The 112,204-nt window shown below is 62.9% G+C and carries 114 protein-coding genes, 1 tRNA gene and 2 pseudogenes (2 of these 117 running past the window's edge); 57 read left to right on the top strand and 60 right to left on the bottom strand.

The annotated features are described in order from the left end of the window. On the bottom strand, window positions 1–186 hold the 5' portion of the coding sequence (locus EA462_RS12085) for a DNA-binding protein (protein WP_124178825.1). The gene continues 165 nt to the left of window position 1, outside the view; only the first 186 of its 351 coding nucleotides appear in the window; the start codon lies at window positions 184–186; its stop codon lies beyond the left edge, outside the window. Between the two features lie 110 nt (window positions 187–296). Beyond that, a complete protein-coding gene (locus tag EA462_RS12080) occupies window positions 297–752 on the bottom strand; it encodes a 30S ribosomal protein S19e (protein ID WP_124178824.1) in 456 nt (151 codons plus the stop codon). Between the two features lie 136 nt (window positions 753–888). On the opposite strand from EA462_RS12080, the gene thiL reads away from it, so the two are divergent. After that, window positions 889–1,800 (top strand): thiamine-phosphate kinase, encoded by a 912-nt coding sequence (gene thiL / locus EA462_RS12075; RefSeq protein ID WP_124178823.1) that lies wholly within the window; start codon window positions 889–891, stop codon window positions 1,798–1,800. A gap of 13 nt (window positions 1,801–1,813) precedes the next feature. Here thiL and EA462_RS12070 read toward each other — a convergent pair whose 3' ends face one another. The 3 genes from EA462_RS12070 to EA462_RS12060 all read right to left on the bottom strand — a co-directional run bounded on the left by EA462_RS12070 (window position 1,814) and on the right by EA462_RS12060 (window position 4,567). Then, the gene (locus EA462_RS12070; RefSeq protein WP_124178822.1) at window positions 1,814–2,995 is read right to left on the bottom strand and encodes a site-2 protease family protein; all 1,182 of its coding nucleotides are present in this window, start codon (window positions 2,993–2,995) and stop codon (window positions 1,814–1,816) included. 198 nt (window positions 2,996–3,193) lie between these two features. After that, a complete protein-coding gene (locus EA462_RS12065; protein ID WP_124178821.1) occupies window positions 3,194–3,439 on the bottom strand; it encodes a DUF7123 family protein in 246 nt (81 codons plus the stop codon). Between the two features lie 279 nt (window positions 3,440–3,718). Further along, window positions 3,719–4,567, bottom strand: coding sequence for a molybdopterin synthase (locus tag EA462_RS12060; protein ID WP_124178968.1), 849 nt, complete (start codon window positions 4,565–4,567; stop codon window positions 3,719–3,721). A 135-nt stretch (window positions 4,568–4,702) separates the two neighbouring features. Between EA462_RS12060 and pyrH the strand changes: the two genes are divergently transcribed. The 3 genes from pyrH (at window position 4,703) to EA462_RS12045 (ending at window position 9,051) form a co-directional block, all read left to right on the top strand. Continuing rightward, window positions 4,703–5,428, top strand: coding sequence for a UMP kinase (gene pyrH / locus EA462_RS12055; protein ID WP_124178820.1), 726 nt, complete (start codon window positions 4,703–4,705; stop codon window positions 5,426–5,428). Continuing rightward, a complete protein-coding gene (lysS, locus tag EA462_RS12050; protein WP_124178819.1) occupies window positions 5,425–7,143 on the top strand; it encodes a lysine--tRNA ligase in 1,719 nt (572 codons plus the stop codon). The genes pyrH and lysS overlap by 4 nt, the downstream gene beginning before the upstream one ends. Before the next feature lie 72 nt (window positions 7,144–7,215). Then, window positions 7,216–9,051 (top strand): site-2 protease family protein, encoded by a 1,836-nt coding sequence (locus tag EA462_RS12045; protein WP_124178818.1) that lies wholly within the window; start codon window positions 7,216–7,218, stop codon window positions 9,049–9,051. A 223-nt stretch (window positions 9,052–9,274) separates the two neighbouring features. On the opposite strand, the gene EA462_RS12040 is transcribed toward EA462_RS12045, so the two are convergent. Then, window positions 9,275–9,811 (bottom strand): PadR family transcriptional regulator, encoded by a 537-nt coding sequence (locus tag EA462_RS12040; RefSeq protein WP_124178817.1) that lies wholly within the window; start codon window positions 9,809–9,811, stop codon window positions 9,275–9,277. Between the two features lie 132 nt (window positions 9,812–9,943). On the opposite strand from EA462_RS12040, the gene EA462_RS12035 reads away from it, so the two are divergent. Further along, complete coding sequence (locus EA462_RS12035; protein ID WP_124178816.1) at window positions 9,944–11,485, top strand: heme-binding protein; 1,542 nt, start codon at window positions 9,944–9,946, stop codon at window positions 11,483–11,485. Window positions 11,486–11,497: 12 nt separating this feature from the next. Here the strand turns inward: EA462_RS12035 and EA462_RS12030 are convergent, their stop codons facing one another. The 3 genes from EA462_RS12030 to EA462_RS12020 form a co-directional block, all read right to left on the bottom strand. After that, window positions 11,498–11,686, bottom strand: coding sequence for a hypothetical protein (locus tag EA462_RS12030; protein WP_124178815.1), 189 nt, complete (start codon window positions 11,684–11,686; stop codon window positions 11,498–11,500). A gap of 56 nt (window positions 11,687–11,742) precedes the next feature. After that, the gene (locus EA462_RS12025) at window positions 11,743–12,252 is read right to left on the bottom strand and encodes a hypothetical protein (RefSeq protein ID WP_124178814.1); all 510 of its coding nucleotides are present in this window, start codon (window positions 12,250–12,252) and stop codon (window positions 11,743–11,745) included. Between the two features lie 158 nt (window positions 12,253–12,410). Next, on the bottom strand, window positions 12,411–12,794 hold the full coding sequence (locus EA462_RS12020; protein ID WP_124178813.1) for a DUF5611 family protein: 384 nt from the start codon (window positions 12,792–12,794) through the stop codon (window positions 12,411–12,413). 180 nt (window positions 12,795–12,974) lie between these two features. Between EA462_RS12020 and EA462_RS12015 the strand changes: the two genes are divergently transcribed. Then, complete coding sequence (locus tag EA462_RS12015; RefSeq protein ID WP_124178812.1) at window positions 12,975–13,361, top strand: hypothetical protein; 387 nt, start codon at window positions 12,975–12,977, stop codon at window positions 13,359–13,361. Window positions 13,362–13,379: 18 nt separating this feature from the next. On the opposite strand, the gene EA462_RS12010 is transcribed toward EA462_RS12015, so the two are convergent. Further along, window positions 13,380–14,399: a DUF7093 family protein gene (locus EA462_RS12010; RefSeq protein ID WP_124178811.1), complete on the bottom strand. Its 1,020-nt coding sequence runs from the start codon at window positions 14,397–14,399 to the stop codon at window positions 13,380–13,382. Between the two features lie 138 nt (window positions 14,400–14,537). Here EA462_RS12010 and EA462_RS12005 point away from each other — a divergent pair, with 138 nt between their 5' ends. The 9 genes and pseudogenes from EA462_RS12005 to EA462_RS17900 all read left to right on the top strand — a co-directional run bounded on the left by EA462_RS12005 (window position 14,538) and on the right by EA462_RS17900 (window position 23,169). Continuing rightward, the gene (locus EA462_RS12005; protein WP_124178810.1) at window positions 14,538–14,837 is read left to right on the top strand and encodes a DUF6432 family protein; all 300 of its coding nucleotides are present in this window, start codon (window positions 14,538–14,540) and stop codon (window positions 14,835–14,837) included. Between the two features lie 39 nt (window positions 14,838–14,876). Beyond that, on the top strand, window positions 14,877–15,968 hold the full coding sequence (ygfZ, locus tag EA462_RS12000; RefSeq protein WP_124178809.1) for a CAF17-like 4Fe-4S cluster assembly/insertion protein YgfZ: 1,092 nt from the start codon (window positions 14,877–14,879) through the stop codon (window positions 15,966–15,968). Window positions 15,969–16,231: 263 nt separating this feature from the next. Further along, a complete protein-coding gene (locus EA462_RS11995) occupies window positions 16,232–17,188 on the top strand; it encodes a succinylglutamate desuccinylase/aspartoacylase family protein (RefSeq protein ID WP_124178808.1) in 957 nt (318 codons plus the stop codon). A gap of 89 nt (window positions 17,189–17,277) precedes the next feature. Further along, a pseudogene (locus EA462_RS11990) lies at window positions 17,278–17,565 on the top strand (pyridoxal-phosphate dependent enzyme); the annotation flags it as partial. Window positions 17,566–17,854: 289 nt separating this feature from the next. After that, window positions 17,855–19,621 carry a glycoside hydrolase family 3 protein gene (locus EA462_RS11985; RefSeq protein WP_124178807.1) on the top strand — a complete coding sequence of 589 codons (1,767 nt, stop codon included), beginning with the start codon at window positions 17,855–17,857 and terminating at the stop codon, window positions 19,619–19,621. A gap of 64 nt (window positions 19,622–19,685) precedes the next feature. Continuing rightward, complete coding sequence (locus EA462_RS11980; RefSeq protein ID WP_124178806.1) at window positions 19,686–20,222, top strand: NUDIX domain-containing protein; 537 nt, start codon at window positions 19,686–19,688, stop codon at window positions 20,220–20,222. A 204-nt stretch (window positions 20,223–20,426) separates the two neighbouring features. Further along, window positions 20,427–21,299: a DUF7344 domain-containing protein gene (locus EA462_RS11975; RefSeq protein ID WP_124178805.1), complete on the top strand. Its 873-nt coding sequence runs from the start codon at window positions 20,427–20,429 to the stop codon at window positions 21,297–21,299. A 40-nt stretch (window positions 21,300–21,339) separates the two neighbouring features. After that, window positions 21,340–22,786: pseudogene (argS, locus tag EA462_RS11970) on the top strand (arginine--tRNA ligase); the annotation flags it as partial. Further along, window positions 22,771–23,169 (top strand): DALR anticodon-binding domain-containing protein, encoded by a 399-nt coding sequence (locus EA462_RS17900; RefSeq protein WP_394341822.1) that lies wholly within the window; start codon window positions 22,771–22,773, stop codon window positions 23,167–23,169. The pseudogene argS and the gene EA462_RS17900, both read left to right, overlap by 16 nt. A gap of 159 nt (window positions 23,170–23,328) precedes the next feature. On the opposite strand, the gene EA462_RS11965 is transcribed toward EA462_RS17900, so the two are convergent. Both EA462_RS11965 and minD read right to left on the bottom strand, forming a co-directional pair. Continuing rightward, window positions 23,329–23,850, bottom strand: coding sequence for a hypothetical protein (locus EA462_RS11965; protein WP_124178803.1), 522 nt, complete (start codon window positions 23,848–23,850; stop codon window positions 23,329–23,331). A gap of 277 nt (window positions 23,851–24,127) precedes the next feature. After that, window positions 24,128–25,006 carry a MinD/ParA family ATP-binding protein gene (gene minD / locus EA462_RS11960; protein WP_124178802.1) on the bottom strand — a complete coding sequence of 293 codons (879 nt, stop codon included), beginning with the start codon at window positions 25,004–25,006 and terminating at the stop codon, window positions 24,128–24,130. Between the two features lie 123 nt (window positions 25,007–25,129). Between minD and prf1 the strand changes: the two genes are divergently transcribed. Beyond that, window positions 25,130–26,389 carry a peptide chain release factor aRF-1 gene (gene prf1 / locus EA462_RS11955; RefSeq protein WP_124178801.1) on the top strand — a complete coding sequence of 420 codons (1,260 nt, stop codon included), beginning with the start codon at window positions 25,130–25,132 and terminating at the stop codon, window positions 26,387–26,389. A gap of 97 nt (window positions 26,390–26,486) precedes the next feature. On the opposite strand, the gene EA462_RS11950 is transcribed toward prf1, so the two are convergent. Beyond that, window positions 26,487–26,732, bottom strand: a complete 246-nt coding sequence (locus EA462_RS11950; protein WP_124178800.1) for a PRC-barrel domain containing protein — start codon at window positions 26,730–26,732, stop codon at window positions 26,487–26,489. Window positions 26,733–27,066: 334 nt separating this feature from the next. Between EA462_RS11950 and EA462_RS11945 the strand changes: the two genes are divergently transcribed. Beyond that, entirely contained in the window at window positions 27,067–27,852 is a 786-nt protein-coding gene (locus EA462_RS11945; protein ID WP_124178799.1) for a hypothetical protein, read from the top strand. On the opposite strand, the gene EA462_RS11940 is transcribed toward EA462_RS11945, so the two are convergent. The 3 genes from EA462_RS11940 to EA462_RS11930 form a co-directional block, all read right to left on the bottom strand. Continuing rightward, on the bottom strand, window positions 27,816–28,145 hold the full coding sequence (locus EA462_RS11940) for a DUF7577 domain-containing protein (RefSeq protein ID WP_124178798.1): 330 nt from the start codon (window positions 28,143–28,145) through the stop codon (window positions 27,816–27,818). The genes EA462_RS11945 and EA462_RS11940 overlap by 37 nt on opposite strands. Before the next feature lie 73 nt (window positions 28,146–28,218). Next, window positions 28,219–29,118 (bottom strand): acyltransferase, encoded by a 900-nt coding sequence (locus EA462_RS11935; RefSeq protein WP_124178797.1) that lies wholly within the window; start codon window positions 29,116–29,118, stop codon window positions 28,219–28,221. Window positions 29,119–29,273: 155 nt separating this feature from the next. After that, window positions 29,274–29,501, bottom strand: coding sequence for a hypothetical protein (locus EA462_RS11930; protein ID WP_124178796.1), 228 nt, complete (start codon window positions 29,499–29,501; stop codon window positions 29,274–29,276). 145 nt (window positions 29,502–29,646) lie between these two features. Between EA462_RS11930 and EA462_RS11925 the strand changes: the two genes are divergently transcribed. Then, the gene (locus tag EA462_RS11925) at window positions 29,647–30,774 is read left to right on the top strand and encodes an aldo/keto reductase (RefSeq protein WP_124178795.1); all 1,128 of its coding nucleotides are present in this window, start codon (window positions 29,647–29,649) and stop codon (window positions 30,772–30,774) included. Between the two features lie 144 nt (window positions 30,775–30,918). Here EA462_RS11925 and EA462_RS11920 read toward each other — a convergent pair whose 3' ends face one another. Continuing rightward, entirely contained in the window at window positions 30,919–32,625 is a 1,707-nt protein-coding gene (locus EA462_RS11920) for a sensor histidine kinase (RefSeq protein WP_124178794.1), read from the bottom strand. Window positions 32,626–32,811: 186 nt separating this feature from the next. Further along, a complete protein-coding gene (locus EA462_RS11915) occupies window positions 32,812–33,597 on the bottom strand; it encodes an SDR family oxidoreductase (protein WP_124178793.1) in 786 nt (261 codons plus the stop codon). 87 nt (window positions 33,598–33,684) lie between these two features. Between EA462_RS11915 and EA462_RS11910 the strand changes: the two genes are divergently transcribed. Together EA462_RS11910 and EA462_RS11905 are read left to right on the top strand one after the other, a co-directional pair. Continuing rightward, complete coding sequence (locus tag EA462_RS11910) at window positions 33,685–34,341, top strand: helix-turn-helix domain-containing protein (protein ID WP_124178792.1); 657 nt, start codon at window positions 33,685–33,687, stop codon at window positions 34,339–34,341. A 104-nt stretch (window positions 34,342–34,445) separates the two neighbouring features. Next, on the top strand, window positions 34,446–34,904 hold the full coding sequence (locus EA462_RS11905; protein ID WP_124178791.1) for an NUDIX hydrolase: 459 nt from the start codon (window positions 34,446–34,448) through the stop codon (window positions 34,902–34,904). Between the two features lie 36 nt (window positions 34,905–34,940). Here the strand turns inward: EA462_RS11905 and EA462_RS11900 are convergent, their stop codons facing one another. Beyond that, entirely contained in the window at window positions 34,941–36,383 is a 1,443-nt protein-coding gene (locus EA462_RS11900; protein WP_124178790.1) for a DUF402 domain-containing protein, read from the bottom strand. Then, complete coding sequence (locus tag EA462_RS11895; protein ID WP_124178789.1) at window positions 36,380–36,754, bottom strand: DUF7532 family protein; 375 nt, start codon at window positions 36,752–36,754, stop codon at window positions 36,380–36,382. The genes EA462_RS11900 and EA462_RS11895 overlap by 4 nt, the downstream gene beginning before the upstream one ends. 94 nt (window positions 36,755–36,848) lie before the next feature. Here EA462_RS11895 and EA462_RS11890 point away from each other — a divergent pair, with 94 nt between their 5' ends. Continuing rightward, on the top strand, window positions 36,849–37,856 hold the full coding sequence (locus EA462_RS11890; RefSeq protein ID WP_124178788.1) for a PrsW family intramembrane metalloprotease: 1,008 nt from the start codon (window positions 36,849–36,851) through the stop codon (window positions 37,854–37,856). Between the two features lie 147 nt (window positions 37,857–38,003). Beyond that, window positions 38,004–38,354, top strand: a complete 351-nt coding sequence (locus tag EA462_RS11885; RefSeq protein ID WP_124178787.1) for a hypothetical protein — start codon at window positions 38,004–38,006, stop codon at window positions 38,352–38,354. Window positions 38,355–38,408: 54 nt separating this feature from the next. Here EA462_RS11885 and EA462_RS11880 read toward each other — a convergent pair whose 3' ends face one another. Beyond that, window positions 38,409–39,011, bottom strand: a complete 603-nt coding sequence (locus EA462_RS11880; RefSeq protein WP_124178786.1) for a riboflavin synthase — start codon at window positions 39,009–39,011, stop codon at window positions 38,409–38,411. Window positions 39,012–39,173: 162 nt separating this feature from the next. Between EA462_RS11880 and EA462_RS11875 the strand changes: the two genes are divergently transcribed. Beyond that, window positions 39,174–39,434 (top strand): DUF7533 family protein, encoded by a 261-nt coding sequence (locus tag EA462_RS11875; RefSeq protein WP_124178785.1) that lies wholly within the window; start codon window positions 39,174–39,176, stop codon window positions 39,432–39,434. Between the two features lie 20 nt (window positions 39,435–39,454). On the opposite strand, the gene EA462_RS11870 is transcribed toward EA462_RS11875, so the two are convergent. The 4 genes from EA462_RS11870 to EA462_RS11860 form a co-directional block, all read right to left on the bottom strand. Next, complete coding sequence (locus tag EA462_RS11870) at window positions 39,455–40,597, bottom strand: M24 family metallopeptidase (RefSeq protein WP_124178784.1); 1,143 nt, start codon at window positions 40,595–40,597, stop codon at window positions 39,455–39,457. Beyond that, the gene (locus EA462_RS11865; RefSeq protein ID WP_124178783.1) at window positions 40,594–42,501 is read right to left on the bottom strand and encodes a UvrD-helicase domain-containing protein; all 1,908 of its coding nucleotides are present in this window, start codon (window positions 42,499–42,501) and stop codon (window positions 40,594–40,596) included. The genes EA462_RS11870 and EA462_RS11865 overlap by 4 nt, the downstream gene beginning before the upstream one ends. A 90-nt stretch (window positions 42,502–42,591) precedes the next feature. Then, window positions 42,592–42,753 carry a DUF7563 family protein gene (locus tag EA462_RS17320; protein ID WP_165872055.1) on the bottom strand — a complete coding sequence of 54 codons (162 nt, stop codon included), beginning with the start codon at window positions 42,751–42,753 and terminating at the stop codon, window positions 42,592–42,594. Window positions 42,754–42,919: 166 nt separating this feature from the next. Beyond that, window positions 42,920–44,446 carry a carboxypeptidase M32 gene (locus EA462_RS11860; RefSeq protein ID WP_124178782.1) on the bottom strand — a complete coding sequence of 509 codons (1,527 nt, stop codon included), beginning with the start codon at window positions 44,444–44,446 and terminating at the stop codon, window positions 42,920–42,922. Between the two features lie 155 nt (window positions 44,447–44,601). Between EA462_RS11860 and EA462_RS11855 the strand changes: the two genes are divergently transcribed. Then, complete coding sequence (locus EA462_RS11855; protein WP_124178781.1) at window positions 44,602–44,958, top strand: hypothetical protein; 357 nt, start codon at window positions 44,602–44,604, stop codon at window positions 44,956–44,958. Window positions 44,959–45,277: 319 nt separating this feature from the next. Next, on the top strand, window positions 45,278–45,523 hold the full coding sequence (locus tag EA462_RS11850) for a DUF7561 family protein (RefSeq protein ID WP_124178780.1): 246 nt from the start codon (window positions 45,278–45,280) through the stop codon (window positions 45,521–45,523). A gap of 40 nt (window positions 45,524–45,563) precedes the next feature. Here the strand turns inward: EA462_RS11850 and EA462_RS11845 are convergent. Continuing rightward, window positions 45,564–45,652, bottom strand: a tRNA-Arg gene (locus EA462_RS11845). 190 nt (window positions 45,653–45,842) lie between these two features. Between EA462_RS11845 and EA462_RS11840 the strand changes: the two genes are divergently transcribed. Then, window positions 45,843–47,663, top strand: coding sequence for a helicase C-terminal domain-containing protein (locus EA462_RS11840; protein ID WP_124178779.1), 1,821 nt, complete (start codon window positions 45,843–45,845; stop codon window positions 47,661–47,663). Between the two features lie 61 nt (window positions 47,664–47,724). After that, window positions 47,725–48,597, top strand: coding sequence for a serine/threonine-protein kinase Rio1 (rio1, locus tag EA462_RS11835; RefSeq protein ID WP_124178778.1), 873 nt, complete (start codon window positions 47,725–47,727; stop codon window positions 48,595–48,597). A 42-nt stretch (window positions 48,598–48,639) separates the two neighbouring features. Here rio1 and EA462_RS11830 read toward each other — a convergent pair whose 3' ends face one another. Further along, complete coding sequence (locus EA462_RS11830) at window positions 48,640–49,746, bottom strand: M20 family metallopeptidase (protein WP_124178777.1); 1,107 nt, start codon at window positions 49,744–49,746, stop codon at window positions 48,640–48,642. A gap of 598 nt (window positions 49,747–50,344) precedes the next feature. Between EA462_RS11830 and EA462_RS11825 the strand changes: the two genes are divergently transcribed. The 5 genes from EA462_RS11825 (at window position 50,345) to EA462_RS11805 (ending at window position 56,099) form a co-directional block, all read left to right on the top strand. Beyond that, on the top strand, window positions 50,345–51,160 hold the full coding sequence (locus EA462_RS11825; protein WP_124178776.1) for a helix-turn-helix transcriptional regulator: 816 nt from the start codon (window positions 50,345–50,347) through the stop codon (window positions 51,158–51,160). A gap of 154 nt (window positions 51,161–51,314) precedes the next feature. Then, the gene (locus EA462_RS11820; RefSeq protein WP_124178775.1) at window positions 51,315–53,216 is read left to right on the top strand and encodes a PINc/VapC family ATPase; all 1,902 of its coding nucleotides are present in this window, start codon (window positions 51,315–51,317) and stop codon (window positions 53,214–53,216) included. 329 nt (window positions 53,217–53,545) lie between these two features. After that, window positions 53,546–53,770: a HalOD1 output domain-containing protein gene (locus EA462_RS11815; protein WP_243641407.1), complete on the top strand. Its 225-nt coding sequence runs from the start codon at window positions 53,546–53,548 to the stop codon at window positions 53,768–53,770. 136 nt (window positions 53,771–53,906) lie between these two features. Further along, on the top strand, window positions 53,907–55,004 hold the full coding sequence (locus EA462_RS11810; protein ID WP_124178773.1) for a tyrosine-type recombinase/integrase: 1,098 nt from the start codon (window positions 53,907–53,909) through the stop codon (window positions 55,002–55,004). A 195-nt stretch (window positions 55,005–55,199) separates the two neighbouring features. Continuing rightward, complete coding sequence (locus EA462_RS11805; protein ID WP_124178772.1) at window positions 55,200–56,099, top strand: NAD+ synthase; 900 nt, start codon at window positions 55,200–55,202, stop codon at window positions 56,097–56,099. 19 nt (window positions 56,100–56,118) lie between these two features. Here the strand turns inward: EA462_RS11805 and EA462_RS11800 are convergent, their stop codons facing one another. Both EA462_RS11800 and EA462_RS11795 read right to left on the bottom strand, forming a co-directional pair. Continuing rightward, the gene (locus EA462_RS11800; RefSeq protein WP_124178771.1) at window positions 56,119–56,526 is read right to left on the bottom strand and encodes a hypothetical protein; all 408 of its coding nucleotides are present in this window, start codon (window positions 56,524–56,526) and stop codon (window positions 56,119–56,121) included. A 215-nt stretch (window positions 56,527–56,741) separates the two neighbouring features. Beyond that, window positions 56,742–57,035, bottom strand: coding sequence for a winged helix-turn-helix domain-containing protein (locus EA462_RS11795; protein WP_124178770.1), 294 nt, complete (start codon window positions 57,033–57,035; stop codon window positions 56,742–56,744). A 307-nt stretch (window positions 57,036–57,342) separates the two neighbouring features. On the opposite strand from EA462_RS11795, the gene EA462_RS11790 reads away from it, so the two are divergent. Both EA462_RS11790 and EA462_RS11785 read left to right on the top strand, forming a co-directional pair. Continuing rightward, a complete protein-coding gene (locus tag EA462_RS11790; RefSeq protein WP_124178769.1) occupies window positions 57,343–57,666 on the top strand; it encodes an EMC6-like membrane protein in 324 nt (107 codons plus the stop codon). Between the two features lie 2 nt (window positions 57,667–57,668). Continuing rightward, window positions 57,669–59,483, top strand: coding sequence for a ribosome biogenesis/translation initiation ATPase RLI (locus EA462_RS11785; protein WP_124178768.1), 1,815 nt, complete (start codon window positions 57,669–57,671; stop codon window positions 59,481–59,483). 27 nt (window positions 59,484–59,510) lie between these two features. Here the strand turns inward: EA462_RS11785 and EA462_RS11780 are convergent, their stop codons facing one another. Further along, window positions 59,511–60,314 (bottom strand): hypothetical protein, encoded by an 804-nt coding sequence (locus tag EA462_RS11780; protein WP_124178767.1) that lies wholly within the window; start codon window positions 60,312–60,314, stop codon window positions 59,511–59,513. 262 nt (window positions 60,315–60,576) lie between these two features. Further along, window positions 60,577–61,098 (bottom strand): archaemetzincin family Zn-dependent metalloprotease, encoded by a 522-nt coding sequence (locus EA462_RS11775; RefSeq protein ID WP_124178766.1) that lies wholly within the window; start codon window positions 61,096–61,098, stop codon window positions 60,577–60,579. 39 nt (window positions 61,099–61,137) lie between these two features. Between EA462_RS11775 and EA462_RS11770 the strand changes: the two genes are divergently transcribed. Further along, window positions 61,138–61,557 (top strand): UPF0146 family protein, encoded by a 420-nt coding sequence (locus EA462_RS11770; RefSeq protein WP_124178765.1) that lies wholly within the window; start codon window positions 61,138–61,140, stop codon window positions 61,555–61,557. Between the two features lie 12 nt (window positions 61,558–61,569). On the opposite strand, the gene EA462_RS11765 is transcribed toward EA462_RS11770, so the two are convergent. Further along, window positions 61,570–62,022: a response regulator gene (locus EA462_RS11765; protein WP_124178764.1), complete on the bottom strand. Its 453-nt coding sequence runs from the start codon at window positions 62,020–62,022 to the stop codon at window positions 61,570–61,572. A 152-nt stretch (window positions 62,023–62,174) separates the two neighbouring features. Between EA462_RS11765 and EA462_RS11760 the strand changes: the two genes are divergently transcribed. The 6 genes from EA462_RS11760 (at window position 62,175) to EA462_RS11735 (ending at window position 67,991) form a co-directional block, all read left to right on the top strand. Beyond that, entirely contained in the window at window positions 62,175–62,420 is a 246-nt protein-coding gene (locus tag EA462_RS11760; protein ID WP_124178763.1) for a hypothetical protein, read from the top strand. Between the two features lie 84 nt (window positions 62,421–62,504). Continuing rightward, complete coding sequence (gene pepF / locus EA462_RS11755) at window positions 62,505–64,298, top strand: oligoendopeptidase F (protein ID WP_124178762.1); 1,794 nt, start codon at window positions 62,505–62,507, stop codon at window positions 64,296–64,298. 135 nt (window positions 64,299–64,433) lie between these two features. After that, complete coding sequence (gene pan2, locus EA462_RS11750; RefSeq protein WP_124178761.1) at window positions 64,434–65,666, top strand: proteasome-activating nucleotidase Pan2; 1,233 nt, start codon at window positions 64,434–64,436, stop codon at window positions 65,664–65,666. A gap of 176 nt (window positions 65,667–65,842) precedes the next feature. Next, complete coding sequence (locus EA462_RS11745; RefSeq protein WP_165872054.1) at window positions 65,843–66,979, top strand: outer membrane protein assembly factor BamB family protein; 1,137 nt, start codon at window positions 65,843–65,845, stop codon at window positions 66,977–66,979. Window positions 66,980–67,043: 64 nt separating this feature from the next. Then, on the top strand, window positions 67,044–67,544 hold the full coding sequence (locus EA462_RS11740; RefSeq protein ID WP_124178759.1) for a pyruvoyl-dependent arginine decarboxylase: 501 nt from the start codon (window positions 67,044–67,046) through the stop codon (window positions 67,542–67,544). Window positions 67,545–67,598: 54 nt separating this feature from the next. After that, on the top strand, window positions 67,599–67,991 hold the full coding sequence (locus tag EA462_RS11735) for a DUF5811 family protein (RefSeq protein WP_124178758.1): 393 nt from the start codon (window positions 67,599–67,601) through the stop codon (window positions 67,989–67,991). A gap of 141 nt (window positions 67,992–68,132) precedes the next feature. Here the strand turns inward: EA462_RS11735 and EA462_RS11730 are convergent, their stop codons facing one another. From EA462_RS11730 to EA462_RS11705, 6 genes are all read right to left on the bottom strand, one after another. Continuing rightward, a complete protein-coding gene (locus EA462_RS11730) occupies window positions 68,133–68,567 on the bottom strand; it encodes a DUF6276 family protein (protein ID WP_124178757.1) in 435 nt (144 codons plus the stop codon). Between the two features lie 270 nt (window positions 68,568–68,837). Next, window positions 68,838–69,554, bottom strand: a complete 717-nt coding sequence (locus EA462_RS11725; RefSeq protein WP_124178756.1) for a V-type ATP synthase subunit D — start codon at window positions 69,552–69,554, stop codon at window positions 68,838–68,840. Between the two features lie 100 nt (window positions 69,555–69,654). Next, window positions 69,655–70,407 carry a GIDE domain-containing protein gene (locus EA462_RS11720; RefSeq protein ID WP_124178755.1) on the bottom strand — a complete coding sequence of 251 codons (753 nt, stop codon included), beginning with the start codon at window positions 70,405–70,407 and terminating at the stop codon, window positions 69,655–69,657. 122 nt (window positions 70,408–70,529) lie between these two features. Next, window positions 70,530–70,892, bottom strand: a complete 363-nt coding sequence (locus EA462_RS11715) for a hypothetical protein (protein ID WP_124178754.1) — start codon at window positions 70,890–70,892, stop codon at window positions 70,530–70,532. A 384-nt stretch (window positions 70,893–71,276) separates the two neighbouring features. Then, a complete protein-coding gene (locus tag EA462_RS11710; protein ID WP_124178753.1) occupies window positions 71,277–71,549 on the bottom strand; it encodes a hypothetical protein in 273 nt (90 codons plus the stop codon). 88 nt (window positions 71,550–71,637) lie between these two features. Next, window positions 71,638–72,246 (bottom strand): hypothetical protein, encoded by a 609-nt coding sequence (locus tag EA462_RS11705; protein ID WP_124178752.1) that lies wholly within the window; start codon window positions 72,244–72,246, stop codon window positions 71,638–71,640. 132 nt (window positions 72,247–72,378) lie between these two features. Between EA462_RS11705 and EA462_RS11700 the strand changes: the two genes are divergently transcribed. Further along, window positions 72,379–72,852: a hypothetical protein gene (locus EA462_RS11700; protein ID WP_243641406.1), complete on the top strand. Its 474-nt coding sequence runs from the start codon at window positions 72,379–72,381 to the stop codon at window positions 72,850–72,852. A gap of 238 nt (window positions 72,853–73,090) precedes the next feature. On the opposite strand, the gene EA462_RS11695 is transcribed toward EA462_RS11700, so the two are convergent. The 10 genes from EA462_RS11695 to ahaH form a co-directional block, all read right to left on the bottom strand. After that, on the bottom strand, window positions 73,091–73,912 hold the full coding sequence (locus EA462_RS11695) for an IS5 family transposase (protein ID WP_124178751.1): 822 nt from the start codon (window positions 73,910–73,912) through the stop codon (window positions 73,091–73,093). Between the two features lie 4 nt (window positions 73,913–73,916). Continuing rightward, complete coding sequence (locus EA462_RS11690; protein WP_124178750.1) at window positions 73,917–74,270, bottom strand: hypothetical protein; 354 nt, start codon at window positions 74,268–74,270, stop codon at window positions 73,917–73,919. Window positions 74,271–74,536: 266 nt separating this feature from the next. Continuing rightward, entirely contained in the window at window positions 74,537–75,955 is a 1,419-nt protein-coding gene (locus EA462_RS11685; RefSeq protein WP_124178749.1) for an ATP synthase subunit B, read from the bottom strand. Between the two features lie 2 nt (window positions 75,956–75,957). Beyond that, window positions 75,958–77,721, bottom strand: coding sequence for an ATP synthase subunit A (locus EA462_RS11680; RefSeq protein ID WP_124178748.1), 1,764 nt, complete (start codon window positions 77,719–77,721; stop codon window positions 75,958–75,960). Window positions 77,722–77,731: 10 nt separating this feature from the next. After that, window positions 77,732–78,067 carry a V-type ATP synthase subunit F gene (locus EA462_RS11675; RefSeq protein ID WP_124178747.1) on the bottom strand — a complete coding sequence of 112 codons (336 nt, stop codon included), beginning with the start codon at window positions 78,065–78,067 and terminating at the stop codon, window positions 77,732–77,734. Further along, entirely contained in the window at window positions 78,064–79,128 is a 1,065-nt protein-coding gene (locus tag EA462_RS11670; RefSeq protein WP_124178746.1) for a V-type ATP synthase subunit C, read from the bottom strand. Before EA462_RS11670 ends, EA462_RS11675 begins: the two co-directional genes overlap by 4 nt. Continuing rightward, window positions 79,125–79,712, bottom strand: a complete 588-nt coding sequence (locus tag EA462_RS11665; protein WP_124178745.1) for a V-type ATP synthase subunit E — start codon at window positions 79,710–79,712, stop codon at window positions 79,125–79,127. Before EA462_RS11665 ends, EA462_RS11670 begins: the two co-directional genes overlap by 4 nt. An 18-nt stretch (window positions 79,713–79,730) precedes the next feature. Next, entirely contained in the window at window positions 79,731–79,988 is a 258-nt protein-coding gene (locus EA462_RS11660) for a hypothetical protein (RefSeq protein ID WP_124178744.1), read from the bottom strand. 289 nt (window positions 79,989–80,277) lie between these two features. Continuing rightward, on the bottom strand, window positions 80,278–82,593 hold the full coding sequence (locus EA462_RS11655; RefSeq protein ID WP_243641405.1) for a V-type ATP synthase subunit I: 2,316 nt from the start codon (window positions 82,591–82,593) through the stop codon (window positions 80,278–80,280). Beyond that, a complete protein-coding gene (gene ahaH, locus EA462_RS11650) occupies window positions 82,580–82,912 on the bottom strand; it encodes an ATP synthase archaeal subunit H (RefSeq protein WP_124178743.1) in 333 nt (110 codons plus the stop codon). Before ahaH ends, EA462_RS11655 begins: the two co-directional genes overlap by 14 nt. A gap of 175 nt (window positions 82,913–83,087) precedes the next feature. Between ahaH and EA462_RS11645 the strand changes: the two genes are divergently transcribed. After that, window positions 83,088–83,711 carry a methyltransferase domain-containing protein gene (locus tag EA462_RS11645; RefSeq protein WP_124178742.1) on the top strand — a complete coding sequence of 208 codons (624 nt, stop codon included), beginning with the start codon at window positions 83,088–83,090 and terminating at the stop codon, window positions 83,709–83,711. A 71-nt stretch (window positions 83,712–83,782) separates the two neighbouring features. Here EA462_RS11645 and EA462_RS11640 read toward each other — a convergent pair whose 3' ends face one another. Together EA462_RS11640 and EA462_RS11635 are read right to left on the bottom strand one after the other, a co-directional pair. Next, window positions 83,783–84,295, bottom strand: a complete 513-nt coding sequence (locus EA462_RS11640) for a type IV pilin N-terminal domain-containing protein (protein ID WP_341538906.1) — start codon at window positions 84,293–84,295, stop codon at window positions 83,783–83,785. An 84-nt stretch (window positions 84,296–84,379) separates the two neighbouring features. Continuing rightward, on the bottom strand, window positions 84,380–85,606 hold the full coding sequence (locus tag EA462_RS11635) for a DUF7096 domain-containing protein (protein WP_124178741.1): 1,227 nt from the start codon (window positions 85,604–85,606) through the stop codon (window positions 84,380–84,382). 250 nt (window positions 85,607–85,856) lie between these two features. Between EA462_RS11635 and EA462_RS11630 the strand changes: the two genes are divergently transcribed. Continuing rightward, window positions 85,857–87,134, top strand: coding sequence for a helix-turn-helix transcriptional regulator (locus tag EA462_RS11630; protein ID WP_124178740.1), 1,278 nt, complete (start codon window positions 85,857–85,859; stop codon window positions 87,132–87,134). Window positions 87,135–87,224: 90 nt separating this feature from the next. On the opposite strand, the gene EA462_RS11625 is transcribed toward EA462_RS11630, so the two are convergent. Then, window positions 87,225–88,220: a radical SAM protein gene (locus EA462_RS11625; protein WP_124178739.1), complete on the bottom strand. Its 996-nt coding sequence runs from the start codon at window positions 88,218–88,220 to the stop codon at window positions 87,225–87,227. Between the two features lie 104 nt (window positions 88,221–88,324). Between EA462_RS11625 and EA462_RS11620 the strand changes: the two genes are divergently transcribed. Beyond that, entirely contained in the window at window positions 88,325–89,440 is a 1,116-nt protein-coding gene (locus EA462_RS11620; protein ID WP_124178738.1) for a DUF373 family protein, read from the top strand. A gap of 69 nt (window positions 89,441–89,509) precedes the next feature. On the opposite strand, the gene EA462_RS11615 is transcribed toward EA462_RS11620, so the two are convergent. The 3 genes from EA462_RS11615 to EA462_RS11605 form a co-directional block, all read right to left on the bottom strand. After that, the gene (locus EA462_RS11615; RefSeq protein ID WP_124178737.1) at window positions 89,510–90,352 is read right to left on the bottom strand and encodes a polyprenyl synthetase family protein; all 843 of its coding nucleotides are present in this window, start codon (window positions 90,350–90,352) and stop codon (window positions 89,510–89,512) included. A 73-nt stretch (window positions 90,353–90,425) separates the two neighbouring features. Further along, on the bottom strand, window positions 90,426–91,379 hold the full coding sequence (locus EA462_RS11610; RefSeq protein ID WP_124178736.1) for an electron transfer flavoprotein subunit alpha/FixB family protein: 954 nt from the start codon (window positions 91,377–91,379) through the stop codon (window positions 90,426–90,428). Then, window positions 91,376–92,164 (bottom strand): electron transfer flavoprotein subunit beta/FixA family protein, encoded by a 789-nt coding sequence (locus EA462_RS11605; RefSeq protein ID WP_124178735.1) that lies wholly within the window; start codon window positions 92,162–92,164, stop codon window positions 91,376–91,378. The genes EA462_RS11610 and EA462_RS11605 overlap by 4 nt, the downstream gene beginning before the upstream one ends. Before the next feature lie 152 nt (window positions 92,165–92,316). Here EA462_RS11605 and EA462_RS11600 point away from each other — a divergent pair, with 152 nt between their 5' ends. From EA462_RS11600 to EA462_RS11580, 5 genes are all read left to right on the top strand, one after another. Then, window positions 92,317–92,796, top strand: coding sequence for a TRAM domain-containing protein (locus EA462_RS11600; RefSeq protein ID WP_124178734.1), 480 nt, complete (start codon window positions 92,317–92,319; stop codon window positions 92,794–92,796). Between the two features lie 127 nt (window positions 92,797–92,923). Then, a complete protein-coding gene (locus EA462_RS11595) occupies window positions 92,924–94,804 on the top strand; it encodes a hypothetical protein (RefSeq protein ID WP_124178733.1) in 1,881 nt (626 codons plus the stop codon). Beyond that, window positions 94,801–95,505 (top strand): DUF7269 family protein, encoded by a 705-nt coding sequence (locus EA462_RS11590; RefSeq protein WP_124178732.1) that lies wholly within the window; start codon window positions 94,801–94,803, stop codon window positions 95,503–95,505. Before EA462_RS11595 ends, EA462_RS11590 begins: the two co-directional genes overlap by 4 nt. A gap of 82 nt (window positions 95,506–95,587) precedes the next feature. Beyond that, the gene (locus EA462_RS11585) at window positions 95,588–96,886 is read left to right on the top strand and encodes a DUF58 domain-containing protein (RefSeq protein ID WP_124178731.1); all 1,299 of its coding nucleotides are present in this window, start codon (window positions 95,588–95,590) and stop codon (window positions 96,884–96,886) included. Beyond that, window positions 96,883–98,484 carry a DUF7519 family protein gene (locus tag EA462_RS11580; RefSeq protein WP_124178730.1) on the top strand — a complete coding sequence of 534 codons (1,602 nt, stop codon included), beginning with the start codon at window positions 96,883–96,885 and terminating at the stop codon, window positions 98,482–98,484. The genes EA462_RS11585 and EA462_RS11580 overlap by 4 nt, the downstream gene beginning before the upstream one ends. A gap of 125 nt (window positions 98,485–98,609) precedes the next feature. Here the strand turns inward: EA462_RS11580 and EA462_RS11575 are convergent, their stop codons facing one another. After that, window positions 98,610–99,563, bottom strand: a complete 954-nt coding sequence (locus EA462_RS11575) for an AAA family ATPase (protein WP_124178729.1) — start codon at window positions 99,561–99,563, stop codon at window positions 98,610–98,612. Window positions 99,564–99,717: 154 nt separating this feature from the next. Here EA462_RS11575 and EA462_RS11570 point away from each other — a divergent pair, with 154 nt between their 5' ends. Further along, window positions 99,718–100,998: an MBL fold metallo-hydrolase gene (locus tag EA462_RS11570; protein WP_124178728.1), complete on the top strand. Its 1,281-nt coding sequence runs from the start codon at window positions 99,718–99,720 to the stop codon at window positions 100,996–100,998. 145 nt (window positions 100,999–101,143) lie between these two features. On the opposite strand, the gene EA462_RS11565 is transcribed toward EA462_RS11570, so the two are convergent. Further along, on the bottom strand, window positions 101,144–101,803 hold the full coding sequence (locus EA462_RS11565) for a helix-turn-helix domain-containing protein (RefSeq protein ID WP_124178727.1): 660 nt from the start codon (window positions 101,801–101,803) through the stop codon (window positions 101,144–101,146). A 54-nt stretch (window positions 101,804–101,857) separates the two neighbouring features. Next, window positions 101,858–103,792, bottom strand: a complete 1,935-nt coding sequence (locus tag EA462_RS11560; RefSeq protein WP_124178726.1) for a molybdopterin biosynthesis protein — start codon at window positions 103,790–103,792, stop codon at window positions 101,858–101,860. A 175-nt stretch (window positions 103,793–103,967) separates the two neighbouring features. Between EA462_RS11560 and EA462_RS11555 the strand changes: the two genes are divergently transcribed. Both EA462_RS11555 and EA462_RS11550 read left to right on the top strand, forming a co-directional pair. Next, window positions 103,968–104,426, top strand: coding sequence for a Tfx family DNA-binding protein (locus tag EA462_RS11555; protein ID WP_124178725.1), 459 nt, complete (start codon window positions 103,968–103,970; stop codon window positions 104,424–104,426). Between the two features lie 89 nt (window positions 104,427–104,515). Then, complete coding sequence (locus EA462_RS11550) at window positions 104,516–105,298, top strand: SDR family oxidoreductase (protein WP_124178724.1); 783 nt, start codon at window positions 104,516–104,518, stop codon at window positions 105,296–105,298. 82 nt (window positions 105,299–105,380) lie between these two features. Here the strand turns inward: EA462_RS11550 and ubaA are convergent, their stop codons facing one another. Then, complete coding sequence (gene ubaA, locus EA462_RS11545; protein ID WP_124178723.1) at window positions 105,381–106,232, bottom strand: SAMP-activating enzyme E1; 852 nt, start codon at window positions 106,230–106,232, stop codon at window positions 105,381–105,383. A 156-nt stretch (window positions 106,233–106,388) separates the two neighbouring features. On the opposite strand from ubaA, the gene EA462_RS11540 reads away from it, so the two are divergent. From EA462_RS11540 to EA462_RS11525, 4 genes are all read left to right on the top strand, one after another. Then, window positions 106,389–106,574, top strand: coding sequence for an HVO_0416 family zinc finger protein (locus tag EA462_RS11540; RefSeq protein ID WP_124178722.1), 186 nt, complete (start codon window positions 106,389–106,391; stop codon window positions 106,572–106,574). 241 nt (window positions 106,575–106,815) lie between these two features. Continuing rightward, window positions 106,816–107,316, top strand: coding sequence for a hypothetical protein (locus EA462_RS11535; protein ID WP_124178721.1), 501 nt, complete (start codon window positions 106,816–106,818; stop codon window positions 107,314–107,316). 55 nt (window positions 107,317–107,371) lie between these two features. Continuing rightward, window positions 107,372–108,376: an ABC transporter substrate-binding protein gene (locus EA462_RS11530; RefSeq protein WP_124178720.1), complete on the top strand. Its 1,005-nt coding sequence runs from the start codon at window positions 107,372–107,374 to the stop codon at window positions 108,374–108,376. Then, window positions 108,373–108,882: a desampylase gene (locus EA462_RS11525; protein WP_124178719.1), complete on the top strand. Its 510-nt coding sequence runs from the start codon at window positions 108,373–108,375 to the stop codon at window positions 108,880–108,882. Before EA462_RS11530 ends, EA462_RS11525 begins: the two co-directional genes overlap by 4 nt. Window positions 108,883–108,966: 84 nt before the next feature. Here the strand turns inward: EA462_RS11525 and EA462_RS11520 are convergent, their stop codons facing one another. Further along, complete coding sequence (locus EA462_RS11520) at window positions 108,967–109,866, bottom strand: FAD binding domain-containing protein (RefSeq protein WP_124178718.1); 900 nt, start codon at window positions 109,864–109,866, stop codon at window positions 108,967–108,969. After that, on the bottom strand, window positions 109,866–112,204 hold the 3' portion of the coding sequence (locus EA462_RS11515; RefSeq protein WP_124178717.1) for a xanthine dehydrogenase family protein molybdopterin-binding subunit. 31 nt of this gene lie beyond the right edge of the window; the window shows 2,339 of its 2,370 coding nt (coding positions 32–2,370); the start codon falls outside the window, past its right edge — the gene reads right to left on this strand; its stop codon occupies window positions 109,866–109,868. Before EA462_RS11515 ends, EA462_RS11520 begins: the two co-directional genes overlap by 1 nt.

The raw sequence follows: 112,204 nt of genomic DNA, 5'->3' as shown, positions 1-112,204 counted from the left end.
GTTGAGTCGCTTTCGCGCGTCGTCGGTCAGGTGCTGGCGCAAGAGCGCCTGTTTCTGGGCGTCCGCTTGCTGCTGGGCGGCCTCCTTGGAGCCCTCCCCCTGTCCGGATTCCGCCTGTTCCTGTAGCTGCTCCATTTTCTGCTGTCGAAGCTGTTCGAGTTTCTCCTCGTCGGGTGCGTCGCTCATACGTCTTCGATTGTTTGGCGGCGGGGAAAATGATTACGGACCACGCTCACGCCGGGCGACTGATCGCTCTCGAGAAACGCGTGACGAAAAGCGGGAGATGAGGCCGACGTTCAGGCGTAGCGCTCGAGTTCCGGACGGTCGAGGTCCTCGAGTACGGTGCCTGCGGTATCGTCGAGGAGGCTCCGTCCGTTCGGGGTGATGCGCCGTCCTTCGCCCTCTGCAGTCTCGACGAGGTCCTCGTCCTCGAGTTGCTGGAGGATCGTCCGGATCACGTTGCGCGAGCCGTCGGTCCGTCGGTCGGGCGCGACGCGGTAGCGGTTCGAGCCGCTTTTCGCGTTGCCGTATTCGGTTGCGAGTCGTTCGACACCGACGGGTCCGCGATCCGCGATCTTTCGCAGGAGACTCGCCGCACGCGTCGCCCAGAAGTCCTCCTGTTGGGGTGGCAGTTCGCGACCGACGCCGGTCTTTGCGAACTGCGCCCAGTCGGGTTCGTCGAGTCGGTCTCCGAGGTCCTCAGCGAGCGCCTCGATGAGATCGTCCGCCGGAACGTCGTACATCGTAGCCATTGGGGTCAGGTTCCCTTCCGCGGCATTTAAGACCATCGTATCGCACTCGAGCCGCGTCGGCGTTCCGTTTCCACCGGTCGCCGTCGGCACAGCGCAGTCCCGGACCGTTTTTCGCACTCGAGACGAAACGAGAGGTATGGACGAACGGGCCGTACTGGCGCTTCTGGAACGCGAACTCGAGGCCGCCGGCGACGACGCCGCGGTCGTCGACGATCTCGTGATAACGACGGACATGCTCCACGAGCGGACGGATTTCCCGTCCGGAACGACGCGCTATACGGCGGGTTGGCGTGCCGTCGGTGCGTCGCTATCGGACGTGGCCGCGATGGGTGCGACCGCGATAGCGGCGGTCGCCGTTTACGCGGCTCCCGAGCTCGACCGTGACGAGGTGCTCGCGTTCGTACGCGGCGCACGCGAGGTCTGCGAGCGCGTCGGTGCCGAGTACGTCGGCGGCGATCTCGACGGTCACGATGAGTTTACGGTTACGACGACCGCGTTCGGACGGACGGACGACCCCGTCCTCCGAGGCGGTGCCCGTCCCGGCGACCGCCTCTGTGTCACGGGAACGCTCGGACGAAGCGCCGCCGCACTCGAGCTGTTCGATCGTGCGTCCGAAACCGACTCGGCTGCCGACGCCGACCGCCTCCGTGAACGGGCGAACGAGCTGTTCCGGTTCGAGCCGCGTGTCGACGCCGGCCTTGCACTCGGAGCGCACGCGACCGCAATGATGGACTCGAGCGACGGGCTCGCGCGCTCGCTCCACCAGCTTTCGGAGGCAAGCGACTGCGGGTTCGCGGTGGACGCTGGGGACGTCCCGATCGACGATGCGTTGTTCGAGGTCTCAGCCGACGACGACGAAGCGCTCGAGCGCGCAACGACGTTCGGGGAGGATTTCGAGCTCGTGGCAACCGTTCCCGAAGACGCACTCGAGGCCGTTCGAGCGGCGACAGCCGTCCCACTTTCGACGATCGGTTCGGTCCGCAAACCCGGCGACGGAATAACGATAGACGGCGACGCGCTCGAGGATCGCGGATTCACGCACGGCTGAGAGACGGAGGCCGCTATTCGACGATCGCGATCGGAACGGCCATGAAACAGAGGATTCCGAGCCCGAACGTGACGATGCCGAGGAGGAGCCGACCGAGACCCAACCGGTCGTCGCGGACCGGGTGTGCGGGGCCGACGGTGGCGAGGATGGCGGTGAAGACGCCCCAGACCGCCCAGATGAGGACTGAGTTACCGCCGTGGTCACCGACGTAGTAGAGATAGACCGCCAGACCGAACAACGCGCCCGGAACGAGCGCCGCGATCGTCTCCTGGAACTCACCGGCCATCGCCCGGAGGATGTGTCCGCCGTCGAGCTGGCCGACGGGGATAAGGTTGAGAAAGGTAACGAACATCCCGACCCAGCCGCCGATGACGACCGGGTTGACCGCCGTCGCCGGGTCGTCGCGGTACAGCGGCTGGTCGAACGCGGCCGCGAGCATCTCGAGCAAGGGTGGGTAGCCGAGCCGTATCTGGATCGCGTTGGGATCCTGAACGACGGATTCGGGTGCGGTCACCGGCGGCAGGTGTAACCCGACGACCGTGACTGCGATCGTCGCGACCAGACCGGCGAGCGGTCCGGCGACGCCGATGTCGAACAGTGCCTTCCGGTCGGGCATTCGCCCTTTCATCTTGATCACCGCACCCATCGTACCGATGAGCGTAGGCACGGGGATGAAGTACGGAAGCGAGGCGTCGACGTCGTGGTACCGACTCGTCACGTAGTGTCCCATCTCGTGAACGCCCAGGACGCCGAGGATCGCGACGGTAAACGGCCAGGCGCGCCACATCTCGGTCGGATTGGCGATCGGATCGATGTGATACCACATCGACCCGGCAAACAGCGTCGACGCGACGGTCAGACACAACAGAACGACGTTGGTCCAGGGAACCCCGTCGACGCCGACCTGTTTCGGTTCGGCAACCAGGACGAACTCGCCGTGTCGAGTCGTCAGTTCCGGTTCGTAGCCGGCCTCCTGGAACACGGGCCACAGCTCGCTCATCACGTCCTGCGGTGGAACCAGTGGATCGCCGTAGTAGACCAGCGTCCGGCTCGCCTCGTCCGAACCAGCGGTCTCACCCTCGGTCTGCGTTTCGTACACCGAAAAAACCGACTCGATCCGCTCGAGCGGCGGTCCGTTCTGGAGGGGCTGGGCTCGCGTCGACGTGCTGTAGCCGGACGAATCGACGTCGTCCATCGTGCGTGACTCACTGTCCCCTCGTATATACGTTCGCTGGAACGGGGTGTGGACGGCGGAAGGAGAGACGAAACGGGGACCGACGCGACTCGAGCGATGCCGAAGCCCCCACCCCTTCGTCGAGCGGCGGAGACGAAACCGTGCGGGGAACGCGTTCGCGTCGGTGACGAGACCGCTCGAGAGTCGCGTCTCGGAACCTCAAGCGGATTCGACGCGCCACGTCGTTGCGCTCGTGTAGGACCACTTTTCGATCTCGAGTTCGGTCGCGGACTCGGAGAGTTTGACCATGAGCGCGCCGATCTCCTTGGGAGACATGCCGACTTCGTCGGCGATGAACTTGCCTTTGAAGTACAGCTCTCCGTCTTCGGCGCGGTCGCGAAGGTAGCGTTTCAGACGGTGTTCCTTGCTTTCCGTGGAGGGTTGTGCTGTTGTACTCATCGACATCGACCACTTGTGATGGGTATATGTTATAAGTCGAGGACGGTTCGCTAAAATTCGATTGTGTTCACTGATCTGATCGGTAATGAATCTTTTAGCCGCGTTTATTCACTCATTTACTACTCCTCTAGAATCTGTTAAACGTTTTACGACGGGCGCTAACTCATTATCTCGGTGCGATCATACGGACGAGATAGTACTTCTCGATGGACGGATAGTCACTGTATTCTATCGCTGGGGAGCGGAAACGATGAGGGTGCTATCGTCCATCTTAGCCGCGGACCATCAACGTTGTTCGTGAACCCAGAACTCGTCTTCGATCGTCACTTCCTTCTTGAAGAGCGGAACCTCGTCTTTCAGCCGGTTGATTCCGTCTTCGACGGTCCGGAACGCTTCCTCGCGGTGGCCCGCGAGGACGACGACGAAGACGATATCCTCGCCGTCCTCGATGACGCCGGTTCGGTGGTAGAGTTCGACTGAGAGCACGCCGTCTCGCTTTTCGAGGTCGACCTCGAGTGCGTTCATTCGTTCATCGGCGACGCCCTCGTACTTCTCGAACTCGAGGTACTGCGTCCGATCGTCGTCCTCGGCGTCTTTCGCGCGCACTCGACCGGTAAAGGTCGCGATCGCGCCGGACCGGTCGGCCAGAGGAGACCGTTTGACGCGAGCGACGAGTGACTCGAGCGTTTCGTAGGGGTCGACGCGCTCGAGTTCTGTCGCGAGGTCGATATCCGCGAGTTCGGCCGCTGTCTCGACGGTAGCGATGACGTGATCCGACTCGACGTCGAGGCTGTCCTCTCCGGTCCGTCCCGATCCCACGACGACCGAGGGATACTGCAGAGGGCGGACGCCGACGACGACGGCGTACTCGCAGTCGAGCGCCAGCCGATCGAGTGCGTCGTCGACGGAGAGCCCCGTTCCGGTCGCAGTCCAGTCGCCGTCCGCTCCGAGTTCGTAGGTAACGTCTCCGCCGACCGTAATCGTCTCGCTGGCGGTCATTCCGTCCGCAATAGTCGCGTCGTATCTGACGACGCCGACGCGTCCCGCCCCCGAAAGCCGTTCGACCGCCTGATCGACGACGGTCTCGAGCGTCTCGTCTCGTGCGTCGTGACCGACGATACCGAGTACGTGCATGTACGTGACAAGGCCGGGTTGCACTTTGTAGCTGTCGCCGCCGGACCGACCAGCACCGCTTTCAAGTGTCACGCCGTGGCGAGTGCCGGACAGTTGGCAACTCTTAAGATAGCAACCCGGTTACACCGGATTAGCATGAAAGTGGTCGTCTCCATCGGCGGAAGCGTACTCGTCCCCGAGCCCGGCGCTCATCGGGTGGCCGAGCACGCTGCCGTCGTCGAAAACCTCGTTTCGGACGGCTGTCGCGTCGGCGCAGTCGTCGGCGGTGGCGGTGTCGCGCGGGAGTATATCGGTGCCGCGCGCGACCTCGGGGCCAACGAAATCGAACTCGATCAGCTCGGGATCGACGTTACCCGACTCAACGCTCGGCTCCTCATCGCCGCACTCGGTGAAGAGTCCGTCACGGCGCCGGCACTCGATTACGAGGAAGCCGGCGACGCGCTCCGTCAGGGAAACGTCTCCGTCATGGGCGGCGTCGCTCCCGCTCAGACGACCGACGCCGTCGGTGCGGCCCTCGCGGAGTACGTCGACGCCGACCTACTCGTCTACGCGACCAGCGTTCCGGGGGTCTACAGCGCCGACCCCAACGAGGACGAGAGCGCGACCAAGTACGACCGACTCTCGGCCGCCGAACTCGTCGACGTCATCGCCGGCCTCGAGATGAACGCCGGCGCGTCGGCTCCAGTCGACCTGCTCGCGGCGAAGATCATCGAGCGGTCGGGGATGCGGACGATCGTCCTCGACGGAACGGATTCCGACAGAATCGCCCGAGCGGTCCGGTACGGCGAACACGACGGTACCGACGTCATCCCCGCCGGTGTCGGTGAAGAGCCGACGTACTGGGCGGAACACGAGCGATGAGCGACGAACCGGACACCGAGACGAACAGCGAGGGCGGACGTGCGGTCGCGGAATCGGAACCAGGCGACGAGTCGAGCCCGTACACACTCCAGCGCGAGGACGACGAACACCACGCGTTCTGGGCCGACGCCGTCGCAGACCGAGTCGAGGCGCGCGATCCGGACGAACCGATCGTCGTCAAAGGCGGCATCTCGCCGTCGGGAGTCCCTCACCTCGGCAACGTCAACGAACTGTTGCGCGGTTACTACGTCGCCGAGGTCCTGCGCGAGCGCGGCCACGAGGTGCGCCAGGTGTTCACCGCGGACGATCGTGATCCGCTTCGCAAACTCCCGCGGACGCTCTGTGACCTCGAGGGAGCCCTCGTCGATCTGGGTGACGTCGACGCGGGCGCACTCGGACGTAATCTCGGCGCGCCGTACACCGACATTCCCGACCCGTTCGGCTGCTGTGACTCCTACGGCGACCACTTCTCGAGAATCATTGCGGACAGCGCCGACGCCGTCGACGTCCCGATCGACCTCGTCTCGAACACGGAGTTATACGAGCGCGGCGAGTTCGATGACGTTACTCGCCACGTCCTGGAGAACCGCGACCGTGCACGCGACGTTCTGGCGGCCTACCAGGACAAAGTCGACGACGACTACGTCCCGTTCAATCCGATCTGTGCGGAGTGTGGGAAGATCACCGAGACCGTCACGGGCGTCGATCTAGACGCCGAGCCGGCGACCGTGTCCTACCGGTGTACCGACATGGACGCCGGCGATCGGACCATCGACGGCTGCGGTCACGAGGGCAGCGCCACCGTCCGAGAGGGGAAGATGCCCTGGCGCTTCGAGTGGCCCGGCCAGTGGCAGCAGCTGGGCGTCGACTTCGAACCCTTCGGCAAGGATCACGCCGAGGGCTCCTGGCCGAGCGGCGACGACGTCGCCCGCAACGTCCTCGAGATCGAACCGCCCGTGCCGATGGTCTACGAGTGGTTCACCCTCGATGGAGAGCCCTTTTCGTCCTCGGCGGGTAACGTCATCCTCGTCTCGGACGTCCTCGAGCTGATCGAACCCGAGGTGTTGCGGTATTTCTTCGTCAAGGATCCCTCGAAAGCTCGGGACTTCAGCATCGAACGCCTCGATCAGCTGGTCGACGAGTTCGATCGACTCGAAGAGATTTACTTCGACGAGATCGACGCCGACGAGGACGAGGTGGCCTTCGCAAAGCGAGTCTATCCGCTCATCGTCGACGAGCCACGAGAACGGCGCATCCGCCTTCCGTATACCTTTGCGGCGGTCCTCGGGATGACCGACGACCCCGACCTGCGCGAGGAGATAGCCCGTCGGGAGGGTCACGTTCCCGACGACGCGCCCGAGTGGGCGGTCGAAGAGGCGCTCGAGCGCGTCGAGCAGGCCCGAAACTGGGCCCGGCGCACCGAAAACGAGTTCGACTACGAACTCAAGCGCGCGGCGGTTCCGGACCACGACTTCGACGCCGCGACCGAGGCGGCACTCGAGGACCTTGCGGACTTCGTCGAGGAAGGCCACGGGCCCGAGGAGATTCAGGGAGAGATCTACGAGAGTGCGAGACGCCACGACGTCGAAACCGGCGAGTTCTTCGCGGCCGGCTATCGGCTCTTTTTCGACGAGCGACAGGGTCCGAAACTCGGCCCGTTCCTCGCGAACGTCGACCGGGAGTTCGTCGTCGCACGGCTCCGGCGCGAGCGGTGAGACTCGACGGACGAGCCGCCGGTCCGTGTCCAGACAAAAGCCATTTGAGAACGCCGCTCCGAGTACCGACTGATGGTTTACGGTTCCCCCGCTTTCGTTTCGCCCCCCGAACTCTTCGGTTCGGAGCTCCTGACCTGGGTCCTCGTCGGTCTCTTCGTCTACTGGTTCGGGATCATCCTCCTCAAGAGCACGAACCTGCTCCCGGCGTTTATCGGTGCGCAGGGGCCGATCCTGACGTTTCACACCAAGCGCGGGCGCGCGTTTCTCGACTGGCTCTCCGGTCCCAAACGGTTCTGGCGAGCCTGGGCGAATCTCGGTATCGGCATCGCGCTCGTCGTGATGGTGGCGATGTTCGTCTTCTTACTCTTTGCGGCGATCGGCGCGCTCACCTCGCCACAGCCGACGTCCTCCGTCCAGCAACCCCGAAACGTGCTCGTGATTCCCGGCGTCAACGACTTCCTCCCGCTCTCTGCGACGCCGGGAATCGTATTCGGGTTGCTGGTCGGGCTCGTCGTTCACGAAGGGGGCCACGGGCTCCTCTGTCGCGTCGAGGACATCGACATCGAGTCGATGGGCGTCGCGATGCTCGCGATCATCCCGATCGGGGCCTTCGTCGAACCCGAACAGGAAAGCAGCAGAAACGCCTCTCGAGGCGGCCAGACCCGAATGTTCGCTGCCGGAGTGACGAACAACTTCGCGATCACGATCGTCGTCTTTGCGCTCCTGTTCGGTCCCGTCATCGGCTCGATCGCCGTTGCGCCCGGTGCTGCCGTCGGCGGAGTCGCGCCCGACTCGCCTGCGGCGTCGGCCGGCATCGAACCCAACGACCGAATCACCGCGATCAACGGAGAGTCCGTCGAGGACAACGACGCCCTCACCGACCGAGTCGAGGCGGCCGACGGCAATCAGCTCACGGTCGAACTCAACGGCGAGGAGACGATCGAGGTCGATCGATCGTTGCTCGTCACCGCGGCGATCGGTGACGACATCACGGGCCTTGATGCGGGCGACAAAATCATCGCCGTCGGAGATCAGGAGATCGCCACCGAAACCGAACTCCTCGAGGCCGTCGGAGAGAGCGAGACGGCGACGCTCACGGTCGAAACGGACGACGGGATCGACGAACGCGAGGTTCCGATCGGCGCGCTCGTCGAAATCGCTGACGACGGTCCGCTCGTCGAAAGCGACGCGCCGGCCAACGAACACTTCGTCATCACCTCATTCGACGGCGAACGCACCCCCTCACAGCAGGCTCTGAATGAGCGGCTGGGAACGACCGACCCCGGCGACGAGGTTACCGTCGCCGGCTACCTCGATGGCGAACGCGTCGAGTACGACGTCACGCTCGGGGACCGGAGCCAGGTGACCGGCGGTGGCACGGTCGGGTTCTACGCCGTATCGGGAATCTCTGGCTTTTCGGCCGAGACGTTCGGCGTCCAGCTCTATCCCGCCGAGGCGTACCTCTCGGTGCTCGGCGGTGAAACGGACGAAGACGTCGGTGCGTTCACCGACTCCTTCCTCGGCAAGATCGGCTTTGCAGTGTTGCTTCCGATCGCCGGCGTTCTCGAGGTGTTGCCCTACAACTTCGCCGGCTTTGCCGGCGGTATCGAGAACTTCTATCAGGTCGAGGGTTCGCTCGCCGCCTTCGGTGACTGGACCGTTTTCGCGATCGCGAACCTGCTGTTTTGGACCGGCTGGATCAACCTCCAGCTCGGCTTTTTCAACTGCATTCCGGCGTTCCCGCTCGACGGCGGTCACATCCTTCGGACCAGCACCGAAGCCGTGGTCTCGCGTCTCCCGATCGATGCGACTCGCGGGATGGTCCGCGTGGTCACGACGACGGTCGGTGTGGCGATGCTGATAAGCTTCCTCGCGATGTTGTTCGCGCCGGGACTACTCGCCGGCTGAGCAACGACGCGTCGGGGGCCGACCCAGTGATCGGCTCGGCGGTGACGAACATCTACTCACGGAGACGAGTCGATCGGCAGACAACACACGAAGTCGAATCGTCGACGGACGACAACAGAAGCGGTCCAGAGCCTGTTTGACGACGGCCACGGAAGACTGGGCGGGAGACACTCATGACGGCCCAGACAAGCGGGGCCTCGATCTGCGATCGTCGTGAACCGGTTCACGTGGCCTGATCGTCGTTTTCATCGATTCCGTGGCGCCGGGAGAACTCCTCGGGCGTCGCTTCGACGCGCTCGAACGCGGTCTCGAAGTAGTGTTCGTGGTGGCGAGCCAGCTGCTCGACGATCCACTCGCTGAACGCCTCGTCGAAACGCCACTCGCCCTCGAGTTCGGGGATCTGGAAACGGTCGTCGGTCGCAAACGCGGCGTAGACGTGAAAGAAACCGAGGATCACGTCCGCGAAGTCCTCGGCCTTCTCAGACCCCTTCTCGCGACGGTCGCTGAGTTCCTCGAGTCCGGCGTCGGTCACCTCGAAGTACTTGCGATCGGGTTCGTCCTCGCGCTCGATCCGTTTCGCCCATCCCTTCTCTTCGAACTTGTACAGGATCGGATAGACCGATCCGTACGAGGGTTCCCAGTGGCCGCCGCTGATCTCCTCGATCTCTTTTAAGATTTCGTAGCCGTAGCGCGGTTTCTCCTCGAGTAGCTCGAAGACGAGATACGCGATGAGTCCCTTTGGCGGCCCACTTTTCCGCATACGACACGTGATTTAAACGGACGTACGTAAAGGGTTTCGGTCGGCTAACCGATCGCTCCCGAGCGTGGTACCGTCTCGTCCGGTCGGAACGAAACCCTGTCCTTCTTTGCGACGCCACGCCAATCGGAGAGTATGACCCGTCGGACACCACCACAGACCGAAGAGGGCTGGTACGTGCTCCACGATTTCCGGTCGATAGACTGGGACGCCTGGCGAAACGCGCCCGACCATCGCCGGTCGAGAGCGATCGACGAAGGGATCGAGTTCCTGGCCGCGGCCGAACGACTCGAGGACGCCGATGCGGGCGACTCCGCGACGTTCTCGGTGCTCGGACACGAGGCCGATCTACTGGTCTTACACCTCCGCCCGACCCTGGCAGATCTCGACGGGCTCGAGCGCCGATTCGAACACACCGAACTAGCGGCGTTCACCGAGCGAACGGACTCGTACCTCTCCGTGACCGAGGTCTCGGGCTACATGTCCCAGGAGTTCTTCGACGAGGACAGCGAGGTCGAAGATACGGGGATGAAGCGATACATTGAGTCCCGTCTCGAGCCCGAGATTCCCGAGGCGGAGTTCGTCAGCTTCTACCCGATGAGCAAGCGACGCGGCCCGGATCACAACTGGTACGACCTCCCCTTCGACGAACGCGCGGAACACCTCTCGAGTCACGGCGATATCGGCCGGGAGTACGCAGGTCGAGTCACGCAGATCATCTCGGGTAGCATCGGACTCGACGATTTCGAGTGGGGCGTGACGCTGTTCGCTGACGATCCGACCGACGTCAAGGAACTGCTCTACGAGATGCGCTTCGACCCCTCGAGTTCTCGGTTCGCCGAGTTCGGCCGGTTCCTCTCGGCTCGTCGATTCCCGCCCGAGAACCTCGGTGCCTTCCTCGCCGGCGAAACGATTCCACAGGAGACGAGTGCGGATACACACGGCGGTAGCCACCCCCACGGAAGCGGTGGCTCGAGTGACCCTGCACACGGGGAATCCGGCGCACACGGCGGCGATGGGTCTCACGGTGACCACCACGGTGACGAGGACGTCCGAAGCGAACTCGACGAGATCGGCGTCTACGCGGGCCAACCGCACGGCGAGGACGTCCACGCGGTCGTCCTCTACTCGGCGGCCGATTCCGACCATCTCTTCGAAGAGGTGGACGGATTGCGGACGAACTTCGATCACTACGACTCCCACGTCAAGACGGCGGTGTACGAGCCGGAATCCACCGATCGAGACGACGGGGGAGCGGACGGCGAATCAGCGAGTGAGAACGCCGAGACGGCGATCGTCAGTCTCTGGGAGACCGAACGGGCCGCGGATACGGCGGCCGGCTTTCTCGCGGATCTGCCGGAGATCGTCAGGCAGGCGGGCGACGACGACGGCGATTCCTGGGGTACGATGGGCATGTTCTACACCGTCAAAGCCGAACGCAGGGGTGACTTCGTCGGTACCTTCGGCGACGTCGCCGGGCTGCTCGATGACATGGACGGTCACCGAAAGACCGACCTGCTGGTCAACCGCGAGGACGAAAACGACATGTTCATCGCGAGCCGTTGGGACGGCCGCGAGGACGCGATGGCCTTTTTCCGAAGCGATGCTTTCTCCGAAACCGTCGAGTTCGGTCGAGACGTCCTCGCGGATCGACCGCGACACGTGTTCCTCGCCTGATCGCGCCGGCTCTTAGAGCGGTCCCGATCTGTCCGTCTCGTCGTAAAAGAAGTAGGCGGCGACGCCCGCTAATCCGAGAACGAGCGTGATGTAGGGCCAGTTTTCGGCGTCACGATCGGAAAGTGCGGCGTGAACGGCCACGAAGATCGCAAAGCCGACGTGAGCGACCGCCGTCGCGAGCAAGAACGAAGCGAGATCCATCGCTCGAGGGATTCGCCCTGAGCCCCATAGCCGTTTCGAACCGACAGCACGTCAGGTCACGACTCGGGTCGTGGCGGCGACCGCTCGACCGACGTAGACTTGCGCGCGGATCGCCACCGGTGTCCCGCGTAGACGGTCGCCGCCAACAACGTTCCGACGAGGCCGAGTAACCACGCGAGTGCGACGTATCCGACGGCTACGTGGTCGTACGGACCGATCACGTCCTGGGGTGGTTCGGTCGCCCACGGGCCGAAATGAGAGAGGGTGACGACGACGAAAATCGCCCCTAGCAAGACGACCCAGTACCCTGCCCCGGCTCGCTCCGTCAGCGTCAGATAGAGCCCGATTGCGAGAAGCGGATAGATCGCGAGAGTGTAAGTAAAGGGCGTGACTTCGGGGATCACCGGCCAGCCGACGTGATTGCCCCTGATGAGATGATCGACGTGGTGTCCGATCCCGAAGACGGTCGCCAGCGCGATCAGTTTGTACAACCGTTCGTCGACGCTTTCCGACCCGGAACGTACGATCGCTCGAGGGAGCCGCGTTCTCCCGTCTGTCTGGAACATACCTCACCAGTCGACGAGCCGCAAAGGAATAATTTTCCCAACGTATTGATAGTCGGGAGATCGCCTCGTCTCCTCCTGCTCGTCGCGATCGAGGCGTCGTGGCGATAGCGAGCGCTGAACAGGTCGATTCCGGATGATCTGATGGTAGAAAATCGCCGTTATAGGTCGTGGTCGGGGTCGTCTTCGACGGTGCGCTTCATCGAGTCGCGTCGCGACTTGGCGTCCCGTCCGGTCGCCTCGAGCAGGAAATCGTTTTTCGCGTCGACTGCCTCACCAGCGGCCTCGAGTTCGTCGGGACCGAGTTCGGTGGGATCCCGTTCGTAGAACTCCACGCCGAGTTTGTCCTTTTTGCCGGAGTATTCGACGGCACCGACGACGATCTTCTCGAAGACGGGATTTGCCGGCTCTCCGACCACGTGAAGATCGGATCCCTTGTACTCCTGGGTCTCCGTGATGGTGCCGAAGTAGTCCTCGACCGTCGACTCCATGTCCGGGATTCGCTCCTCGAGATATTCACCGCGACGCATCTTGTACTCCTTCATGGATTGGAGATACACGGCGGGGTGTTTACCTCTTTTCATCAGCGGTCGAGGCGGATACCCCGAGGCTTGACCTCGGGGAGGAAGCCGACACTTGGGAGGAAATCCACGTACTACAACACGGCCAACTCCCCCACGCTCCCAAACACCCGCCATTAAATACACCTATCTATCTGATGAAGTATGGCAGAGGTGGTCAGGAACATTCGAGTCGAACTCAACATCCCCGAGTCACGACACTCGGATGTTGACCACACCTTCGAGGAGTTCCGCCAAGCCGCCCAATACGTTGCAGACCACGGGTGGAGCGACGACCTATACCACCTCGTCAAAGCCAAAAACGAACTCCACCAAGCCACGTACACCGAAGTCCGCGAGAAAACCGATCTCCAATCCAGTCTCGTCCAATCCGCGAGAAACCTCGCCGTCGACGCCCTCGGGAGCTGCCACGGCTCACTCAAAGATGACAAAAACACGAGCAACCCGGAGTTCCGAGGAAGCGTCATCGTGTACAACGGACGCACCATCAGGACATTTCCGCACCATCGAGAACTACGGTCGGACGGGTGAACTGGTTCGATCCCGGGGCTACTGTTTCGGACGCTCACCCAGATAGCCTTTCCGACAACTGGGACAGATATCGCCAGCGCGAAGCGATCCGTGGTTGTTCCCCTCGACGAAGTCACAGCGCGGGCAGTAAAACTCCGTTCGGTCGTCGGAGCGGTTTCTCGAGGAACGTCCCGGCGTCGGAACCGACTCGGCCCGCTGGATACCCGATCCGGCCTCGACGTCGGCGGCGGGATCGTCGGCGTCGTTCCCGTCACCGGCATCGAGTATTTCGGCCTCCGTCGCGACCGTCTCGGTGCCGGTCGACGGCTCGTGAGCGGTATCGTCGTGCTCGAGAACGATCCCGTCGTCCTCGATCGGTTCGTCGTCCTCGATCGGTTCGTCGCCTTCGTCCGACTGGTCGTGGTGGCGTTGCTCTGTCGAACCGGCGTTCTCGACCGAATCGGCGTCCTCGCCCGGTTCGGTGTCCGTCGCTGGCTCGGTCTCACTGTCCGGCCAGGCGGCCGACGACTTCGACGTGTCGACGGGCGGACCGACGTCGTCCGAGTCGGGCCACTCGCCGTGGTCGCGGTCGTCGCCGACGTCGCTTTCGTCGTCCTCGAGAATCTCCCCGTCGTCGGTGATCGGCTCGCCGTCTTCGGTTTCGGGATGCTCGGTGGTGCTCGACTCGCCAGGAGGCGGTGAACCCTTCTCGGAAGGAGGGGACTCGACACCCGCCGCAGACTCGTCGACGATTTCTGCGTCAGCTTCGGGTGGTCCGGTTGCGGCGTCCCCGTCTCCGCGCGTTCGGTCGTGAGTCTGTTCTACCGGCGGTTCGGAGTCGACGTCGAGATCAGGATCGTGAGGTCGTGAGTCGCCGGTCGAGTCCGTGACGATGCTCGTCACCTCGGTGTTTTCGCTGATGACGTTTCGCTCGCCACAGCGGAGACACTCCTCGTACTCCTGGACGGTAACGACGACTTCGCTGCCCCGTTCTTCGCGCTCGCGGTCGACTTCGGACTCGCCGTAGTCGTGCCCGAGCAACGAACATCGCAGGACCATTGTCCCACCGTACCGATCCAGGGCATAAAAAACGTACCGCTGCCGTCGGCCGCTCGTCAGACAACGTCCCTCTTCGAGGCGAACGCGGACTCCCGGAACGGCAAACGTCAAATCCCGGGTCGACGAATACTGAGACGGATGAGAGCTAAGCGAGAGTACCGAGATCGGAGCGAGACGGAGGTTGCGGTACTCGATGCGCTCGTCGACCGGGCCGGCGACGGGATGACCGTCTTCGAACTCCGTGCGGCCGTCGAAGCGGAGATCGACGATCTCGAGGACGCACTGGCGACGCTGAAGTCGGACGGACTGATCGTCGTCGAGTCCGAGGGCGACCGAACGAGGATCAAGCCCGACGAGCGAGTGGTTCCGAGCGATCCGACGGATCTCGACGAGGAGTCGTCGATCAGCGACTGGCTGCGAGAGCGGTTTCCATTCTGAACCGAAACGCCTGAGACGGCCAGTCCCCTGGTTCCATCCATGAGTGTTATCGAGTCCCTCCATGCCGACCACGGAGCGACGTTCGGTGAGCGGGGCGGTCGGACGATCGTCGAACACTTCGGACGACCGGAGCGGACCCACCGTGCGGTTCGAAACGGCGTCGGTCTGATCGAAGCCGCCTACGGCGTGGTCGTCGTCGAAGGAGCCGACCGCCTCGAGTACGTCGACAACGTCGTCTCCAACCGGGTTCCCGACGAGGACGGCGCGGGCTGTTACGCGCTCGTCCTCGACCCCCAGGGCAGGATCGAGGTCGAACTCACAATCTACAACGCGGGCGAGCGCCTGCTGCTGTTCGTTCCGCCGGAGACGGCCGAACCGCTCGCCGCCGACTGGTCCGAGAAGGTGTTCATCCAGGACGTCGAGATCACGGTCGCGACCGACGAGTACGCGATCTTCGGACTCCACGGTCCGAAGGCGACCGAGAAGGTCGCGAGCGTCCTCAATGGAGCGGCCACGCCGGATCAGCGACTCTCGTTCGTCCGGGGAACGATGGGCGAGTCGGGCGTCTCGGTTCTCCGAACGGACGCGCTCACCGGGGAGGAGGGGTACGAGGTGATCTGTGCAGCGACCGACGCCGAAGCCGTCTACGACGTCCTGTTGAACCAGGGCATGAACGCCGCCCCCTTCGGATACCGGGCCTGGGAGAGCCTCTCGCTCGAGGCGGGTTCGCCGCTGTTCGAGACCGAACTCGAGGGACGGATCCCAAACGTTCTCGGCCTACGAAACGCCCTCGACTTCGAGAAGGGCTGTTACGTCGGCCAGGAGGTCGTCTCCCGCGTCGAAAACCGCGGTCGGCCGAGCGGTCGGCTCGTGGGGCTGACGCTCGCGGGGGATCCGGTTCCGGACGCGGGTGCGGCCGTCTTCGACGGCGACTCGAGCGTGGGCGACGTCACCCGTGCGGGTGCGAGCGAGATGCTCGGAGACGTGATCGCGCTCGCGGTCGTCGACTACGGCCTCGAGAGCGAGGCGGTGACGGTTCGCGTCGGCGGCTCGGAGCGACCGGCGACGGTGACGCCGCTTCCGTTCGTGGAGGGGTCGGACCGATCAGGTCGACTTCCCATGTACGAGTGATACGGTCTGCTGTAACTGTTTACCGGCGTATCCGGAGACCGGTTTCAGGGTGCGCCGGTACTGACTTACAGCAGACCGTATGGGGCATCAACCAGCGCTGCTCCGACCGACGGGATCCCGTTTCCCGTTCGTTGGACGGCGACTCGAGGATCTGTTCTTCGCGTTCGACACGTTCGGTTCCGATCAGGACTCGAATCGGCGCGGAGTTGATTCAACCGAACGCAAAGGACAGTATAAAGACGAACCGGTTCGTCGTCCGTGACATGACGACGCTCGGAACGGCGAGAGCGGGGCCCGGCGAGATCGATACGGGCCGGCTCGAGGTCGGTGAGACCCGAGATGGGAGCCCATTTGGCCTCCCCGTCGCCGTCATCAACGGCGCACAGTCGGGGAAGACCCTGTACATGCAGGCGGCGAGCGACGGCGACGAGTTGAACGGCGTTGGCGTTATTCAGCGTGTCGTACCGAGACTCGATCCCGCGGAGCTCTCCGGTGAGATTCTGATCGTCGGGATCGTCAACTATCACGCGTTTCAGGTCGCAGAACACCGAAATCCGATCGACGATACCAAGATGAACCGTACCTATCCCGGCAACGAAACCGGGACCTCGAGCGAGCGGATCGCGGCCGCGACGTTCGACGCCGCGACTCGAGCCGATCTCGTCCTCGATTTACACCAGGGGTCGACCAGCCGAATGGTCGACGAGGTTCGGGTCCGCTGTGGGAAACGCCACCGGCTCTACGACGAGTGTCTCGAACTTGCAAAGACCTTCGGCTGCGGATACGTCCTCGATCAGAAGGGGCCCGACGGCCAGCTCGCTCGCGCAGCCCCCAACGAGGGCGTTCCGACGGTCGATCCCGAACTCGGCGGCTGCGTCGGCTGGGACGAAGAGAGTATTCGAGCGGGCGTCGAGGGTGTCTTCAACGTTCTCAACTACTACGGCTTTCTCGAGGGAACCGTCGACCGCTCCCGCCAGACCCGTGCAAACGGGTTCGAGCAGTACGGCGCACCGAGCGGCGGGCTCGTGACGATGAAGGCGGATCTCGGCGAGCAAGTCTCGGCGGGGCAGACGATCTTCGAGGTGACGACGCCGTTCGGTGAGCCGAAAGCGACGGTCACCGCCGACAGTCGCGGGGTTCTCTGGCGGATCCGCCGGTTGCCCCAGGTCGCAACCGGCGAGTACGTCTGCTCCGTCGGTACCGACGTCGACTCCTACTGATACGGTTCGCTGTGACTTTTTACCGGAGCGACCGCGAGCCGTCCTGCGGTCGCTCCGGTAACGACTTACAGTAGACCGTATGAGATGGCATCAGACCTCTGCTGCCGGCGTGTGAGACGACTTATCCAGCCGGCCCAGACGAACCCTGGCGCTGTCGCTGTGGCCATCCCCTCGAGTACGTCTTCCCGACGGGATCGTTCAAGAATCGCGGGGCGACCACGATGCTCTCTCGAGCCGTCGAACTCGGCGTCGAACGCGTCCTCGAGGACTCCTCGGGCAACGCCGGAGCTGCGATCGCCACGTACGCGGCGCGTGCGGGACTCGAAGCTGATATCTTCGTTCCGGCGGACGTCTCCCGATCCAAGCCGATGACGATTCACGTCGAGCCGACGAGCGCCGTCGCGCCGGCCGCACTCGGACGCTATCGCAACGACGGAACGCTCCAACCGGACGCAGACGTCGTCGTCCCGCTGCCGGCAGCGGGCTGAAAACTCTTTGAATCGGCCGTTCGACGGCCCTTGTCTCGGCCCGGGGACTCCGTCGCTCTCGAAAGCTCCGCTTTTCTCCGTCGCTCTCGAACTATCTAAAGTAGTATATTTCCTAAACTTTATTATTATATATATATATTGTATACGTGGCGTGTATCAAACCAATGGTGATGACTGAATGAACTTCGGTAGAAATCGGACGACGAGTCGAAGGCGGTTCATCGAAGGCGTCGGTGCAACCGGACTCGCCGCGTCGATGACCGGCGTCGCAGCCGGGGGAGACTCCTCGGCGGTCAGTCCCCCAAACGCCGTGGTTGCGGGCTATCTCGACGATCTGTCCATCGAGGAAAAGATCGGCCAGATGGTCATGGTAACGACTCGAGGGATCACCGGTCCACACGAGATGCCGCCCGGTGAAACCAAGACGGCGATTCAGAACCTAAACGTCGGGTCGGTCATCGTCTACAACCAGACTTCACCGGCGTACGCAGCGACGTACAACAACAAACTCCAGGAGTGGGCGATGGATACGGATCCGGAGATTCCGCTGCTTGTCTGTGCGGACTTCGAGTACGGCTCGGCTCACAACATCGACATCGGCGGGACGACACACCCCCGCAAGATGGGACTGGCAGCGTCGGGATCGACGGCTAACGCCGTCACGTCCGCAGAAGTCACCGCAGAGGAGATCCGGTCGATGGGGTTCACATGGAACTTCGATCCCGGTGCGGACGTCAACACGAACCCGTCGAACCCGGTTATCGGCGTCCGTTCGTTCGGTGGAGAGACGGAGACCGTCTCCGAGTTCACCGAGGCGATGGTCGAGGCCTACCAGGACAACGACGTCATCGCGACGCCGAAACACTTCCCCGGCCACGGCGACACGGACCACGACTCCCACTACGATCTGCCAATCGTCACCTACGACGAGCAGACGCTTCACGACGTCCACCTTCCGCCGTTCCAGGCGGCGATCGACGCGGGAACGGACGCGATCATGACGGCGCACGTCATCGTCGAGGCGATCGACGACGAACGGCCCGCGACGCTCTCGAAAGACGTTCTCACCGGTCTGCTTCGCGAGGAGATGGGCTTCGACGGACTCATCGTCACCGACGCGATGTCGATGGACGCGATCGAAGACGAGTGGGGTACCAGCGACGGGACCCGCCTGGCCGTCGAGGCCGGTGCCGACGTCATCATGGCGACGGGCACCTGGCAGGATCAGCTCGACACGTACAACGCATTACACCAGGCGTACGCCGATGACGAACTCAGCGAAGAGCGCATCAACGAATCAGTCGCCCGGATCCTCGAGACGAAACTCGAGTACGGCACCATGGATCAGTACACCGTCAATCCGGAGACGGCAATCGAGACGGTCGGCCATCCGAACCACCGCGATACCGCGGCCGATCTCGCACAGGACGGAATCACGCTGATACACAACGACGGCAACCTGTTGCCGCTCGATCCGTCCGCGAACGAGACGGTCCTCGTTGCCGGTGTCGAAGATCTCGGAACGATCCGCGATGCCGTCGAGGCCGAAACAGACGCGACTACGCTCCAGTTCTCGGCAAGTTCACACGATCCAACGCCGACCGAGGCGGAAAACGCCGGTGCACTGGCAGCCGGTGCGGACACCGCGATCGTCCAGACGTACTCACAAGCCGCGATTCCGGACGGACAGCTCGGCGTACTCGAGTCGATCGCGAACGCGAACACTCCGGTCGTCGGGCTGTCGACGGGGCTGCCCTACGACATCGGGGAGTATCCCGACGCGGTCGATGCGGCGGTCGCATCGTATGCGATCGAACGCTGGCAGAGTGAGAACCCGACGGCGCTTAGCGCCGCAGTCTCGGTCCTCTTCGGTGCCCAGCCCGGTGGCCAGCTCCCCGTCGCGATCGGAGACCAGTATCCGATCGGCCACGGCGAAAGCTACTGAGGTCACAGACACTGCGAAACTCGCTTCGATACCTTTTGGACCATCGGTCCGAAAGGTCGGGTAGATGGTCAGCCGACCACCGCAGTACTGCCCCCGCTGTGGAAGCCCCCTCGAGACGATCACGTTCGAATCTCGGGAGCGAAAACGGTGTTCTCCCTGTGGAGCCGTAATCTGGCATAACCCGGTCCCCTGCGCTGGCGTGGCGGTCGTCGATCGATCCAGGGCCGAGCCAGCCGTCCTCTGCGTCGAACGGGGCGTCCCGCCAGGCATCGGCGAGTGGACGCTTCCGGGCGGACACATGGAGATCGACGAGAACCCCGAAACGACGGCCGCCCGTGAACTCGAAGAGGAGACCGGCGTGTCGGTCGATCCCGACGCGCTCGAGATTCTCGATGCGACGGCGTTGCCGCCACAGAACGGCAAACACGTCACGATGATCCACTACGTCGTCGATCGAGCGCACACCGAGGGCGAACCGGCGGCTGGAAGCGACGCGAGCGCAGCACGGTTCTGGACGCCGGCCGAGTTCGATACGGCCGACGAGATCTTCCGACCGATTCACGAAGACCGGTTCCGGACCGTTGCCGACCGATCCGAATGAACTGTCGGTGAATCTCCGACGGGGATCGCACGACACTCTCACCGGTGCGGTGTGACCCTGCCAGTCCGGCGGGCGTTCCTGCCGGTGCGGTGCGTGGAGCCGCGACGTTCGGGTCGCCCCCTCGTCTCGAGTCGCAACTGCGTTGTTCCGGTGGAACCGTCGCCTAGAATCAGACTTATTCCGTTGGACCACCAATCTATTGGTATGAATTGGCATAGCAAGGATCTCGCAGCGATAGTCGCTGATCCGACGAACCGAGCCGTGCTGGACGTGCTGGTCGACGCCGATCGTCGGCTTACGACGATGGAGATCGCTGAGCGACTCGTTTCCCGGGAGTCCGGCGTCGTCGACTCGAGGGAGTACGACCGTCGACTCGATGAAAGGCAGCTCTCGCTTCATCACGGGGTGCTTCCGAAACTCGACGAGATCGGGATAATCGACTACGACGCGAGGAGAAACGTCGTGAGCGTCGAATCCGATGTCGGGAGTGAAGGCGTCTGGGCGGAATTCGAGTCGATCGACGAACTGCTCGCTCGAATCAACGCTCCCGACGAAGCCGACGAACGTACCGTGGGGATGCTCGAGGGCCGGGAAGCGCTGTACGAGTACGGACGAACGCTAGCCGACAGATCCGATGACGAGCTGTTTTTGATATACACTTCCGACGAATTGCTCGACGGAGACTGTCTCCCGCAGGCGAAAAACGCGATTCAGCGTGGCGTCGAATTTCACGCCGGCGTCCAGGGGTCCGGCGCGCGACAGTTCTTTCAAGAGCGGCTTCCGGACGCGACCGTCTGGGAACCACAGCTGGACTGGTGCTCCGATCCATCCGTGTACCCGACGATCAGCCGACTCATCGTCTCCGATCGCAAACGCGTTCTCGTCGGGCTCTGGGACGAGCCCGATGCCGATGACCGAAAAGCTTCGGTCGACGACGGGAAAACCGAGATCGGAATGGTCGGAGAGGGACGCCGGAATCCGCTGGTCGTCCTCGTCCGGGAACTCCTGGGACCACGACTGGATCACCTCGACTATCAAAGCGATGCGTTTCTCGGTGATCTCCCGTTCGAAACGTGAACCCGACATTCCTTTAGTTGCCCCCTGAATACGGGCTGGTATGTTCCTCTCCCTGCGCACGGAAGTCGAGAAGGCCCTCGGCGGGGCGCTCTCGGCGCTCGAGTTTCCCACCGACGATCTCGGAATCGAAGAACCGCCGGAAGACGTAGAGAGCGTTCTCGCCTCGAGCGTGGCGTTCCGACTCGCCGGCGAGGCCGGCGCGCCCCCGCCACAGGTCGCCGGACAGCTCGCGGACGAACTCGACGTTGACGATCTCGAATACGTCTCCGAGGTACGGAGTCAGGGACCGTATCTCAACTTCCTCCCGAGCGACGCCTACTTCGCAGAGACTCTCGGAGCCGCCACGGACGAGCGCTACGGCGCTCTCGAGGACCGCGGTGAGTCGGTCGTCGTCGAACACACGAGCGCGAACCCGACGGGACCGGTTCACGTCGGCCGTGCCCGGAACCCGATTATCGGTGACGCCGTTTCGAACCTGCTCGAGTACGCCGGATACGACGTCTCGCGTCACTACTACGTCAACGACGCCGGTCGTCAGATGGCCGTCTTCACCTGGGCGTACGAGACGTTCGACGAGTCGGATCTGGACGACGACCCCGAACGCGACCGCATCGAGTACGATCTCGTCCGGTACTACCGCCACGGAAACGCGTTTCTCGAGAACGCCCCGGAGTCAGAAGTCGAGGCTGCAGAAGCCGAGATCGAGTCGATCATGCGGGGACTCGAGGCGGGCGAGGAAACGACCTACGAGCGGGTGAGCGAGGTCGTCGATCAGGTCCTCTCGGGAATGACGGCCTGTCTCGAGCGGCTCCCAGCCGAGTTCGACGAGTTCGTCAAGGAGACGCGGTTCATGCGCGACGGGTCGACCGACGAGCTCGTCTCCCGGCTCAAAGCGCTCGACGAAGCCGTCTACGAGGAAGAAGCCTGGCAGCTCGATCTCTCCGAGCAGGGGATCGAGAAGAATTTCGTCTTCCTTCGCTCCGACGATACCTCGCTGTACGCGACCCGGGATCTGGCACACCACGAGTGGAAGTTCGACAACTACGACCGTGCAGTGACGGTCCTCGGAGAGGACCACAAGCTCCAGGCCAGACAACTTCGAACGACCCTCGAGTTACTGGGTACCGATACGGACGAGCTACGGCAGGTGCTCTATTCGTACGTCAACCTCCCGGAAGGGAAGATGTCGACCCGACGGGGGACCGGCGTCGACCTCGACGACCTGCTCGACGAGGCGATCGACCGGGCTCGAGAGGAAGTCGAGGACCGGATGGACGACCGCATCCGCGACGACGATCTGGACGACGAGGACGTCGAACGCATCGCCCATCAGGTCGGGATCGGGGCGGTTCGCTACGACATCGTCTCGAAGCAGCCGACGAAATCGATCACGTTCGAGTGGGACCAGGCGCTCGATTTCGAAGCGCAGTCCGCGCCGTACGTCCAGTACGTCCACGCGCGCTGCTGTGGGATCCTCGAAGAGGGTGGAGCGCTTCAAACTCGCGACGAGACGGACGACGCCCGTCCCCCAGCCGAGGCCGTCGAGACCGACACCGCTACCGTGGAGATCGAACGCGACGTCGACGCAGACCTCCTCGAGACCGACGCCGAGCGAGACCTCCTCGAGACGATCGCACGGTTCCCTGCGGTCGTCGACGAGGCCGCCGACGATCTGGAGCCCCACCGCGTCGCGACCTACACGCGGGAGTTTGCGGATCGATTCAACGCCTTCTATCGCGAGTGCCCGGTGCTCGCAGACGACGTCGATCCCGAACAGCGTGAGGCGCGACTCGCGCTCGTCGCCGCCTCGAGACACACGGTTTCGAACGCGCTGTCGATCCTCGGCGTCGCTGCACCGCGGTCGATGTAACGGCGGACGAGTTCCTCGAGCGGTCTACACCAGTCCCACAGACGTCTTGCTTATATTGTGCCTGCGCAACCGCCGACGGTCGCGGTCGCATCGAAACTGACGGACGGCATCCGTATCAAGAATCGACGGGCGAACCGACCGCTCGGAACGAACCGGCGGTCACTCCTCTTTGGTGTCGACGATCTTCTTTCCGAGTTCTTCTCTCGAGATCTCGCCTTCGAGGTAGTCGAGCGCCCACTCGACGTCGATGAACAGGCCGACGACGTGTGCGCCGTCACGCTCGAGGTAGAGCTCGATGACGTCGACCTCCGCTTTGAACCGCTCGGAGTCGCTGATCGCGTACGCGAGGTCGTGGCCGACGTCCTCGAGCTCTTTGTACAGCTCGTCGGTGTCGGTGACTTCGGTCTGGACGGCGATGCCGAGGCTGTCGCCGTCCCGACTGACCTCGGTGACGGTCAGCTTGTCGCTGTCGGTCTCGATACCGCCGTCGAAGCCGGGGATCTCGTCGTGGTCGTCCCCGTCGTCGTAATCGTCGTCGCCATCGTCGTAGCTGGCTCCGTCGTCGGACGGGTCGTCGTCGGTATCGTCGCTGAGTTCTTCTCCGGTTTCTGTACTGGAACAGCCCGCGAGCACGGTTGCGAGCGCGGCTCCACTGCCGAGGAGGATTTTTCGTCGCTCCATGCTCGAGCGCTCGAGAGACGGTCGGATTAGTAATTAGCTCGTACCCCAGCGGTCGTTGATCCGCTGCGCTCAGCTATTCTATCAAGTCGGACATTCCAGAACCAATCTCTGAAAAGGTGGAATTCGGCGGGTTACGTTCGTGTGTGCCGGAACTCGGTAACGAAATACGAACGGTTTCGAAGAGACGATCGTTCGGAGCCGAAGGTAGTCACCGCATTCGACACGAAAAGAACTCTCGAGGCGTCTCGGAGCGAAACCAGGTACCGCCTACCGGCCGTTAGCTATCGGATTCCGCTTCCGTGATCGCACTCGAAACCTCGTCGTGTGCTGTCTCGCCTTCGATGACCTCCTCGTGATCTCGATCGCTATCGACATCCGGGTTCGAGTCGTCGTCCGAACTGACAGTTCCGACGGAGTCGTCGCCGCCGCTCGAGTGATCCGGGATCTCGATGCCGGCGAGATCTGCGGCGAGCTGGCGATACGCCGCGGATGCGTCGCTGTCCGGATCGTAGACGACGAGTGGCGTCCCGGCGTAGACGCTTTCGCGGGACGTCGGATCTTCGGGAACGGTCCCGAGCAGCGGAATCTCGAGTCTGGAGGCGACCTCCTCGTAGCTGATGTCGCTGCCGGGGTGGGTTCGAGTGACGATGAGTCCCGCGAGATCGCCGCCCGCCCGATCGGTGAGTTCGACCGTTTTTTTCGAGTCCTGAACGGCGGCGGGCTCGGGGGTCGAGACGACGACGACGGCGTCGGCGAGCCCGAGCGGGAGAACCGTCTCGTGGCTGATTCCGGCTCCGACGTCGAGGAAGACGTAGTCGTACGTGGCACGTAGTTCGGAGACCGCCTCCCGAAGCCCCTCGGGAGAGGTTTCGGCGTATTCATCGAGGTCGGTACCACTGGGAACGGCGACGATGTTGTCCGCGAGGCGATAGGTTGCGTCGTCGATGGAGACGTCGCCGGCTAACACGTCGTGCAACGTCGTCGCGTCCGGAGTCAGACTGACGAACCCGGCGAGGTTCGCCATACCCAGGTCGGTGTCGACGATGGCAACCCGCTCGCCCGCCTGAGCGAGTGCCGTTCCGAGGTTGACCGTCGTCGTCGTCTTTCCGACACCGCCCTTCCCGCTCGCGATAGCATAGACAGTCTCGTGTGACATACTCGGATACTGTGCGGACAGTGGAACGGCACCACCGTGAATCTTACCCCCGTCGGCCGAGATTCGAGCGATCGCAGTAGCGTGTCAAAGAATACTTAGCCACAGCACCGTTTTGTACGGCTAATGAGCCAGGAGGGCGAGCAGGAGCAATCCGACCGGAAGAAATACGAGTTCCGGAAGGTCATCGAGGATCTCACAGACTACGAGGGCTCTGGCACACAGCTCGTGACGATTTACATCCCGGACGACAGACAGGTCAGTGACGTCGTCCAGCACGTCACCCAGGAACACAGCGAAGCGGCCAACATCAAGTCCAAACAGACGCGAACCAACGTCCAGGACGCACTGACGAGCATCAAAGACCGACTCCGATACTACGACACCTACCCCCCCGAAAAGGGGATGGTGTTGTTCTCGGGTGCAGTCGACGCCGGCGGCGGTCAGACCACGATGGTCACCAAGGTGCTCGAGAGCCCGCCCCAACCGGTCGAATCGTTCCGATACCACTGCGATTCAGATTTCCTCACCGAACCGCTCGAGAACATGCTCGCGGACAAAGGGCTCTACGGCCTGGTCGTCCTCGACCGGCGTGAGGCGAACGTCGGCTGGCTGAAAGGCAAGCGAATCGAGCCGGTCAAGTCCGCCTCGTCGCTCGTTCCCGGCAAACAGCGAAAAGGTGGCCAGTCCGCCCAGCGATTCGCTCGCCTGCGTCTCGAGGCGATCGACAACTTCTATCAGGAGGTCGCCGGGATGGCGAACGACCTCTTCGTTCCGAAGCGCCACGAACTCGATGGGATTCTCGTCGGCGGCCCCTCCCCGACGAAAGACGAGTTTCTCGACGGCGATTACCTCCACCACGAGATTCAGGACAACGTCATCGGCAAGTTCGACGTCGCTTACACCGACGAGTCGGGGCTGAAAGACCTCGTCGACAACGCCGAGGACGCACTCGCAGACGCGGAGGTAATGAAGGACAAACAGCAGATGGAGGAGTTCTTCGAGGAACTCAACGCGGGCGACCTCGCCACCTACGGGTTCGAACAGACCCGCAGAAACCTGATGATGGGCGCAGTCGACCGTCTGCTGATCAGCGAGGACCTACGGAAAGACGTCGTAACCTACGATTGTGAGGCCTGTGGAAACACCGACCGCGACGTGATCGACCGTCGGTCGTCGATGCCCGAACACGGCTGCAGCGAGTGTGGATCCGACGTCGACGCGACCGAAGAGGACCGCGAGGACGCGATCGACCACCTCATCGAGATCGCAGAACAACGCGGTACCGAAACGAAATTCATCTCGACTGACTTCGAGAAGGGCGAACAGCTGTACAACGCCTTCGGCGGCTTCGCCGGATTGCTCCGGTACTCGACCGGCGTATAAGCGACTCGATCGACGTATAACCGGCTCGGTCATCCTACAACCGATCCCACGCTCGTTGAGGCCGAGGCTTCGTCTCGAACGACGCTCGAGACGTCACTCAGAGCGTTCCGCGAAGGTGGATCGCGTCGTCGGTAATTTCCTCGATACTGCCTTCGTCGAGTGGGTGTCCGTCCTCTGGAACCGTTCCCCATCCGAGCTTTGCTCTGATCGTCGAGACGAGACCCGGATCGGGAACCACGTATCCTCGTCCCCCTTCGACCGCGACGATCCGACCGACTTCGGTGCCATCGACGTTCAGAACTCGTTTCCCCTCGTCCGATTTCTCCAGTGTGTTCTCCGTCATGGGTTCGTCTACCTCCTGGCGAATCCGCTCGAGACGCAAGTCGTGACGGTCCGGTGGCGGTCGAAAGGATCCCTGGGCAATAAACCGAAGAAACCGTTGTCCGGTGGTACTCCGCCGTTAGCGCACGACACGGTCGAGGCCGACGCAGCGTCGGTCGAGTACCCCATCGTTTCGTCAGTAACGACTGCTTATCTCGTCGGACGTGCCAGTGAGTTCGCTCCCGCGACCGGGTGCTCCGTTCGGTGGTACCCCGTCTCGCTGTCCGGACACCGAACCGGTTTGGCTCCGAATAACGGAAGGATTATAGCGGTAGTAACGTATTACCATTCGACCGATGGCAGCGTCCCCGCCACCGACTCTCTCCGCGGCGTTCGACGACCCACGAATCAGCGACCGGTTCTGTCGCCGCCTTTCCGGGCCTGCGGGAAATCTCATCCTCCTCGGGGTTGTCCACGACCACCCTGCCAGCGTCGCCCGCGTCGAACGCGTCCTCGAGTCCCTCGATCCGGACGTTCTCGCACTCGAGTTGCCCGCCGGCGCGCTCGCACTCTATCGAGCCTACGCACGCGAGCGTGACGAGAAAACCGGCACACCTCGATTCGGCGGCGAAATGAGTGCCGCGATCGGCGCTGCCCCGGACGCCGAGGTCGTGGGGATCGACGCGCCTAACTGGTCGTTCCTGCGCCGAGTCGTGACCCGACTGATTGCCGATCGGGTCTCGCCGGCGACTGCCCGCCAGGTCGTCGCCAACATAGGCGGCGCGACGCGAGAGGTGCTCGCCTGCAGAGTCGCGGCGACGCTCACGCACGCAACGTCGATGACGGTCGCGCGCAACGAGCCGGTCGAGTACGACTGCAGCGTCGACGATCCGCCCGAACGACAGGCCGCTCACGAGCGCGCACACGTCGACACCGTCCAGACGTTGCTCGAGAGCGTCGACACCGACGAAAGCGCGCTGTCCTACCGGGACGACGTCAGAGAACGATGCATGGTCGATCGACTCCTCGAGTGTCGAACGAAGGGGGACGTCGTCGCCGTCGTCGGCGTCGATCACCTGGAGCGTCTCGAAGTCGACCTCACGGCTCAGTGTCGAAGCGTCGAGACGCAGTGCCAGCAGTAAGTGAACGTTTGATCCGCCGCGTTCGTTGCGCCACAGTGGGGACAGCGGACCGTCTCGCCATCGAGTTCGCGGTCGTCGTCGGGGGCGTCGGGAGCGTGGTCACCGATCTCGTCTCTGACTCGAGAGTACCGGTCCGGTTCCGGGGACGTTCGTGAACGCGCGCGGTTCGGATCCGCAAAGGACGGCGATCCCGTCGTCTCCCCGTCGTTTCGGCGGGCGTAGACGACGTACAGTATCAGATGAAGGAGGGCAAACAGAACCACGTAGCCGATGAGCCAGCCCCAGAGCTCCATCATCGTGTCATACGTTCGCAAGACACTTGGTTGTTCCCTGATTCAGGAAACGAGAACGGTCAACTCGGGACGACTATCGTGGCAGCTGAAGGTCGCGATCGAACTCGTCGAACACCTCGAGGCCGTCGGGAATGTCGTACTCGAGGTGGCGTTCTTCCTGTCGGTTGACGCCGGCCTCGTCGATGGGCGTCGCGGCGGACTCCCAGCCGGGTTTGATCTTGACGCTCCGTGCGGGCATGCCGACGACGATGTGGTGTGCGGGAACGTCGTTCTGGACGACACCACGCGCCCCGACGATCGCGTTCTCCCCGACTTTGTTCCCGGCACGAACCATCGAATCGTAGGTGAGGCGAACGTCGTCCTCGATGATCGTGTGATAGTTTCTGACCTCGGTCTGATCGACGACGTCGTGATCGTGGCTGAAGATATGGACGCCGTCGGAGATCGAAACACGATCTCCGATGGTCAGCGTTCCGCGATCGTCGAGGTGAACGTCGTCGTGGACCACGGTATTGTCCCCGATACTGATGTTGTGTCCGTAGGTGAACGTGATCCCTTTGAAAAAGCGACAGTCCGTTCCGCAATCGGAAAAGAGGTGGTCCGCGAGCATTCGACGGAATCGAAGCGCGAACTCGACGTTGTCCGCGATCGGAAGGCTATCGAACTGTCGCCAGAGCCACTGGAGGTGTTTCGATCGCCTGAATTCGGCTTCGTCCTTTTCGGCGTAGTACTCGCTCTCGAGCGTGGTGTTACATGGATCGTAACTCTGCAGGCGAACTTGCGTCGCCAACGAAACTGACTCCCCGTCCTGCCAGCGATCGTAGGCGTCTCTGTCTCCCGAGAGATCGAGCAGAACGTCCTCGACGACCGAACAGGTGTCCTCGTCGCTCGAGAGCCGTTCGTCGACCTCGTCTATGAACTCGCGCATGCCCGCTTCCGCCTCGTCGGGAAGCGAGACGTACCGCTTTGTCATACACGAGGTATTGCCCGCGGAGTTGATAGGGGTTCGGTTGTACGTCCGACTTGCCACGTCACAAGGGGTGACACGAGTGTTACCGAGCTGAGGGGGATTCTGTCGTGGTCGTCACGAAGGATGACGGAAATTCGACCCGACTACTGGCAGTCGAATCACTTCTGTTTCCCTGCGTGCCGGGACGCGGTTTCCCACCGCGAGAACAACAGCGCGGGAAGCACGACGGATCCGACTGCGAGCAACGACGCGACGACGACGGTTCCGGCGGTAATCCGGGTCGGACTCACTTCGAGCGAGGCGAACGCGACGGGAACGAGTACGGCGACGGCGAGGACGATCACGAGCAGAACTCGATCGGTCGACCGCTCGTGATCGTCCGCCATACCCTCACTTCCCGGGCCACATCCAAGAACGATTCGACTCGAGAACGCCCCCTCGAGTGGCGGAGGCCTCGAGGGCCGAACCCGTTCGGACCAGCGTGCTCAGTGTTCCGTACGCCATAAGTCCCCTGACTACGAAGACGCACGTATGCGATACACCGAACTGGGTAACTCCGATGTCGAGGTCAGCGAGGTCGGCTTCGGTGCGTGGGTCGTCGGCACCGACTGGTGGGGCGACCGTTCTGAGGACGACGCGATCGAGATGATCCGGTACGCCGTCGACCGGGGGATCACCTACTTCGATACCGGCGACGTCTACGGCCACGGTCGGAGCGAAGAATTGATCGGACGGGCACTGACGGACGTCCGCGACGAAGTGACGGTCGCGACCAAAGTCGGCTACGATTTCTACAACAACCCCCAGGCCGGCCACGGGGAGTTGCCAAAGGAGATGGATCCGGAGTACCTTCGGAAGGCCGTCGAACGGAGCCTCGAGCGCCTCGAGATGGACTCGATCGACGTCCTGCAGCTTCACAACGCGAACGTCGAGGAGATCACTCCCGACATCCTCGAACTGCTCGACGAACTCGAAGAGGAGGGGATCATCCACGCGACGGGACTCGCACTCGGTCCGTCGATCGGCTGGCTGGCAGAGGGCGACCTCGCGATCGAAGAAGAGTTCGACTCCGTCCAGCTCGTCTGGAACGTCCTCGAACAGGAGGTCGGAAATCACTTCCTCGAGACGATCGAGGAGACCGGCTCGTCGACGAGTCTAATCCCGCGGGTCCCACACTCTTCGGGAATCCTGAACGAACAGGTCACGCCCGAGACCGAACTGGGCGAGGGAGATCACCGCGGATTCCGCCCCGACGAGTGGTACGAAACCGGCTGGGAGAAACTCGAGAAGCTCCGATTTCTCGAGTGCGCGGAGCAACGGTCCGCGGATGATGAACGCGCGGAGCAACGGTCCGCGGATGATGAACGCGCAGCCGAAGGCGACCGCGAGCGTACCATGGCCCAGGCGTCGATCGCGTGGCTCCTCTCACACGACCCAGTTGCCACCGTGACGCCCACGTTCCGCACGACGACGGATATCGACGAGTGGGCGGCCGCGAGCGACGTTCCCAAACTCTCGAGTGTGGAACTCGATCGGGTCGAGGATCTCTACGAGAACGGCTTTCACATCGATCGAGACGACGGCATGGATGCGTTACGCTCGTCGGTCGGCGGCGACGACATCGAATCGGCGGGACTTGACAAGTTGGCAGCAGACTGAAACTCGAGAGCAGGCGTTGGAGGACATATCGAGGAGAGACGTGGCAGCCGAGAAAAGTAGTCTCATGCGGTCTGCTGTACGTCATTGACGACGCAACTGCGGACGGTTCACGGTCACACCGGTAAATCGGTACGGTGATCCGGGTCAGTCGTCGGCGATCGGCAACGAGAGCGTGACGGCCGTCCCGCCCGACTCCCGCTCGGTGATCGTGAGGTCGCCATCGGACAGCGTCGCCGTCCACTTGGCGATCCACAGCCCGAGCCCGCTTCCGTGATCGAGCGGCGTCTCGGTTCGGTTCTGGAGGATCTGAAACTCACCCTCCGGTATTCCGGGTCCGTTGTCGCGGACGGAAAGACGGACGATGCTATCGCGCTTTTCGACTCGAACGGTTGCTCGCGGTCGATCGCTGTCGTTGTGAACGACGGCGTTCTCGAGGAGGTTTTCGACGGTCGCTTCGAACAGTGTTTCCGACGCAACGGCAACCGACACCTGCTCCTCGGACGTCGCCGTTTCGAAAGTGGCGTCCGGATACGCCGACCGGACGTCCTCGAGAACTCGGTCGAGGGTCGTCGAGACGGGGACTGCTTCGGTCGTCGCGGAGGTGTTGATGGTCCGCTCGAGCGTCCGCGCTTTGTTGCTGAGTTCGATGACCTGTGAGGCGCTCTCTCTGGCCTCGGTGATGTGGTCGGCGGTCGGATCGGTTGCCGTCTCCATCGCAGAATCGAGGTGTCCGATGACCAGCGAGAGTTCGTTTCGAACGTTGTGTTGAAGAACCCGGTTCAGCACGCTGATGCGCTGTTCGCGTTCGACGAGATCGGTCACGTCGTCGAGGTAGATGATGTGACCGGTCCGCCGATCGAGTTGATCAGTGATCGGCGTCGATCGACACCGGTAGATGCGCGTTCGTCCGTCCCCCTGAACGACGAACTCCTCGTCGCTTCGAGCGGGACCGCTGGAGTGCCCGTCTTCGTTCTCGTCGGAGAGAACGCCGTTGATCTCCTCGGGGAGCACGGCTTCGATCGGATCCCCGATGCTGGGATCGTCGAGGACGGCTTCCCCGACGCCGTTGACGTCGACGACGGTTCCCTCGTGGTCGGCGACGATCACTGCATCATCGAGTTCTTCGACGAGTGTATCCCGCGCGACCGGGCGCAGATCGAGCAAGTCGAAGTGAAACAGGGCAACCGCGAATGCTCCGCCGGAGATCGTCAATGCAGTCATCGTGAAGTCAACGCTCGACCCCGGTTCCGTGAGAACGTTGACTGCGATGTTCGTCAGCAGTGGGGCGGCTCCACCGACCACCAACAGCGCCGATTGCTTCCGGTAGATCGGACCCGATCTGAAGAAGGTATAGATGAGTAACGCCAGACCCGTTCCCACGAGGGCGTAGGAGTACAGGAGGTTCGTCCAGAAGAGTACCCCCGGATCGAACGCGACGATCGCGGTCTCGTTGACTCGAGTCACCGACGTAGATTGCCAGAAGTAGCCGTGGTACCGATTCGTGAACACGCCGACCAACATACCGAGTGGAACCACCGACAGCGCGCCGATAAGCCGTCTCGAAAACCACTCACGCTTTCCCGCGTAGGTCATCGCGACGGCGAAGTAGGCCAGGGGAACGACCACCGTTCCCGGATACCGAAGCCGGTTCCAGAACAGCGTTGTCTCCGGCGAGGTGGCGCCGATACTCAGACCGTACGGAAACGCCCAGGCGGCAGCACTACACAGCAAGAGGGCGACGGGCCACGCCATCGGGTCGCTTCGGTGTCGCAGGGTTTCCAGTGCGAGTACAAGTGCGAGAACTCCGCTCGCGAGGACGACTATCTCCGACACCGAAACCACCCAACCCATGGCAGTATCACCTCGCTAATCCTACTTAAGGGAACGGAACGACTCAGACGCTGAGGGGAACGAAATCAGCGCCCGGATGACGTCAGCTCGTTTTCGTGAATCGGGCTCGTTCAGGTTTCCTCGAGGGGAGCCGGACCCGCGAAACGAATCGTCTCGAAAAATCGCCGTTGAGGGCTCTCTCCCGGATCAGGACGTCGATTGGTGTGCCAGCCACCGCTTCCAGGTCGTGGTGCCGACGGTCCGGTCCGGGCACGTGGCCTCGCCCGACCGGAAGCCTGCCGCGACGGCACCCGGAATCGGGACCGGCACGATCGGCCGGCGCGACCCCGTTGCGGTACGATACGCTCGAGCGAGTTCACCGACCGTTCGGACCTCGGGTCCGCCGACGGGCGGGACACGTCCCTGCGGGTCGGCCGTCGCGCGATCGACGACCGCGGCCGCGGCCTCTCCCGGTTCGATCGGCTGGAGGGGAACGTCGACCGGAAGCGGCCAAACGGGCACCCGCGAGATCGCCTCGAGGACGTCGAAGACGAACGAGTGAAACTGCGTGAGCCGAACGATCGTCGACGGCACCTCGCTCGCCTCCGCGGCACGCTCTGCCTCGAGTTTGTGCTGGTAGTACGTCAGGGGGACCGAATCGACGCCGACGATCGAAACGTAACAGACGTTCGAGATCCCCGCCTGGGCGGCCGCGTCGAGGAGTCGGCGAGTGCCCTCGACGTCGACGGCCTCGGTATCTCCTCGGGGGGCGCTCGCCGCGTGGACAACGACGTCGACGTTCTCGAGGGCGGCCTCGATCCCGGTTCCGTCGGCGAGGTCCATCTCGACCCACTCCGCGTCCGCGTCGGGCTCGCTGGGCGGCGATCGACTCGCCGCACGAACCGCGTGACCCGCATCGCGAAGTCGAGGACGGAGCTGCCCGCCGAGCGTTCCGGTTGCGCCGGTGAGTAGGGTTCGAATCGGTTCGGTCATCGCGGATGACCGTTGGACGTAGGGAACCGAGACGTTAGCCCCGGATACGTCTGTGGGTTTTAAGTCATCGGAGGAGTGCGAACGGATATGAAACACGTCCGACTCACACTGGACGCCGACGGACGTGAAGCCGACGTTCACCCGATGTACGACGTTCTCCTCAACGCAGCGGCCGTCGACCGTGCGACGGCGATGCACTGGAACGTCAGCGACGACGAACTCGCCATCATGCACCACGTCGAGGGTGATATCGAGCTGTTCCGGGCCCAACTCGAGCGGATTCCCGAGGTGGTCGCCTACGAACTCACGCCGGCGGGCGAGGGGGCCTTCTACGCGTACGTTCGAGATAGGATGACAGAACCGCTCCGAGAGCTGTTCGCGACGGCGTCGCGTGGACCGCTAGTCGTCGTTCCACCGCTCGAATACGCCGACGGTGTGGTCTCGTACTCGGTGTTCGGTCCGAGCGAGGCGATCCAGACGGCACTCGATCGGATTCCCGATCCGATCGACGCGACCGTCACGGCGATAACGGGTATGGCAGCGGTTCCCGGCGTTCTCGAATCACTGCTCTCGGATCGCCAACGTGAGGCTCTCGAGGTCGCGCTCTCGCTCGGATACTACGAGATTCCCCGCGAAGCGAGCCACGAGGACGTCGCGAGCGAGATCGGCTGTGCCCCGAGCACCGCAGCGGAACACCTCCGAAAGGCCGAGTCAACGGTCGTTCGGTCGGTACTCACCCGGTGATGTCGTCCCGAGAGACCCCCTGGTAGGAAGTACAAGCTCCTTAGTCTGTATTAGTTTCCTTGGGGGGTAGGCTTTTACGCAGCAATGGTGTGCGGAACACTATCATGACTGACGTCACCTACGTCCAGAAGGCGTGTGCGTACATCACCCGATCGACGGGAGAGTTGCTCGTCTTCGAAGGACCGGGTCACGACGGCCTGCAGATCCCGAAGGGAACGCTCGAGACGGACGAATCACCGAAGGAAGCGCTGTTCCGCGAAGTGCTCGAGGAGAGCGGCTTGGGAACGCTGAACGCGACACAGCACCTCTCGACGGACGTCTGGACGCGGCGTCGATCCCCACCCAAACGTTACGTCCGTCATTTCTTTCACTCGACGGTTCACGAGCCACGCGATCGGTGGACCCACAGGGTGACCGACGGCGGCGACGAACACGGCTCCGAGTTCGAGCTGTACTGGGTTCGGCCCTCCACGTCGCGAACCTTCGCGCTCGATCTCGACGATTACGTCCAGTTACTGCCGACCGCCGAGCCGCCCGGCGACCTCGCGACGGCATCGGACTGACCGCCTCGTCGTTCGTCGTCCGGTCCGATCGGTCCCTTAGTTCGAGAATGCGCGCTCGACCGCCGCGGCAACGCTTCGCGCGCGCTCGGAGAGCTCCTCGCTGACGAGTCCGTCGTCGACCGCGGCCTCGAGTTCGTCGCCGTCGACCACCTCGACCGTCCCGTCGGCTCGCTTGATCACGTCGACGTAGAGGTCGACGTACCGTATCCGCTCCGGGAACAGCTCGACTGGCGTACAGACGTTGACGTACGTTCCCTTCGTGGAGCCATCCGCCGTTCTGTACGTCGTCGGATACCACCACCGCCCCTCGCGGAACTTCGTGACGGCGACGTCGCCGTCCTCCTTCGGGACGTCGAGTGCGTCGTACGTCCCGCCACCGCGCATCGACCGCTCGAGCGTCAGCGTTCCGTCGGGCCCCCAGTCGGTGACCTCGCCGCGACCGAGCGAGACGAGCCTGCCGTCGGGTTTGCCGTGGCCGATCTCGAGGCGATCGTCGACCGTCGGACCGAACTGACGGGCGACCGTCTCGAACGGAAACGAATCGGCCGACGGGAACGCGCCATCACTCGCGATCGAGGCGGTCACCGACTCGGTGAAGTCGACCGCGGCGCTTGCGGCCCGGTCGGCGGCCTTCGTCCGGTGGTGCCCCGGCATCGTCGTCTCCACGTCGCGGCGGACGTCGTCCAGTTCGAACCGCGACTCGCGGCCGAACCAGATCCACTCGGTCTCTCCCGGAGCCAGGAGTCGATCCGGCTCGTCGGGTTCGCCAGGTGCGTCCGCGAGACCGTCTTCGAGGGTTCGTACTCGCTCGACGCCGCGCTCCAGTGCGGTCGTCATCGTCTCGAGATCGGCCTCGGCCGCCGGCGGTTGCCAGCGAACCCCCCACCCCTCCGGTCGGTCGATCGACAGCAGGTCGGTCATTCCGACGAGTTCGTCGCCACGAGCGCCGCGAACCGCCGCCGAGACGCCGTGTCGATCCCGCGAGAGCGTACAGAGATCGCCCCGGGCCTCGAGCGTCGGTTCGACCAGCGGTCGGTCGTCGTCCCACGGTGGCGCGGGTTCGTGTACCTGGAGTCGATAGCGGCTTCCGTCGTCGACGTAGCCGTCGACGGCGTCGTACGGGAGATAGCCACGCCTATCGTCTCCGAGATCGACGACCGCACCGCTCCCGCCGCTCGCCGCTACCACCTCGGCGTCGAACACCGCACCGCGTGGAACGTCGTCCGCCCAGCGAAAGGTGTCGATCGAGACGTCTTCGAGCGCCGTCGCGACCGCTTCGACCTCCTCTGGAACGCCCGAGAGTTCGAGTCCCTGTCGATCGCGGGTCGTGTCGATCGTGACGTCCGCCGGGGCGGTCGCGAACGATTCGTCGAACCGGTCCCGAATCGGTTCCGAGGCCTGGGCGATCTCGAAGCCGCGTTGCTCGAGCAATCGGGTGATCGCGGTCGCGTAGATGCCGCGTATCCGGACCGTCGTCATAGCGTCTCGCGGTCGGGCGCAAAGCGGACCCGGTCGTGGATCGTCGGACCGAGGGTTAACTCGACGAGATCGTCGTCCAGAATTCGGCCGTTCTCGACGAAGGCGCCCCAGCTATCGAACCGGAGCCAGCCGCGCATCTCGTTTGCGTGCGTCGTGAGATCGAGTCGCTCGACCGCGTGTTCGGGATGCTCGGACGCCGAGTGCGCCATATCCATATCCGAGTGAACCACGTCGTGGGCGTCGAAGAACGCCTCGAGCGCCGCGGCGTCCGCCTCGACCGCGTCGACGACCGATTCGGAGGCCGCCTGAAGCTCGTCGGTCTCGAGGCCGACGTCCCGAAGCGCCCGCTGTGTTCGCTGATCGAAGTGCATACCCGGTCGTAGGGACGGGACGCCTTTGTTAATTCCGAGTCGGACCGCTCCGCCGCTCCGAACGCTTACCGGAGAGGAGAACGTACCGGATGGCATGCAACGCAGGCGAGATCCGGTCGAACGAGCCGATCAGCAGTCGACCGACCTCTATGACGTCTCGACGTGGGAGCCGCGATCGTTCCTCGACGTGCTGGCGTACAGCATCTACAACGCGATCAACTACGGACTCCGCGCGATCGTCCTCGCCGTCGCTCTTGCGATCACCCTTCTGTTGCTCGTTCAACCGGGTATTCTCGTCCTCGAGCAGCCGCTGCTCGGTCTCTTCTTCGGGCTTTCGGTCGTCCCCGCGGCGTTGCTCGCCGGATTCATCTGGTATACGGACATCACGTCGAACGAGCCGATCGGACTGCTCGTCGCGACGTTCGTCCTGGCAGTTCTGTTCGCGACGTTCGCCGCGGTCGTCAACTCCGTAACGCGACCGTGGTTCGAGGCGATTCCGCTCGTCGGCACGGTGCTCTTTTTCTTCCTGATCGTCGGTCCCGTCGAGGAGACGGTCAAACTGCTCGCGGTTCGCGTCTTCGCCTACCGAAGCGAGTCCTTCGACGCGGTCATCGATGGGGCCGTCTACGGTGCGATCGCTGGTCTCGGATTCGCCGCGATCGAGAACGCGATCTACATCGCGGAGACGGTCTCTGAAACCGAAATGGGACTGTACACCGCGGCGACCGGTATCACCACGGTTCGTGCGCTCGTCGGTCCCGGCCACGTCATCTACTCCGCCATCGCGGGCTACTATCTCGGGCTCGCGAAGTTCAATCCGCAGTACGCCGGCCCCCTCGTCGTCAAAGGGCTGTTGATCGCCGCGGTGGTACACGCCACCTACAACTCCACCGTCAGCGTCGTTCCCGACGTCATCGCCTCGCTGGCCGCTATCCCTCTCGAGTTCGCGTTCATCGGCTACGTGATCCTCTTCGATCTCGCGATCGGCTACTACCTCTACCGAAAGATCGTCCGGTACCGCCGGACCTACAGCAGCGTCAGGAACGACACTGACGACGCCTCGAGTCCGGAGCTGACGGAGTTCGAGCCGCCGACGCGGTGAATCCGTTCCCGCGATCGCACCAGTGAATCCCTTCGCACCCGCATCGTTGGGCTTTCGCGACTGCGCCGTCGCGTCCAACTCGATCGGGGCAGCGAGCTCGACAACGACGGCCAGTATTTATATGGAGTGACTCGGAACGATCCGACGATGGTTCCGATTATCGGCTCTGTCGTCGCGTTCGTTGTCGCGTTGCTCGTCGGCGGTCTGGCGATCTACGTCAGCGCCTGTCTCGTCCTCGACGTCGAAGACTACTCCCACGCCGTCGTCACGGCGCTTTTCGGCGCGATCGCCTGGGCACTGACCGCCTGGATACCGCTTTTCGGTTCGCTCATCGCGCTCGTGGCCTGGGTGTGGGTCATCAACTGGCGGTACCCCGGAGGCTGGGTCAACGCTGCGATCATCGGTGCGGTCGCCTGGTTCGCAGCCTTCGCCATCCTGTTCGTCCTCAACAGCCTCTTCGGACTCGGCGTGAACGCCTTCGGCGTCCCCGGTGCCTGATCGGTCGGTCGAGCGCGAGACTCCGATCACACTCCATCGCACCGACCAGTCGGCTCACTCGACTCGAGTCTCGAGCAGCCGTTCGACGTACTTCGCGAGCACGTCGACCTCGAGGTGAACCGGATCACCGACCGATTTCTCGGAGAGGGTCGTGAGATCGTAGGTCGTCGGAATAATAGCGACGGTGACGCGCCCGTCGTCCTCGAGATCCGCGACGGTCAGGCTGATCCCGTCGAGAGTGATCGATCCCTTCTCGACGACGTAGCGTTCGTACCCCGCCGGGAGGGAAAACTCGAAGAACCAGTCCTCGTCGACGGACTCGACGTCCGAAATCGTCGCGACGGTATCGACGTGTCCCTGAACGACGTGGCCGTCGAAACGCCCGTCGGCCGGCATCGCACGCTCGACGTTGACCGCGTCGCCAACCTCGAGTTCACCCAGGTACGTTCGCTCGAGGGTTTCGGTCGCGAGAAAGACCTCGAACCACTCCCCGTCCTCGTCTCGCTCGACGGTGAGACACGCGCCGCTGACGCTGATACTCTGTCCGTGCTCGAGTCCCGTCGCGACCCCGTCCGCGCCGATCCGGAGCCGAAGTCCGTCGTCGCTCCGGTCGCGAGCGATGATCTCGCCGGTCTCCTCGACGATTCCGGTGAACATACTCGGAGGTACCAGCCGACGAATAAATGCGTTCCGACGCCGTCATGCATCACGCGTTCGTGATGACCTCCACCGCGTTTCTCGCGTTCGCGATAACCCCGGTCGCGTTTTCGATCGGAGTTGCCGCCGTACTTTTGCACCCTCGCGCGCTATCGGTGGACAATGGCAGGCCTCATCGATACGATCAAACTCGCCGGGGTGTTGATTCTCGCGATTCCAGCCGCTCTCGCGGGCCTCGAGCTTCTGTTGGTCCGCGGCGAGACGACGACCGGCGGCATCCTCCTCGGGCTCGCGGTCGCGCTCGTGGTCGTCCAGCGGCGACTGACGATGCCGACCGATATTCCGGAACTGGTCGCAAAGCGAGTCGGCTCCACGGTTGCGAGCGACCCGGACCCTGATTCCGACCCCGAGCAAGATCGATAACGACGACGAAAACGAACGGGTTATTCGAGGACGGTTGACGGCTCGAGCGACCTCGACGGTGCCTCGAGCCGGTCGACGCCGTCTTCACCCTTCGCGAAGACGTCCGCGATCCGTATCCAGCCGTTCCCGCCGACGCGAGCCGCGGCTTCGAGCCGAACGACGGTTCCCGGTTCGACGTTATCGCCGCCGTCGACGGGACGTTCCATCGCCTCGAGTCCGACGCCGGAGACGCGGGTTTCGACCGCGTCGTCTTCGCCAAACGCACGGATCTCCGCCTCGAGATCCGTCTCGACGGACCTGACGGACTCCGCTCCGGCCGTCAGCATCGCTCGCGCGGATCGAAACGACTGGGTGACGCCGACGTGAGCGCGTCGCTCTCGACCGCCCTCGCCGTCGACGACGAGCGTTCGGACGAGCCCGCCGTAGTACCCCGCGGCTCCGCGTGGGCTCGCCCCGAGAACGATTGGATCGCCGGAACGAAGCGGTCCGTCGTCGGCTCCGGGGTCGACGGTCGTGTTCCCCGCCGGATAGCCGCCGGCCGAAACGATCCCCTCGTCGATCGCGATCCGCAGCCGACCGGGAGTCAGCTCCGCCCCCTCGAGACGAAGGCGGTCGTTCTCGACGGTGGCGTCCGCGAGCAGCGACGCCGCCCGTCGAATACCCCTCCCCGCCGCTCGCTGGGCGCGTTCGATACGCGCTCGTTCGTCGGCGGTTTTCGTTCCCCGTCCCCGAGCGACGACGTCGGTCGAGGCGAGCGAGAACCCCTTGTTCTCGAGGTGGAGCGCGCTGTCGTGTGGGATGTGTGCCGGCGTAAGAACGGTCTCGCCGTCGACGCGTTCGGCAAGCCGGGCGGCGAGGTTCTGTGCGGGGTGGGTCGACGACAGCGGCGGCGCAGTCTCGACGATCCACTCGCCGTCGAAGGCGAGCGCAGAGACGGTCGCCTCGAATAGGGGTCTTCTATCGCTCGCGAACCCGTCTTCGCCACTGTGACCGCCCCGACCGGAGGCCTGCGCCGCCAGACAGTATCGAACGCCGGGATCGCGCGTCGGTCCGACGTGAACGTACGCCGCCGCGTCGCTGGCTTCGAGTTCCACCCGAATATCCTCCTCGAGAGCCGTTCGAATCGATGGCTGTGGCGTCCGAGTGGTCGATCCCTCGGTCACGGCGCTTCGGCTTCGATCTCTTCGGCTTCGTCCGGTAGCTGGGCCTGCTCGATCAGGTCCTCGAGGCTGGTTTCGGTGAGTCGATTGTTGAGTAGGACGTCGATCGAAAGCGTCGGCGCGCCGTCGACCAGGTTCTCGAGCAGAACCAGCCGTTCGCGCGCTCGAGACATGCCGACGTAGAAGACGCGGCGTTCGTTGTCCGTCAGAATAGGGACGGGCGACGTCGTTTTGGTGAACTCCTCGCAGCCGGGAATACCGGTAACGCCGCCGGTCGAATCGACGTCGGTCGCCCCCTCGGACGGGGTCCGATCTTCGATGGTGGCGACCATCTGTTCGACGACCTTCTCGGTCAGGTCGGTCGCGACGACGACGTGGTCCGCTTCGCGGCCCTTTGCCGAGTGAATCGTCCCGACGCGGACGCGGTCCGTCTCCATTCCCGCGTACTCACCGATGCTGAAGTACGAGCGAACGCTCTTTTTCTGGAAGTTGGTGACCTTCCTGACCATGTCGGATGCCGAGGCGGGACCGGGCATGAACGGCGCGTGGTCTTCGATGACGGATCCGGGGATCCGAAGCTCCTCCAGGTCGTCGATACCGGATTCTTCCTGTCGGTCGTCGATCTCGTCGAACAGGCCGTCACGCTCGTTGCTTCCGAAGGCCGAATCCTGGAGCATATCCGCGAGCCGGCGAGCTTGCAGGCCGGTGACGTCTTCGCCGCGATCGATCGCTTCGACGGCTTTGACGTACTGGGTGAGCCTGTCGGTCCACATCCGCTGATCGGTCAGCGAGGTAAACGGCACACCTTCGGTGATGAACTCATCGATGAACTGGAACATCTGGTAGCGTGCCCGGAACAGGATCATGATCGTGCCGTCGCCCGATGCGAGCGTTTGCCGGACCATCCGGACGACGTCGAGCATCGACGCGTTTCGACGAGCCTCGACCGCCCCACCTTCTTTGCGGGGGTTTAGGTCTTTGTCCTGGCGCTGATCGATGTGACGAATCTCCTGATTGACGGCGTTGAGCACGTTCGAGGGAAGCCGATAGGAGTTCGGAAGGATGACGTCCTCGTCGACGTCTTCGTCGAGCAACAACGCGGGATCCGCACCTTGCCAGGAGTAGACGACCTGGTCGTCGTCGCCGGCGATGAGGACTTTTGTCATGTGCGGTTTCCACTCGGTGTAGACGTCGTACTGAAGGGTGGTGATGTCCTGAAACTCGTCGATCACCAGATAGTCCACGCTCGGAAGCAGTGATCGCTGTTTGACGCGCTCGAGCATGTCCGCGAAGCCGATCTTTCCCTGTTCTCCCTTGAACGTTCGCCAGGCGCGAATCGCTTCGGGGACGTCGATTCGATCGTCGGCGCTTGGCCAGGTCGGCGTGTACTTGTTGCCCTCCTGTGCGTTGGGGTCGATCTCCGGCGGGAGCCTGACCTCTTCGACATCCCACTGGAAGGGGACGTCGTACCAGTCCGAAACCTCCCGGCGGGTTCGCTGGAGCCACTGACTCGTCGCGATGATCTTGTTGCCGATCGTCGTCGACCGGGCGGTTCGACGGCCTGCTCCGCTGTACTCGTCTTCGAACTCGAGGCCGTACTCGTCGCAGAAATCCTCCTTATCGGATTCACCGATAACGTCGCTTCGAGACAGATCGAGAAGATCGTACGCCTTCGCGTGCATCGTACAGACGTTTCCCTGAAGCGCACGGGGGCTTTCGTCGAGTCGATCCGCCAGCCGTTCGCGAATCTCCTGTGCGGCTGCCCGCGTGTACGAGACGACGAGGATGTCCCGGAACGTCACGCCCTCTTGCTCGAGAATTTCTTCGACGTGGTCGAGCAACGCGGTCGTCTTCCCGCTTCCCGGACCACCGAACAACCGGGTCACCTTCGTCTCCGTTGTAGCCATTATAGCTGTTCAGGGGAGCGACGCTCATAAGTGACGTGGGTTTTCGTCGAGAGGCAATCGGGCGAGGAATTCGTCGAGATCATCGACCGATCACTCTCGGTTGCGCGGTGAGCGGGCGGAGCGAACGTCGGCTCCGTCACGAATCTTGTCCTCGCACTCGGGACAGACGCGCGGTTCGTCGATACCGCGGGGTGTGAACACACGAGCGTAGGCGTCCGTCACGAACGCACCACAGTTCTGACAGTTCGGCATTGTCTTCTCCGTGAACGTATTCGTTCGCACCATCATATAATTGTATCGAACAATCAGGAGTGAAAATATCCGACCGATGGTCCCGAGATTCGCGCCGAATACCCCCTCGACGAGACGAACGCTCGGGCTCGAGCGCCAGCGGAAGTCGATATCGAACCGACGTCGCTCAGTACGCCTCGAGATCGTACAGCTCGCCGTATTTCGTCCGGACGTACTCGAGGAAGTAGTCCGCGGTGAGCGCCTCTCCGGTCGCTCGCTCGATCAGTTCGGGCGTGGTGTAGCGCTTGCCGTGTCGGTGGACGTTCTCGCGGAGCCAACCGTTGAGATCAGCGAACTCGCCCTCGCGAATTCGACCGTCGAACTCGCCTCGATCGGCCGCCGCGGCGGCGTACAGCTGGGCGGCGAGGACGGACCCGAGGGAGTACGTCGGGAAGTAGCCGAAGCTTCCGTGAGACCAGTGAATGTCCTGTAGACAGCCCTCGCTGTCGGTTTCGGGGCGGATGCCGAGATACTCCTCGTACTTGTCGTTCCAGGCCTCTGGAACGTCTTCGACCGCGAGGTCGCCCGAGACGAGGTCGCGTTCGATCTCGAAGCGGATCACGATGTGGAGGTGATAGGTGAGTTCGTCCGCTTCGACCCGGACGAGGTTGTCGTCGTACACCTGGTTGGCCGACTCGTAGGCCGCCTCGGGAGTGACGTCTTCGAGTTCGGAAAACCGCTCGCGAGCGATCGGCAGGAACCGCTCCCAGAAGGGGCGCGAGCGACCGACGTGGTTCTCCCAGAGGCGCGACTGTGACTCGTGAACCGAGAGATCTCGCGCCTCGCCAAGCGGCGTTCCGTAGCCCTCGTCGGGAAGCCCGAGGGTGTAGTTCGCGTGGCCGAACTCGTGGATCGTCGAGGTGATCGATCCCAGCAGATCCTCGGACTCGAAGCGAGTCGTTACGCGCGCGTCGAACTGCGTGCCCGACGAGAACGGGTGCGGTGCGGTGTCGAGACGGCCCCGGCTCCAGTCGTAGCCCAGCGCGTCGAGGACGTCACGCGCGAGAGCCTCCTGATCGTCGTCGTCGAACGCGCCGGCGAAGGCGTCCGTGGTCAGTTCGGAATCGCTGTCGTCTATCGCGTCGATCAGCGGAACGAGTTCGTCGCGCAGACGCTCGAGTACCCGTTCTGCGGTCTCGAGATCGATGTAGGGTTCGTACTCCGAAAACAGCACCTCGTAGGGATCGGCGTCCGGGTCGATGCACTCGGCGTACTCCCGTTTCAACTCGACGAGTTCCTCGAGAACCGGTGCGAACGCCTCGAAATCGTCTTCCTCTTTGGCCCGCTTCCACTTCGGGTGGGCGTTCGTGGTCGCCGTCGAAATTTGCTCGACCAGTTCGCCCGGAACGCTCGTCTCGCGGTCGTACTGACGGCGAACTTCGCGGACGACCGCCGAACGGTCGGCCGAGAGGTCGGCCGACTCGAGTTCCTCGAGTAACCTCCCGGTTTCGTCGGCGGTCAGGAGTTCGTGACTGATCGACGAGAGCGTCGAGAGCTGTTGTGCACGCGCGGGTGTCCCCTCCGCAGGCATCACGACTTCCTGGTCCCACCGGAGGATTCCGGCCGCGTTGCTCACGTTCGAGATTCGTTCGACTCGCGTTTCGAACTCGTCGTAGGTTTCGCTTGGGTCGTTCTGGGCGTGCTCGCTCGCCATTTCCTTGCGCTATCACGGGAACGCGTATCAACCTCGTGGTTCCGGAGTCGCGATCCCGAACGGGACGCTCGCGGTCGTATCCGTCGACGGATAGTGATACGCGGACGGACAGTGCAAGCCAAGAACTGTTCGTCGACACTGACGTCTCCAACCGTATGGTTCTCGCATCGGCCGTCGTGTTCCTCGCGAGTTTGCTCATCGGCGCGCTCGGCATCTACGTCGGCGCGCGCGTCATCGTCGGAGCGGGCGATTACGATCACGCGATCGTCACCGCTCTGATCGGAGCGATCGTCTGGGCGGTCGTCGGCTTCTTCGTCGGCTGGATCCCACTGCTGGGTCCGCTTCTCGCGCTCGTCGCCTACGTTGCGGTGGTCAACGTCCGGTATCCCGGCGACTGGACGGCAGCCGCGATGATCGGCCTCGTCGCGTGGGTGACGGTCCTGATCGCGCTGTACGTCCTCGCCGCGGTCGGTATCACCGGATTCGACGCCATCGGCGTGCCGGGCGTGTGACGGACCGGTCGAGGCGCTCACCTCTCTCCGGCTGAACGAAACTCGGACCGTCGTCGATCGGCCCTCGACTCGAGGTTTCGGCTCCGTCAGAGCGCGAGACGTGGGTGCGCCCTCGTTCGGGCGACCGGGCTGCAGAGAGCGATCGTCAGGCGGCTGCCGGCCACTGGTAGGGTCTGCTGTACGTCGTTACCGGTGCAACCGCAGACGCGTCGCGGTTGTCCCTCGTTACAGCAGTCGTATGGCAGCCGAACTGTCGTTCCCCGAACGGCGAGTCGTGATCGGGGGAACGACTTTCACGGCTCGGAACTCAGATTCACCCATGGCACGGGACACCTGTGACGGCTGCGGCCGGGCGGTCTCGGTCGCCGGTGGGATGGCGAACGTCTGGACGTTCGGAAAGAACGACGGCAGCGCCGGCACCGCGATGACGCTCGAGTTCGATGACGGCACGGATCACCTGCTGTGTTATCCGTGTCTCGCGGCGTTACCTGACGAGCCGTCCGTTGCGGACGTCGATCGGCTCGAGTCAGTCGACGGAGAAACGTCTCGGCTCCGCGAGCCGTGACAAACCGGGGAAAAACGCCGTTCAGTGCGCGATTCGAGAGCGGAAGGGGTGGGATTCGAACGCCACGAGGCAAAGTGCCGCCACGGACCCGATGGGCACCGCGGTGCTCTTCCGCTGAGCGACCCTTCCGTACACCGAACGATCGGCCGAGTTCGTATTTGTAATCGGTCTACTACCGTCGGGTAGCCGGTGGTTTCGTGGTGTGACCGTTGGATAGTCGGTGGTTCCGAGCCCGCGATCGACCGCCACGAACCGGATCGCTCTCATCACGAGCGACGGTTCGTAGCCTTTAGGGCGGATCCGGTCCGTGAGTCGAACGGTGAACCCCGAGCGGATCTTCGAGGAGTTTCCCGCGCCGAGTTACCGCGGGAATCAGGAGAGTGCTCTCCAAGACATCCGAGACGCCTTCGCGGCCGGAAACGACGTCGTGCTCGTCCGTGCACCGACGGGGAGCGGCAAGTCCCTGCTCGCACGAGCCGTCGCCGGCTGTGCGCGTACGGTCGCGGAGGGCGACCCGAGCGATGCGACGGGTGCCTACTACACGACCCCACAGGTCTCACAGCTCGACGACGTGGCGAGCGACGACCTGTTGGCCGATCTGAGCGTTATTCGCGGCAAGTCGAACTACACCTGTATCCTGCCGGACGAACGCGACACGCCGGTCAATCAGGCACCCTGCGTTCGCGAGCGAGGCTATGACTGTTCCGTCAAACACCGCTGTCCGTACTTCTCCGATCGAGCGATCGCGTCGAACCGAGAGATCGCGGCCATGACGCTCGCGTACTTCATGCAAACCGCCGGCAGTGAGGTCTTTCGAACGCGTGACGTCGTCGTCGTCGACGAAGCTCACGGCCTCGCGGAGTGGGCCGAGATGTACGCGACGATCCAGTTGGGTCCCCGAACGGTACCGTTCTGGGAGGAGTTGCGCGTCCCCGAGATCGATCGAACCGAACGAGCGGTTCGTTACGCCGAAAACCTGGCACAGACGTGCACCCGCAGGAAGGACGACCTGCTCGCACAGCAGTCGCTCACTCCGGGCGAGGTTCGAGAACGCGATCGCTTGCAGGAACTCATCGGTGAACTCGAGTGGTTCGTCTCGGATTTCCGCGACCCTCAGAGTCCGACGACGTGGCTGGTCGACCAGTCGGAGCCGAACTCCGGCGCATCGACCGACGACGAGGAAGCGCTGGGCGGTCCGCTGACGATCAAGCCGATGAATCCCGAGAAGTACCTCGCACACACCGTCTGGGACCGTGGCAACAGGTTCGCCCTGCTGTCGGCAACCATCCTCAACAAGGCGGCGTTCTGTCGACAGGTCGGTCTCGATCCCGACACCGTTGCCCTCGTCGACGTCGGCCACACGTTCCCCGTCGAGAATCGGCCACTGTACGACGTCACCCAGGGGAAAATGACCTACGAACACCGAGACGAGACGACGCCGAAGCTCGCTCGAGTCATCGTTCGGATCATGCAGAATCACCCGGACGAGAAGGGGCTGATCCACGCCCACTCCTACGACATCCAGGAACGACTCGCTCAGCTTCTGACCGATTTTGGCGTCGGTGATCGGATCAGGACTCACGACCGCGACGGCCGAGACGCCGATCTCGAGGACTGGAAAGCGAGCGACGATCCCGACGTGTTCCTCTCCGTGAAGATGGAAGAGGCGCTCGATCTGAAGGGAGATCTCTGTCGGTTTCAGGTCATCTGTAAGGCACCGTTTCTCAACACGAGCGATTCGCGCGTCGCACATCGTCTGGAGGCTGATCAGTGGGCGTGGTACTACCGGGCCGCGTTGCGAACCGTTATCCAGGCCTGTGGCAGAGTCGTCCGCGCTCCCGACGACTACGGTGCGACCTACCTTGCGGACTCGAGCCTCCTCGATCTCTTCGAGCGCGCGCGGACGGACGTGCCGGACTGGTTCGACGCCCAGGTCGACCGACTCGAGCAGCCGTCGCTACCGGCGTTCGACCCGCAAGCCGCGCTCAGCGAGGTTCACGACGGCTCCGGTCGTTCGAACCGGCGTCACGGGGGCCGTACGGACGCGAGCGAACCCCCCTCGCGGACCGACTCGAGACGGTCGCTACGATCGTCTTCGTCGTCCAGTCCGCTGGCCGACGTTTGGGATACCGACGGTTAAACTGATTCTGTCGGGGTGGATACCCGGTACTTTACCCGTCTGGGTCACGATACCACGGTAGATGGGACAGGGAACGGACGCGGAGTTCGGACTGGTCGAACTCGAGGACGGCGAGACCCCGGGCGACGAGTGGGAAGAGATCGACGTCTCGGACACCGAAGCGGATCGGATCGCTCGGAAACGCGATCGGAAGTTCGAGCAGTTCGAAGAGCGAATCAAAGACGCAGACCAGTTCAAAGTCGAGCAGTCGGTGTTCGACGACGCGACGCTTGCGGCGCTGTACAAGCTGGTCCAGGACGGACACGTCGAGGCCTTCGGCGGTCCCCTCTCGACGGGCAAGGAGGCAAACGTCTATCAGGCCCTCGCTGGCGATCACGAGGTCGCGGTCAAAGTCTATCGGATCAACTCCTCGAGCTTCCGGCAGATGCGCGACTATCTCGAGGGCGATCCTCGATTCGAGGGGCTCGGTGGGAACAAAAAAGACGTTGTCCTCGCCTGGACGAAAAAGGAACTGGCGAATCTAGAGCGGGCCAAGCGGGCCGGCGTTCGCGTACCTGAGCCGATCGCCACCGAGCGAAACGTGCTGGTGATGGAGTACATCGGGAACGAAGACGGACGCGCAAAGCGCCTGGGCGAGGTTCACATCGAGAACCCTCGAACGGCCTACGAAGTCATGCGTGAGTACATGCGGCGACTCTACGCTGCCGGCATTATTCACGGCGACCTGAGCGAGTACAACGTCGTCTTCCACGAGGGCCAACTCGTCGTTATCGATCTGGGACAGGCCGTCACCGTCCACCACCCAAACAGCCGCGAGTTCCTGGAACGAGACTGTGAGAACGTCTCGAGTTACTTCGCCCGACAGGGCGTCGAGACCGATCCCGACGAACTGCTCGAGTTCGTGACGAACCCCGAGCCGGACCCCTCGCGGTGAACTGGCGCGAGTGGTGACGGCCAACGTTCTCGAGATACGTCGCTATCGCGGCCAGCGTTCGGCCACCCGCCGGTACGTCTCGGAACATCGCTCGAGGACCTCGATCGAGACGCTCTCGTCTGGGGTGTGGGCCTGGCCGGGCTCGGCCGGACCGCAGATCACGCACTCGGTTCCGGACTGGGAGAGCCACCCGGCGTCGGTCGCGTGGGGTTTCGTCACGAGTTCCGGCGTGCCCGACTGGGTGCCATCGGCAGCTTCGAGGACGGTCGCCGCGAAGGCGTCGTCGTCACACCGCATCGGCGGCAGATCCTGATCCACGATCCACTCGAGGCCCTCGACCGATTCGACGCGCTCTATGGGTGCACGCGTTCCCGGAACGGTCCGCTCGTCGACGGTCATCTCACATCGGTCGGGAACGACGTTCATCGCCGTCCCGCCGTCGATCTCCGTGACGACGAGGCTGCCGTCGATCGTTTCGCCCGCCACGTCGACGGACGGAACTTCGAGATCTCGAATCAGCGAGATCGCGTCGGTCGCCCGATAGATCGCGTTCTCACCGGCGTCGACCTCGCTCGCGTGCGCCGCGCTGCCGCGGGCGACGATCGTACTCCCCCGACGGCCCTTGTGCGCGACGGCGACGTCCGTCACGGCCGGACTCGAGTAGCCGGTCGAACCCTCGCCCACGACGGCGACGTCGGGACCAAAGCCGTTCTCGAGCGCGTGTCGCGCACCGATGCCACCGACCTCCTCACCGACGAAGCTGGCGAAGACGAGTTCGCCCGCTGGATCGGCCTCGCGGAAGGCGAGCATGGCGGCCGCGAGCGCCCCCTTCATGTCCGCTGTGCCGCGTCCGTAGAGGCGGCCGTCGCGCTCTTCGATGGCGTACGCCGCCCCGCGCTTCGGGTCCGCGCCGTCTACCAGCTGTGTCGGTGCCGGCTCGACGACGTCGTGATGGCCGACGAGCGCGAGCGTTTCCGCATTCCCGTGTGCGCCTCGTCGAGCGATGACGTTTCCAGCGTCGTCCCGCGTGACGGCGGCATCGGTCTCGCGTCGGAGCCAGTCCTCGACGTGCGTTCCCGCGTCGGTCTCGTCGTCGTGGCTCGGAATGCCGACGAGCGCTCGCGTAAGATCGACGATCTGAGATTCCATGGCCGCCCATTCGCCGCCAGGATCGTGAGTCCACCGGTGGACCGGAATCGCTACCGGTGCGTGCATCCGTTCCCCCTTCGAGAGTCGATGCGATCGCGGCGATCGTCCTTTCCGTGGACAATCAGACTGCGCGTCGCTATCGTAACCGAACCGGCTACTTCTCGGACGCGTCTCTACTGATGCGTTCGAATCAATCGGCTGTGCGTCGGAGGGCCGATAGCGATGGACGTTCGGGCGGATCTCCGCTTCACCGCCGAGAAACGACCACGAACCGCTCGAGTGAGTTCCTCGAGCGTCGCGTGAAGGTGTCAGAGGCACACGAACCACCGGTTGTGGGCGAACCGTGAACACGGTCGCTTCCGCCCGTGGTTCTCGTGGTGCGCCTTCCCCTTCGGGGGAAACACGCCTTACCTTATCTCGTGAACTCACGTTCAGTACCCGAACAATAATCGGAGTTCGAATGGGTGATGAACACGGCTGTTTTTCGAACGGTGATCGAATTCCGTCGCCAGATGCTTCTTCCCGGCCGGTACCGACGGGCCGTGGTGGACGATCCCTTCAGAAGGACTAATACCCTGTGCACAACAGACGATAGCTAATGTGCTACGATTGGGGAGAGCGACTGTTCTCCTCGCCGCATCGCCTCGCCGTTCTCCGGGAGCTGTACTCGGAGCCAGCGGACACGCAGGCGCTTACCGACAGCCTGCCGATCTCGCGAGTGACGGTTCAGCGACATCTGAACGGCTGTGCTGAGCTCGGATGGGCTCGCAAGGTCGACGGCCGATACGAACTAACTCCGGTCGGAAACCACGTCTGCGAGGCTGCGGCGACCTTTCTCGACCGACTTTCGGTGCTCGAGTCAAGCGGCGACGTGATCGATGCGGTCGCGACTGTCGACGACCGGTTCGATCCGATCCTGCTCGCGAATGCGACCGTCTCTGTCGCAGAGCCCGATACGCCCCACGAACCGATCATCCACTATCGGAACGCGATGGCGGAGACGACGACGGACACGGTTCGCGGGATCTTACCGGTGTTCAGCGAACTGATCGTCGAGGTTCACCGGGACCTCCTCGCGTCGGGCGTCGAGACGGACCTGATCGCGCCACGTCCGATCCTCGAAACGGCACCGCCGTCGATCGCGGAGACCCCGTCGACGCTTTTCTCGCTGTACGTCCTCGAGCAACCGCTCGAGTTCGGATTGACGCTGACCGACGACGCGGCATTTTTCGGTGCCTACGACGACGGCACGTTCGCGGTCTGTATCGAAAGCTCCGAGCCGGCGTTTCGCGAGTGGGCAACTGATCGGTACGAACACTATCTGGAACGTGCACGCCCGGTCCCGCTCGAAGCCGATGGAAGCGGCGTTGAGTCGACATCCGTTCGCGAGTTCGGAACCGATGCCGTCGACTGATACGGTTTGCTGTGACTGTTTACCGGCGTATCCGGAGACCGGATGCCGGATGCGCCGGTAAACAGTTACACCAGACCGTATGACCCGATCCCGATATCAGTCGTGAGAACACGTGTCCCGCATCCTTTTACCTGCGAAGAGCGAATCGGACGACATGAACGTTGTGCCGGATACGAGCGTGGTTATCGACGGCCGCGTCTCGTCGACGATCGAAGACGGGCAGTTCGAGGGTGCGATGATTTCGGTCCCCGAAGCCGTCGTCGCGGAACTCGAGGCGCAGGCCAACGACGGGATCGAGACCGGATGGGACGGTCTCGAGGAACTCAAGCAGCTTGCTGGCCTTGCCGACGACGGACGGATCGACCTCGAGTACGTCGGTGAGCGACCGAACGCGATCGAGCGCGGGCACGCCTCAGAAGGAGAGATCGACGCGCTCATCCGCGACATCGCAGAAGATCTCGAGGCGACGTTTCTCACGAGCGACATCGTTCAGGCCGAGGTCGCGAAGGCGAAAGGGCTAGACGTCCAGCACGTCGCACCCGAAGCGCGACGGGTGGGTACGCTCACCGTCGAGGGGTTCTTCGACGAGCAAACGATGAGCGTCCACCTCAAGACGGACGCTATCCCTCGAGCCAAACGCGGCGAACTCGGAGAGATGCACTACGAAGAAATCGCTGACGAACCCCTCGACGAGGAGACCATGGACGAGTACGCTCGCGAGGTGGTCGACGGCGCAAAGGAGTCCTCGGAGGGCTTCATCGAACTCTCGGAGCCGGGAATGAAGATCGTCCAGTTCCGGGACTACCGAATCGCCATCGGTCGTCCGCCGTTCGCTGACGGTATCGAGATCACCGCCGTTCGACCGATCGCCCAGACCGATCTCGAGGAGTACGACAACGCCCAGGAGCTGAAAGATCGGTTGCTCGAACGCCAGCGCGGCGTCCTGATCTCGGGTGCGCCGGGGGCAGGGAAGTCGACGTTCGCCCAGGCGGTCGCACGCTTCATCTCGGATCACGACTACGCGGTCAAGACGATGGAAAAGCCACGGGACCTGCAGGTCGGTCCGGAGATCACCCAGTACACCGAGCTGGCCGGCAAGATGGAAAAGACGGCCGACGCGCTGTTGATGGTTCGACCGGATTACACGATCTACGACGAGGTCAGAAAAACGAACGACTTCGAGGTCTTTGCGGACATGCGATTGGCGGGCGTCGGGATGATCGGTGTCGTCCACGCGACTCGACCGATCGACGCACTCCAGCGCCTCGTCGGTCGCGTCGAACTCGGAATGATTCCCCAGGTCGTCGACACCGTCGTCTACATCGAGGCCGGCGAGGTCAACACCGTCTACGACGTCCGGACGGAGGTCAAAGTCCCCGCCGGGCTCACCGAAGAGGACCTCGCCAGACCGGTTATTCAGGTCACGAACTTCGAGACGAACGAACCCGAATACGAGATCTACACGTTCAACCGTCAGGTCGTCACCGTTCCGCTGAAAGACGACGAAAACGGCCCCGGAAGCGATTCCGGCGTCGATCGCATCGCCAAACAGGAGATCGAACGCGAGATCCGGTCGATCGCTCACGGCTACGTCGACGTTCGCTTAAAGAGCCAGAATCGCGCGGTCGTCTACGTCGAAGAAGACGACATCTCGAGCGTCATCGGTAAAGGCGGTGGCCGAATTACGGATGTCGAGAACCGGCTCGGAATCGATATCGACGTTCGCACGCACGACGAGAATCCTCACTACGGGACGAGCGATAGCGAGGGATCGCGATCGAACAGCGCCGGAAGCGGTCACAGCGGCGGGAGCGGCGGTGGCGGTCAGCAGGCTGCCGGTCAGACGGTAACCCCCGATATCACGTCACGACACATCGTCATCCCCGTTGACGACAACCACGGCGAGACCGTCGAGGTTCAGGCCGGCGGCGACTATCTCTTTACCGCGACGGTGAGCCGTGGCGGCGAGATTCAGGTTTCGAGAGGGAGTGCGATCGCGGACGAACTAGAGCAGGCGATCGATCGGAAAGAGCCGGTAACGGTGGTTCCGTCGTAGGCGCGCAGGTCACGAGTGAGCGGACGCGAACGAGTGGTTTTTGGTGGAGATTTTTGCGTGAGTGGTCGCTGTGCGACCCGAACGGAAAAAGGTCCGCGTGCGAGATTCAGGTTTCGAGAGGGAGTGCGATCGCGGACGAACTAGAGCAGGCGATCGATCGGAAAGAGCCGGTAACGGTGGTTCCGTCGTAGGCGCGTAGGTCACGAGTCAACTACCTGTGTTGTTCGATGCGTGTGAGTCAGCATCGGTTTGCACGTCGTGGGAATCGGGCCATCTTTTATGTATCCTTCGTGCTTCGTCGAAGCGTAGGGATGGAACAGTTGGCAAGTATGAGTGTTATCGAAGCGCTCGCATCCGCTGAGGAAACTGATCCGACAGCGCTCGAACCGACGCTGTACGAATCGATCGATCCGGACGCACTGGACGCGCTCGTCCAGTCTGCGACTCGATCGATGACGCTCGAGTTTACTCACGGCGACTACCTCGTACGGATCGACGAATCGGCCTCCGTTACGGTCACTCCGACCGACGACCGACTGGCCGAAACGGTTTGATACGGATTACTGTAACGATTTACCGGCGCACCCGCCGCCCGGGTCGCGGGTGCGCCGGCAACGATTTACAGTAAACCGTATGAATCACTGCGATCACGTGCGTTTAAGGTGAGTCAGAACCGTACGTCTGACAGGAATGTCCGGATCATCGAACCGACGGACGGGACGAGATGGAAACACCGTCGACGGTGCGGTGGTGCGCTATCTCGAGTCGCTGGATTCCGGTGGCTCGAAGGCGACGATGCGCTCGCCGCTCTCCGGATTCGCGGCGTTTTGCGAGCGAGAAGGGATCGAGAGCGTCGGGACACTCGAGACGAGCGACCTTCGCGAGTACGCGTTCGCCCTCCGCGAGCGCCACATCGAAGGTGAGCTGAAGGCCTCGACGGCCAACACGTACTTCGATTACACGCGCGCATTTCTCTCTTTTTGCGTTCGCGAAGAGCTTCTAGATCGCAATCCGGCGGATACCAACCGGGCGACCGAGTACCTGCCCGAGGACAAAGGCGACCGAACGCGCCAGTTCTGGACGCCCGCCCAGCGACGAGGGATCGTCGCCTACGCGAGCAAGCGCGTGGATATGGCTCTCGACGGAACGATCGACGTTTCCCGCGAGATCGCCTTTCGGGATCGAGCGATCGTCGTCCTCCTCGCGGAGGCCGGCGTCCGCGGTGCCGAAATCTTTCGTGATACGAACGACGACGTTCGCGATGGACTCCACTGGAGCGACGTCGACCTAGAGCAGAAGATGATCCGCGTCTTCGGGAAGTCCCGACAGTACGAGGAGGCGGCGCTTCCGGGTGCCGCACGGGATGCACTCCAGCGCTATCAGCGGGTGCTCGAGCCCCCGAGCGACGACTGGCCGGTGTTCCCGACCGCTCACGCACCCTCGAAGTGGGGGGCGCTGCGCGCGGCCGTCGACGACTACGACGGCGACCGTCCGATCGACGATCTCCTTCGCGATCACGAAGTCGTTCCGCTCGCGCTAACGAAAGAGGGAGGGCGTCAGGTAATGAAGCGACTCAGCGACGAAGCGCCGATCGAACTCGAGGACGGTCACGACTACCTCCAACCTCACGGCGCGCGGCGCGCACTGGGGGCGGAGCTGTACGAGAGCGGACACTCGGAGCTAGCACAGTCGGCGCTCCGACACAAGTCGATCGAGACGACCCACGAGGCCTACTCCGATATTCAGGCGGCGGACGTCGCGGATTCGATCGACGAGATTCGGGAGTGACGATTCTTCGTTGCCGCGTCGAGTCGTTCAACCCGGTGAGTTCCGTCTTCGGGTCGGCGGTTTCGAGCCGCCCGCCAGAACTCTCCAGGCCACGTGACCGCTACCCACACTGATAACTACTAGCTGTTTAAGGTATGGCTATTCGACTAAGACAAACGTTTTCTATCTTGGTATAGAACGTACGGATACAATAGTATGGGTGTTGATAGCCGAACGTTTGTCTACCCTCGATCCGGGGTCGAGAACGGTTCGTTCATCACGAGCCGCGAAGAACTCGAGGAAGTACGCACGCGCCTCACCGATCACGTTCGAGCGACGGTGGAGGACGCGGACGCAGCGGGAGTCGTCGTCGCGATGAGCGGCGGAATCGATTCGACCGTGACGGCGACGCTGGCCGTCGACGCGCTGGGTAGTGACCGGGTCCTCGGCCTCGGTCTCCCCTGTCACAAAACCGAGCGTGCGGCCGTCAGCGAAGCTCGAACGATCGCGGAGGGGCTCGGAATCGAGTTTCACGACGTGCAGCTTCGACCGTTGCTCGCTGCGTTCGAAGAGACGTTTGCGGGCGAACTCGAGGAGGCATCGAGCGCGGAGCAACCGACGCAGCGTCCGAACGAACGGAACTACGCGATCGGCAACGCGGTCGCACGGTTTCGAATGCTGTGTGCCTACTACGTCGCGAACCGCCGATCACGACTGGTTCTCGGCACCGCGAATCGGTCGGAGTGGCTTCTTGGCTACTTCACCAAGTACGGTGACGGTGCGGCCGACCTCTACCCGATCGGAGACCTCTACAAGACCGAGGTGCGAGCGCTTGCAGAGCGGATCGGAGTTCCGCGACGGATCGTCAACAAGGAACCCACGGCCGGTTTCTGGGCCGGACAGACGGACGCCAGCGAACTGGGTGCACCCTACGAAGTGATCGATCCGTTCCTGACTCGAATCGTCGACGAGCGCCTGTCAATCGAGGACGCTGCCGACGAACTCGAGATCACCCTCGAGACGGCGCGAACGATCGCCCTTCGCTGCTCGGAGACTGCGCACAAGCGGACGCTCCCACCGACGCCGGGAATCGACGGACGAACCGATCTGCGGTGATGAACTGGGTTTTGCGTTCTCAGTCTTCTGCCCGGTACAACTCGGGATTCCGCCACCAGAACAGCCCCCACGAGAGGACGAACCCGGCGACCATCGCGATGACGTCCTGGACGATTCGACTGAGGCCGATGTCGCTGATCGCGACGATCGCGAGCGCCGAACCGACCGCTGCGCCGATGACGACGAAGACGACGTCTCCGAACACGCGTTCTGTCGAATGTTCCCAGTACTGCGCTCGTTCGTCGTCGTACCAGACGCCGGTGTAGATCAACACGAGTGACATTCCGGTGATAATCGTCACGACGAAGTACTCTTCTGAGAGCCCGGCCGGTCCGAGAACGGCGATATTGACCAGATTCGCGACCATCGTCGCCCCGAACAGACCGATCAGCAGCCATCCCCACCGAGGAAACCGTTCTTTATCCATAGGTGTTGGGGATCACCGAATCAAAATAATCCTACCGTTCTCCGTGACCGCTTGCTATCGTAGTCACCGAACGCCAATGCACACCTGATCGCACGACAGCCATGCGATCGGTGTGTAACTCGTTTCAGTTGTTCTATATCGGCCCGATCCAGAGAACGAATCACCTCGAGAAGAGTCCCCAGTCGGTGCGTCCCGTGGGGTGGGTTCGTTCCGCACTACTCCGCACAGCAGGCGTCTTTTTTCGCCGGTTCCTCGACTCCCTTTCCGTCCGCTGCGACCGGCTCAGTTAGCCGGTACAGGCTCTGTCTGGCATCAGCAAAGTAAATGTCCTCGTCGACGATTCCGATCTCCCCGAGTCGCTCGAGTGCGTATCGAACCGTGCGCGCCGAGAGCATCGACTCCTCGACGATCTGTTTTTGCGTCAGTGGCCCGTCGTACTCGAGAACCTTGAAAACGAGTTTTGCACTTGGCGGCAAGTCTTCGATTTCTTCCTCGTCAGTCTGTTCCATGTTACGAATCGAAATCATCCAGCAGCATAAAAGTTGAGCCTTACTGGATCCGTTCTCAATTAAATACTATTAGTTTATCCGTGTAAAAATCAGACACGGGCTCTCAGAGGGGCGAAATAGTTGTTTGACTGGTTAGTCAGACTTGTGCCGGCATCGACAGCGACACCGTAACGTGTACGCTGATGTTCACCCCGGACGAACAAGCCGTCGATCTCGCGTGGGCCTCGCTGTCGTCTCGAATCGCGGGCGATTCGGCTCGCTCGACGAACCCGAACGGCTTTTCAACACTGCTATCCGAGTTCATCCCATGTCGACCGAATCGATCAGTGATCGACGCGAACACATTCGCTCGATCAGCGTAACAGCATTCTCGGCGTTGCTCGGCGTCGGCGCGGCGCTTGCCTCCGCGTCACTGACCGGCGATCTCACACCAGCCGAGGCGGCAACCGAAACCACGCCGCTGTTTCTCGTCCTGGGGGCGATCCTCGTTCAGTTCGTCCTCTTCGATTTCACGAGTATCTACGGTGACGACGAGTTCGGTATCAAACACTACCTGTTCATCACGTTCATGACGTTCTCGTTCTGGTTCGTGGTGTGGGGAATCCTGCTCACCGCGGAGTACACGGCATAATTATGGCGGACGACAGCATCGCCGTCGTCGATCTGGACCGATGCCAACCCGACCGCTGTAGCTACGAGTGTAAGAACTACTGCCCGCCGAACCGGACTGGAAAGGAGTGTATTACCCTCCGGGGGGAGGATACCGACGAGGGTCAGCCCGAGCAGATTCACATCTCCGAGGAGATCTGTCTCGGTGAAACCTGTGGGATCTGCGTCGAAAAGTGTCCGTTCGACGCCATCGAGATCATCAATCTGCCCAAGGAACTGCAGGACGATCCGGCCCACCGCTACGGTGAGAACGCCTTCTCGCTGTACGGCCTTCCCGCACCACAGCAGGGGCAGGTGACGGGTATTCTCGGTCCAAACGGGATCGGGAAGACGACTGCCGTTCGAATCCTCGCGGGCGAACTCGAGCCAAATCTCGGTCGCCACGAGGAGTCCCCCGGTTGGGACGAGGTGCTCGAAGCCTACCGCGGAACGGAACTGCAGGACTACATCGCTGACATCCGCGAGGGAGAGGTCACTGTTTCCCGAAAACCGCAGTACGTCGATCAGATACCGAACAGCTTCGACGGAAACACTCGCGACCTGCTCGAGCGAACTGACGAACGTGGTGCGCTCGATTCGCTCGTCGATCGACTCGAGATCGCACCGGTGATGGACCAGTCGATTGACGATCTCTCGGGCGGTGAACTCCAGCGAGTCGCCATCGCGGCGACGCTCGCCCGCGATACGGACTTTTACTTTCTGGACGAGGTGACGCCCTATCTCGACATCGGCCAGCGCGTCACCGCAGCGCGACTGATCCGCGAGCTCGCAGAAGAAGAGAACCGGTCGATGCTCGTCGTCGAGCACGACCTCGCGATCCTCGATTTGCTCGCCGACACGCTCCACGTCGCCTACGGTGAGCCCGGTGCCTACGGTGTCATCACCCCTCCCAAGTCGGTTCGAAACGGCATCAACGAGTATCTCGCGGGCTACCTCGACAACGAGAACATGCGAATCCGTCCGGACCCGATCGAGTTCGAAGAACACGCACCTCGAGCCGCCGTCCGCAGCGACACGCTCGTCGAGTACCCCGATCTCGAAAAGAGCTACGGCGAGGGTGAGTTCTCTCTCGAGGTCGAGGGCGGCGAGATCCGCCGAAACGAGGTGCTGGGGATCGTGGGTCCAAACGGGATCGGGAAGTCGACGTTCGCAAAGTTACTCACGGGTGACCTCGAACCCGACAGCGGCGACGCCGACCTGGACCTCGAGATTTCCTACAAACCGCAGTACGTCACGATCGATCAGCACATGCGCGTCGACGTTTTTCTCTCGTCGATCACCGATCAGTTCGGCTCCTCGTACTGGAACACCGAGATCGCACAGCCCCTCCAGCTAGAGCGGATTATGGAGCAGAACCTCTCGGATCTCTCCGGCGGAGAACGCCAGCGTGTCGCGATCGCCGCCTGCCTGTCGGACTCGGCGGATCTCTACTTGCTCGACGAACCCTCCGCTCACCTGGACGTCGAACAGCGCGTGCAGGCCACGAGCGCGATTCGTCGCTACGCCGAACAGCAGGACGCGACCGTGCTTGTTATCGACCACGACATTTACATGATCGACCTGCTGGCGGATCGCCTGATGGTCTTCGACGGCGAACCCGCCGAACACGGTCGTGCGGGCACTCCCCAGCCGATGCGCGACGGCATGAACGAGTTCCTCGCGAACCTCGAGGTCACGTTCCGTCGCGACGAACGGACCTCTCGGCCGCGGATCAACAAGCCCGACTCACAGCTCGACAAACGACAGAAATCGGAGGGGGAGTACTACTACGCGCCCTAAGGCGGTCGCGTGAGGTCCCTCGAGCGCCTACGTCTCGCCTGCTGTCAGCATCGCGAGTCCGATCAGCGCGAGGACGAACCCACCGAGAACGTATCCGACCGCTGCGCTCGAGCCGGCCAGTTCACCGGGTGTCGACGCGCCGACGCCGAACCCAGCGATCACGGGTGCTGTGAGTACCAGAAGCCACGAAGCCACGGTCGTCGCGTCGACCGTCGTACCCGACCGGTCGTCCTCGGTCGATCGTCGTTCGAGCGGATCGACCAGTCGCCACTGCGAGCTCGTTCGTTCCACGAGCCGAAACCGACTGCCGAGCGACGAGAGGACGACGTCACCGAGCGACCGAGTCGACGGGGCCCACCAGCGTCCGTCGTTCTCGTCGTCCCCGGCAGCCACGCTGTCGTCGACTCGAGTCAGATAGATCGGTTCTCCGACGAGGTGACTGATCGAGGGCGCATCGTAGCCGACGTCTTCGACGATGCGGGCCAGCAGGAACTCCTCGGACCACGGAATCGGTTTCTCGAGCGAGAACCGTATCCGCTCACCGTGTGGGAGCTCGACTTCGAGTCGAACCGTCGTCTCGTCGACCGACTCGAGACCGGTGACCCGCCCCTCGACGTATCCCTCGGCTGTCGTCCGAATGTCGATGCGACCGAGTTCGTCTTCGAGGTGTTGTGTTGGATCGAAGCCGTCCGGCCGGTTCCGTGAGTCGCCGGAGACGGAGGTGTTCGTGGCGTTCCCGGGTCGATCGGTGACGTCGAAGCGGCGATCGCTCTCGTCGGCACTCCCGCGTTCGATCTCGATTTCGATCTCGTCGTTTCGGTCCTGGGTCATCGGTCACCACTGGTGCTGGCGTTCGGAACGGGACTCGCGACTGCCGGCTCGTGCTGTGGGAACCCCGTAATCGTAACCCCGTACGTACTCTCCGAAGTAAGGTGTTGTTTTTCAAACAGCGTGACCGTCACGTGGTGTGAACCTCGGACCGACCTCCGATCTGGGCACACGCACTGCGGCGACTGACACGGATCGACGGAACGAGACCAGCGATGGACGGAACGAAACCGAAATAGAAGAAGCCAAAACCCGTCGAAAGACCTCAGCTCATGATTCGCTGACAGCTTCCACAGAGATGCTCTTCTTTGATGTCGACCTCGCGGACCGTCGGTGAGAAATTCATCACGCATCGGTTGTTGTCACAGTGTTCGAGCCCGTACGTGTGGCCGATCTCGTGGACGATTTCCTTGCGAACGCGGTTTTCGAAGATCTCGCTCGCGCTCTTGTTCGAGAAGCCGCCGTCGCTCGAGGTCTGGAGGCGATAGGTCGAGACCACGCTCCCGCTTCCGTCGAGATATGCGAGCCCGAACACGTAGTTTCGACGGCGATAGAAGAGGTCGTGGGGAGTTATCGCGATGTTCTTGGTGCCGCGACCGATGCGCTCTGCGAGCTGGATGAAGGTCTCGGCGGAGTACTGGTTCCGACCGGAATCGTACGCGCCGTTTGGGACCGACTGCGAGTCGTTGATCGAGACGTCGCAGTCGTAGACCGATCGCAACGCCGATGACGCCGCCCGCTTGACTTCTGCGGAGACGTTGCCGACCGGTACGATGTCGACGAGCATAGCAAAGGCTATGGACGCGGACGCTATAAACGTCCCGCCGTGTCCCACTCTCGACGGAACGACAGAACGCTGCTCGATTTTCTTCTCGAGTACGACCGCGTCGTCGAGATAGGGATCGGACGACGGACTGAGCTGGCGGCCGCGCTCGCTGATCGTGGCGTCTCCGTCACCGCGACGGACGTCCACCGGCGGGAGGCCCCCGACGGAGTCCGGTTCGTCCGGGACGATATCGTCGATCCGGACCCGGCGGTCTATGCGAACGCCGACGCGATTTACGCTCGAAACCTCCCGCCCGAACTCCACCGACCGGCGCTCGAGGTGGCGCGGATAGCCGGTGCCGCCTTCGCCTTTACCACGCTCGGCGGCGACCAGCCGGCGGTTCCGGTCGAACGGCGGACGATCCGAGAGGGGACGTTGTACGTCGCTCGAACCCCCGCTGGCGACGTCGACGGGGACTGACCGTCAGCAATCTCAGGACGGTACGGGGGGATGGCGAACGGCATCGATCCAGAAGTCCTCGATCGCCTGTGCGACCGTGTTGAACTCGTCGGGACTCTCCGGTTTCGTCACGTACGCGTTCGCATCGAGTTCGTAGCTCCTGGTAACGTCCTCGCTCGTTTTCGAACTCGAGAGAACGATGATCGGGGGCGGCGGATACTCGAGTTCGGTTCGAAGCGTCTCGAGGACGTCGAACCCGTCCAGGCCGGGGAGGTTCAGGTCCAGGAAGATGATGTCTGGCCGAGTACACGATCCGTTGCACTGGCGCGTGTGGATCGTTTTCATGGCCTCCACGCCGTCTGTGGCGACGTGAAACCGTATCTCGCTATCGGTGGCTTTGAACGCCTCTTTCGTGAGACGTGCGTCGCCCGGGTTGTCCTCGACGAGCAGGACATCGATCGGCTCGTTGGGGATGGTTTCGGTCATAGGGCTCGAGTAAGACGAGCGGATTCGGACGGGTAAGGCTGGTTCCTACACACGTAGTGTCGGAACCGATAACGACCGCTGTGCCGGAGCGCCTCGACGTCGAGTCGCTTCGTGTACAAGCGCTTTTTACGACGGGAACCACACGTCGGCGCATGGAACTGTCGCCCGAAGAGTACGGTGCCTACTGGCGCGCCTCGATCCGCGTCGCGGCCGGTCTCGTGTTCGTCTCTCTGTGCTACTGGTTCGTCGTTTCGCCGCTTCTCGGACACTCCGACGTGGGTGCCGTTCTGATGGGTATCGCCATGTTTGGCGCAGTCGTGTTCGTCGGGACGTTCGCGGCGATGCTCGGACTGGCTCGCGTCGTCAGAATCGCGGTCGATGCGGAGATGCGCGGTTGAACCCCCACGAGACGCCCGGGATCCCGTCGCTCGGCGGTAGGGCGGTCCGATACCCTTTACCAGCTTCGTTCCGAAACTGCGCCCATGAGTTCCGTACCCGACCGATCCGAGGTCGACGAGCGCTATACGTGGGATCTCGAGAGTATCTATGCGACCGACGACGACTGGGAGGAAGCCTACGAGGACGTCACCGAGCGCGTCGGCGAACTCGAGGCGTACGAGGGAGACGTAACCGACGACGCCGAAACCCTCCTCGCGGTGCTCGAGTGTCGCGACGAGCTCATGCGGGACGTTTCGACCGTCGCAGCGTACGCCCGGATGCGCCGCGACGAGGACACGACGGACCAGGAGTATCAGGCGCTGACCGCCCGTGCGCAGTCGCTCGCATCCGACGTCCAGTCTGCGGCTTCGTTCATCGATCCCGAGCTACAGGAACTGACCCGCGAGGAGTTCGACGCGATGGTCGAAACCGAGAGCGACCTCGAGACCTACGATCACTACGTCGACGACGTGTTGCGGATGAAACCCCACACTCGCTCGGCGGAAGTCGAGGAGTTGCTCGCGGACCTCGGTGAGGTCATGGGTGCGACGGGCGAGGTCTACACGATGCTCTCGAACGCGGATATGGCGTTCCCGACGGTCGAAGACGCCGAGGGCACGCCCGTCGAGATAACACAGAGCAACTTCACAACCCTGCTCAAGCGACCGGATCGGGACTTCCGTCAACGCGTCTACGAGGGTTACTTCGACGAGTGGACGTCGATGCGAAACACGGTCGCTACCGCGTACAAAAACAGCGTCAAAGCCGACGTCAAGACCGCTCGAGCGCGAAACTACGACACCGCTCGAGAGGCCGCACTGAACGGCCCCAACGTCCCCGTCTCGGTCTACGATACGCTCGTCGACTCCGTCCACGACAACCTCGACAAGCTTCACCGCCACGCCGAACTCAAACGCGACGCACTGGACGTCGACGAACTTCGGATGTGGGACCTCTACATGCCCCTGACCGGCGGCGAAGGGCCGGACCTCGAGTACGAGCAGGCGACCGAGTACGTCGTGGACGCCCTCGAACCGCTTGGCGAGACGTACCGCTCGCGCGTCGCAGAGGGACTCGAGTCGCGCTGGGTCGACGTCTACGAGAACGAAGGGAAGCAATCGGGTGCATACTCCGGAGGAACGTACGACACCCAGCCGTTTATTCTGATGAATTACCAGGACGACATCACGTCGATGTACACGCTGGCCCACGAACTCGGCCACTCGATGCACTCCGAACTCACCAAAGACGAACAGCCGTTCGTCTACTCCGGTTACGAGATCTTCGTCGCGGAAGTCGCGAGCACCGTCAACGAGGCACTGTTGACGAACCACCTGCTCGAGACGGTCGACGATCCCGCGTTCCGTAAACACGTCCTGAACGAGTTCCTCGAACGCGTTCGTTCGACGCTCTACCGCCAGACGCTCTTTGCGGAGTTCGAACACGAGGTCCACCGACTCGAGGAGGAGGGTTCTCCACTCACCGCCGATCGCCTGGACGAACTTTACGGTGAACTCAAAGCCAAGTACTACGAACCGGCCGTCGTCGACGACCGCATCGCACGCGAGTGGATGCGCATTCCACACTTCTACCGGGCGTTTTACGTCTATCAGTACTCGACCGGCATCTCCGCTGCGCTCGCGCTCGTCGATCGGATCCTCGAGGAAGGCGAGACGGCCGCCGAGGAGTACCTGGCGTTCCTTCGACGCGGCTCGCGCGAGTATCCGCTCGAGTTGCTCCAGGTTGCCGGCGTCGACATGAGCACGTCCGAGCCGATCGACCGTGCGCTCGCGACCTACGGCGAGCGCCTGGACGAATTCGAGACGCTGCTGGCCTAACGTCACGTCAGGAGTCGAACTCGAGCGTCGCCGCTGGCATCCCCTGGTGGTCGTTACGGCCGTCGGCATTGCTACGATATTCCACCGAGACCCAAAGGCACATTTACCGTCGATGACTTACGAGCCTACAACAGGATGTCTCGAAGTCCGTCTCTTCCCGACCGACCACATCGAGAGATAGATCCCGATCTGCCCGACGACGAGCGCTTCGAGGCGCTTCGTGGGCACTTCGCGGATCTCGTGGACGTACACGAACAGCTCGAGGGCCAACTCGAGGACGCGGAGAACCGACGACAGCGACTGCAAGAGCGCGTCGACCGCGTCGAACGCGAAAACGAGACGCTCAAAAGCTCGTCGCTGTACATCGCGACCGTCGAGGACGTCATCGACGACGGCGAGGTCGTCGTCAAACAGCACGGAAACAACCAGGAGGTTCTCACCGAAGTCTCGCCGCGGATGGCCGAACGGGTTACGGCCGGCGACCGCGTGGCCGTCAACGACTCCTTTGCCATCCAGACGGTCCTCGAGGCCGAAACCGACGCGCGCGCTCAGTCGATGGAGATCACCGAGCGTCCGTCCGTCGGCTACGAGGACATCGGTGGAATCGACGAGCAGATTCGGGAGGTCCGCGAGGCCGTCGAACAGCCCCTGATCGAACCCGAACTCTTCGAGGAGGTCGGTATCGATCCGCCGAGTGGCGTCCTCCTCTACGGTCCTCCGGGAACCGGAAAGACGATGCTCGCGAAAGCCGTCGCGAACAAGACCGACGCGACCTTCATCAAGATGGCCGGCTCGGAACTCGTCCGAAAGTTCATCGGTGAGGGATCGCGGCTCGTTCGCGACCTCTTCGAGATGGCTCGCGAACGCGAACCGGCTATCATCTTCATCGACGAAATCGACGCCATCGCCGCCACGCGGACGGAGTCGAAAACGTCGGGCGACGCCGAAGTTCAGCGGACGATGATGCAACTGCTCGCGGAGATGGACGGCTTCGAGGCCCGCGGCGAGATCCGTATCATCGCGGCGACGAACCGCTTCGACATGCTCGACCGCGCCATCCTGCGTCCGGGTCGGTTCGATCGGCTCATTGAGGTCCCCGAACCGAACCGCGACGGCCGCGAACAGATCTTCGAGATCCACACGCGCGGCATGAACGTCACCGATGACGTCGACTTCGACACGCTCGCGGACGACACCGAGGGCTACTCCGGTGCCGACATCGAGAGTCTCGCGACCGAAGCCGGCATGTTCGCCATCCGCAACGAGCGCGAGGAGATCCGCCATCAGGATTTCCTCGACGCCGTCGAGAAGGTCGAAAACGACGACTCGAGTGACGTCGTCTCGTCGGCTGGTTACTTCTACCAGTAGCGACTCCCTCGATCACAGGTCCCGATTTGTGAATTATCACATCGGTAGTCCTTTCACGGAGAGAACGCCAGCTACTGTCAATGACTCGGGGGAAACGAACAACGCGTCTTTCCGAACGGAGAAGGGCAGTGATTTGTGCATCGTCGGCGTCCATCGTTGGAGCTATCGCCGGGTGTATGCAGCCGCTTCTCGAGCAGTCAGAAGAACAAGAAGAAGAAAGCACCACCACGGAGGGCGATGCGGATTCTGGACAAGCGAATACGGATACTGACTCGGGAAACGGGGCCACCGACCACGAGAACGCTCGGTTGTATTCCGTCGATTCGTCGACGGGAGAGATAAACTGGACGCACGATACGGTTCCAAACGGCCAAGAGACACGCATCACGGCGGTCACAAGTGCCGAGGGGATGGTATTTTACGCGACGACCGACTCGGGCGGTGGTGATGAGCAAGACCCCGTCGTTCGTTGTCTCGACGCCGATACGGGCGATGAATTGTGGGAACACACGTTTGATGAGGGGTTTTTCGCTGGTCTCAGCCTCTCCGGTGACGAACTGTACGTCGCAAAGTGGCACGACGTGATCGTCCTTGACGTCGACTCCGGCGACAGACTCACGCAATACGGGTATTCCCCGTCGTACGCCGGCTTCGTCGAGGGTGATTCGCACCTGTACTTCCTCGGAAGTGATGCAGTCGCGTTCGATCCCGTCGGCGGCAGTGAACGGTGGAGTCGCGAACTGGAGAGAACCCCCGAAAGCAGGCCGATCTTCGAAGACGACGTTCTGTACTACGGAACCGAAACGGGACACGTCGTCGCACTGGATGCGACCGACGGATCGCAGTCGTGGGAAACTCGCGTCGACGGTAACGCGAGCCGGAGGCCAACGCTTACCGAGGATCACGTGTGGGTTCTGGACGAACAGGGGGTCGTTTCGGCGATAGATCGTACCGAAGGAGATCTCGTGTACGAACACGATGACCGCATCGACGGGCATCATATCGAGTCCATCGATACCCTCGTGTACATCCCGGAGTCGGAGAGTGCTAATCAGGGAACCGTCTACGAAGAAACCGTCACCGGTGGTGAACTCGAACTCTCCGAACGCTGGACGTATCCGTCATCCGATCTGTTCGTAATCACTCGAGACGGCGAATTTATCGGTGGGTGGAACGGAGTCAACCGAGTCAGTACAACCGGCGAAATTAGTATGGAAGCTGAATTCGAAGACGAGTATTCACCGTCGTTCGATCACGTAGAAGACTCGCTCGAGTCCACCAGTGATACGATATTCGTCGGAACGAGCCAATAGCATCCGGCGCAAAACTATCGACGAGAATCGCAAAACCTTACGCCGCGCGTCACCGACTTGGTGTATGAGCACGATTCGAGTCGTCTGGGGCTCTGCGTCGGCCCCAACGGCCATGTCGTCTTACGACGCCGCACTCGCAGACGCGGGCGTCGAAAACTACAATCTCGTCTCGGTCTCGTCCGTTATTCCGGAGGAGGTCGCCGTCGAAGCCGTCGGCACGGCGCCCGACCTCGGTCCCGCAGGCAACCGGCTCACCGTCGTCGAATCTCGAGCGACTACGGGTCCCGATACCGGATCGAGCGCCAGTCGCGTGAGCGCGGCGCTCGCCTGGGCACGATCGCTCGGCGATGGACCGGGATTGTTCTACGAGGCGGCCGACGAAACCGGATCCGAAGACGTCGAAGAGCGCGTTCGTGAGGGTCTCGCCGCCGGACAGGAGCTACGCGAGTGGACGTTCGACGAGCCACGCGTCGCCGTCGAAAGCAGCGAAGCCGATCCGGGAACGTACACCACGGCGGTAGTCATCGCAGCGTACGGCGGGAGCGTTCCGATTATCCCAGAGTGATCGAAGGCGAACTCTTTTGACTGATCGGCCCATTGATACGGGCACACACGTCTCATGAACGGAAATACGCCGTACGCAGGGCTGCCGGGGGAGACACAGGCTGGTCATCGAGCAGCGGCGGATATTCCGGACCTCTCGGGAACGCAAAAACGACTGCTTCACCGCGACGTCTCGCGGATTGCCGCCCGGACCCGCGAGTTCCTCCCCAACGAGTACGTCGTCGACGCCGACGTCTCGAGTGGGATCTCCGGCCCACAGGTAACTGTCGCGGTCAGACCGCCCGTCGGCCACCCCGTCAGTGCCGGATTCACTCCCGATCTCGAGGACGCATCCGAGGAGATCATCACCTCCGACGAGCGAAACGAAGTCGCTCGCGGCCTCGCCGCAAGCGCCGCGTTTCAGGTGAAACAGGCGGTCAGCGAGAACGTAACGCCGACCGGAAAGTAACGCTCCGAAAACGATGACGTCTCTTGTACGCCGATAGTAGCGTCCACGAGCAGGACATCCACAGGCTGAGCAGGCCGAGTGCCTCGGGGCTTGACAAGCGGTACTGTCCGAGAGCAGCCTTCCACCAGCACGGGTGGCCGATCAGTACAGCAGTTGCTCGAGTTGATGGGCGCGACGCTCGAGGTCGATCGCCGGATCGACGGTCGGATCGTCGGTGAGTCGCTCGAGCGCGAGGAGCGGGTCGGTGCCCGCCCGCTCGACGTCCCGCAGGAGCGATTCGATCGCCTCCCGATTGGTCGCGAGCGACGAACAGTGACCGATCGTGAGCGCGAGCGGGATCGCCTGATCGGGATCCGTCGGGAACGAGTCGCTCACGCGACCGAACGCTGGTATCTCGTCTTCTTCGCTCTCGACGTCGACTCCCGTTTCGGAATCGACGGAAGTCGTGTCTTCGGACTCGAGCGCCAGACAGTGAGTGCAGAACGTAACCATCGACGCTCCGTCGGGAGCGTACTCGAGAAACGCTGGAGGGACGGAAAACGAGATCGTCCGAGCGCCACACGTTGTGCAGGTCATCGACACGACTGTTGTTCGAGAACTGCAAAAACGCTTCTCCTCGTCGACGGTGGTGTGACGTGATCCCTGGCAATAGGGAGTGAAGTGGTCTGTGGCGGCCGGGGAGTAACGTGATCTGTGGCTGCGAGTGGTGGGAACTGATAAGACGCGACGATCGGTAGAACTGGTGTTGGGAAGCGCCGTGTGGTAGGAACGGGGCTTAGGCGGTATACAGTGGTATAACGCGGTTCAAAATGGTGTAGGGCCGATATGAGATTGTAGCACCGACGGCTAGTTTCCGGGGACGCCGCCCGCAGTCGCCTGTTCCATCTCCGCTTCGTCGGCCTCGCGTTCCGCTTCGGCCGCTCGCTCGTCTTTTTCTTCCTGCTCTTTCTTCTCTTTGATCTTCTTCAGCCGGAACGTTTCCTCGCGCTCTTGCTCTTCGAGTTTCTGCTCGATGTACTCCTGGTTCTCGTAGAGCTCCGGCAGGAGTTTGAACTCGAGGGCGTTGACTCGACGCTTGGTCGTCTCGATCTCTCGAAGCATCTTCTTCATCGCGGTCTCGACTTCCGCGGCGAGGATGATGCTTTCAAGGAGGTCTTCGTAGGCCTCTGCGGCCTCGTCGATGCGGGCCGACGTGCCCATGATCCCGTAGCCGCGTTCGTCCAGACTCTTCGAGACTCGAGAGGACTCGATCTGCGGAACGACGACGCCCATGATGTTCTTCGACTCGGTCGTAATTTCGGGGTGTTCCTGCAGGGCTGCGGCGGCTCCCCGGACCGCGACGTCGCCCTCCATGGCTCGAGCCATGTTGATTTTCTTCTGTGCCGATTCGTAGTCGTCCGAAAGCTCGCCGCGGACGTCCTGGGCCTTGTCCAGAATGTCCATGAACTCCATGATCAACCCGTCACGCTTTTTCTCTAGGGTCCCGTGCCCGCGCTCGGAGAGCTCGATCCGGTCTTCGATCTCCATGAGATTCTTGCGGGTTGGTTTGACGTCGTTGGCCATCTTGTGGGGTGCTTGCGCCCGCAGTCGGATAACTGTTTACAGTTCGAGTCCGTGACGCGGCGAGATCCGTGCCGATCCGCAGCCGTGGGTACCTCGGCGGCTACACGCTCACGCCGGTACTGACGAGTATCCAGAGTCCGAGAGCAACGCAACCGACACCGGCCAGTCCGAACCCCGATCCGCGCAGGAGTAGTCGCCGTCGCGTTTCCCCCTCCGTCGCGTCCGAAATCAGGAACGTCGGAGACTCGCCACCGACGATCGCAACGTCCGCGTCGATCCCTGCCGGCGAACGCTCGGCCTGACCGACGACGTAACAGTGTCCGTCGAGGTCGAGACGCCGCTCCGTGTAACGTCGATTTCCGATCCCAGCGCCGAAGGGGCCGCCGATATTGATCGAGAAATCCACGTTCAACGAGCGCAAGAACCCGGGCAGTGGTGAATCGCCGTTCGGGTTCCGTGTTCGTTCGCGCTCGAGAGAAAGCGACGCTCCGTCGGGATCGACGTAGGCCCGTCCCGACTCGTCCTCGAGGACGAACGGCCGTCGATCCGTTCCGTCTTCGATGGTTCGCCACCTGCTCCCCGACCGTTTCCCGCCGCGATTTCGACGCTGTTCGATCGTGTACTCGTAGGCGACACACGACTCGTCCATCACCGGTGACTCGAGCGTGGTTTCGTGTTCGCGGACCGCTCCCTCGACTTCGACCGAACCCGACCGCGAAATAGCCTCTCGAACCGGAACCGGGTCGTCGGCACCCAGCCGTCGCCACTGCCGAAGCGACGAGGTGCCTGTCCATATCCCAGCCACACCGAGGGCAGCGAGAATACCGCCGATCGCCAGCGAAACGAGGTCCATATCAGTTGTCGTTACTCTACTGGTATAAGAACTCTGTCAGTCTGCTTCGTTGAAGTCACTCGAGCACATCGAATCTGTCCCACCGCATCAGGTACGCAGCGACTCGCGTCGTGACTCGATCCTCACTTTGCCTCGTGGCCCTCCGGCGATCCCGAGCCGCGTCGCCGTCGATACTGGTCCTCCGCGACCATCGCGATTCCGCCGACGAGGAGCAGCCACATCAGCACACTTGCCGTATCATCGAGGAGGATTCCATATCCGCCGACGCTGGCTACGAGAACCCCGATGATGGACGTCGTCGGGCGATCGTAGACGCCGGGAACGACGTACGGTGCGAGGAGCGCGAAGGTGATGGCGGCCCCAACGACGATCGTCATCGCCGATCGCAGTTCCGGATACCGCGTCGCCAGTACGCCGGCACCGAGTACGGTACCGGCCAGTAGAAGAACCACGATCGATCCGCCCTTCGTCGGTCTGGGGATCATACGATAATTCACGCTGAGAAGGACATTATATTACCGAACAGTTTCCAACAACACATCCGTATGCGATCCCACAACTACTTGCGTCGACACTTGGAATCGCACAATCTTCCATACGAGACATCGTTACCGTTTCACTATCTAGACTGAGACGCCACGGTGCTCTTGTTTCCCAGCGGGCATTCCCTTGTTTTGGAGGTTCTCGATTACCAGTTCGACCGCCCCCGAATAGCGCTATTGTCGGTGTCGTAGCCGAGTCCGGCTCGGCGCTCGATCACTACGTACTCCTGGTTTTTCGACTCCGGCAGAGTACTCAAATCATCCCCTGTAGACCGACGAGTCAGACGAGTTATCCGAGAAACTGTTCTCGGGAGTTGAATCGAACCGTCACCGAAAATTGACGGAAACAGCGACTGCGATGCAGGCAAACACTATTCCGGCAAGGCCGTACTGAAACGCTGAAAGGTAGCTCTCTGTGAGGTACACCACGGTTCCTGTACCACCGCCTACGAATGCGATATCGATCCCGATTCGAATTGCCGAACGGAACGTTCCATCGTAACGGGGAATCGGATCTGCGTTTGAGACCTTACCATATATGAATACTATGGTCCCCCAGATAAATCCAATAAGAAATGCAATTATAACATTAAATTCCATACTAGTTTTAAGTAATTTATGTAATGTTGTCGTCTTCACACAACTATTATACTCAATATATTTTTGAGAGACACTTGCGTTGTAGCTATTATAGCAAGGCTTCGGTATGGACTCCCGTGAATTCTTCCACCGGCCCCTTATCGATTACGTCTTCCGGATCAGGGTCGTATTCGCCCGAGCCTCCAAAAACGAGCTGGGATGTACTGACAGTGCCACCACTTTCTCGATCCCAAAATGCGACCGTCCCATCGTTACCGGAAAAGATCCCATCTAGGACCGTTCCGGATATAAATGCGCAGATGCTGTCAGGGATCGTCCTTATTAGGGGGTGGTCAGAAATCTTCTTTAAGAGCTGCTTAATGGTTTTGCTTTTCGATCCTACTAGGATAAAAAGCGCGTCACAAACGACACCATAGGCGATAGCATCTCCGAGGTCGTCGAATTTGTAATCGCCTAATTCCATCGCGACGTGATAATACATGTGGTCATCGTAACCGATGGTCCCGCAACTTCCGAGATATTTCTCGGCCACATCCACCTGTTGGAAAATCACACCACTGGACTGAATACTCACACCCTCCGTCGCATCGACGATCTCTACCGGATCCACGGCCTCCAGTTTTGTATCTACAGATTCAACATTCGGATCCCCGACACCAGTCATAGAACGAGTCTGTTCCTTCAAATTGTCATCCATTGGGCTTTGTTGAAATCCTATTTTTTAGACATATTCTCAACTGAAACAGCCGGTCGATGAGGTCTGCGGATTGGTCAAATCGGCATTTGGGTTCCCTAAAGACATTTAGGGACTCATCTCAAATATTTGACTATGAAGCGACGGAAATTCCTTGCTGTCGGCGGTCTTGCTTTTGGTGCAGGGTATGCATTGTACAGGTCACGAACACCGTCAATTCCCAATGATATGGATGTGGATACGCTGTACACCGAAGGAAACGTTTTCGGACTTCCTGTATTAGGTTATAGGGAACAGTCGTACACGATAATAGCAGATGGAGAAACGGCAGACACTGAATTCAGAGACGACCACCCGGACGGGTCTGATTTTGCGGAAGAGACCAATTTTGAGGAGTCGTATATTCTTGTTGCTCAATATGGAACGCGATCAGAAGAAGATCTTGTACTGGATTCGATTGAACGCATTGAGTCTGGCCTGCGGGTTGCTATTTCGGTAGATAAGCCATTTCTTATCGACCATGATGACCTCAAAACACATTCCTATCTCATTCGAATCACCGATAAGGAAGGCGTGCCAGATTCGGTCGATCTCACTATAGCTGAGTAGTTATTTTCTCTTGGACAGATCACCCTTGTTGAGCGATCCTAGACCCCTCCACAGTTTGCGCCACTTGCTTCCCGTTAGTAGCACTCAATAATACCTTTCGGTCATTCATACATATTCAGGATTACTGATGAGAAAAGCGTCTCCGATTCAGTAGATGTCAATATAGAAGGCTATGGATGAGTGGGTTATTTTGTCAAAATTCGATACCCGTGTTGTGTAGATCTCCTGTATTGACCGCTCAGAGTGACCGGTCGAGATTATGAACGAGACAGGCGATAGTGAGTTCACGGAACTGTTTCCACCAGCGTCGTGAGCGGACGAACGCACCGTACTTCCGCTTGAGAGTTGAATTGACGGTCTCAGACTGACTTCGTTGGCCGTAGAGGTCAGCGTCCAAGCGTGCGTTCCATGCCTTGTGAAGTGGTGTGAACTCACGATGCTTGATCAGTGGACGTACTTCATGTTGACGGGCAAGTCGTCTGATCTTCTGATCGTCGTACCCTTTGTCACCGAGCAGGATGTCAATGGTCTCGGGATTGCGCTTGATCAACGATGGGGCGATCTGGCTATCGTGTTTTCGTGTCGTTGTCACGTGTAGATCGAGGACCGCGTTTAGCTTCGTATCGACCAGTAGCGTCACTTTGAGCTGCTGAATCGTGAGTTCGGCTCGTTTTGTGTAGTGTTTTGAGGCGTGACTGCGGTCGAAGCCTGAAGCGTCGATCCCCACAACTCCATTGGTCGGAAGCAGTGAAACAGAGAGATTGAGAAGCACTCGCCAGACGGCCATATCGAGTCTATCGAACGCTTTGCACAGCGTGGATGGAGCAGGAAGTTCGGTGAGGTTGATCGCGTTCCGAATACGGGGCATCTCGATGAGTTCGTCGAGAAGTGTTCGATACGTTGTGTCTTTCCGAACTTTGAGACACAGGAGAACGATGTGCTGATGGAGAGTGTAGCGTTGTTTCGAGAACTTTGAAGAGTATCGAGCTACGGCACGTTGAGCTAACTGAAATGCTTCCTCGACAAACTGGAGCAACCGAGACTTTGGGAGCGTCTGCATCTACTCAAACTACCGACTGGATCTGTAACTTACTAAGGATTTCAACAGAGCCATCCATTGGTGAATCCGTCAGACCCTCTGCAGTTCTTGCATATTTCATCTCAGCGAATACAGCCTCACCCTTCCCTAAATCAAGTCGCAACAGCATTTCTGTCTCCGCGGTCTGGACTCTTCGGTAGATGAATTCTTCTCTTTCGACATAATTTTCAGCTTTGAAATCATCCTCGGAGTGGAGATTTCTTACCGATTCGTCGTGCGCTCCAGCCGATCCGCTAAGACTAATCGCGCCAAGCCCAATGGCCCCCGATTTCTTGAGTAGGTTTCGACGCGATCTGCTATTATTATCATCTATTCTCATTTAGAAATAATATATTAAAGAATATAAATTTTATGCGTATGAAATATTTCAATTAATATAGTTAGAAGTAACATGGGATCGGTGAACGGAGTCAAAGTATGTCCGTACAAAAGTTACTGCTGGCAGGTGGTAACCAGGTGTAAAAATGCGATCAACGAGAAACTGGACCTAGTAAAACCGAAACGTCTGGTTGGTAGGACTGGATATAGGGGTGGTGATCCTGTCTCCGCTCGCCACGTCGCGGTCTGAAAAAATCGCGTTTCCGATCAGTCCGCTGTCGTTTCGACCTGCTCGACTTCTTCCTCGCGATAGTGCTCTTCGATGAGGTCCTCGCCGATACGGTTGAGTTCCTCTTTCGGAAGCGTCGACAGCAGATCCCAGCCAATCTCGAGCGTGTCGTCGATCGATCGGTTGGTATCGTAGCCCTGCTGGGCGAACTCGTCCTCGAAGCGGTCAGCGAAGTCGAGGAACTTGTTGTCACGCTCGGATAGCGCTTCGCGACCGACGATGTTCACGAGGTCGCGCAGGTCCTCACCCTCCGCGTAGGCGGCGTACATCTGGTCGGAGACGTCGCCGTGGTCCGCGCGGGTGAGGCCCTCGCCGATCCCGTCGTCCATCAGCCGCGAGAGGCTGGGCAGGACGTTGATCGGCGGCTCGATCCCCTGACTGTTCAGGTCCCGGTCCATCACGATCTGCCCTTCGGTGATGTATCCCGTCAGGTCGGGGATCGGGTGCGTGTCGTCGTCGCCGGGCATCGTGAGGATCGGAATCTGCGTTACCGATCCCTCGCGGCCTTCGATTCGACCGGCACGCTCGTAGAGCTGTGCCAGGTCGGTGTACATGTATCCGGGGTAGCCACGCCGACCCGGAACCTCCTCGCGGGCCGCACCGATTTCTCGCAACGCCTCACAGTAGTTCGTGATGTCGGTGAGGATGACGAGAACGTGGTAATCCTTCTCGAAGGCGAGGTACTCCGCCGTCGTCAGCGCGAGACGCGGGGTGACCGTCCGCTCGACCGCGGGGTCGTCCGCTAAGTTCATGAAGACGACCGAACGCTCGAGCGCGCCCGTGCGCTCGAAGTCCTGCATGAACTCGTTTGCCTCCTCCTGGGTGATCCCCATCGCACCGAAGATGACTGCGAACTCCGAGCCGTCTTCGTCGTCGCCTTCTTCTTCCTCCGGGACGGTCGCCTGCCGGGCGATCTGGAGTGCGAGTTCGTTGTGAGGCAATCCGGAACCCGAGAAGATCGGCAGCTTCTGACCGCGAACCAGCGTGTTCATGCCGTCGATCGTCGAGACACCGGTCTGGATGAACTCTTCGGGATACTCCCGGGAGTAGGGGTTGATCGCTTCACCGACGATGTCGATACGTTCGTCGGGAACGATCTCCGGACCGCCGTCGATCGGGTTCCCGGAGCCGTCGAGCACCCGTCCGAGCAGGTCCTCGGTGACCGGCATCTTCATCGTTTCGCCCAGGAACCGAACGGACGCGTTGCGGTCGATACCGCCGGTCCCCTCGAACACCTGAATCGAGACGAGTCCGTCGCTCGATTCCAACACCTGTCCGCGCAGGGTGTCTCCACTCGGCGTTTCGATCTCGACCATCTCGTCGTATCCGACGGGTTCGTCGACTTCGGCAAACACCAGCGGACCGCTGACTTCCGTGATTGTCTGGTACTCTTTCATGGTTAGTACAGACTCCGAATCTGTTCTTCGAGGTCCGATTCGATCTCGTCGATGAACTCGTTCCACTCGTCCGCGGTCCCCATCCGGTTGAGCCGTGGGGCGGCATCGACGTCTGCGATCTCTTCGACCGGAACGCCGGCGTCGAGTGCCGCGAACGCTTCGTCGTTGAACGTCCTGATCGCACCCAGCATCCGGTAGGTCTTTTTCGGATCGCAGTAGGTGTCGACGTCGTGGAACGCGTTCTGCTGGAGCCACGCTTCGCGGAGATAGCGAGCGACCTCGAGGGTTAGCTGCTGGTCGGCCGGAAGCGCGTCCTTGCCGACGAGCTGGACGATCTCTTGGAGTTCGTCCTCTTCGTCTAGGACGTCGACGGCCCACTGGCGAACCTCGGGCCAGTCTTCCTCGACGTTCTCTCTGAACCACGGATCGAGTTGCTGTTGGTACAGCGAGTACGATTCGTTCCAGTTGATCGAGGGGAAGTGACGCCGCTCAGCCAGGTCTGCGTCCAGCGCCCAGAAGGTCTTGACGATCCGAAGGGTGTTCTGAGTGACCGGCTCGGAGAAGTCACCGCCGGGTGGCGAGACTGCGCCGATGACCGACACCGATCCCTGCGTGCCGTTGACGTTCTGGAACAGGCCGGCGCGCTCGTAGAACTCCGAAAGCGAGGCCGCCAGATAGGCGGGATACCCCTCTTCGCCGGGCATCTCCTCGAGTCGACTCGAGATCTCTCGCATGGCTTCTGCCCACCGCGAGGTGGAGTCGGCCATCAGCGCGACGTCGTAGCCCATGTCGCGGAAGTACTCCGCGATGGTGATTCCCGTGTAGATACAGGACTCGCGGGCTGCGACCGGCATGTTGGACGTGTTTGCGATGAGGCACGTCCGTGACATGAGCGGCTTGCCCGTCTTCGGGTCCTCGAGTTCGGGGAAGTCCTCGATGACCTCGGTCATCTCGTTCCCGCGCTCACCACAGCCGACGTAGACGACGATGTCCGCGTCGGCCCACTTGGCGAGTTGGTGCTGGGTGACCGTCTTTCCGGAGCCAAAGGGTCCGGGGATCGCCGCCGTTCCACCCTTGGCGATCGGGAAGAGGCCGTCGAGAATTCGCTGACCCGAAACGAGCGGGATCGTCGGGGTCTTCTTTTCGTCCGCGGGACGGGCTTTACGCACCGGCCACTCCTGGTGCATCGTTACGTCCTCGCCCGACGAAAGCTCAGCGACCGACTCGTCGACGGTGAACTCGCCCGTCTCGATGGACGTGACGTCGCCACCCTCGTAGTCGGGCGGAACCATCACCTTGTGGGTGATGCTCGCGGTCTCGGGGACTTCACCGATGACGTCGCCGGGTTCGACCGCATCGCCTTCGTCGACGACCGGCTCGAACTCCCACTCCTTCTCGAAGTCGATACCGGGCGCGTCGACCCCGCGGTCGAGAAACGCCGTTCCCATCTTCTCTTCGAGAACGTCGAGTGGGCGTTGGACGCCGTCGTAGATGGCGTTTAGCATACCCGGTCCGAGGTCGACGGAAAGGGGCTCGCCCGTGTTTTCGACTGGCTCGCCCGGGCCGACGCCGGAGGTCTCTTCGTATACCTGAATCGTGGTCAGGTTCCCTTCGATTTCAATGACCTCTCCCATCAGCCCTTCCTCACCGACGTAGACGACGTCGTTCATCCGGGCGTCGAGGTCCGTGGCGGTCACGACTGGACCACTCACGCGTTCGATTACACCGTCTTCGTCGACGGTTTCGATCTCTTCTGCCTGACTCATAGTTGTTGTCTCACTCGTTGTCTTCGTCCTCGTCCATCAGATCGATACCGATCGCACGCTTGATCTGATCGCGCAGGCCGCCACCACCGGTTCCGGAACCGATCGTGACGACGACTGGCTCGACGCTCGTTTCGACGTCCTGACGGACGTTCCGCGAGAGGTGTTCGAGGTCGCCGTCGTGCATGACGACGATACCGACGCCATCGTCATCGAGGACGTTCGTGACGGCGTCGTCTAACTCTGTCCCTTTCTCTTCGGCCGCGACGTTCTCGAACCGACGAACGCCGGCCAATCTGAAACCGGTCGTAAACTCCGGATCGCCAACGACTGCGATTTCCTGGCTCATAGGATCACCAGCTCCTCTTCGATCTCGCTTTCGTCGAGGCCGACCTCGCGGCCTCGAGCGATCGCACGGATGTTTTCGACCTCGCGCTCTTTGGCGAGGATGTACGACAGAACGGCCGAAACGGAGGTCGGATAGATGCTCGATAGCGTATCCGAGTACTCGAGCAGTGCTGCGTCGAGTGCGTGCTCGAACTGAATGAGGCTGTCTGCGTCTCGGAGTCGGTCGAGCGCACCGGAGAGTCTCCCGGCGTATCGTTCGTTCTCCGCGATGTGGTCGACGAGTTCCTCTTCGTTTCCGACGAGGCGACTCAGTTCCGACTGACTGAACAGGGTCCCGCCTTCGATGTAGTACGCGCCGGGATCGAGGTCGGCACCGCTGCGGGCGAGTCGGAGCGCGTTTCGAAGGTTTCGAAAGTCGATCTCCGCCTGAAGGAACTCGACGTAGAGCGCTTCGGGGCCTTCCATCGGCTCTCCGTAGGGTTGACCGACGTCCTCGAGGAGATGCTCGTAGAACTCGCGATCGAGAGCGTTCTCGAGCGGAACGAGCGCACCCGTTTGCTCGAACTCCTCGTATGCATCCGTGAGCGAGTCAGCGAAGATGGTTCCGGAGAGAACCTCGATGGCGTCCTCGACCGTCTCGACTTCGAGGAGCTGATCGATCGTTCGATCTTCGAGCTCGCCGGCCCGGATGAGGTCCGTTCGGATCTCTTCGGGATCGCTTTCGGTGTAGATCCCGCGAATAATCGTTTTAACGTTCCAGACGTCGAACTTCCGAAGGTATCGTGAGATCAGGTCGTAGAGTCGTCCCTCCGACCAGTCGAGCAGATCGTCGAAGTGCTTGGCGAGGTTTCTATTCAGGGCGTATTCGATCAAGTCGACTCCCGAAAACCGTGCCCCGAGTGCGTTTATCTCGCGTTCGTACTCCGTCTCCTCCATAAATCGAGCGATCGCGCTCGGTCCCATCCGCACCAGCTTCCGATACTCGTCGTCAGCGAACAACGACGCTCTGCGCGAACGAACGCGGGCGTTTACGTATTCCGGATTCGAGGCGGATACACTCATTGCTCGAAGAGTCGATTGCTGATCTCGCGAAGGTTGTCCTCCCAGACGTCCTCGAGAACCGAGTCGAACGTGTTGTTGACGCGGAGTCGCGATCCCTCGCTCTCGATGACGACGCCGCCCAGACAGTCGTAAGAGCCGCTGTATTCGTAATCAGCGTACTCCTCGTCTTCGAGAATGGACTCGATCAGTTCCGCATCGTCGTCTCGACCGTAGACACTGACGTCGTCGCCGTTCTCGAACTCGACGCTTGCAGCATCGAGCAGCGATCGAGTGAGTTCCTCTCGGTCGTCGCCCTCGAGTGTGGCGAGTTCGGTTTCGACTGCCTCACGCACGTCACCGAGGACGTCACGCCGGGCCTCAAGACGCTGTTGTTTCGCCTCCAGTTTGGCACTGGAGAGTCGCTGTTCGCGAAGCTGCTCGATCTCGCGATCGACGTCTCGCTCTGCGCTCTCGAGGATCTCCTCGGCGTCCTCTTCGGCCGCCGAAACGATCTCCTCTGCGCGGGCTTCGCCCTCGGCGCGGATGTTTTCCGCACGCGCGCGGGCCTCGTCTCGAATGTCTTCAACGACAGTGTCCAAACTCATTGGTGTGAGAAAGGGCGGTTAGGGCATCAAGAAGATGACGACGATCGCGAAAATGACGAGCGTTTCCGGAAGCACCGTCATGACGATCCCTGGGACGAACATGTCGTCGTCTTCGGCAATTGCGCCGACTGCAGCGGCACCGATTCCTCGCTCGGCGTATCCCGCACCGAGCGCTGCGAGACCGACCGCGATCGCGGCAGCAGCTGCTGAGGTGTGTTCGTTCGCTGCGTGTGATTCCAGTACAAGGTTGGCGAGTTCTGGCGTAGATTCGATCATGGCTGAGTAGTACTCATTGTGGGCACCGTGCCCGAACAATCGTATCTGTCGCTGCACCCCTCATAAAACTCTCGAAAGAATTCGACATAGATAAACCGTATCACCCGGATTCGACCGGTCGAAACAGCCGATCGGACGACCGAAGCGATTCGGTGATCCGTCCCCGTCCTGATACCGATCCAACTGAAACGGGTTGTGCACCGATTGTACCGCTATCGTGTCGTTTGGCGCGTCTCGAGGCCCTGTCGCTACTCTCGAACACCAGAGACGAAAGATCGAGAATGGTCGCTCAGTCGGCCGGCTGAACCGTCCGCTCTTCACCGAACGGATCGTACTCCTCGCCACCGCCCTCGTAGAACTTCTGGAAGAACTCGACGTACTCCAGACGAAGCATCTGGATCCCTGCTGCGGTAATCCCCAGCAAGAGAACCAGAATGTGCCCGAGAACGAAGACGACGATGGCGCCGATGATCGCGATTGCCGAGAGCAGAATGCCGTCGCCGGCGTGAACGAGGCCGACGAATCCGGGCGTAAGCTCTTCGGCACCGTACCCCGATATGTCGGTGATGTGGAGCCCGGGGTAGTTGAAGTAGGTGTATCCCTCCGACGTTTCGTACGCGCCGAAGACGAGCAGGTTGACGGCGAACGCCATACCACCCTTTGCGAGCAAGACGGCGACCATCCGCAGGTACGAGAGGACGTGACCGAACGCCCACGCCGGAATCTCGAAGACGCCGGCGATTCCCTCTCCGACGCCGACCATCACGCTCCCTACGAGGAACATCGCGATTCCGAGGATGCCGACGATCTCCGGAAGCCCTGCGAAGCCGAGCGCGAAGTGCTCGGTCTGATAGAGGATGCTCTCGGTTCCGGCGATGAACTCCGGTTTCATTCCGGAGGCTGCCAGGTCGATACCGAGTCCGTGATCGAACGCACCGGCGTCACGGTGGCTGAATATCCAGAGGAACGCGCCGTTCATGGCGAGCAGCCAGGACAGCCGTTCGTAGACGGCCGCCTTCAGTCCGTGTTTGAGTTCGTTTGCGAATCCCATGACGAGTCCGATGTTGAGGTGAATAATTCCGAACGCGAGGCTCAGAACGATCCACAACAACGCCCAGTCGGTGATCTGCAGTCCCTTCGAAAGCGTCCCGGCAAACGGCAGGAAACCGAGTCCGACGTCCGCCATGTGGATTCCGAAGAAGTCGTCGTACAGATAGCCGAAGATAATAGTAAACGCACCGGCCCAGATACCGATCGTCCCCAGGGCCTTGCCCGTATCGGAGTCGAACACTTTCCAGCAGCCGTATCCCATCAGCATGTAGAGGATACCGTAGCCGATATCCCCGATCATGAACCCGAACGCGAACGGGTAGGTCAAAAAGACCAACAGCGTGGGATCGAGTTCGCTGTACTTGGGCTGGCCAACCATCTTGACCAGAAGCTCGAACGGTTTCGCCGGCGTCAGGTTTTCGAGAATAACCGGCGGATCGTCGTCCATGGTCACGGCTCCGCTTCCGTGGCCGGCGGACTTCGCGGTCGTTCCGCCGTCGGTAGCGGCTTTCCCCGCGGCTGGCTGTGTGGATTCGGCTTCGGCTTCGCCTGTCGCGTCTCCGCCGTTTCCATCGCCGTCGCCACCGCTTCCGGTGTGGACTTCAGCACCGTGGTCGTGGTCGTCGAACTCCGCGACCTCGAGCTCTTCGATTTCGACGCTGTCACCGACGGCCTCGGTCAGCGCGTCGACGAGCCGATCGTACTCCGTTTCGGGAATCCATCCCTCAGCGACGAACGCTCGGTCCGTCGTCGCGAACTGAAGCGGCGCCTCAGCGCGCTGTACCTCGATGGTCAGCTCCTCTTCGACCCGCAGGAGAAACCCGCCGTCTTCGAATTTGATCTCCTCGAGATCGGATTCGACCCGCTCGAGTTCGTCCTCGAGTTCGCGCTTTTCCTCGGTGAGATCGCGAACGTACTCGTCCGGACTCTGTTCGGTCTCTGGAACCGGGTGACGGGTGAACTCGACGCCGACGAGCGCGTCGTCGATCAGTCCATCAGTTGGTTCGTCGTCGTCGGGCGCTGCGACGATTGCAACGACGTCGCCGCCGGTGAGGAGTTCGAAAGCCCGGATCTCGTCTGCGTCCTCGAGGGCGGCTTCGACCGCACTGGTGGGACCCTCACCGACGAGAACGTCGACGGAGTCGTACCCGGAGAGGAGATCGAGATCGATACCGAGTTCGGCAAACGGCTCGACGCGGTCGATCTTCTCGTCGATCACCCGGCGCTGTTCGCGGATCTCCGAGCGCTGGTCGTCACGCTCGTTGACGCGCGTCCGTATCTCCTCGAGTCGTTTCTCCCAGTCCGTCCCGACCGATCCGGTCGCGACGTCGTCCGGAGAGAGATCGAGCGTACTCTCGAGTGCCCGGACGGTTACGAGCTTCTCGGAGGCGTCGTCCGCTCCTTCGACCGGGTTTCCGTTGTCGAACCCCTCCCACGAACCGTCGTAATCCGAGAGGTGGATCAGGTTTAGCTCGTGAATCGTTTCGATGACCGTGGGCATGACGCCCCGCGAGCCGGCCATCGAGACCTTGCTCATCCGCTCAGGTCTGAACATTGACGTCCTCCTGGAACAGGGACACGACGTGATCGGTCACGTCGTCGACCCGGTCCTGGGCACGTTCGCTGAGCGCGATCCGCTCCTGTTCACCCGCTTCGAGGATGCGCTCGCACTCCTCGTCGATCTCATCGCGTGCCTCCTCGAGGCGACGCTCCTTGAGATCGCGCGCGTCCTCTTCCGCGTCCGTGCGAATCTCCTCGGCACGTTCCCGGGCCTCGGCTATCCGCTCGTCGCGGTCATCTTCTGCCTGTGCGACGATCTCGTCGGCCTCCTCTTCCGCCGACGTAATTCGTTTGAGAACCTCTGGCCTCGGCATACTCTAAGCAATCCAAGCTTTGCAAGAGCGCGTATATGGTAGTTGCGAAAGTCACTCGCCACTCGACCGGACTGATCGGACCCGAAAGCGGCGTCGACGAGGAGGCTGACCCGACTCGAACACACAGTTGTCCGGAGCAGTAGACATATCCCGATCGACGCGAAAATCGACTGTAATGGGAGTTCTCGAACACAAGGGTCGTGCTCGGCTGTTCTACAAGTATCTCTCGACGGTCTACGATCGGGTGAACCCGTTTATCTGGACCGAAGAGATGCGCACGGACGCGCTCTCGCTTCTCGAGTTCGAACCCGAGATGACCGTCCTCGACGTCGGCTGTGGAACCGGCTTTGCGACCGAAGGGCTGCTAGAACACGTCGACGAGGTCTACGCGCTTGACCAGAGCGAGCACCAACTCGAGCAGGCCTACGCGAAACTTGGCAAGCGGGCCCCGCCGGTCCACTTCCACCGTGGTGACGCCGAACGACTGCCGTTTGCGACCGATACGTTCGACGTCGTCTGGTCGTCGGGATCGATCGAGTACTGGCCGAATCCCATTCTCGCTCTCCGTGAGTTTCGTCGGGTGCTGAAACCGGGCGGTCAGGTGCTCGTCGTCGGTCCGAACTACCCCGACAACCCTCTCACGCAGAAACTCGCTGACGCGATCATGCTCTTTTACGACGAGTACGAGGCCGATCGCATGTTCAAAACGGCCGGCTTCGAGGACGTCAAACACGCGTTTATGGGGCCACAGTACGATCCGGACGTCGCGATCACGACGATCGCTCGCGCGCCCGAGTAGGCTTATCCCTTCGAACGGCACGTTCATCCCTCCCGAACCGGGACGAACGCCCCGTCCATCGCCTCGAGTTCTCACTCTGCTACGGTCTCGAGCGTCGCGAGACGGTGACCGTCGACGGAGAGCGACACCGAAACCGAGTCGCCCGAATTCGGTGACGGATCGTTGTTCCGTGCGACGGTCAGACTCGCGTGTTCTCCGCTGTGCCACGTCGGATCGGACCGCTCGTTGAACGGACCGCTCGGTGTCCCCTCGAAGCCGTTCGCGCCGACGAACGGTACTGGCGGCTGTTCCGATAGCCGAGTGTCGTCGACCGCGACGACGATCGAGAGTTCGCGGACGTCGAGCGACTCACCGGCGACGTGTTCGATCACGATTTCGTTCTCGTCGCCGTCAACCGAGAGGTCGAACGCGGCGGTCGGTGCCGTCGATCCGAGGGACAGCGACGCCGCACCGACTGCGACGATGGCGGCCAGACAGACGGTGATCGCCACGAGCGCGACGACGCCCACGACCGGGCTCAGGGCGCGCGAGGTCGTTCTCGAGCGAGCGTCTGGAGGTGACGGGGAGGCGGCTCCGTCGATCACGGCTCGCTCTGGCCTCGTCTTGGAATTTAAACCTCTGGACGGATTGAAGACGACTGCGGTTCGTGTGACGTGAAACAGGTCTGCCTATCCGCCAGGCGTCTCGGTCGTGACGTTGATACCGCCGGTCTGTGTCTCGGCAGCTAGCTCGTATTCTCCGATCGGTGGGATGATCCACAGCGTTCCGTCGCTCTCGGTCTCCCCGAGTTCGTGTCCGTCAACGGCGATCGTCGACGACTCGGGTTCGCCCGTTTCGGCGTCCGTAACGGTCACTTCGACCGGACCGTTGGCTGGTGTCGTTCTGGTCGATAGTTCGAGACCGTCCTGGCTCCACGTTTCGTGCTCTTTGATCGGCAGCGAATCGATCGATAGCCTCTGCAGTTCGCGGTAGACCTCACCCGTTCCGCCGTCGATGTACATCCGAATATCGAACTCGTTTGCGGTAAAGCTGATATCGTGAATGGATCCCGCCGCAAGGTAGTTCGGGGAGCCGTGCTCGGCGGCCCACGGGTAGAGTTCACCCGCGTAATCGTAGGCGTCCCGATCGGTCCCTGCGAACTGATCCGGTGCCTCCGGATCGTAATTGTCGAACCGGGTCGTCTCGGAGATGTAGGTTTCCCCCTCGATTATCGAGAGCCGATATCCCTCCTCGGACGTCTGGATCAGAACCTCGAATCGATCGTCAGCCTCGAGATCCGCACTCGATGCCGCCAGCTCCGACTTGATCGTGGTCCGGTGGGCCTCGAGCGCTCGCGTGTTCTCTCTCACCTGATTGGAAGATAACGAGTAACCTACCACGTCGTCCGCCCGCTCTTCGAGCCGGTCGAGACCGTCCAACAGCACTGACGCTTCGTGGTAGATCTCCAGAAGCGATCGCACCAGCTCGTCGTCGGATTTCTCGCCGTTTGCGTGCTGGCGCACGACGGTTTCCTCGCGTTCTTCGAGTTCGGCAGTCCGATCGGTGATCCGGCTGTGTGCCGCTTCGATCATCTCCTCTCGTTCGGTGGAGCTTGCGGTGTCGAACCCGCGCTCGACGAAGACGTACTGTTCGTGATCGACCCGAAGCTCCTCGTCGGTGCTCGCGAAAACCGAACCGAGATTCGGAGTCGCCCCGGCGTAGCCGTGGGTCGTCTCTCCGAGCTGAAGCCGGTTCGTCGTATTCTCGATCTCGAGGGGCGTTCGCGGGACGTCGTCCTGGACGCTTCCGTCTGGCTCGCCGGATCCATCGAGTCCGGAATCGGCTGCGACGATCGCCATCGCAGGGAGCGAGCAGACGAGAAGCAACGCGAGGAGGGCAGGCGTCGCGCTGTTCATCGGCCCACCGTACGGGCTCCTGATACAAAAGGGGGTCGTCCTCCGGACGAGAGACGTAGTCCGTGATTACCGAGCGGCGGTCGGTCGACCCCTGATTGCGCTCGATCGGCCGAATCGGACCACTCGTTTAGGGCCGGACTGACGCTGGAATAGAGGCACTCTCGTGCGTCGAGACGATTTACGACCGCCGGTAACGTTTTATTTTCGGATGGAAAGTGTTTTTTCCCCCGAGAAACCACTCGTTGAACGTATGCGGTTGTCCACCGCGGTCACACTCGCCCTCGCAGCCCTCCTCGTTACGTCCCTGCTGGGGGTAGCGCTTGCCGCTCCGGTAGCCGCGCTCGGGGCCGAACCCGAGTCCGGAACGGTCTCCGGCGCAGACCCTCCACACGAATCACCGTCCCTCTCCTCTCTCGAGTCGGGACAGGTCCCCGAGCCCTCTCTCACGACCACGTCCAACGAGACGCCGCTTCCATCCGCCGAGCCGTTTCAGGTGATCCGGATCAACGTCAGCGACGACGGCGACGCTCGCTGGACGATCGAAAGCCGGTTCGTCGTCTCCGAGGAAGCCGACGAGGAACTCCTCGTCGAGCACGCCGACTCCGTTTCGAGCGGCGACCGAGAGGTCGGCTACGACGTCGCGCAGTTCGAGCCGTTCGTCGACAGTGCAGCCGGCGCGACCGATCGCGAGATGACCCTCGAAAACGCCGGCTGGAACGCTCCGCACTTCGAGGATCCACCCGAGGACGCCGATCTTGACGACGACGCTCGGATCGGCGTTATTTCGTACTCGTTCACCTGGACGAATCTGGCGACCATCGACGACGGGCGGATCTACTTCGGAGACGCCTTCCAGTCGTCGGCCGGAACAAACATCGACCTCGTCGACGGCCAGCGTCTGGTCATCGAGTCCCCACCGAACTACGGCCTCGAGACGCCGACGCAACTCACCTGGGACGGACCACACCAGTTCGAAGACGGCGATCTCGAGATCGTCTTCCTCCGGGGACACGTTCCCGACACCGGCGGTTCCTCGCCCGTCGTTCCGGCTGCCGGCGCAGTGGTCGCTCTCCTCGTCGTCGGCTACCTCTTTTATCGCTTCGGACGAATGTCGTCCGGCGACGGAATCCTCCCGCAGTCATCGCGATCGGAGCCGAGCGCTGCCGAGAGCGAGCTCGAGGAGACGGTGACGCCCGCCGGCGAGAACGGCGGTAACGAAGTCGCATCCGAACGGCCGACGGCTGGTGGCGATGACACGCCGGCCGGAACCAGCATCGAGTATCAGGAAGAACTCGAAGAGGACGTTGATCTCGAGCTGTTGAGCGATGAAGAACGCGTCCACCGTCTACTCAAGCAGAACGGCGGAAGGCTGAAACAGGCTACCATCGTCAAAGAGACGGGCTGGTCGAACGCCAAGGTGTCGCAGTTACTCTCACAGATGGACGACGACGAGGAGATAGACAAACTCCGAATCGGTCGGGAAAACCTCATCACCCTCCCCGAAGTTGATCCCACGGAAGTCGAGTGAACGACAGTCCCCGCTCACATCAACGATCACGGCGCGGCCGGAGTTTCCGTCCTCCTTTTTGTGGGACCTGCGTGAACCGTGGTATTTCTGCTACGCTAAGGGTGTCCGCTCGACGACCTGTCCGTCGTAGCTCGGGTACTGCTCGACGATCTCTCCGTCCTCTATGTCACCCTCCTCGATCATCTCCTCTAAGAGCCACCAGGCGACCTCGACGTGGTTCGTCTTGACGGTGTAAAATTCCTCGGGGACGCCCAGGGAAACGAGACGGGCGGGATCGGTGGTCGTCTTCCCGTAGACGAGCGTTCCGTCGTCGGTGACGTCGTCGAACTCCCGACGAACGTTGCGAGCCATTCGCTTGAGGCGCCGCCGGTGCTGGGCCGCGTCTTTGAACACCGACGTACAGAAGTAGACGCGTTCGTGATCGCCCATGGTCTCGAGGATCTCTTCTCGAGAGCCGTCGACGGCGCTCATGTGGCCCTCCTTGAGTTCGAAGCCTTGCGTTTGCATTCGGCGGTAGTTCCCCTGTGACATCTCGAACTCGTTTACGTTGCAAAACTCCGCTGCACCCTCATCGAGGAACTCGAGGAACTCCGTCTCGGCACGAATACCGGGAATTTCGAACGCCGGTGTGAGTCCTTCCTCGCGGGCGACGTAGAGAACGTCTTCCCACTCTGTACCGTGGAGGTCGCCCCACTGCTCGTACGGCGGGTGGAATCGAATCTCGTCGAGCCCGGCCTCGGAGAGTTTGCGCATGTTCTCTCTGCCGCCGGTGATACCGGTATACAGGTGCGTGTGGTGATCCTCACCGAACTCGTCTTTGAGCAGCGAGAGGTAGTGACAGGTTCGCTCCAGAGCTTCTTGGGGCTCGCCGCCGGTGATCGAGGTGCCCAGTGCGTCCATTCGGTGGGCTTCCTCGAGAACGTCCTCGTCGCTCTCGACGCGCCGTTCGTTGGCGTAGACGTCGGTGACGTTCTTTCGATTCTCACCGAGCGGGCAGTAAAAGCAGTCGCGCTGGTCGCAGTAGCCGTAGACGAACAGGACCATCTTTCCGCCGCTTGCACACTGCTCACAGCCCCTGGAGATCATTCGACTAGCTGTAGCCGGTCGAGCCTCAAAAACGGTGCGAAACGATCGTCGGCCGGCTCCGTTCTCCAGAAGAAGGATATAGCGTCGTACCCAACCACGATCCGATGCTGTTGGTCCTCTGTGTCGACCTCGATGACGACCTCGGTCGAAAGACCGGCTTTTCGACGCCGGTGATCGGCCGCGCTCCCGTCGAAGAGGCGGCCGTCGCACTCGCGACGGCGGACCCCGAAGACTCCGACGTCAACGTCATCTTCCAGGGGCTCCACGTCTACGACGATCTCACGGAACGCGACGAGAGCGTCGAGGTCGCTGTCGTCACCGGAAACGACGAGGGCGACGTCGACGCCAACCGCGAGGTGGGAGACGAAGTCGACACCGTCCTTGCGAGTCTCTCGACGGCGGAGGACGTCACCGCGCTCGTGATCACCGACGGGGCACAGGACGAATCGGTTATTCCGATCATCCGCTCGAGAGTCCCGATCGACGGCGTTCGCCGCGTCGTCGTCCGCCAGGCACAGAACCTCGAGTCGATGTACTACACGATCAAACAGGTCCTCGACGACCCCGAAACTCGGGGAACCATCCTTATCCCCCTCGGAATCCTTCTGTTGATCTATCCGCTCGCGCTGATCGGGAGCGCCCTGGAGCGACCCGGGTTCGTCCTGGGCGCGACTTCTGCGCTCCTCGGCTTCTACCTGATCTCGAGAGGGCTTCGTCTGGGTGACCGGCTCGACGCCGCCGTCGAACGCGGCCGACGATCGCTGTACGCCGGTCGGACGACGATCCTGGCTTACGTCGTCGCCGCCGTGCTGGTCGTCCTGGGGATCGTAAGCGGACTGAACGAACTCGAGGCGGTCCGAGAGACGACGGCGACGGAGGTCGGCGCGCTTGCGAGCGTCGCCGCGTTCGGATACGGATCGATCCAGTGGATCGCAGCCGCCGCCGTGACGACCAGCCTCGGCCAGATCACCGACGAGTACATCGCTGACTCCCTCGAGTGGCGGTATCTCAACGCACCCTTCTACGTGCTCTCGATCGCGATCGTTCTGCAGGCCGTCAGCGCCTTCTTTCTCGACCGGGTCGGCACGACCTATCTCGCGATGGCCCTGACAGCGGGGACGCTCCTCGGGATCGTGAGTACGCTCACGTTCGCAGTTGCCGAGTCCCGGCTCTCTGACTCGGGCGATTCGGGCGAGACGCACGATCCCAAACGAGCGTAAGCGGTCGCCGGTTATCGCTGTCGCGTCTGGTGAACTCTTCGAAAAGTCACCTCGTTCCAGGTCGCTCCGTCACCGTTCTCGCTCGACGACGAACTCCGCCAGATCGAGCAGGTAGCCTCTCGCTTCGGGATCCGAAACGTCGACGCGCTCGAGGGCGTCGATCGCCCGATCGGCTTCGGTCCGCGCGCGGTCGTTGGCTTCTTCGGGCGTCAGGTCCGTGACCTGTACCACCGATGGGCGCTCGAGGACGGCGTCGTGTCCGGTCGGTTTCCCCAGGTCATCTGCGTCTGCGACGGCGTCGAGGACGTCGTCGCGGATCTGGAAGGCGACGCCGACCCGTTCTGCGTACTCCCCGACCGCTTCGACGGTGACGGGATCCGAATCGGCGGCGATCGCGCCCAGTTCCGCCGCTGCTCGAAAGAGGGCACCGGTCTTGCGTCTCGCGAGAGTCATGTACTCCTCCTCGCAGTCCGGCTGTGCCGACAGTTCGGTCGCTTCACCGATGCCGAGTTCGACCATGGCCTCCGACACCACGCGCGTCGCGTGTGGATCGGCGGAAAACAGCGCGAACGCTTCGCCAAGGAGCCCGTCGCTCGTGATGATCGCGGGTCCGTGGCCGAACTCGGCCCAGGCGCTCCCCGTCCCGCGGCGAAGCTCCGACCGATCGATGATGTCGTCGATGACGAGCGAGGCGTTGTGAACGAGTTCGATACCGACGCCGAAGTCGACCGCGTCCTCGGCGACGCCGCCGACCGTCTCGCACGTCAGGATGGTAACCATCGGTCGAACCCGTTTCCCACCCGACAGTGCGACGTGGCGAACTTCTTCGGTGAGCGTCTCGGGCTCGAGTCCGTCGATGACGTCGACGAGACGCGCTTCGACCAGCGCCCGACGGCGCTCCAGAAGTTCCATTGCCGGTCCTTAGGAGAGGGTGAAAAAGTAGGTGACGGTTCGAAAAGGGTCCCGATCGGATACTCGCTCGGGCCTACTGGAACTCGGCGGTCAGGGCGGGGACGACGTCGAAGAGGTCGTCGTGAATCGCGTAATCCGCGATATCCATGATCGGCGCGTTCGGATCGGTGTTGATCGCCACGATCGTGTCCGACCCTTTCATCCCCGCGACGTGTTGGACCGCACCGGAGATCCCGATCGCGATGTAGACGTCCGGCGTGACGACTTTCCCGGACTGACCGACCTGGCGGTTCTTCGGCAGCCAGCCGTTGTCGACGATCGGACGCGAGGATGAGACCGTCGCGCCGAGTGCATCAGCGAGGTCGCGAATAATCTCCAGATTCTCTTCCTCGTCGATCCCGCGGCCGACGGAGACGAGGACTTCGGCGTCGCTGATGTCGACGTCGCCGCCGGCGACCTCTTCGAAGCCGGTGACGTTCGAGCCGAGTGCGGACTCGTCGATCTCGGGATCGAACGACTCGACCGTCGCATCGCCGGTCCCTTCGGCAGCCGGCCACTCAGCACCGCGGATCGTAACGACGGCCTCGCCCTCGAGTGCGACCGTCGTCTCGACCTTGCCGCCGTACATCTCGCGTGTCGCCGTGAGCGCGTCGCCGTCGCTCTCGAGGTCGATCGTGTCGGTAACGATGGGGAGTCCCAGCCGGTTGGCGACGGCCGGCGCGTAGTCGAGCCCGTTGACGCTGTTCGGTACCAGGACGTACTGCGGGGCGAGTTCGTCGAACAGCTTTGTGACCGTCTGGCTGTAGACGCCGTGGTTGAACTCCTCGCCGTGATCGACGGTGTGGACGGCGTCGACACCGTCACGGTTGCACTTCTCTGCGAACCCGTCGACGGTTCCGCTGATGACGGCGACGTGTAGCTCGCCGCCCGTCTCGGCCGCGAGTTCGCGGCCCGCGGTGATGACCTCGTAGCTGGCGTCGCGTACCTCGCCGCGACGGTGCTCGGCAACGACGAGTACGTCCGTCATTGTGCCACCCCTTTCTCACGGAGCAACGCAGCGAGCTCGGAGGCCGTGTCGTCGGCTCCTCCCTCCCAGACGGTCACGTCGCTTTCGCTCTCGGGTTCGTACATCTCCGTCAGCTCGAGCGTCGGTTCGACCGTGTCCTCGTCGATTCCGAGTTCCGCCAGGTCCGCCACTGCGAGTTCCTTTCGCTGTGCCTGACGAATGCCCCGAAGGCTCGCGTACCGCGGCTCGTTGATCCCCGTCTGGATCGTCAATACGGCCGGGAGTTCGACGGTCGTAAGTTCCTCGACGCCGCCCTCAAGCTCGCGTCGCAGCGAGACCGCGTCGTCGAACTCGCGCTCGAGATGGTTGACGACGGCGGCCCACTCGTAGCCGACGGCGTCGGCTACGGAGACGCCGGTCGCACCGAAACTATCGTCGTCCGCCTGGACGCCCGTCAGGACGAGATCCGGCGCTTCGTCTTCGACGACGGCACCGAGAATCTCCGTTTTCGCCCCGACGTCGAGCAGATCGGAATCCGCGATGGCGTCGTCCCAGACGCGAATCGCCCGGTCGGCACCTTTCGCAAGCGCCTGCCGGATGGTCTGTTCACAGTCTTCGGGACCGATCGTGACGGCGACGACCTCGTCAGCGATGCCCGCTTCCTGAAGCTGAACTGCTTCTTCGATCGCGTAGTCGTCCCATTCGTTGAGATCGACGTTGAGAGAGCGATCCGCGATCGTGGTCCCCTCGATGTCGAACTCGTCTTCGACGGTCCCGACTTCTTTGACCGTAACGAGGATTTTCATCGTTCATCACTCCAACCGCACTCCCGTAAACGTTTTCGAAACGGGACTTCCCTCAGTTGGTGTTTACAAGTGGCTGGCTAGGGCGCCCGCTGTCGGTCGTGACGCCCGCTATGAGACGGAAACGGTTTAACGACGCCACCGGTACTACGTATATGGCAGACTGTCCACTCGCCGACGACTGTCCGAGCTTTTCCGAACGGATCTCCGGGATGGGGTGTCAACACTACGGGGACCGCGGTGGCAAAGAGTGGTGTCAACACTACAGCCAGCCGATCGACGATCTCAAAACCCAGCCGGTAAAGTCGGGCGAAGAGGTCGTTATCGACGTTGTCGACATGCACGAAAGCGGTGCCGGCGTCGGTCGAACCGAGGACGGATTCATCGTCATGGTCGACGGCGTGTTGCCGGAGGCCCGCGCTCGAGTCGAAATTACGCGAGTTCACAGCAATCACGCACGCGCCGAAGAACTCGAGATTCTTCCGCTCGAGGACGACGCGGACGAAGCGGATGGAACGGACGACGAGAGACCGGTAGATGGAACGACTGAGGCGGACGGCACGGACTCAGACGGAACCGCCAGTCGCGGCGAGCGCGAGCATCTCGGCAGTCGCGAAAACTTCTGGGGCTCCTGATCGAACGGTTCTTGACGAACCCGGCGTGGACAGTCACGGAGGCCGCCGTCCGTCCCGACCGAAACGCGGTCGATTCGGACACTGCAACAAGAGGTAAATGTCTGTTTATCGTGGTATACGCCGAGTAATGGCAGTCGGGTCGAACGCCGGACGACGATCACTTGCAGTGGCCGCCGCTATCTGTGCCGTATTCGGGCTCTTGCTCGCAGCGGGTGCGATGCCGATACTCGCGTCGCACTCGCCCGCGAGCGGGCTTGCCGGCAACGCAGCCGACGATCGAACGGCCGAGACGCCGATACAGCAGGCGGACCACCCATCCGAGGGCGACGTCCAGCGATCGACGACCGAACGCGAGGACCGCGTCGATGGTGACGGCAGAGAGGCGGACGGTGGGGGCGCTGACGCGGACAGCGGAGCGGACGCGGACGTCGACTTTGGCGAGCCCGGAACCGATCGCGGCGACGCACATCCGGACGACAGCGCTTCGGCACTCGAGGACGGAACGCCGGCCGACGGACCGGCCGAGACGCTCGCAGGTGCAGCCCTCTACGGTCTCGGAACCCTGTTTTCGTCGGTTCAGGGTGATTCACCCGACGACGCGGATCCGGTAGCGGCCGCCGATTCGACCGGAGGGACGACCGACGCCAGCGAGACCGACGAGAGCGGGGCGTCTCCGTCGGAGCTCTCGGACGATGATCTCGAACCAGCGGACGGCGTCGAGGACGCCACCACCGAATCGGGAATGGGTGGCGAGTTCGGATCACTGCTCGTACCGGAGAACGACGCGAACGACACCGACCCGGACGCGGGCGAGCGGACGAACGAGAACGACGCTCGAATCGATGGAGACCACTCGCCCGAGTCGGAATCAAACGGCGGTGAACCGCTCGAGGTAGCGGACGATACCGGCGAGATCGCCGACGGTGAACCACCCGAAGACGAGGAACTCGAGGACTCGAGCGTCGGCCCCGGTGACGACGGCGAGTCAACGGCCGGTGAGGACGACTACGGAGGGAGTTCCGGCGACGACACCGCCGATCCGGATGCGGACGATCTCACCGACCCGGACGCGGACAGTTCCACCGACTCGGACGCGGACGGTGTCGAGAGCGACACGACCGAGAGCGGGGACGCTGACTCGGCGCAGTTCTCGACGAGCGACGAGTCGACGACCGAACACGACTCGTCCGGCGACGGGACCGCAGACAGCGATCCAGACGCGGACGGAAACGACGACCCAACGGCCGACTCCGACGAGGAGGGGGCTGCGGCCGAATCGGGACAGGATGGCGAATCGACGCTCGAGGATAGCGTCCCTGGCTCCTCGAACTCGATCCTCCTCGCGGTGGGGATCGCGCTCGCGTTGGTCGCACTCGGCTACGTCCTCTACGCGCGGGACGACCCGATCGGAACGCTGCGTTCGATTCCCGGCCGATTCGTCTCGGCGGTTCTGTCCGTCGTCGTCGCCTGCGCTCAGGTGCTCGAGCGCGCGATCACGGCGCTCTCGAGACTGACTTCGCTCACCGAGGTGCCCGGACTGCTCCGCGACGCACTCGCGAGCGTCGCCGGATCCGTTCGAAGGCGGACTCGAGACGTCGGATCGACGCTCGGACTCGTCGACGATAACGCCCAGATCGAGACGGTGGCGGACGAAGGAACGCACGGCAGTGCGCGCGAACGAATCCGGGATGCGTTCGAAAGCGTCATCTCCGCGTCGACGCTGCCGCGCTCTGCGATCGGGACGGCGACTCCGGCCGACGTCTCCCGGGATGCGAAACGAGCCGGTGCTCCGCCAGAGCCGGTCGAAACGATCACCGGTTCCTTTCGAGACGTCGAGTACGGCGCTCGTGATCCGGAGCCGTACGTCGAGACGACCGCGACCGCTCACGATCAGCTTCGAACGTCGCTCGAGGAATCCGTTTCAGCGACGGACTCGTCCGGTGAAGCCGAATCGACCAGAACCACGGCGTCCGACGACGTGACGGCGACGGAGGACGGCGACGAATGAACCGAGCCCCGTCGCGGCTCGGACTCCTCGTCGTCACGCTCGTTGCGGGCGCATCGGTCGCCGTCGGGGCGACGTTCGCCTTTCGGCCGGCGCTCGCCCACGAACTGTTCGCACTCGAGGCGCTGGTGGCGCTCGTCGATCCCGCGACGCTCCTGTTGGTCGCCGTACTCGCGCTCGCCTTATTTGCACCGACGATCGGCATCTCGGGGAAGCTTCGAGCGTCGTCGACGGACCCGCTGGTCGAGGCGGCCGACTCGAGCGCAGCGTCTCGAGTCGATCGGGATAGCGACGCACGGCGCAGTCCGATCGTCGGTGCATCGATCGACGGGGACGTCGAGCGCGCGACGGATTACGACGGCAGGTCCCACGAGGTCCGATCGAAGGCGCGAACGCAGGTGATCGACTCGCTCCGACCGATCGCGACGAGGGCGTATGCCACCAGCCGCGGTCACTCGACCGACGACGCGGCGGCCGCGATCGAGGACGGGAGCTGGACCGACGATCCGCGTGCGGCGGCGTTGCTCGCGAGCGAGTCGGGGCCGTCGACACCGGTCTGGATCTGGCTGTTCGATCTCGTCAGCGGCGTCGATCCCTTCGTCCGGAGTCTCGAGCACACGATCGACGAGATCGATGCGATCCAGTCGACGCCACCGGAGCGGCCGAGAACGCCACGGGAGGAAAGCGGAGGTGAGGCCGCGTGAGAGGAACGAATAGCGCCGAGGAACGGTGGGACGGAAACGACGACGGACGCACCGATCGGGGACACCTCAGGATGGGAATACGATGAGCGACGTCGTCCGCCGGGCACGCTGGCAGGGTGCGCTCGTGGTGGCGCTGCTCTCGTCTCTGCTCGCCGTCGCACTCGGTATCCCCGGACTGTTCGTCCTCGCGGTGGTCGCACTCGGATTCGTCCTCGTCGGACAACTGAGCGCCGAACCCGACGTCGACCTCTGTCTCGAGCGCCGACTCGAGGAGTCGCGCGTGCCACCCGGACGACCGGTCACGGTGACGCTGGCGGTGACCAACGACGGCGACCGGGTCCTTCCGGACGTCCGTCTCGCTGACGATCCGCCGGATTCGGTTCCGGTGACCGACGGCGCTCTCGGATTCGCGACCGCAATCCGGCCCGGCGAAACGATCACGCACACGTACGAACTTCGGCCGCCTCGAGGCGAGTTCGCGTTCGGACCCGCGACGATCCGAGTCCGTTCGCTGTCCGCGACGACGGCCGTGACCGAGAAGCGAGAGCCCGAGGGGGAGACCACGTTTCGCTGTGAAACGCTCCTCGATTCGTTCCCCGTTCAGGATCGGACGATCCAGTTCGTCGGTCAGACGCCCACCGACGACGGTGGCAGCGGCATCGAGTTCTTTTCGACGCGGAGCTATCGACGAGGCGATCCGATCAATCGGATCGACTGGCACCGCTTCGCCCGAACCGGCGAACTCGCGACGATCGAGTACCGCGAGGAGCGGGCAGTGACCGTCGTGTTCGTCGTCGACGACCGTCCGGAGGTTCATCGCGGCTCGCTCGATGGCGGTCCCGATTCCTACGATCTCACGCTTTATGCCGCCTCGCGCGGCGTCGTCGGATCGCTCGAGGACGGCAATCGGACCGGTGTGGCGACCCTCTCGGGCGACACCTGGATCCGGCCGGCGGCCGAAGACGGCGTTCGTCGGCGCTGGGAGGACACGGCCGACGGCCAGCGAACGATCGCTGACGGCGGCTCGCTCGCGGTCGATCTGGAGCGCCGCCTTCCGCGGCGGGCCCAGGTCGTCCTCTGTACGCCACTGACCGATCGCGACGCCGTCGACCTCGCGGAGACGCTTCGAACCCGTGATCGAGACGTCACGGTTGTTACCCCCGATCTGACGACCGGCGTCGCCTCACGGTCGGTTCCACCGGGTGCTCGAATCGCCGGTCTCGTCCGGACCAACCGAATCGACGAGCTTCGAAGCGTCGGCGTTCCGGTCGTCGACTGGAATCTCCAGGATCCGATCTCCGTCGATCTCGCGCGCGCGTTTCGCGAAAGGGGAGAAAACGCCGGGCGAGCGGGCGGCTCAGGAGGGAGGGGGGCGCAGTGACGACCGATCGGCTCAGACGGGAGGGCCGGGCTCTCCTCTCGTCGACGGTCCAACAGGTCCGCACGGCACTCGCCCGACCGACGGCGAGCGACGTCGCGACGATCGGCTGTACGCTCGCCGTCGCGGTCGTGGTGGGTTCGGCGCTGGTCGGCACCGCTCTCGCCGTCTTCGCGACCGTCGCAGGGCTGGTCGCCGCGCTCGCGACGGTGTTGCTCGCCAGCGATCGGCCGATCGTCCGGACGGTGGGCGGCATCGTCTCGGTTCCGACGGCGCTCCTGATGGTCTCGCCGGCCGTGCTGGCGGGTGCGCTCGTCGTCTCCGGCGGCGTTGGCCTCTTCGCCGGACTGACCGTGTGGGCGCTCGTCGTGGCCGGGCTCGCGTCGGGACTCGTCTCTTGGCACCGTCTCGGACACGGCGGTGCGCGACGGGGTGCGACCGGAACGATGCTCGCCGCCGTCGGCGTCGGAGCCGTCGTCGTCGCTCGGATACTCCCCGAATCGACCGCCCGCGAGCGCGCCGGTACCGCGGCGGCGGACACCTTGGATGCGATCTGGAACGTCCTCGTCGTTGCCGACGGATCGTGGGCGGTCGTCTGGTTCGCTGGTCTCCTGTTCGGTGCCGCGCTGTCGACGAGCTACTGTCTCGCGTACGTTCCACTCGAGCGCGTCATCCCGCCGGATCGTCGGACCGCGTTTTCCGACGCGGTCGCCACAGCCACGCGGGTGTGCTCGTACGCGATTCGGCTCGCGATAGCCCTTGCGCTCGCGGCGTTCGTCACCCCAACCGTGACGGAACGGATCGAGGAGGTTCCCCTGACGCCGCCCGCCGTTGTCGCTGAACTTCCCCATCCGATCGGAATCGCCATCGCGACCCTCGTGACGGACTCGTCGATCCGACTCGGGCTGCTCTCGCTGTTCGGGCTGGCCGTCTCACTCGCCGCTCTCGAGTGGGGTCGACGAACGCTCCGCCGCGATATCGCCGTCGTCCTCGCGCGAGTGTCCGGACCGGCGATCGGCGGGGCTCTCGTCGCAGTGGTCCTCGCGTTCGCGCTCTCGGACGCCGTTCTGGCCGTCGATCCGGCGGCGGTGCTCGAGGGAACGGCTCCACCGTCGGTTCTCGAGCTTCTGGCGTCGTTCCCACCGTTCGCACTGGCCGCGGCCGTTCTCGTCCTCGCACTGTTCGCCCTCTCGTCGGTGCTATCGACCGTGACGATGGTGCGGGTGTTCCGGCTGGTGCCCGCACGCGCGATCGGCGGTGCGCTCGCGGCCGGTTCCGTGTTCGTACTCGCCGTCGGTCTCGCGGTCGTCGATCGGATCGAACTCGGCGTCGTCGCCGCCGCCTTCGCGTTCGTGATCTGGGACATCGGAGAGTACGCCGACGGCGTCCGGGCGGAACTGGGCCGTGGTGCCGAGACCGTCCGCGCCGAGATGGTTCACGTCGGGGGAACGCTGCTCTCCGGTGCCGTCGTCGCCGGTGGAACCATCGCGCTCTATCGGTGGGTTTCGGGAGCGCAGATCTCCGACCCGACGAACGCCGCGATCGCCCTCGGAACGGGACTGCTCGCGGTCGTTCTCGTTTCCTGGGCACTCCGCGGCTGACGGATACTGCGGATGTCCCGTTTCCGACGTATCTCGCAAGTCGAGCGGTCGTTGACAGATAGCTCGCGGTCGTTTCGCGACTGGGATTCCGTAGTCACTTCGTCGAGTCAGGGACCGTCGGTCCTTCACACGCTCATCGACGGCACCGAGACGTCGTTCAGTGCGGTCTCGACGACCGCCGTCGGATCGACGCCACGCACGTCCGACTCGGTCGTCAGGACGATCCGGTGATCGAGCACCGGGTGAACGATCGCGTGGACGTCTTCCGGTGCCACGTAGTCCCGTCCAACGATCGCCGCGCGGGCTCGCGTCGCTTCGAACAGCCGCTGGACGCCACGCGGCGAGATACCGACGTCGACGCGGTCGTCCTCGCGGGTCGAACGACAGATATCGACGAGATACTCCCGGACCTCGGGTTCGACGGCGACCGACTCGGGAACCGACTGCAGCGAGAGAACGGACTCCCGGTCGATGACGGGGGACACGTTCGGCGTTCGCGAGCGTCGACTCGCGCGGCGATCGAGTAGCTCGAGTTCCCCGTCGCGGTCGGGATACCCCATCGTCGTCTTTATCATGAACCGGTCGATCTGTGCCTCGGGCAACGGAAACGTTCCCTCCTGTTCGACCGGGTTCTGCGTCGCGATGACGAAAAACGGCTCCGGGAGCGTTCGGGTTTCGCCGCCGGTCGAAACCTGCTTTTCGCCCATCGCTTCGAGCAACGCCGCCTGCGTTTTCGGCGGCGCGCGGTTGATCTCGTCCGCGAGGACGACGTTCGCGAAGATCGGTCCGGCCTCGAACTCGAATCGGCCCGCGTGTTCGTCGTAGACGTGCGTTCCCGTGATGTCCGCCGGCAGCAGATCCGGCGTGAACTGAATCCGGCTGAACTCGAGGTCCAGCGCCGTCGCGAGCGTCCGCGCAGTCAGGGTCTTTCCGGTTCCGGGCACGTCCTCGAGGAGGACGTGGCCCTGCCCGACGACGGCCGTCAGGATCGTCTCGAAGCGGTCGTGTTCACCGACGACGGCGGTCTGAATCTCCCCGAAGACGGCATCGCACGTCCGGGCGGCCTCGGCAGCGTTCATGAAACCGATCAGTTTCCCGACGCCCATATAGGGTTTGGCCCGTTCTCGAGGATCGGATTCTGATCGTGTGAACAAGCTCGCCAGGTGAATCGACGGCGCGACACGGCCGCCGAAACCGACGGGTGCAAACCACTCGAGTCCCAATCCCTCCGCGATGGAGGTTCAGTTTCTCGGTGGAGCCCGCGAGATCGGTCGGAGTGCGATCCTCGTCGACGACCGGCTCCTGCTCGATTTCGGGATGGATTCGGGGAACCCCCCGTCGTTTCCGATCGGCGATGTCGATCCGGAGGCGGTCATCGTGAGCCACGGCCACCTCGACCACGTCGGATCGCTGCCCTCGTTGCTGTCGGGCGACGGCCGTCCTCCGGTTCACTGGACGCCGCCGACACGCGACCTCGCGATGGTCCTCGCCCGCGACACGCTGAAGCTCCACGGCGGAACCTACGACTGTCCGTTCACGGAGGCCGAACTCGCCCGGCTCACACAGGTTTCGGAGACCCACGGCTACCGCGAGCCGTTCGAGGCCGCGGGCTACGAGATTACCTTCTTCGATGCGGGCCACGTCCCCGGCAGCGCCCACGTTCTGATCGAGGATAACGGCTTCTCGAGCGGCCGACCCGGGGCCGACGGCGGGACGCGGCTGCTCTACACCGGCGACTTCCACACCGGCGACCAGCAACTGCTCGCCGGAACGACGGCGCGTCCGAACGCCGACGTCGTGATCTGTGAGAGTACGTACGCGGATACCGCCCGCCGACCGCGAGCGGAGATCGAAGCCGGGTTCGCAGAAAGCCTGCGGACGACGATCTGGGAGGGCGGCACCGTCGTCGTTCCCGCCTTCGCCATCGGGCGCACCCAGGAGGTGCTGTGTCTCTGCGAGGAACACGACCTCGAGTGTTACGTCGACGGAATGGGAAAACGCGTCACCGAACTGTTCTTGCGGGCGGAAAACCGCGCGTTCCTTCGCGACCCAGACCTCTTGCGGCGGGCGAAAGGGAACGCTCGCTTCGTCGACGGCCGGGACGGCCAACGCAAGCGAATCGCGGCCCAAAACACGGTCGTCGTCACCACGAGCGGGATGCTCCACGGCGGCCCCGCGATGACCTACGTCCCGGAGATCCGCTCGCATCCGGTGAACAAGATCGCAATGACGGGGTATCAGGTCGAGGGAACGCCCGGTCGGGACCTCCTCGAGACCGGTAGCGCGGAGATCGACGGACGGGTTATGCCCGTCAGCGCCCAGGTCGAACAGTTCGATTTCTCCGCGCACGCCGATCGAACCGGCCTGCGCTCGTTCCTCGAGTCCTACCGAAATGACACGGTGCTCGTCAATCACGGCGACCGGTGTGAGGCGTTCGCCGCGGAACTGCGAGCGGACGGGTTCGACGCGAGCGCGCCCGAACTGGGGGCGCGACTCGAGGTCGGTTCTCCGTGATCTTCGAGGTGTGAGTCGAGGAAAATAGTCTCCCCCTCACCGACTACGTCGTGGCCGGGTGGACGGTCGCCCAATCGCGCAATCGAATCGTCATCAAGAGTAGTACCGTTCCGGTACCACCGTCGATCACCGTTCTACGGCCGGTTCATTCGGCGGCCGATCGCTCGCCAACGGGCTGGAGTTCCTCGTCGACCAGCGTCTCGTAGGCTCGACGGAACCGCTCGGAGAGTGCCTGGTGAGAGATTCCGAGTTCGGCCGCGAGCTCCTCCATCGAGATCCGTCGGGGGATCTCGAAGTAGCCGTACTCGAGGGCGGCCTCGAGCGCCTCGCGTTGCTGTGGCGTCAGCCTCGTCTCGGGCTCCGCCGTGTCGGTCACGTCGGTCACGCGCCGAAGATCGGCGTTGATATCGCGATCGACGAGCCGGTCGTAGGCGTTACAAAGTGCGTCTCGATCGGGGAACCGAACTCGAACCTGCCACCAGCCGTCGGTCGCCCACGCCTCGAGCAACGAGCCGCCGTCGGAGAGCAGCGGATCACAGAGCTGGTCGATTCCAGCGCCGTCGCCGAACGTTACGTCGAACAGCAGTCTCGAGTTCGTTTCGACGACGAGTTCGCACGCCTCGACGGTCGGATCAGCGTCGAACGATGCCACCGCCAGATCGCGATCGACGCCGGAGACCCAGAGACAGGGCCGGGTTTTCGAAACCGACGACTCGAGTTCGAACGTCGCGTCGGGCGCGTACTCGAAGGCCGTCTCGAGTGTCGTATCCGGTACTGGAAACCGGAGCTCGGCTATCGTCGACATCACCGTTCGTACACCACCGGAACGTAAAAACCGCTGTTCAGGCAATCCTGACGGTCACTCTCGTTGAAATTCCGTCCCAGGGGGGAACGCTTCGGCGGCGAGCATCTCCTCGAGTTCGCGCATCTCGGGCTTTTCGAGACGATCCGGGTTCGCGAGGAGTCGCACCCGGTGTGTTCCAAGCGGAACGAACGCGAGGTCGAGCCGGTCGGCCGTTTCTGCGAGCCCCAGTCCGGCGTCGGCGTCGCTGGCGATGACCGTTCGGGCGGGACTTTCGTGGGCTCGGAGCCCGACGCCGTATCCGTCGATCGCGTCCTCGAGATCGTTGCGCGCAACCCCCTCGTCGTGCGACCGCTCCGCCAGCAGGCGATCCAGACTCGTGCGGGTGCCCGAGTCGTTGGTCCGGTTGACGAAACGGATATCGCGTTCGATCAGGTCGGACAGTCCCTCGATCTCGTCCGGGTTTCCCGGTTTGACGATCAGCCCCCACTCCCGGCCCCAGCCGCCGAGTTCCGCGGCGTCGATCGCCCGTTCGATCGGCCCGGCGATGACCGCCACGTCGGGCACGCCGTCGCGGAGTCGTCGAAGCGCGGGCCGCGAACCGACCGAGAGATACCGCGCGTTCTCGAGGCGATCGAGCAGCCGGTTCATGGTCGGATCGTCCTCGCCGACGCCGAGTAGCGCCGGCGGGTGCACGTCCGGCGAGAACAGCTGTACCGTGACGGATTCGCCCGCCTCGAGGTAGTCGGTTTCCGGATCGACTTCGACGACGCCGTCGGCCTGTGCGAGGCTCGTCGTCGCGCCGCTTCCCTTGTCTACGGGATAGACGAGCGTGTCACCCTCCGGCTGATCGTCGCTCGAGGTCGCTGAATCGGATCCACTCTGAATAAGTCCGACCGGCATGAGTCGAAGTCGCCCCTCTCCGTAGCGTTCCTCGCGCGCCATCCGGCCGGTGACCCTGGCCGCCGCGGGCTCTGGCAATCCGGCGGCGGAGCGGATCGCCGGGGCGACGAAGCTCCGAAAGACCATCATGGCCGAGACGGGGTAGCCGGGGAGACCGACGTACGCCGATTCCGAGAGCCGTCCGACGAGCATGGGTTTTCCGGGTTTGACGCTCACGCCGTGGAGTAGTAGCTCGCCCCCGTCCTCGATCACGCGGTAGATCACGTCGACCGCGCTCGCGCTGGTCGAGCCGGACGAGAGGACAAGATCGCACTCGTCCGCGGCCGTCCGGAGAACGCGTTCCATCTCCTCGCGGTCGTCACCGGCGTGCGGGTAGAGTGCCGCCTCGCCGCCCGCGTCCTCGACGCCAGCCGCGATCGTGTAGCTGTTGACGTCGTAGATCTCCCCGCGGGCGCTGTCGACGTCCTCGCCCGGTCGGACGAGCTCGTCGCCTGTCGAGACGATACCGACTCGCGGCCGACCCCGGACCGGAATTTCGTCGATTCCGAGCGCCGAAAGCAGACCGATATCGCGGGGCGTGATCCGCGCGCCGGGACCGAGTGCGCGCTCGCCGGCGGCGACGTCAGCGCCCGCGAACATGACGTTGTCACCGGGCGCGACGCTCGTTCGAACCAGAATCGTTCCCGGCGCGGCGTCGCCCGCCGCTCCGTTCGCAGCGTCGATGCGCTCGATCGGCACCATCGCGTCGGCGCCGTCGGGCATCACCGCACCCGTCGAGATCTCTGCGGCCTGTCCCTCCCCGAGCGAGACGTCCGGCTCCTGTCCGGCGTGGACGGTTCCGGCGACGGAGAGTCGGGCGGGATCGGCTTCGTCGGCCCCGAACGTGTCCCGCGCTCGAAGCGCGTAGCCGTCGAGTGAAGCCCGGTCGAAGCCGGGAACGTCGAGTTCGGCGTCGAGACGCGAGACGAGCACTCGCCCGCGAGCGTCCTCGAGCGAGACGCGATCGATCCCGGCCTCGAGCGATAGCGACGCGATGGTCTCGTGTGCCTCCGCCGGATCAGCGAGGTCGCGAAACTCTTTGCGGTCCATACCGTCCCTTCGGGGGGAAGCCTAAAAACGTCGGTCGATCGAGTCCGACGGCCGATGAAATCACGACTCTCCCCGCGGACGGACCGGGGAAGCTTTGATCCCTCCACCGGTTATTGCCTGGTATGCACGCGCGACTCTCTCCGGACCCGTTCGACCGCCGCCGGAGGCGAACGGTATGATCGACGACACCGAGGAGTTACTCGAGGAGATCGGTTTCGAGCCGGAGACGAGCGTTCTGACGCACCGTCAGGCGCAGGTGCTTGCTCTCCGCGAACGCGGCATCTCACAGGCCGACATCGCTGACGCGCTCGGAACCTCCCGGGCGAACGTCTCGTCGGTGGAAGCGAGCGCTCGCGAGAACCTGGAGAAGGCCCGCGAGACGGTCGCGTTCGCAGAGGCGCTTCGGGCACCGGTTCGCGTCCGCGTCTCGAGCGGAACGGACCTCTACGACGTTCCACAGCTCGTTTACGAGGCCTGCGACGAAGCCGGTGTCAAGGTCGATTACACCGCACCGAACCTAATGAAAGTCGTCAGCGACGCGGCGGGATCGGCCGTCTCCGGCCGACAGGTCACGACGCCGCTGATCGTCGGCGTCACCTCCGACGGAATGGTCCGGGTTCGCCACCAGGAGTGACGGACCGTCGATCGGCGGGATGACGGCCGACGCGATGCCCCCAGTGTCGGTCCAGTGGCTACTATGGTACTCGGCACTCTCGTGTCCGTATGGACCTCGAGCTTACCGGCAACGCCGCACTGGTTACGGCTTCCTCGAGCGGGCTCGGACTCGCGAGTGCGCGCGCACTCGCTGAAGAGGGTGCGAACGTCACGATCTGTGGTCGAAGCGCGGACCGCCTCGAGTCCGCCCGGGCGGAACTCGACGGAGCGGCGGGCGAGGTGCTCGCCGTTCGGGCGGACGTCACGGACCCCGACGACGTATCGCGGCTCGTCACCGAGACCGTCGACGCGTTCGGCGGACTGGACCACCTCGTCACCTCCGCGGGCGGTCCGCCGAGTGCGACGTTTATCGAGACCGACGACCGGGACTGGTATCGGGCGTACGACACGCTGGTGATGAGCGTCGTCTGGGCGATCGAGGAGTCCCGTCCGCACCTCCTCGAGTCGCCGTCCGGAACGATCACCTGTATCACCTCACGGACGGTCCGTGAGGCAGCCGACGGTCTCTTGCTATCCAATGCCGTTCGGCGGGGTGTAACCGGTCTGATACAGACGATCTCGAGGGAGTTCGCCCCCGAGATCAGAGCGAACGCGGTGCTTCCCGGTACGATCGAGACGCCTCGCATCGAAGAGCTCGTCGAGGCGCGCATCGAGTCCGGCGTCTACGACGACTACCGTGACGGACTCGAGGATCTCGCGAGCGAAATACCGATGGAGCGGATCGGTGAGCCTCGCGAACTCGGGGAGGTCGTCGCCTTCCTCTCGAGTCCGCACTCGAGTTACGTCAACGGAGCCGAACTGGCGATCGACGGCGGATTGATGCGGAACTAGCGAGCCCCCTCATACGAACTGCTGTCTGCCGTCTCCTGTTGATCGTCTCGGTTGCAGCGGCACACGGCGACGGTGGGCCGTCTCAGTCGGCGCTCAGCGAACAGCTTCCCTCGTAGCTCCCGTCCCGAACCGACTCGATCGCGGGATCGTCGCCACACACCGGACACGCCGGATTGGCCAGAATGTCTACGGTCTCGAAGCTCATATCCATCGCGTCGTACATCAGGAGCCGCCCCTCGAGTAACTCGCCGCTCTCGAGGAGATACTTGACGACCTCGGTGGCCTGAATGCAGCCGACGGTACCGGGGAGAACGCCGAGGACGCCGGTCGTGGCACAGTCGGGGACGGTGCCGGGCTCGGGTGCCTCGGGGAACAGACACCGGTAACAGGGGCGATCGCTCCCCTCCTCGTCAGCGTGATCGTCTCGATCGTTGGTAAAGGTGGTCACCTGTCCCTCGAACCGATAGATCGCGCCGTGAGAGAGCGCCGTTCCCGTGAGAACGCAGTGATCGTTGAGCAGGTAGCGGGTGGCGAAGTTGTCGCTGGCGTCGAGAACGACGTCGTAGCCGGCGACCAGATCAGCGACGGTGTCCGGGGTGAGTCTGGTCTCGTCGGTGTCGACGTCGACGTCGGGATTCAACGCCGCGACGTAGTCGGCCGCGCTCTCGACTTTCGGCCGACCGACGTCGTCGTCGCTGTGGACGATCTGGCGCTGGAGGTTCGACCGTTCGACGACGTCGTCGTCGACGAGTCCGAGACGTCCGATACCGGCCGCCGCGAGGTACTGGATCGCCGGCGAACCGAGCCCACCCGCGCCGACGACCAGGACGGATCCCTCGAGCAGTCGCTTCTGTCCCTCCGGACCGATCTCGTCCATGATGACGTGTCTCGAGTAGCGATCGAGTTGCGTCGCATCGAGGCGTAAGTCGCTCATGCGTTCGCGTTGGACCGTCAGAGAGAAAAGTCCGCGGGTCGGCTGTCGGCACCGTTTGACCGACGACGACCAAGAGCGTCCGAGTCGCAAACGCGGATTGCGGCAGGCTTTCAGCGAACCCAACGATTTAAGTCCGTGGTGTGCATTGGCATACCTATGGCAACCTCACCCAATGGTGCCGGCGACGACGTTTTCGACCAGTTCCTCACTGATCGCGGTCACACTGTCGAACACGTAGGGTGGGAACAGGAGTATAACAAGAAACAGTGTCCTGAGTGTGGCGGCCTCCACGAGTCATCCGCCACGGACTGTACCGTCTGCGGGTGGACGCCGACGGTCTGAGCGCCGAGCGGCCCGATAGATTTTCGACCATCACCCCCGATTTTCGAGTTGTGAGTGCCGACTGGACCGATTGCGACGGTCGGTCCTACCGGACCGTCAGCCCCTTTCCAGCCAGGTGCTATCGTGACGATTGTTCGAACCCGGCTGTTCGTCGGACCGAACGGGCCCCACGCGAGACCGATAAAAGGGGTCTGGAACTGCCGGCACTAGACTCATCTCCGACGGGTTCGACGGCTCGAGTATGCGCGTTTCGATCCCGGGCGTTCCTGGCGTTTACTACGACACCGATACGGGAACGACGGCACTCGCAGCCGTCACGACCGCGGCCGGTCGTCGAGCACCGAAACCCCAGGGATACGCCGTCCAGCTCGTGCCGTATCTCTGGTCGTTCGATGTCGACCTGCAGGAGGTGCCAAACGATCACCCGATCCAGTACCTCCACCCCGAGGGTGCCGTGAGTATGGCCGAACTCTCGTCCGACCGAACTGATCGGCGGGCCAGCACCGAGCTCGAGTCGGTCCTTCGATTCGTCTGGTCGGTCAACAGGGAACTCGAGTCCGCGACGGATCGCGTGCTCGGCGGATCGGCGGGTCACGAAGGCGTGGTGATCGAAATCGAAGACGGTCGCGTCGGCGTCGACGGCGACCGACTCGAGACGGACGCCTTCGACGTGGACGGCCGGGCTTCCGAAGAGCACGACGACCGCGATTCGGACGAATCGGGTTCCGTGGACGAACGCTGACGTCGTCCCGAACTCGAGCCCGCCGTTTTTGTTCGCTGGCCACCTACGGTCGCCAATGCGAACCGTCACGACGCTCCCGTCGGCGACCGAGATGGCCGTCGCGCTCGGTCTCGAGCCGGTCGGCGTCTCCCACGAGTGCGACTATCCCCCTGCAGTCGAGTCGCTTCCTTCGGTCACTCGCTCACGGATCGACGCCGACGCCGAAAGCGGCGAGATCGACCGGCAGGTGCTCGAAGCCGTAGAAGACGATGGCGTCTACGACGTCGACGTGGAAACGCTCGCTGACCTCGAGCCCGAGTTGATCGTCACCCAGGGGATCTGTGACGTCTGTGCGGTCGACGAGGTGATCGTTGCCGACGCCGTCGAGCGTATCGACGCCGACCCTGACGTTCTGACTACCGACCCGCACACCGTCAGTGACGTGCTCTCCGACCTCGAGCGACTCGGTCGGGCGACGGATCGAATCGAGCGGGCGAACGAAGTTCGCGAACGACTCGACGGACGGATCGACCGGATCAGAGAGCGAACGGCGGATCTCACGGCCGACGATCGGCCACGAGTGGCGGTTTTCGACTGGACCGATCCCGCCATGATCGCGGGCCACTGGACGGCCGAACTCGTCGAGTGGGCCGGCGGGAATTACGGACTCGCCTCAGCCGGCGACCGCTCGAGGCCGCGCGAGTGGGATGAGATCCGCGCGTACGATCCCGAACTCGTGATCGTCGCCCCCTGTGGGTTCTCGCTCGCACAGATCGCCGAAAACCGGAGCGATCTCACCGGCCGCGACGGCTGGGCGGAGCTGACCGCCGTTCGCGAAGACCGCGTCTGGGCGATGGACGGCCACCATCTCCTCAACCGCCCCGGACCGCGGCTGGTCGACACGCTCGAGGCGATCGCTCGGATCGTCCAGCCGACGCTGTTCGACGCGGCCCGGCCGGCCGATGCACTCGAGGGAGTCGCCGCTCCCTTCGACCGGCTCTCCGATCGACTCGCCTCGGAGGGACGGCTCGAGCCGGAGACGGGCTCGGAACGGCGTTCGACGACCGAGACCGAACCGTGACGTCCGATGCCGACTCCGAGCGGCCGGCCGGTCCCCCCGCGCCGACGCTCGTCGTTCCCGCCTCGATCCGCGATGCGATCGTCGGTCGCGCTCGAGACGGTCGGCCGGCGGAGATCTGTGGCGTTCTCGGCGGGGAGTTCGACGCCGACCGCGCTCGCGTTCGATCGCAGTATCCCGCCGACAACGCTGCCGAGACGCCGCGGACTCGCTATCGGATCGATCCCCAACAGCAGCTCTCGATCTTCGATCGACTCGAGGGGCGGGGCGAGGAAATCGTCGGCTTCTATCACTCGCATCCGACCGGACCGCCGCACCCGAGCGCGACGGACGCCGCGATGGCGACCTGGCCCGATCGATCGTACCTGATCGTCTCGCTCGAGCCGTTCGAACTCGGCTCGTGGCGCTGGTGCTCGGGGACCAAACGCGACGGTAGCGGCGCGACCGACGACGGTGCGGCGGTCGACGACTGCGGCGCGTTCGAGCGCGAGCGTCTGGTGTTCGAGTGAATGACCGGGACGACGCGGTCACACCGCGAGTAACCGATCGATTCGGATCACTCGTCTGCGGGATGGACGACGACCGAGATGGCGTTACTCGTTCGCGGACGAGCCGCCATCGACGCGAGCGATCGTCGTCTCGAGTGCGCGTTCCGTATAGACCTCGAGGAGGTGTTCTCGGAACTCGCCCGAGGCCTGTTCGTCGTCCATGAGAACGTACGATTCGACGTCGTCGGTGACGAACGCGGCGGCTCGTTCGGCTACCCCGTCGTCGTCCAGGGAGCCGCCGACGAGTTCCGTTTCGACCGGTTCGAGGGCCATCGCGTGATCGAACGCGCCGTTGGCGGCGACGCGCGCATCAGTGATCTCCTCGCCGTCGGTCTCGAGGACCGCTGCGACGCCGACGAGCGCGTAGCCCGACGAGGCGCTGGCTTTCTTTACGTACGCAGCGGCGTCGTTCTCCCCGAGGTGGGGGACGTCGATCGCGGTGAGGAGTTCGCCGTCCGCGAGCGCGGTCGTGAACATCGCCTCGAAGAAGTTGGCGGCTGGAATCTCCCGCCGGCCGTCGGGTCCGAGCGCGTGGATCGTGGCGTCTGCGGCGAGTACCGCGGCGGGGAGATCGGCCGCCGGATCGGAGTGGGCGATGTTCCCACCGATGGTACCCATGTTTCGCACCTGGACGTCCGCGATCTCGGCGGCGGCCTCCGGAACGACCGGGTTCTCGTTCCACAGCGTCTCGTCTCGTTCGATCGCCGCGTACTCGGTCATCGCGTTGATGCGCGTAACGCCGTCGTCGTGATCGATTCCGTACAACGATTCGACGCTGGCCAGGTCGACGATCACTTCCGGGGTCGAAAGACCGGATTTCATCGTCGGCAGCAGGCTGTGGCCGCCGGCGAGCAGCGTCACCTCCCGATCGCCGTACTCCGAGAGGGAGTCGACCGCTTCCGCCGTACTTTCGACGCTCACGTACTCGAACGGCGCGGGGTACATCAGGGCTCACCTCCGGAATCGATGGCCGCCCAGACCGTCTCGTTCGTCAGCGGCATGTCGAGGTGGTCGACGCCGAACGGCTCGAGGGCGTCGACGACGGCGTTGACGACGGCCGGCGTCGCGCCGATCGTCGCGGACTCCCCGACGCCTTTGACGCCGATGGGGTTGTGGGGACTCGGCGTGACGGTGCTGTCCGTCTCGTACTCCGGCAGGCGCTCGGCTCGCGGAAGCGCGTACTCGTTCATCGACCCGGAGACGAGCGTTCCGTTGTCGTCGTAGTTCGCGGCCTCGAAGAGCGCCGCGCCGATACCCTGTGCGATCCCGCCGTGGACCTGTCCCTCGACGATCATCGGATTGATCTGCTCGCCACAATCGTCGACCGCGACGTAGCGGTGGAACTCGACCTCGCCGGTGTCCGGATCCACCTCGACGACAGCGGCGTGGGTCCCGAACGGGAAGGTGAAGTTCTCCGGATCGTAGTACGACGTCGCCTCGAGCCCGGGCTCCATCTCGTCGGGGATGTCGTGGCCCAGGTAAGCCGCGTAGGCGAGCTCCTGGATCGAAATCGAGCGATCCGGCGCGCCCGCGACGTGGAACGTTCCGTCGTCGAACTCGACATCCTCCTCGCTGGCCTCGAGTTTGTGGGCGGCGATCGAGCGGCCCTTCTCGACGACTTTGCGTCCGCTCTGGGCGACGGCACCGCCGCCGACGGGGGCGCTTCGGCTGCCGTAGGTCCCCATTCCCTGTGGGACTTCGTCGGTGTCGCCTTCGACGACTTCGACGTCCTCGACCGGAACGCCGAGTTCGGCGGCGGCGACCTGTGCGAGCGTCGTGCGGTGACCCTGGCCCTGATCGGCCGTTCCACAGGCGACCGAGACCGTTCCCGACGGATGAAACCGGACGACGCCGGCCTCCCAGCCGCCGGCCGTCGCGCCGAGTTCGCCGGCGGCTTTCGACGGCGACAGTCCCGCCGACTCGACGAAATTGGCAACGCCGACGCCGAGATACCGTCCCTCCTCGCGGAGTTTCGCCTGTCGCTCGCGGACGTCCTCGTAGTCGATCAACTCGAGAGCGCGGTCCATCGCCTCCTCGTACTCGCCGCTGTCGTAGACGAGGGCAACCGCGGTCTCGTAGGGGAACTCCTCGGGCGGGATCAGGTTCGTTCGACGGACGTCGACCGGATCGAGGTCGAGTTCTCTCGCCGCGACGTCGACGATCCGCTCGGTGACGTAAATTCCCTCGGCCCGGCCTGCGCCACGATAGGCGTCGACCGGCGTCGTGTTCGTGAACGCACCGATCACGCGACAGTGGATTGCCGGGATGGCGTACTCGCTCGAGAGGATGGTCGCGTAGAGGTACGACGGCGTCGCCGTGGCGAACTGCGAGAGGTGCGCGCCGAGGCCCGCGTGCGTTTCGACGCGCAACCCGCGGATGGTTCCGTCGGAATCGAGCGCGAGTTCGGCCTCGGTGACGTGATCGCGACCGTGGCAGTCGGTGACGTACCCCTCCGTTCGAGTCGCCTGCCATTCGACCGCGCCGCCGAGTTGCTTCGCACACCACGCCGTGATCGCCTCGTCGGGGTAGTGGTAGATCTTGCTCCCGAACCCGCCGCCGACCTCGGGGGCGACGATCCGGAGTTTGTGCTCGGGGTGGCCGAGCGTCGCCGTCGATAGCAACACCCGGTGGAGGTGCGGATTCTGCGACGTCATCCAGATCGTCAGGTCGTCGCTCGAGGTGTCGTAGGCGGCGGCCGCGGCGCGCGGTTCGACGGCGTTCGGGATGATGCGAGGTTGCTCGAGGTCGACGCTCGTGACGTGGTCGGCCGCCTCGAAGGCGTCGTCGACGGCGTCCGCGTCACCGAGTTCGAAGTCGAAGGCGACGTTGTCCGGGGCTTCTTCGTGGACCGTCACGTCGGCGTCGACCGCCTCGTCGGGTCTCGTGACCGCCTCGAGACGGTCGTAGCTCACGTCGATCTCCTCGAGAGCGTCGTAGGCCGTATACCGGTCCTCGGCGACGACCGCGGCGAGGGCGTCGCCAGTGTGACGGACCCTGTCGGTCGCCATGATACGGTACTGCGGAGTGACCAGACCGGGCAGCATCCACGCCGTCGGAATATCGTTCGGAATCCCGCTGTCCTCGACGTCCCGGCCGGTGTAGACCGCGAGGACGCCGTCGCGCTCCTCGGCCGCGCTCGTCTCGACTCCCTCGATCGTCGCGTGGGCGTACTGGCTGCGCAGGATCGCGACGTGGGCGGCGTCCTGGAGTTCGTCGTCAGTGAACGTCGCCTCGCCGGTCAGCAGACCGACGTCCTCGCGTCGTTCGACCGACGAGCCGAAGA

Source organism: Natrarchaeobius halalkaliphilus (assembly GCF_003841485.1).
Lineage (GTDB): Archaea > Halobacteriota > Halobacteria > Halobacteriales > Natrialbaceae > Natrarchaeobius > Natrarchaeobius halalkaliphilus.
Note: the sequence above shows the minus strand (reverse complement) of the source record. Positions and strands in the feature narration are given on the sequence as shown.

Bases quoted from the DNA above. Each gene is read 5' to 3' on its own strand.
- EA462_RS11675 (WP_124178747.1), bottom strand. From the start codon at position 78,067: ATGAGCCAGGAAATCGCAGTCGTTGGCGATCCGGAGTTTACGACCGGT.
- EA462_RS11685 (WP_124178749.1), bottom strand. From the start codon at position 75,955: ATGAAAGAGTACCAGACAATCACGGAAGTCAGCGGTCCGCTGGTGTTT.
- EA462_RS11735 (WP_124178758.1), top strand. From the start codon at position 67,599: ATGAACGGAAATACGCCGTACGCAGGGCTGCCGGGGGAGACACAGGCT.
- EA462_RS11915 (WP_124178793.1), bottom strand. From the start codon at position 33,597: ATGACCGAACCGATTCGAACCCTACTCACCGGCGCAACCGGAACGCTC.
- EA462_RS11930 (WP_124178796.1), bottom strand. From the start codon at position 29,501: ATGGCGGACGATCACGAGCGGTCGACCGATCGAGTTCTGCTCGTGATC.
- EA462_RS11555 (WP_124178725.1), top strand. From the start codon at position 103,968: ATGATCGACGACACCGAGGAGTTACTCGAGGAGATCGGTTTCGAGCCG.
- EA462_RS11785 (WP_124178768.1), top strand. From the start codon at position 57,669: ATGGCGGACGACAGCATCGCCGTCGTCGATCTGGACCGATGCCAACCC.
- EA462_RS12045 (WP_124178818.1), top strand. From the start codon at position 7,216: ATGGTTTACGGTTCCCCCGCTTTCGTTTCGCCCCCCGAACTCTTCGGT.
- EA462_RS12080 (WP_124178824.1), bottom strand. From the start codon at position 752: ATGGCTACGATGTACGACGTTCCGGCGGACGATCTCATCGAGGCGCTC.
- EA462_RS12015 (WP_124178812.1), top strand. From the start codon at position 12,975: ATGGCAGAGGTGGTCAGGAACATTCGAGTCGAACTCAACATCCCCGAG.
- EA462_RS11635 (WP_124178741.1), bottom strand. From the start codon at position 85,606: ATGAACAGCGCGACGCCTGCCCTCCTCGCGTTGCTTCTCGTCTGCTCG.
- EA462_RS11965 (WP_124178803.1), bottom strand. From the start codon at position 23,850: ATGGAGCGACGAAAAATCCTCCTCGGCAGTGGAGCCGCGCTCGCAACC.
- EA462_RS11680 (WP_124178748.1), bottom strand. From the start codon at position 77,721: ATGAGTCAGGCAGAAGAGATCGAAACCGTCGACGAAGACGGTGTAATC.
- EA462_RS11810 (WP_124178773.1), top strand. From the start codon at position 53,907: ATGTCCGGATCATCGAACCGACGGACGGGACGAGATGGAAACACCGTC.
- EA462_RS11595 (WP_124178733.1), top strand. From the start codon at position 92,924: ATGGCAGTCGGGTCGAACGCCGGACGACGATCACTTGCAGTGGCCGCC.
- EA462_RS11575 (WP_124178729.1), bottom strand. From the start codon at position 99,563: ATGAACGCTGCCGAGGCCGCCCGGACGTGCGATGCCGTCTTCGGGGAG.
- EA462_RS11905 (WP_124178791.1), top strand. From the start codon at position 34,446: ATGACTGACGTCACCTACGTCCAGAAGGCGTGTGCGTACATCACCCGA.
- EA462_RS11875 (WP_124178785.1), top strand. From the start codon at position 39,174: ATGGCAGGCCTCATCGATACGATCAAACTCGCCGGGGTGTTGATTCTC.
- minD (WP_124178802.1), bottom strand. From the start codon at position 25,006: ATGTCACACGAGACTGTCTATGCTATCGCGAGCGGGAAGGGCGGTGTC.
- EA462_RS11830 (WP_124178777.1), bottom strand. From the start codon at position 49,746: ATGGAATCTCAGATCGTCGATCTTACGCGAGCGCTCGTCGGCATTCCG.
- EA462_RS11615 (WP_124178737.1), bottom strand. From the start codon at position 90,352: ATGGAACTTCTGGAGCGCCGTCGGGCGCTGGTCGAAGCGCGTCTCGTC.
- EA462_RS11900 (WP_124178790.1), bottom strand. From the start codon at position 36,383: ATGACGACGGTCCGGATACGCGGCATCTACGCGACCGCGATCACCCGA.
- EA462_RS11800 (WP_124178771.1), bottom strand. From the start codon at position 56,526: ATGGATAAAGAACGGTTTCCTCGGTGGGGATGGCTGCTGATCGGTCTG.
- EA462_RS11760 (WP_124178763.1), top strand. From the start codon at position 62,175: ATGGAACTGTCGCCCGAAGAGTACGGTGCCTACTGGCGCGCCTCGATC.
- EA462_RS11795 (WP_124178770.1), bottom strand. From the start codon at position 57,035: ATGGAACAGACTGACGAGGAAGAAATCGAAGACTTGCCGCCAAGTGCA.
- EA462_RS11600 (WP_124178734.1), top strand. From the start codon at position 92,317: ATGGCAGACTGTCCACTCGCCGACGACTGTCCGAGCTTTTCCGAACGG.
- EA462_RS11920 (WP_124178794.1), bottom strand. From the start codon at position 32,625: ATGGGTTGGGTGGTTTCGGTGTCGGAGATAGTCGTCCTCGCGAGCGGA.
- EA462_RS12005 (WP_124178810.1), top strand. From the start codon at position 14,538: ATGAGAGCTAAGCGAGAGTACCGAGATCGGAGCGAGACGGAGGTTGCG.
- EA462_RS11775 (WP_124178766.1), bottom strand. From the start codon at position 61,098: ATGCTCGTCGACATCGTACCGGTCGGCAACGTCTCCGCAGAAGTCAAG.
- EA462_RS11725 (WP_124178756.1), bottom strand. From the start codon at position 69,554: ATGGCCAACGACGTCAAACCAACCCGCAAGAATCTCATGGAGATCGAA.
- EA462_RS11975 (WP_124178805.1), top strand. From the start codon at position 20,427: ATGAATTGGCATAGCAAGGATCTCGCAGCGATAGTCGCTGATCCGACG.
- EA462_RS11780 (WP_124178767.1), bottom strand. From the start codon at position 60,314: ATGACCCAGGACCGAAACGACGAGATCGAAATCGAGATCGAACGCGGG.
- EA462_RS11820 (WP_124178775.1), top strand. From the start codon at position 51,315: ATGAACGTTGTGCCGGATACGAGCGTGGTTATCGACGGCCGCGTCTCG.
- EA462_RS12030 (WP_124178815.1), bottom strand. From the start codon at position 11,686: ATGGATCTCGCTTCGTTCTTGCTCGCGACGGCGGTCGCTCACGTCGGC.
- EA462_RS12035 (WP_124178816.1), top strand. From the start codon at position 9,944: ATGACCCGTCGGACACCACCACAGACCGAAGAGGGCTGGTACGTGCTC.
- EA462_RS11565 (WP_124178727.1), bottom strand. From the start codon at position 101,803: ATGTCGACGATAGCCGAGCTCCGGTTTCCAGTACCGGATACGACACTC.
- EA462_RS11570 (WP_124178728.1), top strand. From the start codon at position 99,718: ATGGAGGTTCAGTTTCTCGGTGGAGCCCGCGAGATCGGTCGGAGTGCG.
- EA462_RS11690 (WP_124178750.1), bottom strand. From the start codon at position 74,270: ATGAGAATAGATGATAATAATAGCAGATCGCGTCGAAACCTACTCAAG.
- ahaH (WP_124178743.1), bottom strand. From the start codon at position 82,912: ATGCCGAGGCCAGAGGTTCTCAAACGAATTACGTCGGCGGAAGAGGAG.
- EA462_RS11745 (WP_165872054.1), top strand. From the start codon at position 65,843: ATGCAGCCGCTTCTCGAGCAGTCAGAAGAACAAGAAGAAGAAAGCACC.
- pan2 (WP_124178761.1), top strand. From the start codon at position 64,434: ATGTCTCGAAGTCCGTCTCTTCCCGACCGACCACATCGAGAGATAGAT.
- EA462_RS11535 (WP_124178721.1), top strand. From the start codon at position 106,816: ATGCGCGTTTCGATCCCGGGCGTTCCTGGCGTTTACTACGACACCGAT.
- pepF (WP_124178762.1), top strand. From the start codon at position 62,505: ATGAGTTCCGTACCCGACCGATCCGAGGTCGACGAGCGCTATACGTGG.
- EA462_RS11805 (WP_124178772.1), top strand. From the start codon at position 55,200: ATGGGTGTTGATAGCCGAACGTTTGTCTACCCTCGATCCGGGGTCGAG.
- EA462_RS11695 (WP_124178751.1), bottom strand. From the start codon at position 73,912: ATGCAGACGCTCCCAAAGTCTCGGTTGCTCCAGTTTGTCGAGGAAGCA.
- EA462_RS11540 (WP_124178722.1), top strand. From the start codon at position 106,389: ATGGCAACCTCACCCAATGGTGCCGGCGACGACGTTTTCGACCAGTTC.
- EA462_RS11985 (WP_124178807.1), top strand. From the start codon at position 17,855: ATGAACTTCGGTAGAAATCGGACGACGAGTCGAAGGCGGTTCATCGAA.
- EA462_RS11710 (WP_124178753.1), bottom strand. From the start codon at position 71,549: ATGGAATTTAATGTTATAATTGCATTTCTTATTGGATTTATCTGGGGG.
- EA462_RS11925 (WP_124178795.1), top strand. From the start codon at position 29,647: ATGCGATACACCGAACTGGGTAACTCCGATGTCGAGGTCAGCGAGGTC.
- EA462_RS11740 (WP_124178759.1), top strand. From the start codon at position 67,044: ATGAGCACGATTCGAGTCGTCTGGGGCTCTGCGTCGGCCCCAACGGCC.
- EA462_RS11765 (WP_124178764.1), bottom strand. From the start codon at position 62,022: ATGACCGAAACCATCCCCAACGAGCCGATCGATGTCCTGCTCGTCGAG.
- EA462_RS11815 (WP_243641407.1), top strand. From the start codon at position 53,546: ATGAGTGTTATCGAAGCGCTCGCATCCGCTGAGGAAACTGATCCGACA.
- EA462_RS11645 (WP_124178742.1), top strand. From the start codon at position 83,088: ATGGGAGTTCTCGAACACAAGGGTCGTGCTCGGCTGTTCTACAAGTAT.
- EA462_RS11610 (WP_124178736.1), bottom strand. From the start codon at position 91,379: ATGACGGACGTACTCGTCGTTGCCGAGCACCGTCGCGGCGAGGTACGC.
- EA462_RS17320 (WP_165872055.1), bottom strand. From the start codon at position 42,753: ATGCCGAACTGTCAGAACTGTGGTGCGTTCGTGACGGACGCCTACGCT.
- EA462_RS11885 (WP_124178787.1), top strand. From the start codon at position 38,004: ATGGTTCCGATTATCGGCTCTGTCGTCGCGTTCGTTGTCGCGTTGCTC.
- ygfZ (WP_124178809.1), top strand. From the start codon at position 14,877: ATGAGTGTTATCGAGTCCCTCCATGCCGACCACGGAGCGACGTTCGGT.
- EA462_RS11910 (WP_124178792.1), top strand. From the start codon at position 33,685: ATGAAACACGTCCGACTCACACTGGACGCCGACGGACGTGAAGCCGAC.
- EA462_RS11660 (WP_124178744.1), bottom strand. From the start codon at position 79,988: ATGATCGAATCTACGCCAGAACTCGCCAACCTTGTACTGGAATCACAC.
- EA462_RS11670 (WP_124178746.1), bottom strand. From the start codon at position 79,128: ATGAGTGTATCCGCCTCGAATCCGGAATACGTAAACGCCCGCGTTCGT.
- EA462_RS12025 (WP_124178814.1), bottom strand. From the start codon at position 12,252: ATGTTCCAGACAGACGGGAGAACGCGGCTCCCTCGAGCGATCGTACGT.
- EA462_RS11865 (WP_124178783.1), bottom strand. From the start codon at position 42,501: ATGGCTACAACGGAGACGAAGGTGACCCGGTTGTTCGGTGGTCCGGGA.
- EA462_RS11665 (WP_124178745.1), bottom strand. From the start codon at position 79,712: ATGAGTTTGGACACTGTCGTTGAAGACATTCGAGACGAGGCCCGCGCG.
- EA462_RS11730 (WP_124178757.1), bottom strand. From the start codon at position 68,567: ATGACCTGCACAACGTGTGGCGCTCGGACGATCTCGTTTTCCGTCCCT.
- EA462_RS11590 (WP_124178732.1), top strand. From the start codon at position 94,801: ATGAACCGAGCCCCGTCGCGGCTCGGACTCCTCGTCGTCACGCTCGTT.
- EA462_RS11935 (WP_124178797.1), bottom strand. From the start codon at position 29,118: ATGACAAAGCGGTACGTCTCGCTTCCCGACGAGGCGGAAGCGGGCATG.
- EA462_RS11890 (WP_124178788.1), top strand. From the start codon at position 36,849: ATGCAACGCAGGCGAGATCCGGTCGAACGAGCCGATCAGCAGTCGACC.
- EA462_RS11630 (WP_124178740.1), top strand. From the start codon at position 85,857: ATGCGGTTGTCCACCGCGGTCACACTCGCCCTCGCAGCCCTCCTCGTT.
- EA462_RS11995 (WP_124178808.1), top strand. From the start codon at position 16,232: ATGACGACGCTCGGAACGGCGAGAGCGGGGCCCGGCGAGATCGATACG.
- EA462_RS11520 (WP_124178718.1), bottom strand. From the start codon at position 109,866: ATGTACCCCGCGCCGTTCGAGTACGTGAGCGTCGAAAGTACGGCGGAA.
- EA462_RS11655 (WP_243641405.1), bottom strand. From the start codon at position 82,593: ATGTTCAGACCTGAGCGGATGAGCAAGGTCTCGATGGCCGGCTCGCGG.
- EA462_RS11980 (WP_124178806.1), top strand. From the start codon at position 19,686: ATGGTCAGCCGACCACCGCAGTACTGCCCCCGCTGTGGAAGCCCCCTC.
- prf1 (WP_124178801.1), top strand. From the start codon at position 25,130: ATGAGCCAGGAGGGCGAGCAGGAGCAATCCGACCGGAAGAAATACGAG.
- EA462_RS12065 (WP_124178821.1), bottom strand. From the start codon at position 3,439: ATGTCGATGAGTACAACAGCACAACCCTCCACGGAAAGCAAGGAACAC.
- EA462_RS11530 (WP_124178720.1), top strand. From the start codon at position 107,372: ATGCGAACCGTCACGACGCTCCCGTCGGCGACCGAGATGGCCGTCGCG.
- EA462_RS11560 (WP_124178726.1), bottom strand. From the start codon at position 103,792: ATGGACCGCAAAGAGTTTCGCGACCTCGCTGATCCGGCGGAGGCACAC.
- EA462_RS11855 (WP_124178781.1), top strand. From the start codon at position 44,602: ATGGTTCTCGCATCGGCCGTCGTGTTCCTCGCGAGTTTGCTCATCGGC.
- EA462_RS11895 (WP_124178789.1), bottom strand. From the start codon at position 36,754: ATGCACTTCGATCAGCGAACACAGCGGGCGCTTCGGGACGTCGGCCTC.
- EA462_RS11950 (WP_124178800.1), bottom strand. From the start codon at position 26,732: ATGACGGAGAACACACTGGAGAAATCGGACGAGGGGAAACGAGTTCTG.
- EA462_RS11940 (WP_124178798.1), bottom strand. From the start codon at position 28,145: ATGGAGCTCTGGGGCTGGCTCATCGGCTACGTGGTTCTGTTTGCCCTC.
- EA462_RS12010 (WP_124178811.1), bottom strand. From the start codon at position 14,399: ATGGTCCTGCGATGTTCGTTGCTCGGGCACGACTACGGCGAGTCCGAA.
- EA462_RS11880 (WP_124178786.1), bottom strand. From the start codon at position 39,011: ATGTTCACCGGAATCGTCGAGGAGACCGGCGAGATCATCGCTCGCGAC.
- EA462_RS11585 (WP_124178731.1), top strand. From the start codon at position 95,588: ATGAGCGACGTCGTCCGCCGGGCACGCTGGCAGGGTGCGCTCGTGGTG.
- EA462_RS11720 (WP_124178755.1), bottom strand. From the start codon at position 70,407: ATGGACCTCGTTTCGCTGGCGATCGGCGGTATTCTCGCTGCCCTCGGT.
- thiL (WP_124178823.1), top strand. From the start codon at position 889: ATGGACGAACGGGCCGTACTGGCGCTTCTGGAACGCGAACTCGAGGCC.
- EA462_RS11700 (WP_243641406.1), top strand. From the start codon at position 72,379: ATGAAGCGACGGAAATTCCTTGCTGTCGGCGGTCTTGCTTTTGGTGCA.
- EA462_RS11625 (WP_124178739.1), bottom strand. From the start codon at position 88,220: ATGATCTCCAGGGGCTGTGAGCAGTGTGCAAGCGGCGGAAAGATGGTC.
- EA462_RS11860 (WP_124178782.1), bottom strand. From the start codon at position 44,446: ATGGCGAGCGAGCACGCCCAGAACGACCCAAGCGAAACCTACGACGAG.
- EA462_RS12040 (WP_124178817.1), bottom strand. From the start codon at position 9,811: ATGCGGAAAAGTGGGCCGCCAAAGGGACTCATCGCGTATCTCGTCTTC.
- ubaA (WP_124178723.1), bottom strand. From the start codon at position 106,232: ATGAGCGACTTACGCCTCGATGCGACGCAACTCGATCGCTACTCGAGA.
- EA462_RS11550 (WP_124178724.1), top strand. From the start codon at position 104,516: ATGGACCTCGAGCTTACCGGCAACGCCGCACTGGTTACGGCTTCCTCG.
- EA462_RS11790 (WP_124178769.1), top strand. From the start codon at position 57,343: ATGTCGACCGAATCGATCAGTGATCGACGCGAACACATTCGCTCGATC.
- EA462_RS11705 (WP_124178752.1), bottom strand. From the start codon at position 72,246: ATGGATGACAATTTGAAGGAACAGACTCGTTCTATGACTGGTGTCGGG.
- EA462_RS11715 (WP_124178754.1), bottom strand. From the start codon at position 70,892: ATGATCCCCAGACCGACGAAGGGCGGATCGATCGTGGTTCTTCTACTG.
- EA462_RS11605 (WP_124178735.1), bottom strand. From the start codon at position 92,164: ATGAAAATCCTCGTTACGGTCAAAGAAGTCGGGACCGTCGAAGACGAG.
- rio1 (WP_124178778.1), top strand. From the start codon at position 47,725: ATGGGACAGGGAACGGACGCGGAGTTCGGACTGGTCGAACTCGAGGAC.
- EA462_RS12070 (WP_124178822.1), bottom strand. From the start codon at position 2,995: ATGGACGACGTCGATTCGTCCGGCTACAGCACGTCGACGCGAGCCCAG.
- EA462_RS12020 (WP_124178813.1), bottom strand. From the start codon at position 12,794: ATGAAGGAGTACAAGATGCGTCGCGGTGAATATCTCGAGGAGCGAATC.
- lysS (WP_124178819.1), top strand. From the start codon at position 5,425: ATGAGCGACGAACCGGACACCGAGACGAACAGCGAGGGCGGACGTGCG.
- pyrH (WP_124178820.1), top strand. From the start codon at position 4,703: ATGAAAGTGGTCGTCTCCATCGGCGGAAGCGTACTCGTCCCCGAGCCC.
- EA462_RS11620 (WP_124178738.1), top strand. From the start codon at position 88,325: ATGCTGTTGGTCCTCTGTGTCGACCTCGATGACGACCTCGGTCGAAAG.
- EA462_RS11850 (WP_124178780.1), top strand. From the start codon at position 45,278: ATGGCACGGGACACCTGTGACGGCTGCGGCCGGGCGGTCTCGGTCGCC.
- EA462_RS11945 (WP_124178799.1), top strand. From the start codon at position 27,067: ATGGCAGCGTCCCCGCCACCGACTCTCTCCGCGGCGTTCGACGACCCA.
- EA462_RS12060 (WP_124178968.1), bottom strand. From the start codon at position 4,567: ATGCACGTACTCGGTATCGTCGGTCACGACGCACGAGACGAGACGCTC.
- EA462_RS11825 (WP_124178776.1), top strand. From the start codon at position 50,345: ATGTGCTACGATTGGGGAGAGCGACTGTTCTCCTCGCCGCATCGCCTC.